The 115,343-nt window shown below is 44.9% G+C and carries 100 protein-coding genes (2 of these 100 running past the window's edge); 65 read left to right on the top strand and 35 right to left on the bottom strand.

The annotated features are described in order from the left end of the window. From H8K33_RS10465 to H8K33_RS10455, 3 genes are all read right to left on the bottom strand, one after another. Positions 1-633, bottom strand: partial view of a response regulator gene (locus H8K33_RS10465; protein ID WP_186890952.1) — the 5' portion only. 237 nt of this gene lie to the left of the window's left edge; only the first 633 of its 870 coding nucleotides appear in the window; it begins with the start codon at positions 631-633; the stop codon falls past the left edge of the window. A gap of 58 nt (positions 634-691) precedes the next feature. Next, positions 692-1,828, bottom strand: a complete 1,137-nt coding sequence (locus tag H8K33_RS10460; protein WP_186890951.1) for an HD-GYP domain-containing protein — start codon at positions 1,826-1,828, stop codon at positions 692-694. A 264-nt stretch (positions 1,829-2,092) separates the two neighbouring features. After that, a complete protein-coding gene (locus tag H8K33_RS10455; protein WP_186890950.1) occupies positions 2,093-3,190 on the bottom strand; it encodes an acyltransferase family protein in 1,098 nt (365 codons plus the stop codon). A 503-nt stretch (positions 3,191-3,693) separates the two neighbouring features. Here H8K33_RS10455 and H8K33_RS10450 point away from each other — a divergent pair. After that, positions 3,694-5,013, top strand: a complete 1,320-nt coding sequence (locus H8K33_RS10450) for an MFS transporter (protein ID WP_186890949.1) — start codon at positions 3,694-3,696, stop codon at positions 5,011-5,013. 348 nt (positions 5,014-5,361) lie between these two features. Here H8K33_RS10450 and nagZ read toward each other — a convergent pair whose 3' ends face one another. From nagZ to H8K33_RS10420, 6 genes are all read right to left on the bottom strand, one after another. Further along, complete coding sequence (nagZ, locus tag H8K33_RS10445; protein ID WP_246443485.1) at positions 5,362-6,873, bottom strand: beta-N-acetylhexosaminidase; 1,512 nt, start codon at positions 6,871-6,873, stop codon at positions 5,362-5,364. An 81-nt stretch (positions 6,874-6,954) separates the two neighbouring features. Beyond that, positions 6,955-7,965 (bottom strand): SIS domain-containing protein, encoded by a 1,011-nt coding sequence (locus H8K33_RS10440; protein ID WP_186891006.1) that lies wholly within the window; start codon positions 7,963-7,965, stop codon positions 6,955-6,957. Next, positions 7,958-9,100, bottom strand: coding sequence for an N-acetylglucosamine-6-phosphate deacetylase (gene nagA / locus H8K33_RS10435; protein WP_186890948.1), 1,143 nt, complete (start codon positions 9,098-9,100; stop codon positions 7,958-7,960). Before nagA ends, H8K33_RS10440 begins: the two co-directional genes overlap by 8 nt. Next, the gene (locus H8K33_RS10430; protein ID WP_186890947.1) at positions 9,097-9,831 is read right to left on the bottom strand and encodes a GntR family transcriptional regulator; all 735 of its coding nucleotides are present in this window, start codon (positions 9,829-9,831) and stop codon (positions 9,097-9,099) included. Before H8K33_RS10430 ends, nagA begins: the two co-directional genes overlap by 4 nt. 37 nt (positions 9,832-9,868) lie before the next feature. Beyond that, a complete protein-coding gene (locus H8K33_RS10425; protein WP_186891005.1) occupies positions 9,869-10,780 on the bottom strand; it encodes a glucosamine kinase nucleotide-binding domain-containing protein in 912 nt (303 codons plus the stop codon). 430 nt (positions 10,781-11,210) lie between these two features. Beyond that, entirely contained in the window at positions 11,211-14,003 is a 2,793-nt protein-coding gene (locus tag H8K33_RS10420) for a TonB-dependent receptor (RefSeq protein WP_246443484.1), read from the bottom strand. Positions 14,004-14,753: 750 nt separating this feature from the next. On the opposite strand from H8K33_RS10420, the gene H8K33_RS10415 reads away from it, so the two are divergent. Next, on the top strand, positions 14,754-15,515 hold the full coding sequence (locus H8K33_RS10415; RefSeq protein WP_186890946.1) for a YoaK family protein: 762 nt from the start codon (positions 14,754-14,756) through the stop codon (positions 15,513-15,515). A gap of 143 nt (positions 15,516-15,658) precedes the next feature. On the opposite strand, the gene H8K33_RS10410 is transcribed toward H8K33_RS10415, so the two are convergent. Continuing rightward, on the bottom strand, positions 15,659-17,128 hold the full coding sequence (locus H8K33_RS10410; protein WP_222613375.1) for a M20/M25/M40 family metallo-hydrolase: 1,470 nt from the start codon (positions 17,126-17,128) through the stop codon (positions 15,659-15,661). A 437-nt stretch (positions 17,129-17,565) separates the two neighbouring features. Between H8K33_RS10410 and H8K33_RS10405 the strand changes: the two genes are divergently transcribed. Continuing rightward, entirely contained in the window at positions 17,566-17,910 is a 345-nt protein-coding gene (locus H8K33_RS10405) for a DUF3579 domain-containing protein (RefSeq protein WP_186890945.1), read from the top strand. A 1-nt stretch (position 17,911) separates the two neighbouring features. Here H8K33_RS10405 and H8K33_RS10400 read toward each other — a convergent pair whose 3' ends face one another. Further along, positions 17,912-18,157: a hypothetical protein gene (locus H8K33_RS10400; RefSeq protein WP_186890944.1), complete on the bottom strand. Its 246-nt coding sequence runs from the start codon at positions 18,155-18,157 to the stop codon at positions 17,912-17,914. A gap of 223 nt (positions 18,158-18,380) precedes the next feature. Here H8K33_RS10400 and H8K33_RS10395 point away from each other — a divergent pair, with 223 nt between their 5' ends. The 7 genes from H8K33_RS10395 (at position 18,381) to H8K33_RS10365 (ending at position 25,201) form a co-directional block, all read left to right on the top strand. Continuing rightward, positions 18,381-19,643 carry a putative Na+/H+ antiporter gene (locus H8K33_RS10395; RefSeq protein ID WP_186890943.1) on the top strand — a complete coding sequence of 421 codons (1,263 nt, stop codon included), beginning with the start codon at positions 18,381-18,383 and terminating at the stop codon, positions 19,641-19,643. An 87-nt stretch (positions 19,644-19,730) separates the two neighbouring features. After that, the gene (locus H8K33_RS10390; protein WP_186890942.1) at positions 19,731-20,195 is read left to right on the top strand and encodes a NanQ anomerase/TabA/YiaL family protein; all 465 of its coding nucleotides are present in this window, start codon (positions 19,731-19,733) and stop codon (positions 20,193-20,195) included. Positions 20,196-20,290: 95 nt separating this feature from the next. After that, a complete protein-coding gene (locus H8K33_RS10385) occupies positions 20,291-20,878 on the top strand; it encodes a LemA family protein (RefSeq protein WP_186890941.1) in 588 nt (195 codons plus the stop codon). Further along, the gene (locus H8K33_RS10380) at positions 20,878-21,789 is read left to right on the top strand and encodes a TPM domain-containing protein (RefSeq protein ID WP_186890940.1); all 912 of its coding nucleotides are present in this window, start codon (positions 20,878-20,880) and stop codon (positions 21,787-21,789) included. Before H8K33_RS10385 ends, H8K33_RS10380 begins: the two co-directional genes overlap by 1 nt. Beyond that, complete coding sequence (locus H8K33_RS10375) at positions 21,789-22,301, top strand: TPM domain-containing protein (RefSeq protein WP_186890939.1); 513 nt, start codon at positions 21,789-21,791, stop codon at positions 22,299-22,301. Before H8K33_RS10380 ends, H8K33_RS10375 begins: the two co-directional genes overlap by 1 nt. A gap of 248 nt (positions 22,302-22,549) precedes the next feature. Next, positions 22,550-24,673: an amidohydrolase family protein gene (locus H8K33_RS10370; protein WP_186890938.1), complete on the top strand. Its 2,124-nt coding sequence runs from the start codon at positions 22,550-22,552 to the stop codon at positions 24,671-24,673. A gap of 204 nt (positions 24,674-24,877) precedes the next feature. Further along, complete coding sequence (locus H8K33_RS10365; RefSeq protein ID WP_186890937.1) at positions 24,878-25,201, top strand: DUF2322 family protein; 324 nt, start codon at positions 24,878-24,880, stop codon at positions 25,199-25,201. A gap of 89 nt (positions 25,202-25,290) precedes the next feature. Here H8K33_RS10365 and H8K33_RS10360 read toward each other — a convergent pair whose 3' ends face one another. The 3 genes from H8K33_RS10360 to H8K33_RS10350 all read right to left on the bottom strand — a co-directional run bounded on the left by H8K33_RS10360 (position 25,291) and on the right by H8K33_RS10350 (position 28,954). Continuing rightward, positions 25,291-26,685 carry an HD-GYP domain-containing protein gene (locus tag H8K33_RS10360; protein WP_246443482.1) on the bottom strand — a complete coding sequence of 465 codons (1,395 nt, stop codon included), beginning with the start codon at positions 26,683-26,685 and terminating at the stop codon, positions 25,291-25,293. A gap of 188 nt (positions 26,686-26,873) precedes the next feature. Further along, a complete protein-coding gene (locus tag H8K33_RS10355; RefSeq protein ID WP_186890936.1) occupies positions 26,874-28,511 on the bottom strand; it encodes a hypothetical protein in 1,638 nt (545 codons plus the stop codon). A gap of 218 nt (positions 28,512-28,729) precedes the next feature. Continuing rightward, positions 28,730-28,954: a hypothetical protein gene (locus tag H8K33_RS10350; RefSeq protein WP_186890935.1), complete on the bottom strand. Its 225-nt coding sequence runs from the start codon at positions 28,952-28,954 to the stop codon at positions 28,730-28,732. 37 nt (positions 28,955-28,991) lie between these two features. Between H8K33_RS10350 and H8K33_RS20175 the strand changes: the two genes are divergently transcribed. From H8K33_RS20175 to H8K33_RS10230, 24 genes are all read left to right on the top strand, one after another. Next, complete coding sequence (locus H8K33_RS20175) at positions 28,992-31,016, top strand: HzsA-related protein (RefSeq protein ID WP_186890934.1); 2,025 nt, start codon at positions 28,992-28,994, stop codon at positions 31,014-31,016. A 358-nt stretch (positions 31,017-31,374) separates the two neighbouring features. Continuing rightward, positions 31,375-32,343 carry a bifunctional riboflavin kinase/FAD synthetase gene (locus H8K33_RS10340; RefSeq protein ID WP_186890933.1) on the top strand — a complete coding sequence of 323 codons (969 nt, stop codon included), beginning with the start codon at positions 31,375-31,377 and terminating at the stop codon, positions 32,341-32,343. Positions 32,344-32,618: 275 nt separating this feature from the next. Then, positions 32,619-35,498: an isoleucine--tRNA ligase gene (ileS, locus tag H8K33_RS10335; protein ID WP_186890932.1), complete on the top strand. Its 2,880-nt coding sequence runs from the start codon at positions 32,619-32,621 to the stop codon at positions 35,496-35,498. A gap of 144 nt (positions 35,499-35,642) precedes the next feature. Continuing rightward, positions 35,643-36,161 (top strand): signal peptidase II, encoded by a 519-nt coding sequence (lspA, locus tag H8K33_RS10330; RefSeq protein WP_186890931.1) that lies wholly within the window; start codon positions 35,643-35,645, stop codon positions 36,159-36,161. Between the two features lie 10 nt (positions 36,162-36,171). Next, positions 36,172-37,380, top strand: coding sequence for a bifunctional phosphopantothenoylcysteine decarboxylase/phosphopantothenate--cysteine ligase CoaBC (gene coaBC, locus H8K33_RS10325; protein ID WP_186890930.1), 1,209 nt, complete (start codon positions 36,172-36,174; stop codon positions 37,378-37,380). A gap of 90 nt (positions 37,381-37,470) precedes the next feature. Continuing rightward, entirely contained in the window at positions 37,471-37,920 is a 450-nt protein-coding gene (dut, locus tag H8K33_RS10320; RefSeq protein ID WP_186890929.1) for a dUTP diphosphatase, read from the top strand. A 622-nt stretch (positions 37,921-38,542) separates the two neighbouring features. Then, positions 38,543-39,943 (top strand): asparagine--tRNA ligase, encoded by a 1,401-nt coding sequence (asnS, locus tag H8K33_RS10315; RefSeq protein WP_186890928.1) that lies wholly within the window; start codon positions 38,543-38,545, stop codon positions 39,941-39,943. Between the two features lie 267 nt (positions 39,944-40,210). Next, positions 40,211-40,873, top strand: a complete 663-nt coding sequence (locus tag H8K33_RS10310; protein ID WP_186890927.1) for a HEAT repeat domain-containing protein — start codon at positions 40,211-40,213, stop codon at positions 40,871-40,873. Between the two features lie 174 nt (positions 40,874-41,047). Then, positions 41,048-42,019, top strand: coding sequence for a ligand-binding sensor domain-containing protein (locus H8K33_RS10305; protein WP_222613382.1), 972 nt, complete (start codon positions 41,048-41,050; stop codon positions 42,017-42,019). 372 nt (positions 42,020-42,391) lie between these two features. Further along, positions 42,392-43,210 carry an acyl-CoA thioesterase gene (locus H8K33_RS10300; RefSeq protein ID WP_186890925.1) on the top strand — a complete coding sequence of 273 codons (819 nt, stop codon included), beginning with the start codon at positions 42,392-42,394 and terminating at the stop codon, positions 43,208-43,210. 183 nt (positions 43,211-43,393) lie between these two features. After that, positions 43,394-43,954: a hypothetical protein gene (locus H8K33_RS10295; protein ID WP_186890924.1), complete on the top strand. Its 561-nt coding sequence runs from the start codon at positions 43,394-43,396 to the stop codon at positions 43,952-43,954. 178 nt (positions 43,955-44,132) lie between these two features. Beyond that, the gene (locus tag H8K33_RS10290) at positions 44,133-45,200 is read left to right on the top strand and encodes a serine hydrolase domain-containing protein (protein WP_186890923.1); all 1,068 of its coding nucleotides are present in this window, start codon (positions 44,133-44,135) and stop codon (positions 45,198-45,200) included. A 222-nt stretch (positions 45,201-45,422) separates the two neighbouring features. Next, positions 45,423-46,700: an RNA polymerase sigma factor gene (locus H8K33_RS10285; RefSeq protein ID WP_186890922.1), complete on the top strand. Its 1,278-nt coding sequence runs from the start codon at positions 45,423-45,425 to the stop codon at positions 46,698-46,700. A gap of 213 nt (positions 46,701-46,913) precedes the next feature. Then, the gene (locus H8K33_RS10280) at positions 46,914-47,360 is read left to right on the top strand and encodes an SRPBCC family protein (RefSeq protein WP_186890921.1); all 447 of its coding nucleotides are present in this window, start codon (positions 46,914-46,916) and stop codon (positions 47,358-47,360) included. 40 nt (positions 47,361-47,400) lie between these two features. Then, positions 47,401-47,811 (top strand): VOC family protein, encoded by a 411-nt coding sequence (locus H8K33_RS10275; RefSeq protein ID WP_186890920.1) that lies wholly within the window; start codon positions 47,401-47,403, stop codon positions 47,809-47,811. A 27-nt stretch (positions 47,812-47,838) separates the two neighbouring features. Beyond that, the gene (locus H8K33_RS10270; protein WP_186890919.1) at positions 47,839-48,186 is read left to right on the top strand and encodes a YciI family protein; all 348 of its coding nucleotides are present in this window, start codon (positions 47,839-47,841) and stop codon (positions 48,184-48,186) included. Positions 48,187-48,266: 80 nt separating this feature from the next. Then, positions 48,267-48,677 (top strand): VOC family protein, encoded by a 411-nt coding sequence (locus H8K33_RS10265; protein WP_186890918.1) that lies wholly within the window; start codon positions 48,267-48,269, stop codon positions 48,675-48,677. A 199-nt stretch (positions 48,678-48,876) separates the two neighbouring features. After that, entirely contained in the window at positions 48,877-49,359 is a 483-nt protein-coding gene (locus tag H8K33_RS10260; RefSeq protein ID WP_186890917.1) for a DUF1579 domain-containing protein, read from the top strand. A 60-nt stretch (positions 49,360-49,419) separates the two neighbouring features. Then, positions 49,420-50,283 (top strand): alpha/beta hydrolase, encoded by an 864-nt coding sequence (locus H8K33_RS10255; protein ID WP_186890916.1) that lies wholly within the window; start codon positions 49,420-49,422, stop codon positions 50,281-50,283. 120 nt (positions 50,284-50,403) lie between these two features. Beyond that, complete coding sequence (locus H8K33_RS10250) at positions 50,404-50,997, top strand: HD domain-containing protein (RefSeq protein ID WP_186890915.1); 594 nt, start codon at positions 50,404-50,406, stop codon at positions 50,995-50,997. A 119-nt stretch (positions 50,998-51,116) separates the two neighbouring features. Further along, entirely contained in the window at positions 51,117-51,611 is a 495-nt protein-coding gene (locus tag H8K33_RS10245; RefSeq protein WP_222613374.1) for a hypothetical protein, read from the top strand. A 96-nt stretch (positions 51,612-51,707) separates the two neighbouring features. After that, positions 51,708-51,944 carry a zinc ribbon domain-containing protein gene (locus H8K33_RS10240; protein ID WP_186890913.1) on the top strand — a complete coding sequence of 79 codons (237 nt, stop codon included), beginning with the start codon at positions 51,708-51,710 and terminating at the stop codon, positions 51,942-51,944. Positions 51,945-52,175: 231 nt separating this feature from the next. Beyond that, a complete protein-coding gene (locus H8K33_RS10235) occupies positions 52,176-52,928 on the top strand; it encodes a substrate-binding periplasmic protein (RefSeq protein ID WP_186890912.1) in 753 nt (250 codons plus the stop codon). 8 nt (positions 52,929-52,936) lie between these two features. After that, positions 52,937-53,536: a dihydrofolate reductase family protein gene (locus tag H8K33_RS10230; protein WP_186890911.1), complete on the top strand. Its 600-nt coding sequence runs from the start codon at positions 52,937-52,939 to the stop codon at positions 53,534-53,536. Positions 53,537-53,583: 47 nt separating this feature from the next. On the opposite strand, the gene gcvA is transcribed toward H8K33_RS10230, so the two are convergent. Next, a complete protein-coding gene (gene gcvA / locus H8K33_RS10225) occupies positions 53,584-54,477 on the bottom strand; it encodes a transcriptional regulator GcvA (RefSeq protein ID WP_186890910.1) in 894 nt (297 codons plus the stop codon). A gap of 135 nt (positions 54,478-54,612) precedes the next feature. Here gcvA and H8K33_RS10220 point away from each other — a divergent pair, with 135 nt between their 5' ends. The 3 genes from H8K33_RS10220 (at position 54,613) to H8K33_RS10210 (ending at position 56,562) form a co-directional block, all read left to right on the top strand. Then, a complete protein-coding gene (locus tag H8K33_RS10220) occupies positions 54,613-55,500 on the top strand; it encodes a DMT family transporter (RefSeq protein ID WP_186890909.1) in 888 nt (295 codons plus the stop codon). A 253-nt stretch (positions 55,501-55,753) separates the two neighbouring features. Next, positions 55,754-56,146 (top strand): VOC family protein, encoded by a 393-nt coding sequence (locus H8K33_RS10215; protein WP_186890908.1) that lies wholly within the window; start codon positions 55,754-55,756, stop codon positions 56,144-56,146. A 14-nt stretch (positions 56,147-56,160) separates the two neighbouring features. Further along, positions 56,161-56,562 carry an SRPBCC family protein gene (locus H8K33_RS10210; protein WP_186890907.1) on the top strand — a complete coding sequence of 134 codons (402 nt, stop codon included), beginning with the start codon at positions 56,161-56,163 and terminating at the stop codon, positions 56,560-56,562. A gap of 74 nt (positions 56,563-56,636) precedes the next feature. Here the strand turns inward: H8K33_RS10210 and H8K33_RS10205 are convergent, their stop codons facing one another. Next, positions 56,637-58,091, bottom strand: a complete 1,455-nt coding sequence (locus H8K33_RS10205; protein WP_186890906.1) for a M56 family metallopeptidase — start codon at positions 58,089-58,091, stop codon at positions 56,637-56,639. Continuing rightward, complete coding sequence (locus tag H8K33_RS10200; protein WP_186890905.1) at positions 58,088-58,459, bottom strand: BlaI/MecI/CopY family transcriptional regulator; 372 nt, start codon at positions 58,457-58,459, stop codon at positions 58,088-58,090. Before H8K33_RS10200 ends, H8K33_RS10205 begins: the two co-directional genes overlap by 4 nt. A gap of 405 nt (positions 58,460-58,864) precedes the next feature. Here H8K33_RS10200 and H8K33_RS10195 point away from each other — a divergent pair, with 405 nt between their 5' ends. The 3 genes from H8K33_RS10195 to H8K33_RS10185 all read left to right on the top strand — a co-directional run bounded on the left by H8K33_RS10195 (position 58,865) and on the right by H8K33_RS10185 (position 61,357). After that, positions 58,865-59,797, top strand: a complete 933-nt coding sequence (locus H8K33_RS10195; protein WP_186890904.1) for a methyltransferase domain-containing protein — start codon at positions 58,865-58,867, stop codon at positions 59,795-59,797. 367 nt (positions 59,798-60,164) lie between these two features. Next, complete coding sequence (locus H8K33_RS10190) at positions 60,165-60,785, top strand: DUF4124 domain-containing protein (protein ID WP_186890903.1); 621 nt, start codon at positions 60,165-60,167, stop codon at positions 60,783-60,785. A 167-nt stretch (positions 60,786-60,952) separates the two neighbouring features. Then, positions 60,953-61,357 (top strand): hypothetical protein, encoded by a 405-nt coding sequence (locus tag H8K33_RS10185; protein ID WP_186890902.1) that lies wholly within the window; start codon positions 60,953-60,955, stop codon positions 61,355-61,357. Positions 61,358-61,619: 262 nt separating this feature from the next. On the opposite strand, the gene H8K33_RS10180 is transcribed toward H8K33_RS10185, so the two are convergent. Together H8K33_RS10180 and H8K33_RS10175 are read right to left on the bottom strand one after the other, a co-directional pair. Beyond that, positions 61,620-63,818, bottom strand: a complete 2,199-nt coding sequence (locus H8K33_RS10180; RefSeq protein ID WP_186890901.1) for a carbohydrate binding family 9 domain-containing protein — start codon at positions 63,816-63,818, stop codon at positions 61,620-61,622. Positions 63,819-64,292: 474 nt separating this feature from the next. After that, positions 64,293-65,207 carry a hypothetical protein gene (locus tag H8K33_RS10175; RefSeq protein ID WP_222613373.1) on the bottom strand — a complete coding sequence of 305 codons (915 nt, stop codon included), beginning with the start codon at positions 65,205-65,207 and terminating at the stop codon, positions 64,293-64,295. Between the two features lie 433 nt (positions 65,208-65,640). On the opposite strand from H8K33_RS10175, the gene H8K33_RS10170 reads away from it, so the two are divergent. The 5 genes from H8K33_RS10170 to H8K33_RS10145 all read left to right on the top strand — a co-directional run bounded on the left by H8K33_RS10170 (position 65,641) and on the right by H8K33_RS10145 (position 70,028). After that, a complete protein-coding gene (locus H8K33_RS10170) occupies positions 65,641-67,410 on the top strand; it encodes a glutamine--tRNA ligase/YqeY domain fusion protein (protein ID WP_186890899.1) in 1,770 nt (589 codons plus the stop codon). Between the two features lie 58 nt (positions 67,411-67,468). After that, positions 67,469-68,632, top strand: coding sequence for a hypothetical protein (locus H8K33_RS10165; RefSeq protein ID WP_222613372.1), 1,164 nt, complete (start codon positions 67,469-67,471; stop codon positions 68,630-68,632). Positions 68,633-69,244: 612 nt separating this feature from the next. After that, positions 69,245-69,646: a zeta toxin family protein gene (locus H8K33_RS10155; protein ID WP_343043812.1), complete on the top strand. Its 402-nt coding sequence runs from the start codon at positions 69,245-69,247 to the stop codon at positions 69,644-69,646. After that, the gene (locus tag H8K33_RS10150) at positions 69,622-69,798 is read left to right on the top strand and encodes a hypothetical protein (protein WP_186890895.1); all 177 of its coding nucleotides are present in this window, start codon (positions 69,622-69,624) and stop codon (positions 69,796-69,798) included. The genes H8K33_RS10155 and H8K33_RS10150 overlap by 25 nt, the downstream gene beginning before the upstream one ends. Before the next feature lie 11 nt (positions 69,799-69,809). Continuing rightward, positions 69,810-70,028, top strand: a complete 219-nt coding sequence (locus tag H8K33_RS10145; RefSeq protein ID WP_186890894.1) for an addiction module protein — start codon at positions 69,810-69,812, stop codon at positions 70,026-70,028. Between the two features lie 432 nt (positions 70,029-70,460). Here H8K33_RS10145 and H8K33_RS10140 read toward each other — a convergent pair whose 3' ends face one another. Continuing rightward, positions 70,461-71,099, bottom strand: a complete 639-nt coding sequence (locus H8K33_RS10140; protein ID WP_186890893.1) for a CatA-like O-acetyltransferase — start codon at positions 71,097-71,099, stop codon at positions 70,461-70,463. 365 nt (positions 71,100-71,464) lie between these two features. Between H8K33_RS10140 and H8K33_RS10135 the strand changes: the two genes are divergently transcribed. Continuing rightward, on the top strand, positions 71,465-72,235 hold the full coding sequence (locus H8K33_RS10135; RefSeq protein ID WP_186890892.1) for a hypothetical protein: 771 nt from the start codon (positions 71,465-71,467) through the stop codon (positions 72,233-72,235). Between the two features lie 670 nt (positions 72,236-72,905). On the opposite strand, the gene H8K33_RS10130 is transcribed toward H8K33_RS10135, so the two are convergent. Both H8K33_RS10130 and H8K33_RS19885 read right to left on the bottom strand, forming a co-directional pair. Further along, a complete protein-coding gene (locus H8K33_RS10130; protein WP_186890891.1) occupies positions 72,906-75,086 on the bottom strand; it encodes a TonB-dependent receptor plug domain-containing protein in 2,181 nt (726 codons plus the stop codon). 154 nt (positions 75,087-75,240) lie between these two features. Next, a complete protein-coding gene (locus H8K33_RS19885) occupies positions 75,241-76,890 on the bottom strand; it encodes an eCIS core domain-containing protein (protein ID WP_186890890.1) in 1,650 nt (549 codons plus the stop codon). Between the two features lie 351 nt (positions 76,891-77,241). Between H8K33_RS19885 and H8K33_RS19735 the strand changes: the two genes are divergently transcribed. Further along, entirely contained in the window at positions 77,242-79,218 is a 1,977-nt protein-coding gene (locus tag H8K33_RS19735) for an eCIS core domain-containing protein (protein WP_246443480.1), read from the top strand. Positions 79,219-79,337: 119 nt separating this feature from the next. Here the strand turns inward: H8K33_RS19735 and H8K33_RS10115 are convergent, their stop codons facing one another. From H8K33_RS10115 to H8K33_RS10095, 5 genes are all read right to left on the bottom strand, one after another. After that, entirely contained in the window at positions 79,338-79,961 is a 624-nt protein-coding gene (locus H8K33_RS10115) for a hypothetical protein (RefSeq protein ID WP_222613371.1), read from the bottom strand. 258 nt (positions 79,962-80,219) lie between these two features. Further along, a complete protein-coding gene (locus H8K33_RS10110; RefSeq protein WP_186890888.1) occupies positions 80,220-80,759 on the bottom strand; it encodes a PH domain-containing protein in 540 nt (179 codons plus the stop codon). Between the two features lie 91 nt (positions 80,760-80,850). Further along, entirely contained in the window at positions 80,851-82,074 is a 1,224-nt protein-coding gene (locus H8K33_RS10105; protein WP_186890887.1) for a hypothetical protein, read from the bottom strand. 35 nt (positions 82,075-82,109) lie between these two features. After that, positions 82,110-83,477, bottom strand: a complete 1,368-nt coding sequence (locus tag H8K33_RS19880) for an eCIS core domain-containing protein (protein ID WP_246443479.1) — start codon at positions 83,475-83,477, stop codon at positions 82,110-82,112. 244 nt (positions 83,478-83,721) lie between these two features. Continuing rightward, complete coding sequence (locus H8K33_RS10095) at positions 83,722-85,257, bottom strand: hypothetical protein (RefSeq protein ID WP_186890886.1); 1,536 nt, start codon at positions 85,255-85,257, stop codon at positions 83,722-83,724. 561 nt (positions 85,258-85,818) lie between these two features. On the opposite strand from H8K33_RS10095, the gene H8K33_RS10090 reads away from it, so the two are divergent. The 9 genes from H8K33_RS10090 to H8K33_RS10050 all read left to right on the top strand — a co-directional run bounded on the left by H8K33_RS10090 (position 85,819) and on the right by H8K33_RS10050 (position 95,458). Then, positions 85,819-86,286 (top strand): MarR family winged helix-turn-helix transcriptional regulator, encoded by a 468-nt coding sequence (locus H8K33_RS10090; protein WP_186890885.1) that lies wholly within the window; start codon positions 85,819-85,821, stop codon positions 86,284-86,286. A gap of 27 nt (positions 86,287-86,313) precedes the next feature. Then, positions 86,314-86,706 carry a DUF1398 family protein gene (locus H8K33_RS10085; protein WP_186890884.1) on the top strand — a complete coding sequence of 131 codons (393 nt, stop codon included), beginning with the start codon at positions 86,314-86,316 and terminating at the stop codon, positions 86,704-86,706. Positions 86,707-87,047: 341 nt separating this feature from the next. Then, the gene (locus tag H8K33_RS10080) at positions 87,048-87,761 is read left to right on the top strand and encodes a DUF3667 domain-containing protein (protein ID WP_186890883.1); all 714 of its coding nucleotides are present in this window, start codon (positions 87,048-87,050) and stop codon (positions 87,759-87,761) included. A gap of 86 nt (positions 87,762-87,847) precedes the next feature. After that, positions 87,848-88,396 (top strand): glycosyl-4,4'-diaponeurosporenoate acyltransferase CrtO family protein, encoded by a 549-nt coding sequence (locus H8K33_RS10075; RefSeq protein ID WP_186890882.1) that lies wholly within the window; start codon positions 87,848-87,850, stop codon positions 88,394-88,396. A gap of 493 nt (positions 88,397-88,889) precedes the next feature. Next, positions 88,890-89,969 carry a ribosome small subunit-dependent GTPase A gene (gene rsgA / locus H8K33_RS10070; protein WP_186890881.1) on the top strand — a complete coding sequence of 360 codons (1,080 nt, stop codon included), beginning with the start codon at positions 88,890-88,892 and terminating at the stop codon, positions 89,967-89,969. 108 nt (positions 89,970-90,077) lie between these two features. Then, positions 90,078-91,136, top strand: a complete 1,059-nt coding sequence (locus tag H8K33_RS10065) for an AraC family transcriptional regulator (RefSeq protein ID WP_186890880.1) — start codon at positions 90,078-90,080, stop codon at positions 91,134-91,136. 86 nt (positions 91,137-91,222) lie between these two features. Further along, on the top strand, positions 91,223-92,371 hold the full coding sequence (locus H8K33_RS10060) for a nuclear transport factor 2 family protein (protein ID WP_186890879.1): 1,149 nt from the start codon (positions 91,223-91,225) through the stop codon (positions 92,369-92,371). Positions 92,372-92,816: 445 nt separating this feature from the next. Beyond that, entirely contained in the window at positions 92,817-94,034 is a 1,218-nt protein-coding gene (locus H8K33_RS10055; protein WP_222613370.1) for a hypothetical protein, read from the top strand. Positions 94,035-94,183: 149 nt separating this feature from the next. Beyond that, positions 94,184-95,458, top strand: coding sequence for a hypothetical protein (locus H8K33_RS10050; RefSeq protein ID WP_186890878.1), 1,275 nt, complete (start codon positions 94,184-94,186; stop codon positions 95,456-95,458). Between the two features lie 377 nt (positions 95,459-95,835). Here H8K33_RS10050 and H8K33_RS10045 read toward each other — a convergent pair whose 3' ends face one another. Together H8K33_RS10045 and H8K33_RS10040 are read right to left on the bottom strand one after the other, a co-directional pair. Beyond that, positions 95,836-96,303: a DUF4019 domain-containing protein gene (locus H8K33_RS10045; RefSeq protein WP_186890877.1), complete on the bottom strand. Its 468-nt coding sequence runs from the start codon at positions 96,301-96,303 to the stop codon at positions 95,836-95,838. Positions 96,304-96,420: 117 nt separating this feature from the next. Beyond that, positions 96,421-96,858 (bottom strand): hypothetical protein, encoded by a 438-nt coding sequence (locus H8K33_RS10040; protein ID WP_186890876.1) that lies wholly within the window; start codon positions 96,856-96,858, stop codon positions 96,421-96,423. A gap of 482 nt (positions 96,859-97,340) precedes the next feature. On the opposite strand from H8K33_RS10040, the gene H8K33_RS10035 reads away from it, so the two are divergent. The 4 genes from H8K33_RS10035 to H8K33_RS10020 all read left to right on the top strand — a co-directional run bounded on the left by H8K33_RS10035 (position 97,341) and on the right by H8K33_RS10020 (position 101,084). Beyond that, positions 97,341-97,592, top strand: coding sequence for a site-specific integrase (locus H8K33_RS10035; RefSeq protein WP_186890875.1), 252 nt, complete (start codon positions 97,341-97,343; stop codon positions 97,590-97,592). Between the two features lie 438 nt (positions 97,593-98,030). Continuing rightward, positions 98,031-99,020, top strand: coding sequence for an SEL1-like repeat protein (locus tag H8K33_RS10030; RefSeq protein WP_222613369.1), 990 nt, complete (start codon positions 98,031-98,033; stop codon positions 99,018-99,020). Between the two features lie 271 nt (positions 99,021-99,291). Next, positions 99,292-99,987, top strand: coding sequence for a YceH family protein (locus H8K33_RS10025; RefSeq protein WP_186890873.1), 696 nt, complete (start codon positions 99,292-99,294; stop codon positions 99,985-99,987). Positions 99,988-100,142: 155 nt separating this feature from the next. Next, positions 100,143-101,084 (top strand): phytanoyl-CoA dioxygenase family protein, encoded by a 942-nt coding sequence (locus H8K33_RS10020; protein ID WP_186890872.1) that lies wholly within the window; start codon positions 100,143-100,145, stop codon positions 101,082-101,084. 113 nt (positions 101,085-101,197) lie between these two features. On the opposite strand, the gene H8K33_RS10015 is transcribed toward H8K33_RS10020, so the two are convergent. Further along, positions 101,198-101,815, bottom strand: a complete 618-nt coding sequence (locus H8K33_RS10015; RefSeq protein WP_186890871.1) for a hypothetical protein — start codon at positions 101,813-101,815, stop codon at positions 101,198-101,200. Between the two features lie 449 nt (positions 101,816-102,264). Between H8K33_RS10015 and H8K33_RS10010 the strand changes: the two genes are divergently transcribed. Continuing rightward, positions 102,265-103,593 carry an NAD(P)/FAD-dependent oxidoreductase gene (locus H8K33_RS10010; RefSeq protein WP_186890870.1) on the top strand — a complete coding sequence of 443 codons (1,329 nt, stop codon included), beginning with the start codon at positions 102,265-102,267 and terminating at the stop codon, positions 103,591-103,593. A gap of 64 nt (positions 103,594-103,657) precedes the next feature. Here H8K33_RS10010 and H8K33_RS10005 read toward each other — a convergent pair whose 3' ends face one another. Further along, on the bottom strand, positions 103,658-104,893 hold the full coding sequence (locus H8K33_RS10005) for a hypothetical protein (RefSeq protein WP_222613368.1): 1,236 nt from the start codon (positions 104,891-104,893) through the stop codon (positions 103,658-103,660). Then, the gene (locus tag H8K33_RS10000; protein WP_186890868.1) at positions 104,859-105,998 is read right to left on the bottom strand and encodes a carboxylate-amine ligase; all 1,140 of its coding nucleotides are present in this window, start codon (positions 105,996-105,998) and stop codon (positions 104,859-104,861) included. The genes H8K33_RS10005 and H8K33_RS10000 overlap by 35 nt, the downstream gene beginning before the upstream one ends. 480 nt (positions 105,999-106,478) lie before the next feature. On the opposite strand from H8K33_RS10000, the gene H8K33_RS09995 reads away from it, so the two are divergent. Beyond that, entirely contained in the window at positions 106,479-107,192 is a 714-nt protein-coding gene (locus tag H8K33_RS09995; RefSeq protein ID WP_186890867.1) for a substrate-binding periplasmic protein, read from the top strand. 247 nt (positions 107,193-107,439) lie between these two features. Here the strand turns inward: H8K33_RS09995 and H8K33_RS09990 are convergent, their stop codons facing one another. After that, entirely contained in the window at positions 107,440-108,807 is a 1,368-nt protein-coding gene (locus H8K33_RS09990) for an FAD/NAD(P)-binding protein (RefSeq protein WP_186890866.1), read from the bottom strand. Between the two features lie 279 nt (positions 108,808-109,086). On the opposite strand from H8K33_RS09990, the gene H8K33_RS09985 reads away from it, so the two are divergent. After that, a complete protein-coding gene (locus tag H8K33_RS09985) occupies positions 109,087-109,566 on the top strand; it encodes a GNAT family N-acetyltransferase (RefSeq protein WP_186890865.1) in 480 nt (159 codons plus the stop codon). Positions 109,567-109,640: 74 nt separating this feature from the next. Here H8K33_RS09985 and H8K33_RS09980 read toward each other — a convergent pair whose 3' ends face one another. Then, positions 109,641-111,764, bottom strand: coding sequence for a S9 family peptidase (locus H8K33_RS09980; RefSeq protein WP_186890864.1), 2,124 nt, complete (start codon positions 111,762-111,764; stop codon positions 109,641-109,643). 157 nt (positions 111,765-111,921) lie between these two features. On the opposite strand from H8K33_RS09980, the gene H8K33_RS09975 reads away from it, so the two are divergent. Next, positions 111,922-113,175, top strand: coding sequence for a DEAD/DEAH box helicase (locus H8K33_RS09975; RefSeq protein ID WP_186890863.1), 1,254 nt, complete (start codon positions 111,922-111,924; stop codon positions 113,173-113,175). Between the two features lie 284 nt (positions 113,176-113,459). On the opposite strand, the gene H8K33_RS09970 is transcribed toward H8K33_RS09975, so the two are convergent. Continuing rightward, the gene (locus H8K33_RS09970) at positions 113,460-114,821 is read right to left on the bottom strand and encodes a Fic family protein (RefSeq protein WP_186890862.1); all 1,362 of its coding nucleotides are present in this window, start codon (positions 114,819-114,821) and stop codon (positions 113,460-113,462) included. Positions 114,822-115,048: 227 nt separating this feature from the next. Here H8K33_RS09970 and H8K33_RS09965 point away from each other — a divergent pair, with 227 nt between their 5' ends. Next, positions 115,049-115,343: the beginning of a YdeI/OmpD-associated family protein gene (locus tag H8K33_RS09965; protein ID WP_186890861.1), read on the top strand. Its footprint extends 311 nt past the window's final position; 295 of the gene's 606 nt are visible here — the first part of the coding sequence; the start codon lies at positions 115,049-115,051; its stop codon lies off the right edge, out of view.

Below are 115,343 nucleotides of genomic sequence, written 5' to 3'. Positions count from 1 at the left end.
AGTCAAAATCAATTCTGGTTTAAACTTTTTAATGGCCTCTAAAATTTGCGTAGGATCCATTAATGAGCGCACATGCATTCCTGCGCTGCTCAATACAGCGTCGAAAAAACTCAAAAAGAACTCATCGTCATCAACTACCAACACTCGATAAGAGCGCACCGTATTTTTCGCGATTTTCTCATCAATTTTGACACTCAGTGCTTGCACATCAATTGGTTTAATGAAATACCCTTCTGCGCCTTCACGCACAGCCAACAAACGATCTTCGAAATTATCAATCGCAGAAATATAAATCACTGGAAAACTGGTAATCACTCTGGTTGCCATCGCACTTTTTGCTAACTTGCCGCCTTCTGAATCGATATCTATTACAGCGGCAGCCGGTGCTCTGACCAAGATCGCAGCGCGAAATTCTTCAAGGTCAAAAAAACCGATCACTTCATGGTCAAAAGCACCCAAGGCGGCGGACAGCTCATGCATATACGCGGCATCCGCAGAGTAGATATAAACCAGATCACAATATTTTGACTGACTACTTTCAGGTATATCATCCATGTCTTGCTCTCCTGGTGTCGCATGAGCGATCACATCATCTGATTTTTCTGCACCAAATTCAAACATGCTTTGTGTCATATTTTTTCAATTCACAAAAGATTAAATGATCAGGCAATACGGCTAGTCACACAGCCAATTATTGGGCTGCAACATCACCCCACAATTGCCGCATACTAAAACGCATCACGATTTGATCTCGATGTAAAACTTCTCGTATTGCATGTAATGGTTTTTGCGTATCGCGTTTAATCGGCGCAGCCAGCGGCACACCACGTGGCCCGAGCAAGCAATGTACATAAGGCGTTGTGGTCGTCGCGCCTTTGCTAGTAACAACTCCTATCGCGCCATCTTCCAAACGAACGAAAGTACCGATAGGATAAGTTCCAAGCTCACGAATAAACAAAGTCACCAACATCATATCGACCGTATTTTTACCACCAATCAAAATATCTCGCAGCGCTGCATTTGGCAAAAGCGCTTTACGATAGCTACGCGCACAAACCCTTGCGCAGTAACGATCTGCGATCGAGATAATCTTAGCATTCTGCGGTATTTCAGCACTACGTTTCTTTGCTGGGTAGCCACTACCATCTTCATTCTCATGATGATGCAATACCCAAGATAACCAAGCTTCATCATGAATTCCGGCCTGCATTAATTGTTGCACGCTATCTTGCGGATGGCGAAAAATTAATTCCTGCTCCTCTGCATTCAGTCCTTCGCTTTTTTCTTGCAAACGCTCTTGCTGTCGCAACATACTCAAGTTCATGGTAAGGCAAGCAGCGGCCAACAAGATCAACTCATCTTCCGACTTTTTAAGTGCTTTCCCAATGACTATCGCTACTACCGCACTATCAACACAGTGACGCGAAGAATAATTGCCTTCTTGATGCAATAGTATGCAGCCCAAAGCAACATCTGTATCAATGCGAGTGGCAAACAAAACATACTTCGCTAATGTGAGAAATTTTTCGCGTGGATTTTCCACACTACTCAAATTGTATGAGAGGGTACGTACATCATTACGCACCTGAGAAATGAGACGGACAACAGATGGTTGCTCAACGACTTTAGGAATTTTTTTGTCTTTATCGGCGCCCTCTAATACAGCGCCATCAACATACAGTCCGCGCTCAATAAGTGCCTCGACCTGATGCGTATTATTCACCACAAACCCACGTCTCAATAACAAGTTACCATCAACGCCAAAGATATCCCATTGCAAGGGCTGACCTAGCACGATATCCGACATAGAAATGCGTTTGTTCGACATGCATTACCTCAACAAGACGCGACGCAATGAAATACAAATCAGACGAAATTGAATGATTTGACGCTTCACTCTTATCCTAGCAGAGTATTTCTACACTGCCGAACTTTCTTGGCATACCCGACTTATTGAAGCAACACTTATGCAGGCGCTATATCAAGGAATTAACAATCTTTAAGCAAATGAACTGACATTGAAGGTATTTGAAATTCGATTTTTACTTGGAAGCTGCGGATAACAACCCCAAGAATTATTTTAACTAGATGTTCAAATTGAGAATCGCCAGCCTACTCTGCGCAGTATCCACATGATCATTGCAAATAAGCCAGTAAATACCGCAGCAAACAAAAAAGATGTGAAGTAAGGACTCGTCCATGAAGTAAAAGTAGGCACCAAATATGCATTGTAAATTGTATCGCCCCAACTTGTAGCGGCCAAAATACAAGTGGCGAACCAAGAACCAGCATACGCAGCAATCGCATTCACGCCAAAACTTAATCCTATCGCGGGTGCTTTTCTTTCATCCACCAAACGATGCATTAGCCATATCAATAAGTAAGCGAAACCTGTGGTCCAACAAACGAATGATGGTGTCCATAAATGTTTATTGAGTGGCAAAACAAGTGCCCAGATAGCACCAAGTAAGCCTAGTAACAAACCGAATTGCCATAATTTATGTGTCTGCCCCCGACGCAGCATTGCGCCAGCCTGAATGCCTAATAACACTGACACCATAGCAGGCAAGCTACTAAGTAATCCTTCGGGTTCTTGGGCGAAGCCGGTCTTCGCATCGTAGCTGTAAGCCAAGTTACCCAACAAACGCGTATCGATCTGATCAACCAAATTCAAATTTGGCTCGTAAGATCCAGTCTGTGCAAGTAAGTACCAGTAGCACAATAAAGTACCAACAATCACAAAGCATTGATAACGCAAAGAGCGAAGGTAAATCAGCACCAAGCCTGCAAGCAGGAAACACAAGCCTATTCGTTGCAATACGCCCATCAAGCGAAATTCCCGCCCCGGAATCAAGGCAAGCGCAAGCATGTGCAAAATCACGCCCAATGCGAAAATTTTACAAGCGCGCCAGATAACTGTCTGCGCCAACTGACTAGCCTGAATGCCCTGCTCAAGTTTAGGTGTCATTGCAAGATACAAAGACACACCAACGATTACGAGAAAAAAAGGGAAAATAAAATCCGCTGGATTCGCGCCATGCCAACTTGCATGCGACAACCAAGGATAGACATGATTCCAATCACCTGCATTGTTCACTAAGAGCATCGCAGCAACGGTGAGGCCACGTAGCGCATCAATGGATGAAAATCGCTGCCCACTTGATTGATTCAATTTCGTATTCTCTTGCATAGAATTTTTCACCTTCCAGATTCACAGATCAACCACAGATCAACCACAGATCAACGCCACTAGGTCATTTCAAACAGCCTGACTGAACGCAAAATGCGTGTATCCATCAATTCAAATCAGATCAAATCAGGTCAAGCTTGATTTCAATATGTCAATACCACTTATTAGATTCCTTCAAAGAGCACGGAGAGCAAATGAAAATTAGAAAATACTTAAATCTTGTTTTTTATTAAGTAAATTTTAGTTCAAAACCAAATTTTGTGGCCAATAAATCAAAAATAAAATTCAGTATAGTTGTATATTGGTACTTAAGTGGCATTAATTTTGTAAAACCAGTTGACCTAGACTTGCAAGGCTAGTAAGTTGCTACTTGGTTGCGACTGAGTTGCCACTTAAGCGCCCGTCCAAAATATAAAATCAGATCGTGTAGGTCGATAAACGACCTTGCCAAGTTCTGCGCTTAGTATCTGAAAACATTTGAATTCACACTGGAGATTTTCTACATGAACGACAGTAAATCACGTCACCCACTCACTTGGGTGCCCTCTTTGTATTTTGCAGAAGGCCTGCCATTGTGGGTGGTTCTAATTGTCGCAGGCGTTATGTTCAAGAGCATGGGCGTTTCCAACCAAGAAATCGGTCATTGGACCGGCATTCTCGTATTGGCATGGGCCTTTAAACCTCTTTGGAGCCCATTACTGGAAACCTCCAATAACAAGCGTTTTTTCGTCGTGCTCTTTCAAATGATAGGTGGCGTCGCACTAGGTCTGATTGCGCTCACTTTACAGTTTTCAAACACGATTGCAGTCGTTGTTGCTTTACTTGGCGTGATCGCTCTGGCATCTGCAACCCATGACATCGCCGCGGATGGACTGTACATCGCCAGCCTCTCGACCAAGCAACAAACCATGTTTGCGGGTTGGCAAGGCGCTTTCTACAATGCCTCTAAATTTGTTATTTCTGGTGGACTTGTGGTCCTCGCGGGCGACTTGCAAACAAAGATGAAACTTCCAGCCGAGCAAGCCTGGTCTATCATTTTCGCCATCATGAGCGTGGGATTGATTGCCATTGCGATTTATCACCTGTGGGCTCTGCCAGCAAATCCACAATCGAATACTGCGCCAACTACGATCAAGGAAGGTTTCGCCACTCTGCGAGAAGTGATCGTTGATTTCTTCAGAAAGCCTGGTGTTTGGATGGGTATATTATTTATCTTATTGTTTCGCGCAGGTGAAGCGCAAGTATCCACAATTGCACCTTTATTTTTGCTAGATTCTCCAGCTGCTGGCGGACTAGGATTAACGACCGCACAGGTTGGTTGGGCATATGGTGCAGCCGGCACCATCGCATTTATCGCAGGAAGTATTGTCGGCGGCTATTTTGCTGGCTGGTTAGGTTTAAGGCGAAGTATGGTTTTCTTAATCATAGGAATGAATCTTCCTAATCTGGCGTTCTTCTTTCTCTCCAGCGCAATGCCGAGTGATTTAACGATCATTACCGCCGCTATTTTCATTGAAAATTTTGGTTTTGGATTTGGCTTTGTGGGTTTAATTCTCTATATGATGCAAGTGCTCTCAGTTGGAAAATATCAAACGGCACACTATGCCTTTGGCACCGGCTTCATGGCACTTGGGCTGGTTTTATTTCGCACCTTCAGCGGTGATATTCAAGCGGCATTGGGTTACAAAAACTTCTTTTTATGGGTCATTATCTCGGCGATTCCTGTCTTAATACTGTCACTGCGTATTGTTCCGGAACCAAAGGATGAATCAATTGATTCAGAAGCAATCACAACAACTGAACCAGTTAAAGCTGCTTCTTAAAACGCTATTTAACCCAGATTTCCCATTAGGATTTGTGATGATGGCGGATGCACTTTTTGAGGCAGTTTTGTTGCGAATGAGGCGTCAATAGCTAGCTATTGACAACGAAGAGCAGCAAAAATGGCCAAAAATGCGCCGTCAGCACACAAATAGCACCGCAGGTGCGTCTAATGGAAAATTTGGGTTTAATCTAGGATGCTGAAGTTCAAACTTGCGCATACTGACATAGTGATGTGAAACAAAAAAACCGGGATATTCAGATCATCTGAATATCCCGGTTTTTTTATGCACTATGAACATAGTTTTACAGTAGAGACCAGCTCAATTTAATTACCAGTTCACATCACTTCAAGTTAGTTGATCAAAATTCGCAACAGGCACTTTGCCAAGCGCGTCTACCTTGCCAGCTAACCAATCCGCAACCGCTTGAATTGCGGGTTCAGCAAAGCCATAAGAAATCAAAGCTGGAGCTGCGATATCCAAAGTTTGAAACGGGTTCCACAAAACCAAATGCAAATCCGGTTTCCAGGTTTGGCGTGCACGTTCGTTGTAGCGAATTCTGACTGTTGATGCCAAGATGATTGTTCGTCCATCCGCTGGAATACTTGTCCAATCAAAGCTCGCTGCATCATCAAAAGTGCTCGTTTGTACGTCATAAATTTGCGACAGCATTGCGGCAAGCTTATACGCTGGAATACCCGCTTCTGAAACGCCATCACTAACCACGTCAGCACTGATGACCAAACGCACTTTGCTACCGGGTTTCGGCGGCACCGCTTGACGATAAGTTGTCAGGCCGCGTTGCCAAGCTTGCGCCATCAATACGCGATCAGCGTCCTCTATTTGCTTTTCATATACACCAGCAGCACTTGGATAACGTTGCGCTAATTGACGAACACGTTCAAGTTTTTTCTGCACATTAGCGTACGGAATTTCTCCGCTTTCAATCGCAGATGCCAGCGCATTTAAGGTTTCTATTTGCGTCTCAGTATTACCAAGCGCCATCACCATATCAGCGCCTGCGGCTAAGGCTTTCACTGCGGCTGCGCCAACGCCATAGCGCCCTGCAATCGCATGCATGTCCATGCCGTCGGTAATAACCACGCCATGATAATTCCACTCGTCACGTAAGATCCCAGTCAAGATCGTTTTCGACATCGTTGCTGGATTTTCCGGATCAATTTGCGGATACACGATATGCGCAGTCATCATCGCTGGTGCATTTTTTGCTGCGGCTTTAAATGGAGCTAACTCTAAAGCATCGAGTTCAGCACGTGACTTATTTACTTCAGGCAAATCGCGATGAGAATCGACATGCGTATCACCGTGACCAGGAAAATGTTTAATGCAGCAAGCTACGCCTTCACTCAAACTACCTTCCATCCAAGCACTCGCTAATAGATGGGCTTGAACTGGATCTGCACCAAATGAACGTTCAGATATCACTGGATTATCAAGGTTATTATTCAAATCCAATACTGGGGCGAAATTCCAATTAAATCCCAATGCTTTAACACTACGAGCAACCGCAGCGCCAACTTGACGACATAGTTCAGGTTCATTACTTGCACCGAGTGACATCGCTGCAGGAGGCTGTGGCACCCAGGTTGAACGAACGACCGCACCACCTTCTTGATCAATACCAATCAAGGCTTCGGGTCCCATCACTGCACGTAAATCAGAAGTGAGTTTTGTCAGTTGCTCTTGATTCACCATGTTTTGACGGAACAAACAAATGGCGCGAATATGATTCTCACGAATGAAATTTGCGCTCGCTTCGCTTAATACAGTTTCTGGCATACGAATCATGATCGATTGACCAGCAATGCGGCGTGCTTCTTCTCTACTAATATAGTTCATTACATTTCCAAAAAAGAGGCTAATGAAAATTGGGCAAAAGAAAAGCGGGCATCATACTTAATAATTGCCCGCTTATTTCAATCAGTTCGTCTTCGTGACTTTACTTAAGTGACGTGGCTTGTCTGGATCTAAGCCACGTGCCACAGACAAATGTGCCGCCATCACGTAGAAGGACTGAATTGCCGCGATAGGATCAAGATCTGGGGTGGCTGTAGTGGCCAATGTCAAATTACGTTCCTTGACATCAGCAGGTGCAGCCAGCAAAACATTCGCTCCGCGTCCACGCATTTCTTCTGCTAATGCAATCAATCCCGCTTGTGCTGGGCCACGCGTGGCGAAAATCAATAATGGATAGCCGTCATCAATCAAAGCCATCGGGCCGTGTTTAATTTCTGCGCCACTAAATGCCTCTGCCTGAATCACCGAAGTCTCTTTAAATTTCAATGCTGATTCCAAGGCGACTGAAAAACTGATACCACGACCAACCACCATAATACGTTGCGCCGGCACCAAAACATCCAAGGCATTAGACCAGTCTAACTGCGTAGCCTCATGCAAAACCTGTGGCAATTCATCAATTGCGGCGAGAAATGCCGGATCGTTTTGCCAGTGCCCAGCCAAGCGAGCACCTGCCACCAATGAAGTAATAAAACTCTTGGTCGCCGCAACACTTAACTCCGGGCCAGCGTGTAGTGGCATCGTCCATTGTGCACCTTGCGCCAGAGGTGACGCTGCATCATTGACTAAGGCGACAGTGGTCGCACCGTGTTCGCGAAAATAACGAATCGGCTCCACCACATCTGGGCTTTGACCGGACTGAGAAATCGCAATCGCTAAGGCATTTTTTACTTGCAATGGTGCTTTGTTTAATGTGACCAAAGACATCGGCAAAGACGCAACAATATGACCCAAACGCGCCATCATCAAGTAAGCGGCATAGTTCGCTGCGTGATCCGAACTACCGCGTGCAATGGTCACCACAGAAGACGGTGGTGTAGCACGCAAAAACTGTCCTAACTCTATAAATCGTTCACGATCATGGCCTAACTGTGCAGCGACAAATTCCCCAGACGAACACGCTTCTTTAAACATCTTTGAGCTCAATTTTTTCTCCCTCAATATAAACAGCAACTAGATTTAAATCCCGATCAAGAACTACTAAATCTGCATAAGCATTCACTTGCAGACGGCCGCGATCAGATAATCCTAAAAAATCTGCTGCGTAGGTAGAAACACGTTTAGATGCATCGTCCAGCTCTAAACCAATCTTGACTAAATTTCTTAATGCCTGATCCATCGTCAGCGTACTTCCAGCCAAAGTACCATCTGCCAGACGAACACCGCCCAGGCATTTATGCACCACTTGACGACCAAGCATGTACTCGCCGTCTGGCATGCCAGAGGCAGAAGTAGAATCGGTAACGCAATACACCTTAGGAATAGCACGCATCGCGGCTTTAATAGCACCCGGATGGACATGCAATAAATCAGGAATAATCTCAGCAAAATTCGCATGCGCTAATGCTGCACCGACCATGCCCGGTGAACGATGATCAAGACGCGACATCGCGTTATATAAATGTGTGAAACTACTAGCGCCGTTCTCTAGCGCCGCAACACCATCTTCGTAGGTGCCTAATGTGTGCCCCAATTGCACTCGCATACCAAGCGCCGTCAATTGACTCACCATCGCCAAATTACCCTCAACTTCTGGCGCTAAGGTAATTAATTTTATCGGTGCAATTGCATCTAACTGTTTAACTTGTTCTAACGATCCAGCATGTGCGAAATCGGGCTGTGCACCCAACTTACCAGGATTAATGTACGGCCCTTCTAGGTGCACACCTAATACACGTGCAGACCCAGCACTTCGCTGTTGGCAAACTCCGGCTAAAGCGTGCAAGGCAGCTTCCAAATCAGACATGGGTGCAGTCATTGTTGTCGCCAACATGCTGGTCGTACCATGTTGCGCATGCATACGCGAAATCACTTCTACCGCATCACCGGCTTCCATCGTGTCTTTGCCACCAGCGCCATGTACGTGCAGGTCGATAAATCCCGGCAAAATATAGACCGCATTATTCGAACCTGGATCACCTGGCTCACCCTGAATATCGTCTATTTTTTCGGAAAAAGAAATATGACCTGACACCCAACCGCGCGCAGTCAGCACATTTCCTTTGATAGTTTGTTGCGGGCGTTGCTGATCCTGCTGGACTGAACTCATCTAAACAACTCCACCACAAAGTCATAGTAATCACTACGGCAATATGAATGCGTTAATTCAACCGCTGCACCATTTGCGAGATAACCTACGCGGGTAATTAACAACATCGCCGTGCCCTGTTTTAAACCAATTAATTTTGCTTGTTCTACCGTTGCGCTAACCGCGCGAATATGTTGTAGCGCTCGGGTCGGTGACGCATTATTCTGATCAAGGTATCCGTACAAGCTATCTGTTACCAATTTAGGATTCGGCAAATACAGATTCGGAATTGTTGTACTCTCTATCGCCATCACAACGTTGTCAGCGGTACGCAAACGCTTTAAGCGCGAGACGACCGAATGGGGTGATAAGCCCAAAGATAAAATCTCCTCTGGTGAAGCCACGCCTGTCTCACGCGACAACCATTGTGAACCCGGCATAAAACCACGTTGGCGCAGCTCTTCACTAAAGTTAGTCAGACGTGACAAAGGCTGTTCCAACTTGGGTGTGATATAGGTGCCGGAGCCATGCTTACGTGTTAGCAAACCACGTTCACATAACATCTCGATTGCTTTACGCGCAGTCACACGTGAGATATCCAAGGTCTCAGCCAATACACGCTCAGAAGGCAATGCCTCATCCGGCTGCCAATAACCATTGTGAATACCGTTCGCCAATTTATTCGCCAGTTGCAAATACAGTGGCGTTGAACTATCACCATCAGGTTTAAAATCGAGCAGTTGTGCCAGCATATTTATTCCTCTGAGTTTCTGGAGTTTTTGAATTGAACTACAGCTTCATCAATTGGTTTTTGACCAAGATGAGCGCACCAACAGCAGAGTCTCCGATAGGTTTCGTCACTCGCTGCAATAATTTTTCTGGCAAATAATTCCAGATCGCTTCTGCCAAACCACCACACAAGGCGACTGGCATCGTGCCACTTGGATCGAGCGCATTTGCCATCTTTTCGACTTCCATACCTGCTTCCAAAAGGATACTTCTTGCTTTTGGATTGCTTGACGCATACTGAATAACCAAAGGAGCTAATTGTGCAAATTTCGTTTGCGTTGCTCCACCTAACCAAGCAAATACCGCATCTTTATTACCACCACAAAAATCCACAATTGCGATCGCAAAGTTGTCCGTTGACGCCCGTCCATCGAGTACATGCTGCACATGATTCATCGCGCGCAAACCCATCCAGGCTCCACTTGCCTCATCACTAGAAGGAAATCCCCATCCGCCCACCTCACGACGACTACCATCTGCCATCATGACCTCGCCAACACTACCAGTTCCTAATGCAATGATTGCACCTGGCTTGCCTTGATGCGCCCCAAGTAAAGTAGTTCCGGCATCCGTCTCGGCAATCAACAAACCAAAACCAGGATTCGCGGCGACAAATTCAGCAGCCCACAATTTATTATTGACGCCAGCCAAACCACAACCAATCGCCATCTGTTGAAAATCTGGAGCAACAATACCACTTGTTGTAAATGCTTGCTCAATTGCTGCTAGAATAGCTTGCCACGCCGCGGTTGCACCATGCATCAATCCAGATGGCCCAGCGGAACCGCGTGCAAGCTCAATACCATTACTGTCAGTCAACACGATACGCGTACCTGTTCCACCGCCATCAACACCAATTAAATATTGAATCTGCGTTTGTTGAATTGACTGTATTTGCTGAGTTTGCTGCATTTGGTTCACGATATTTTCCAACAAAAGTAAGCACTGCCTAGCATTCAACTTTAGACAGCAGTTAAGACATAAGAACACTTTAGGTGTTTCCAAAGTGGCTGTCAATAGGTATTTAAGTGGTATTTAAAATTTTACCTAATTTGCTGCAAATTCAAATCAAATTACAGACATCTTGTCGCTTATCTTTTTGAGATAAGAAAACTTTGATTTTCCACTTCCACTAGACCAAGGCAAGTCGATATTGCCAACGCTAGTCCATCAAAACAAAGTAAAAAAATCAAAGCCCTCTCATAGGCGTTACTACATCAAGATGCATCCCACAAAATTTCAATTGAAAAAAAAGTGACGAAGCTAAAGGCCTCGTCACTCCTTCGCTGACGCTTTCGAACAAATTGGCCACCCCTTTCAACCAGGGTGACCTATTCTCCGCTTACATCTTCGCGCGCAGTGTCAAATAATACTGACGGCCACTTTGATAAATAGAACGTGGTTGATTTTCATTCAAAGCGAAATACTTCAAAGTAGGCTTATTCAAGTTATGTGCGTCAAATGAAAGTGCAAAATTCTCATTGATTTTATAACCGAAAGAAGCAGACAAAGATCCCGTTGCAGCTTGAGAAAACGCTGTTTCGCGATCCAAGCCACTGTAGAACGCTGAACGATAGCTATAGGACAGACGCGCATTGAACGTGTCATCTTCATAGTAACCACTCAAGTTATACGTATTCTTTGAAGCACCAACAACCTCTTGATCTTTCGCATCTTTTGCATCAGCGTACGTGTAGTTAGAGGCAAAACCAAAATTGGCACCGATAGGCTGTTCGTAAGCCAATTCAAAGCCTTTGACTTTCGCACTAGTATTTACTGGCACACTCAACACGTACGGAACCATTGCACCTTGAGGAATTGCAGCGCTGGTTGTGAAGTAGCTACGTGAAACCTGACCAATACCAACATAGCTAGTCAAATCCATGTAGTACACGCTACCGGACAACAAGGCACGCGGCGCAAAATACCATTCCAATGAAGCATCAAAGTTATTTGAGCGAATTGGTTTCAAATCTGGATTTGCACCACTACCGCTGCCAATACCTGTTGCCGTCGATGGTGGGCTCAAACTAATTGCACTAGCCAATGCACCAAAGTCAGGGCGTGTCATTGTTTTAGAAATCGCAACACGAGCGACCAAATCTTTTTGCACATCAAAACGCAAATTCAAACTTGGCAAAATATCGTTAAACGTATTTTCAGTTGTCGCGAAATGGAAAGTACCAAAATCAGATGTCTTCTGACCTGCACCAGGACCGGTCAAAGTTGAAACGACGTTCTCTTTCGTTTGCACATAGCGCAGACCGACGTTACCACTCCAACCCTCGCCTTCCATATTTCCCTGTACATAGAATGCATTGACGTTTTCTTTCAATGCAAACTGCGTGCCGTAGTCAAGGCGCGTACCATTATTATCACGGTTCGAGTACTTGTTAAATTCAGCCAATTGCGCCGGCGTGTAATACCAAACATTCGATGGGAAATTGCCGCCTAAACCTGAACCATAGTTAGAAGGATAAGTGCTCACCGATGATGGGAATTTAGCTGGATCATTTTGTGCAATAGTACCTACTGGGCACCAAGTCGATTGAGACCAATCCCATGGAGCTTGTGTACCAGCAGCGTTCTTACAGCCTGGGCCTTGACCAAGAGCAGCACCACTACTACGCTTATGTTCAGTAGCACGAACACCAAATTTCAGGGAACTAAATACACCTTGATTTAATTGGTATTCGCCATCCAACTTCGCCCATGATTCTTTGTCATCAACTACCGTATTTTGATAACCGAATACCCAACCCAATGTGTCATTTGAACGACTAGCGTAATTTGTATTTCCTAATTTCCAATCTGCTGCATTGTCAACACCATTGATACGATAGGAAGCACCTGAACCAATACCTACGTTCCACTCTGCCACGTCTTGTGTTGGCGTTTTACCTTTGGCTTTCGATGTACCCAATTGACCATTGAATTTCAGATCAGCATTTGCTTTCCAAGTCGCATCGGCGCTAAAGAAATTGACTTCTGAACCAGCATCTGGACGGGAAATTTGATCATAAACGCCATAAGTCTTACCCGCAATTGGCTTAAAAGTTGCACTAGTCAAGGTTTTTACGCCATTGTTGTTTGCCACTGTATAGCCTGCCTCTGGAGCTTGACCATTACCTGCATCAATAACACTTGAACCCCAGAACATGTAGTTACGGTTGTAGTTAGCAGCATCTAACTTCGAACTAAAGCCACTCAATACCACATCGAACTCATTGCTTGGCTTAAATTGCGCACTAACCAAACCACCGGTACGATGACGTGTCTGTTCGAACAAAGCTGAACCCATCAAACTTGGATAGTAAGCGCCTGCCAAATCTGGATTTGATTTTGCAATTGGGCTACCCGCAACGATTTGAGACCAACCTAAAATTTCTTGACCATCACGACGCAAACTACGTTTTTCTGAGAAAGCTTGCACCATCAGACCAAACGTATTTGCATCATTCTTCCAATTGATCAAACCGCTAATTTGCGGATCTGTTTTCTTAGGCAATTCAGCGTAAACAACACCAAGTGAAGCTTCAGCAGTTAATTGCTTTTTGAATTCTAAAGGCTTGCGCGTAATCACATTGATAGAACCAGCAACACCGCCCTCGACCAAGCTCGCTTGTGAAGACTTGTTAACTTCGATACGTCCAACCAATTCAGAAGGCAACAAGGTGTAACTGATAGAACGACCGACACCTGCGCCAGATTGATTCAAAACGAACCAATCACCAGCAGCCATGTTGTGACCATTAATCAAAGTTTGTGTCAAACTTGGATTCGTACCGCGCATACTGACGCGATCATTTTCATCGAAACCACCTTCGTTACCAGAAGCTGAACTTGTCGTGACGCCAGAAACGCGCTGCAAAGAATCTGCAACGTTTTTATCAGGCATCTTACCGATATCTTCTGCAGTAATGACTTCGATATGTGATTCTGCATTACGCTTTTGATTCAAGGACTGCTGCATGGATGCACGAACACCCGTTACAGTCACTTGCTGCGCTTCTTCTTTCTTCGTATCTGCTTGTTGTGCTTGCGCTGACATTGCTGTTGTCATTGCGGCAGTAACGATCAACACAGATACCGCAGAAGCGATAGGCGTCAAATTCAATCTCAAATTACTTTTCATGTATTCCCCCAAGGAGTTCATCAAATTTATTCATCAAACATCTAATGCACGGCAAATTTACAAATCCAACTTACCTTGCGCAATTAATCCTACTCATTTAAGGAAATCACTTGATTAGTTCAAAACCCCAGAAGCCACAACATCACGGTCAATAAATATGCTGACCTTGCTTCTCCAAACTAATCATTCACTACCGATTTCCCCAAACACTCCTGCATCTGACTACGTCAATCTTAATTACTCCCCCCACAGGAATAGTTAGCAGATCTCGAAGAGCTTTCACTTTAATTTTATTAATACCAATTGTCAAACGGTATTCATGTGGTATTACATTTATTTGATTGGTATCATGCAACTAATCATCATTGGTATTAGCATAAAATAGAGGTGCGACAACATAAGCAATTGTTTTTAAACAGATTTATAAATAAAATCTGGCCATTATGAGCGAATGGTATGTTGACTCAATCCAACATACCAATTTAAAAAAATGAGTTATTTCTGAGTACCAAGAGAGTTTGCTAGGCGTCGCGCAAATTATTCGATTATTTTTCAAAAAAAACATCACATCACGCAATCGGAAATTGCTACGGATAGAAAGCTTGACCCAAACAGGGCAAGCGCGCGATGATGGGGATGATCTCAGCTTGACTTGACTTAACACGGATGCAGCATGACATGTCGATTCAAATGTAGGCTAAGCTGAGCACCTAATTTGTACACCAGTTAGTACACCATTTAAATTCCTGTATGCCACAACACTATCTCGCAAAACTCACCTCGCCAAAACGCGATGCAAAGGCAAATCTGCATTTGGGGGTGACTTTATGTTGGATCGCTGGAGCACTCAATGCTGGAGGTTTTTTGGCAGTTGGCGAGTACACCTCGCACATGACAGGCTTACTTTCAAGTGCAGCAGATGAGTTAATTCTCGGGCACAGCATGGCAGCACTGGCGGCATTATTCATGATGCTTGCATTTATTTGCGGCGCCGCTTGTACCGCATTAATTGTGAACTACGCCAGACGTAATTTCCCGCGTTTTATTTATTCCCCCGTCTTATTTTTAGAGGCTATTTTGCTGCTGATTTTCGGCATGTTAGGGCAAGGACTATTGAAGCATGAAATGATCACCGTCTCATTCACAGCAATTTTATTGTGTTACATGATGGGCTTGCAGAATGCGCTGATTACCAAAATCTCGCACGCGGAAATTCGTACCACGCACATCACGGGCCTCATTACGGATATCGGTATTGAACTCGGTAAACTACTTTATTGGAACCGCGATCAAGAACGCAACCACAAACGTGATCTTGATTTAAAAGTCGTTGTGAACAGACAAAAACTAAAACTACATAGCATGCTGGTGTTATCGTTCGCGATTGGTGGTGTGCTAGGTGCCGCAGGTTTTAAATACCTAGGCTTCATTTCCAGTGTGCCACTGGCGCTCGCTTTAATCGCCTTAGCAATCGCACCGATGCTAAGCAAAGCAAGCGCCCAAAAAAAATGAGCGCAATCAAGATAATTTGAAGGCGCTCAATTCACTATCGCATGAGGACTGAGAAATAAGAAATAAGGAATAAGGAATAAGACCAGATTAATTTGGGGCAAACTAATCCGGATCCGATCTCAATCCTTGATGCAAGAGAGAATTTATTTCTTTGCCGCTTTGATCACCGATAATAATTCAGCTCCAGAACCAAAACTCATTGGTGCTTGTGCTGCCATCCACGCAAATACCGCATAAGTCGCCGCAGCTTGATTGATACGCGCTGGTTCAATTTTATCGAAAGTATCATCTGGAGTATGGTGCAAATCAAAGTAGTCATCTGCTTTTAAAGCTAATCCAAAACTCGCCGCGCCAGCCATTCTCAAGTCACCCATATCAGGCCCCGGAAATGCATTATTATCCCCAGCCTCAATTCCCAAAGGAGCGAGTACTGTATGCATTTGCTTGACCAATGGTAAGGCTTCTGCTCGCACAAATGATGCCATCTTGGTGACTGGCCCTTGCCCCAAATCAGCCTCAGCCGCCGCTTGAATTCTCGCAATTTGTGACTGATGGGCGGCCAAGTAAGCTTTACCGCCAAACAAGCCCTGCTCTTCATTCGCAAATAAAACGACGCGGATACTGCGCTTAGGCCGTAAACCACTGCGCTTGATAAATTCAGCCGCTGCCATAGTGATCGCACAACCAGCACCATCATCAATCGCACCTGTTCCCAAATCCCAAGAATCTAAATGGCCACCAATCAAGACATACTCGTTCGGCAATTCACTCCCCGTCATCTCACCGATCACATTGTAGGAAGTATAGGTGCCTGCAGCACTGGCGCTGATTTCCAACTTCAATGTCACTGGTTTACCACGCTTAATCATACGTGCAACCATATCTGCATCAGGATTAGACATCGCAGCGGCAGGAATTTGCGCAACATCAGCATCGTAAGTCATCACGCCAGTATGTGGTAAACGATGACTATCTGTACCGACTGAGCGAATCACAATTGCCACGGCCCCTTTACGTGCAGCTTCAGACGCGCCTTTAGAACGACCCGGAACTACGAGGCCATACTCGTTTGAATTTTGCATTTTATGATTGATGAAGACAATCTTGCCGCGCACTTTGTCGATTGGCGCTGCCTGCATTTCTTTCAAAGTCGCAAACTCAACGAGTTCTGCAGTTAAACCATTTTGTGGCGTCGCGACAGTATTCCCCAGGGCCGTAATCACTAAAGCTTGCGGGAACGGTGCAGTAATCTCTGCCTTTTCAATACCACGCTTCCAGCTGGGAAAAGTGACGGGTTCTTTCCATACTTTATCAAAGCCGAGCTCTTTAAATTTCGCTTCTGCCCACGCAACTGCCAATGCATCCCCCGGACTTCCAGCCATGCGTGGACCAACCTCGGTCGTCAATGACTCCAAAATTTTATAACTTAAATTATCAGTACGCGCTGCGTCGCGTATCCAAGCTGCGGTCTGCAATTCTTTTTCAGAAAAAACCGCAGCCTTGTTGTTTTCTTTGGTAGCGCTCGCGAACGCGATAGTTGAAGTTAGCAAACAACTTGTCAACACCGCCAGACCTGTTTTTTTCAGCCTCTGCACATCTTTACGATTAAACATGTTTTTCCCTTATTGATCATTTTTTCTTGTGATATAAAACAAAATACCGCTTGATGACGGTGCACCAAACAGACCATTCAAGCCCAACAAAGTTCCTCAGCATTTTCCCACTAGATCGGTAGCAAGACAGAAACTTCTTACTGCCGAGTAAGTAAAATTTAGCTAAGTCATTGATAATAAATGATTAAAATTCAAACCCACAAAAGCCTTCGATTTACTTTACTGGCTAGGAATATCGACTATACTTAGCATCGTTGCATCAAAGAAATTTTACTACTCTGATTTTAGTTCAAGTCTTCTATAAGATATAATACATAGGTAGGTTAAAATACGAACTTGGCAAAACAAAGCTATTCTGACGTGATTAAGTGAAAATAGCAGCCAAATTTGATTGACGTAAGATTGACGTAACATTGCCGTTTTTGCCCGCGGATCACATGACTGATACAGCCAAACACGCTTCCAAGCCAATACGTGAGTTCTTTATCCAAGGCCTCACCAGCGATGGCAAACAGTTCCGTCCCAGCGATTGGGCCGAACGACTGTGTGGTGCCATGTCATGCTTTCGCCCGGAAGGCGGCAGAAATGCACATTTGCAATACTCGCCTTATGTAAGACCCATTCTTCTCAATGGCGTGCGCTCTGTTGTGGTGAATGAGGCTCTGCGCGAGATCGAACCACTGGCCTTTCACTTTGTAATGAGTTTTGCAAAAGACAATGACTTGCAGATCGTCGATGCTTGTTTGTTACCCGACCCCGCTCCACCAGCAACGTCTGCTTAATTTATCGTCGATTCCTGGTCATCAATAAACCAAGCGCAATCGAAATAAACAAACTCACTCCCCAAGCCAACACGCTGGCGATCATAAAAAATGGATCTAGCGATCCTGATTCCAGATAAGCTAACACTTCAAAAAATACGGTAGCAGTCAAGGCAGACATCACACTCGCCAACAGAAATCGTCGTTGATAGTGGTGCCAGAAAATCGCCGACGCAATCGCAATCAAGCATAAATAAACGAAAGACATGCCATTCCCGATCTAAGGATTTTATTCGCGGATGTTACGATGTAGTAGGCTACAATAAATAGCTTCCACCAACAACTTCAAGCCAGAATCAACTCGGCCAGAATCAGATCGATATGTCAGGGCTCAAATATGCTGTCTAGGCTAGCCAAGTAGCGAAATAGCGAGATGACAAAATCCACAGTCTGAATCAGAATCTACCAATACGGAACACAATATAAATATCATGCTCGCCCCAACCCACGTACAAATGATCGGTGCAATTCTATTTGCAGTCGCCATCATTCATACATTCTCAACAAAATTCTTCGAGCGTTTGGCGCATGCGAAACCTTCGCATTCTGGCCTCTGGCATTTATTGGGAGAAGTGGAAGTCGTCTTTGGTTTCTGGGCTTTCGTACTCATGCTTGTCATTTTTGGCTTAGAAGGATCTAAAGCCGCTACTGATTACATCGATTCACGTAACTTCACAGAACCCATGTTCGTGTTTGCAATCATGGTCATTGCGGGCACCAGACCCATCATTCAAACCGCGATGTCGACGGTCAGAATCGCTGCCAATTTCTTACCATTGCCTGGCAGCCTAGGTTTGTATGTGATTGTGATGATCACCGTCCCCCTGCTCGGCTCCTTCATTACCGAACCGGCTGCCATGACGCTGGCCGCACTCATCATTGCAGAGTGTTTTTTCTCTCGTCCAGTGTCAAGCCGCTTTAAGTATGCGACTTTAGGTTTGCTTTTTGTGAATGTATCAATCGGGGGCACACTGACACCCTTTGCCGCGCCGCCAGTTTTGATGGTGGCAGGAAAATGGGGCTGGGACATGCATTTTATGATGTCGATGATAGGATGGAAGGCAGCGGTCGCCATTAGTATCAGCACGCTTTGTATGGCGGCGCTATTTCACCGTGAGTTAATCACGCTACCGCGTAGCAAACCAAATAATCAAACACAAAAGACACCGCTTGTTTTAAGTATCGTCCATTTTCTATTTCTGGCTGGTGTAGTTATTTTTGCCCATCATCCCGCCATTTTTATGGGTTTGTTTCTGTTCTTTCTGGGTATCACACAAGCCTATCAACAATATCAAGATCGCCTGATTCTGCGCGAAGGCTTATTAGTGGCCTTCTTTCTCGCTGGTTTAGTGGTGTTGGGTGGTCAACAACAATGGTGGCTTCAACCTGCCTTACTGAGCATGAGCAGTGATCAAGTTTTTTACGGGGCGACCATTTTGACCGCAGTGACCGACAATGCGGCGCTCACCTACTTAGGTTCTTTAGTGGACGGCCTGTCGGATAGTTTTAAATATGCCCTGGTGACAGGCGCGGTGACTGGCGGAGGTCTAACGATCATCGCGAATGCACCTAACCCTGCCGGCTTTGCCATTTTGCGCGGGCATTTTAAAGATGAGGCAATTCATCCAATTGGACTATTTCTGGCAGCGCTAGGGCCAACTATCATTGCGGCCGCAGCATTTCGATTACTTTAAAAAAACAGCCTTTTAGCTTCTGTGTTGTACTTATATTCTCTTAGCCTCACAATAACATCACGACTTTCTTAGACGGATCCATCAACTATGATTCTTGGCCACTTGCATCAGATACAAACAATACACTCCAGCGCCAGCACCGAGATTGAGCTTGCCTTACAACATTTGCGCGACACCGACTATCTGCAAGTCGCGCCCGGTAAATATCCAATCGATGGCACGCGTATGTTCGCCATTGTACAAGATCCAATTACCCAGAACTGGGATCTTGGTTTTCCAGAGTTTCATGAACGCCACATCGATGTACAGTGCTTGCTCAGCGGGGAAGAAGCTTTAGGTTTTTTACCAGCAAACCCGAACTTAAAACCGACGGATAATTTTCTGGCAGAGCGTGATATTGCATTTGTAGCACAGCAAGAAAACGAAACAAAAATTGTACTTACTCCCGGCATGTATGCCGTCTTCTTTCCTGGTGAATTACATCGACCGTGTCGGGCGGTCAATCAAGCAATGCAAATCAAAAAAGTCGTGATAAAAATTTTATCCAGATAACCGAAGATTTTTAGCCAGCACCTACGGTATGCTGCGCAGGTTCTTTATTTTTACTGATCTCCAATTTATTTAATTACTTTTCAGGAGCAAATTCTATGAAACGCTTTTTATTGATCGCCCTTCTCGCTACAAGCTTAACTGGTTGTGGCTACAACACACTACAACAACAAGACGAAGCCGTATCTGCCGCATGGTCAGACGTCTTGAATAACTATCAGCGCCGTGCTGATTTAGTACCTAACTTGGTCAATGTCGTGCAAGGTTACGCCGATCATGAAAAAGAAGTCTTGTTAGGCGTGACGGAAGCACGCTCCAAAATTGGCAGCATACAAATGACACCCGAACTAGCAAAAGATCCTGAGGCTTTAAAGAAATTCCAAGAAGCGCAAGCAGGCATGAGTTCGGCATTGTCACGCTTAATGATGATCTCTGAAAACTATCCAGCTTTAAAAGCCAATGATAATTTCCGCGATTTATCCGCGCAATTAGAAGGTACAGAAAACCGTATCACAGTGGCACGTGATCGCTACATTAAGAGTGTACAAACGTATAACGTCACTGTTCGTTCTTTCCCAAGCAATCTGACAGCGAAAATGTTTGGTATGAACGTTAAACCCAACTTTACCGTTGAAAACGAAAAAGCTATTTCAAACGCACCAAAAGTTGATTTCGGTAAGAAATAATGTTGACAGTGAAGTCTTTCACACAATATTGCCTGGCCTTATTGCTTCCTATTATTTTTATTTTAGGATGCAGTGAGGCAGCGGCAGAACAAATTCCCGTTCCCAAACTGTCTAAACGGGTTACCGATTTAACTCAAACACTGACACCAGCTCAGACCGAGGCATTGGCGCAAAAGTTAGCGAATCTTGAGAAGACAAAAGGCAGTCAGATCGCTGTACTCATGATCCCGACGACCGGAGAAGAAGGAATTGAACAATTTTCCATTCGTGTTACCGACGAATGGAAAATTGGTCGCAAAGGCACTGCTGATGGCGTCTTGTTTCTCATTGCAAAAAACGATAAGCGCTTAAGAATCGAAGTCGGCCGCGGTTTAGAGGGAGCATTGACGGATGTCACCAGCGCTCGAATTATTCGCGAATTTGTTCGTCCTGCGTTCAAGCAAAACAATTTTTACGGTGGTATTGATATCGGTATCGACAAAATCACTGCGGTGATCGCTGGCGAAGAATTACCGCCACCGGCACCCAGCCAAGGTCAGACTGCGCAATTTCAAGACGATGGCAAGATTTTAGGATTGCATCCACTAGTTTGGTTAGGTTTATTAATTGCCGGATTTATCCTCAACAAAGTACTTGGCCCATGGCTAGGTCGCGGTGGTTTAGGTCTGGGTAGTGCTGGGGCTGCCTTGTTTGCGGGAACACCATTAGGAATGGCTGCACTCGCAGGATTACTGATGGTAATCATTTACAGTTTGCTCAGTAGTCGCTTGTTTTGGGATTTGGCGGGTGCGGTTTTACAAAGTGGCGCAATTGGTGGATTTGGCGGCGGTGGAGGTGGCGGAAGCGACAACGACGGCTTTAGCGGTGGTGGCGGTGATTTTGGTGGCGGTGGTGCCTCGGGAGATTGGTAATGACAAACAAACGAGTTTGGCAAAATTTGCGCGCGCAACTAAGCCCAAATCCATATCGTCAACATTTTAACGATACTAATCGCCAGCGTCTCAGTCAAGAAATTGCGAAAGCGGAACAAGGGCATCGCGGAGAAATCCGCTTAGTCGTTGAATCGCAACTGCCATTTTCTGTTGTACGTTCTGGCACAACAGCACGTCAACGCGCGATTCATTGGTTTTCGGAATTGCACGTTTGGGATACCGAAGAAAACAGTGGCATTTTGCTCTATATCTTACTCGCCGAGAGAAAGATAGAAATTGTCGCAGATCGTGGCATCCACAAATTAGTTGATCAGGGTGAATGGAATAGCATCTGCGCGCAACTCCAAAACGAATTGGCGGCGGCACATGTTGTCGAAGGTCTGAGCGAAGCATTAAGTGCATGTGCACGCTTACTTCGCCAACACTTCCCGATTGCTGAACATGCCGACAATCCAGACGAGCTTAGTAACGAACTGATCTTTATGCCTTAATTTATTCCTTAATTTTTTCATCAAAACTTTCATCACAAAAACTGGCAGAACCACTTCGTTCTGCCAGATCACTCTACCAGTTCGGCATTTTAACCACGCTAAACTTCGCTTTATCTCCTTGCCACTGCTTGGCAGCTTCACGACATGCTAAAGTGCCGTGGTTTTATGTTTCTTTCTCCGGTTCCATTGGCTAATTTTTTGCGCACTCGTTGACGCACTCGTTGGCCTATTCATTAAGGAAATCTTCTATGAAATTCATCAAAACCATCATCGCTTCAAGCATGGTACTGCTCTCCACTGCGAACGCGTTTGCAGATACACAAACGACCAAATATCTGATCTTTGTTGAAAATGGTAAACAAGCAGGCGAACAAATTGTTCAGCGTGATGACCAGGGCTTAACCAAGGTTCGTTTTATCTTTAAAGACAATGGACGTGGTCCAGAACTCAATGAAGAATTTCGACTTGGTGCAGATGGTCTGATCAAAGAATATAAAGTGATGGGCAATTCAACATTCGGCGCGGTTGTCAATGAAAGTTATCAGCGCACTGGCGATCAAGCAGAATGGAAATCGACCTCCGAACAAGGTAAAAAAACCGTCAGCGGCTCTGCTTTATATATTCCACTCAACAGCTCATTCGCAATCGGTTCGCTTTCTATCACTGCACTAGAAAAATCGGCAGATAAGCGTTTAGCATTGCTGCCATCTGGCACGCTTTCTCAAAGTAAGATCGGTGAATTAGAAGTCAGCAATGGCGACAAAAAACAAACTGTACAATTATTAGCACAAACCGGAATCGGCTTATCACCAACTTTTGTCTGGGCCACCACTGGTGCCGAACCGCGCTTGTTTGCGGTGGTCATTCCTGGCTATATGAAAATGGTCGAAGAAGGCTGGCAGGCCAACGGTGAAGCGATGGCTAATTTCCAGAAAGCTGCTGAGAGTAAGGTGCTCGTTGAAAGAGCGAAAAAACTCCAGCATCCCTTATCTGGTTTGACTGTCATCCGTAACGCGCGAATTTTTGATAGCGATAAAGCACAGCTCAAAGCGGCATCAGATGTTTATGTACTTCGTGGTCGCATTACCGCGATACTGCCAGCGGGTTCACCAGTTCGTGGCGCGGTTGCGGAAATTGACGCACAAGGCAAAATTTTATTACCAGGCCTGTTTGACATGCACGGCCATGTTGGTCGTTGGGATGGCGGATTAAACATCGCTGCTGGTGTGACCAGTGTGCGCGATATGGGCAATGATAACGCCCAGATGCAGTTGCTACTCAATGAAATCAGTAACGGTAATCTCCTTGGACCACAGATCGTACCAGCAGGCTTTTTAGAAGGAGAAAGTCCCTACTCTGCTAACAATGGTTTCGTCATTAAAAACCTAGCCGAAGCAAAAAATGCGATTGACTGGTATGCACAACACGGCTATCCACAGCTCAAAATTTACAACTCGTTTCCTAAAGAAATTTTAAAAGATACCGTCGCTTATGCGCACTCCCGTGGTTTGAGAGTATCAGGACATATTCCCGTTGGACTACGTGCTTTCGAGGCGCTCGATGCTGGCTATGATGAAATCCAACACATTAACCAAGTGATGTTGAATTTCTTAGCGACACCAAAAACCGATACACGCACCCTAGACCGATTTATTTTGCCGTCTGAAAAAACGGTCGATATCGACTTCAATTCAAAACCAGTTAAAGATTTTATTGCACGCTTAAAAGCTAAACAAATCGCGATTGATCCCACACTCGCGACCTTCTCGTTTTTAAGGCAAAAAGACGGTACGATCAATCAACCATTTGCCGCCATCGCTGATCATATGCCGCCAGATGTACGTCGCGGTTTCTCAGTCGGTACAATGAAGATCGCTGATGATGCAACCCATCAACGCTATGAAAAATCCTACGCAAAAATGATCGACTTTGTTGGGCGTTTGTACAAAGCGGGTGTACCGATAGTCGCTGGCACAGATGAGCTCACTGGCTTCACGCTGCATTCAGAACTAGCACTCTTAGTGAAAGCTGGTTTAAGTCCTGCACAAGCATTGCAAGTCGCCACCCGCAACGGTGCGATTTACACCCGTACCCAACATGAACGTGGCTCCATTAGCGTTGGTAAACTGGCGGATTTAATATTGGTTGATGGTGATCCAACAAAGAACATTGAAGATATTCGCAAAGTATCCGCAGTGATTACCCGTGGCTATTTGATGTACCCGAGCGAGATTCATCAAAGCATGGGAATCAAACCATTCGTCAATCAGCCTCCAACACTAAAACAATTGCAGCCTGTGTCAGCATCGAATCCTATTGGCATGAATGAAGGTGCAATGCAGCGTTTCATCGGTACTGCTCGTCACGATTAAGTTCGAGTGCGCTGGCTTCGTCGGCCAGCGCTTTCACTTTTGGCTTGTCATGTGAGATCAGTGTCGATTAAGATGGCGCTCCATTTTTGAGATCTTTTTTTAGATCCATGCATGATATCCCTTCATGATATCCCTTCATAATATCCCTTTATAATGCTGATCTTTTTAGAGCAAGCATCACCACGTCGTTTCCGAGGAAGCCCTATGCAATTTAGTGAAATTTTATCCACTTTGCCGAGTATTGATCATCTCGCAGCAATCGAATTATATGCAGGCGAACAGCTCGCCGCGCTGATTGAAAATAAACCCGGATCTGCTGGCAGTGTGCGCGTCTATCACGCACTCTTTGCAGAATTTGGTGAAATCAATGCCGCTGCGGCACACAAGGGTTTGGAAATTTATGCCGAACATACAGCTGATGCGATCGCATTTCCGGGGAAGCATCCGAATATCGACAGATTATTAGAAATCACGCATAAACAAGATCAAATGGCGATCAATTATCGTGTTCAGCTGATTCAGAAATAGATTCAGAAATAAGCCGTTGCAGCATTTCCCGTCAATCAAATCAACCGATATGAGATTTGGGATGCGTTAACTTGATTGCTGTTCTCTGATCAATGCGTCGCATCCATTCGCTCTAATTTTGCGATGGCTAGTTTTAAGGCCTCAAAACAGCGCTCATCAATTGCGGTATGCAAGTTCTCCGCCATGATTTCTAAGGTTTTCGGAATCGGTGTGGCACCGCGATAAGGACGCTCTGCGGTGATCGCATCAAAGATATCTGCGGTTGTAATAATTCGGGTCTCTAAAGTAATGTGTTCCGCGCTCAATCCACGCGGATATCCTGTGCCATCTAATTTTTCATGATGCGCGGCCGACACCTTTGCCAATTCAGAAAAAGCAGAAATCCGCGACAAGATTGTTTCGGTATAACTGGCGTGTAATTTCACTTCATCCCACTCGGAAATATCCAGCTTCCCTGCTTTATCCAAGACACTATTACTCACGCCAAGTTTACCTACATCGTGCAATAAAGCCCCGCGCTTCAACCACCTTCTGCGTTCTGGACTAAGCTCTAACGCCTCGGCGATCAAATCGGTATAGAGTGCCACCCTCGCACTATGTCCACTGGTGTAAGGGCTCTTGGAATCAACGACTTGACCAAACGCTGCCGCGATATCGTCTAGATAATCATCGTCTAAAGGTACTTCGTACGAACGCGGTTCTAGAGCCACAACACGACTGGTAATGTCATCCGCGCGTAAAGCGAACCAAAATTCTTCTTTTTCAGCGACTCGCTCAAAAGCATCGACCAATAAAGGATCAAACCAAACACCTGAGCGTTCACGAATTTCATTTAATGCGGCTTCAGCGCCATCGGCAATCTGGAATACATCAATCACTTGCGCCAACAATGCGATACGCGAAAACATCGGAATCGTATCAGCCTGCAATCCATCGGGGCGACCTTGTCCGTTGAAGTGCTCATCCAAGCTATAAATACCTTGCGCCACGTCTTCAGAAAATCGTAAGAGGCGTGCGATCTCCGCACCACGTTGACAGCGAGTAGCAATCAACTCTTGTGCGATATTACGACCATCTCGCAAAATGGTTAACACACTACGGAATCGCTCTGCTAATCCAGCTTTCAAACCTGTATGTTTGAGCACGAAATGTAAGACTTGCGGCAAGCTGTCGCCGACGGTTTTGAAATCACGCTTAAATTGCAGATCATCCGTCAAATACAGCTCGCAAATACGCGCTGCGTTGCTGCTACATCCTAGATCTTTCAACAATAAGGTGTAATACAAGTTCCACAACTGATCTTCGGGCAAATGCATTTCTCGACCAATATGCATGCCAATCCAACAGCAACGTATGCAATGACCTTCTGGTTGCCCTTCTGTGATATCGAGCGCATGACTTAATGCGCTGATCAATTCAGATAGTTTTAATCCGGGCACGGTCTGATTGATTACGCCGTCCTGATTCATGATGGCTTGCGACATGTGACATCCCCTTGCGCGATCTTTGCCTCGATAATCGAACGCAGTTCAAACTATTCGAACGCATTCAACTACAGCAGAGCAAAGAATACATCAAAGCTTGAAGTTTTGCCGAGAAGAAACTCATCTCCTCGGCAAGACGCAATAGCGATCAAATACCCTGCAATTTGTGGATGCCATCAAATTCGGTGTTATTTACCAATCGCAAACAGAATCGCATTATTGATCGCATAGACTTTTCCATCAGCACCGACGGCTGTTGGCGTATATGATTCGCCTAAACCACTAGTCAAACGTATTTTTTCACTCAGCATATTTGTGCTGAGATCCCAGCGATAGAGAAATCCATCCTCACTATTCACGATCACTGATTTTGTAAATGGATCAACCGCCGCAGTATTAATACACCACTCAATGAAGCCACCCGGCACATTTGGATCCGGGGTTGGTGCCAACATGGTAATCACTTCTTTCATGGTTTTCACATTGGCGAACTCATCATCTTGGGCGTTATGCGGATCGATAATCGCAATTTCATTCATACCATTGCCTGAACCGGCACGTTCGTAATTGTTATATTTCACCATCAGTAAATAAGAAGAATTACCCTTGTAGCTAGGAACTAAATTTGCTGGCACGATGGATGGCGTGTCATCCCAGCCAAAAGAGCCGGGCAATTTGGTTTGCGACAAATCTGCATTAAAGTGCAATAACCAACCGCGCGCATTATGCGAACCATAGGTCTTTTCTAATACGCCGATATACACATCACCATCTGGACCAACCAATGGCGAGGCCGTACTGTCATCGGAAATATTCGCGGCACCATTTTCATTCGGATCGATTAACTGTACCTTGGACTTTAATGCCAGACTAGCCGTGTCTAAAGCCAGTAAATAACCTGTCTGGCGCACACCAGTCGCGATATTATCGTTCGTCACGACATACAAAGTCTTTTGATCTTTGGAGACAGCAAATGCACTATTCGTCGCCGGTTTTGCCACTCCTGTGCCAGGCGCTAAATTTGCGACACTGACCCAGCTCGCTTTACCATCCGCAGCGATTCTTGCTACACCACTACTTAAACCAGCTGGGTTGCCAGCAGCTGCAATAAAGCCAAAATAAATATTGTTTTGCGTGTCAATCGTAATCGGCGTATTGATCATAACCGCCTTATCCATTGCGGCTTTGTTCGCGTTGTAAACCGCCTCGCCATAAAACACTAAACTCTTTAATGTGCCACTGCTCGCATCTGCATCTTCGCGATAAAGTACTTTACCGCCAGCACCTGGAGCATACAGCCGATTATTGGCAGCAAGCGTCACGTTATAAGCTGGCGTCCAGCGATGGGCTGGCATGATGTAATCGGAATTTTCCGACCACAGTAATTTCCCATCATTTCCGTTACGCGCCTCAAAACGATAGACCAAATCAGCCGCCGACTTCACTGGCAAAATCACGGTATTTTTTGCGGTGATCACAGGCGAGCCATAATGCACTAGCAAGTATCCCTGCGTTGAATATTTGGGCGCGACATCGACTGGCGCCTGCCATACAATGCGCGAAAAAGACTGCGTTGCAACGGCAGACAGTCCGTCATGCTGTGCATTGGCCCCATGGCTCAACCATGGTGGCCCTACCGGATTGGGATTCACCGTCCCCGTTCCATTGCCATTGCCAGGCAATGGCGTGACGGTATTGCCGCCACCAGATCCACCGCATGCGGCAACGATGGATGCGATCGTGACCGTTGTTGCCAGCGTTAAACTCACTCTTCGCTTAGACTTATCCCAAGCGCTCTTAGCAAATACTGAATTGAATGTAGTCATTTTCTGTCTCGTCTTTATTTTAATAGTCACGTTTTTGAACGTGTTACATGCACATATGGATTTTACAAACATCGCGGAGATACAAAAATATTTACCGCTTTGCATATCAAGAATAATAAGATTGGCGCAGTTTATGAAAAAACTCAAGTAAGATTCGAACAATTATTAAAAGTTTTTTCGAGATACCTTTTGATTGCTGCGATCAATTCCTATTTCACTCATTCTTTGCATTGACCAACCACCATGCGCTTTTGTTCCAAAATTGCCACGATCTTCATATTAGTTCTTTCGCTAAGCGCGTGTGAAAAAGCAGCGGAATCCAATTCAAATAGCAGATCAGCACTGGCACTACTTGGCGAACCGACACCCATTTCGAGATTACAAGCAGAAGCAAGCAAGCCGATTTTATTTGTTACCCAAGTGCCTGTGGAAAACGATAACAATACTCGGCTTTCCGCTTTTGCCAATCATCGAACTAGTGTGAAAGACGTCCCACGCGGTGGCGATTTGATGTTGCATTACCCCGACGGTAGCTTACGTAATCTGACCGCCGAAGCTGGATTCGGCATGACTGGCTTACAAGCCAACAAAGCGATTGCCGTCAGAGAACCATCCGTTCATCCTGATGGTAAAAAAGCGGTATTTAGCATGCTCATTGGCTCACCGCTAAAACAAAGAAAATTGTCGACGCAAAGCAACTTTCGTTGGCAAATTTACGAAGTGCAAGGATTAGAAAAGAATCAAAAAGCAGTCATCCAAAAAATACACAATCAGGATGCGCGATTCAATAATATCTCGCCGATTTACGCAGACAATGATGAGATTATTTTCACGTCGGATCGACCACGCAATGGCGACTTACATCTGTATCCTCAGTTGGACGAATACGAAGCAACACCGAGCATTTCTGGCCTATGGAAACTCAATCCCCTCACTGGAAAATTACAATTATTAAGCCATACACCAAGCGGCGCGTTTAATCCTGTGATCGACCACTTTGGGCGCGTCGTGTTTACTCGTTGGGATCATTTACAGCAAGATCAATTAGCAGATCGAGATCGTGATGCCTTTCGAAACGGCGTCGCACTGCCTTTCAAATCATTTAATTATGCCGACGAAACAGCGCATGCGAAACGACTCGATAGTCGACAAGAAATCTTTCCAGAGTCTCGCGTCGGTAGCGAGAGCGCCTACGGTCCGGTTCATGCGTTTCGCAGTAATTTTTTCAGCATCTGGCAAATCGATCAAGATGGCGCAAATGAAGAAACAATTAATCATGCTGGCTTGCATGAACTCTCTTTTGGTTATCTCACACCAAGCTTTATGCAAGATAAGAATCTCAGCAAGCGTACGCGAGAAGAACTTCATCGTAACCAGCTAGCACTAAGGCGCGAAGGCGGCATTTTTCACTTACGCGAAGATCCACTTGAGCATGGTGTTTTTTTTGGTATTAATGCGCGTGAATCCGCGTCCTTCACCACAGATAGCATTATTAAAATCAATGCAAGGCCAGATATCAATCCTGAACAAATGCAAATCATCGCAGTGACGCGCATCGACAAAACCGATAATTTAAAAGATGGCAGATATAGAAATCCGCTGCCGCTCTCCGATGGCAAATTAATCGCCAGCCATACAAGCAATCAATTACCACCTGAACCCGAAACCAACTTGCGCGACTTACGTCTGAAATGGCTGCAAGCCTATCCTTCATCGCAGCACTTCACAGCAGGTACTCCGCTAACGAAAGGCATACGTAAATCGCTCAGTTGGTGGGATGGAGACCAGCTCAAACGCTTTCAAGGAGAGTTATGGGAACTCGATCCTGTTGAAGTGAAGACCCGCAAACGGCATCCAACAAGAACGCCGCAACTTGAATCGCCTGAACGACGTATCTTTCAAGAAGAACAAATTGATGAAATCGCGCTAAGAAAATGGCTAGAACAACATCAGCTCGCCCTGATCATCACGCGGAATCAAACCAGCCGTGACCGTGCCGATTTGCAGCAACCCTACAATTTGCAAGTGCCGGGAGGCACCAAAACGATCTCGTCGTTAAACCCTGAAGGCAAGTTGTATGCGATCCAGCATTTTCAAATCTTACAAGCTGAACAAATTCGCGGCTACACCGACCGTCCAGGACGAAGGCATATTGCACAGGCCATTAAAGATTTTCATCCAATGAATTTAAAAACAGCGTCTCAATCGAAACAGCCAACCAGCATTGATAATAATGAAAATAGTCGCAGCAGTGTCGTCATCGCCAAAGATGGTTCAAGCGCTGCATTTGTACCCGCCGCACGTGCTCTTACTTGGCAAACGACCGACCCACAAGGCAACCCGGTGGTCAGAGAAAGAAACTGGATAAGCTTCAAAGCGGGCGAAATTCGGGTATGCGCTTCTTGTCATGGCGTGAATCACCGCGATCAAGCAAATTTCCCTGCACCGATGAATAAACCCGAAGCCTTGCGCGAACTTCTGGCACGCTGGAAGCTTGGCAAGTAACTGAGTGAGTGATTTATCAAGTACCTAAGTTAGTTAGTAAGAGATTACGCAGAAAAACTGAGCTAGATACGTCAAAGAGAATAGAAGTTAAGCGAAGTTAATCGCATTTTGTAGAAAATATCGCGAAAATCAAATTGAAATACACAAGACTTCTATTCTTTACTTGAGCGCAAAAGTAGCTTCCATTAGAAAATTAAAAAAATCATCTGGTATTGCATCGCAAAAACGGACAAATTCAAAGTCTTTCAGAGCTAAATGCCTTTATAATCAAAGGTTTTTGTTAAGCCATTTTTCTGCCTCGCAAAATTAGACGAAATGACCCTGCTTAACATGCAATTTACATAAGAATTATTGGCCTATGAAGGTTTTTCGTGGATTACCAAATGCCGCCTCACGTGCGCCCTGCGCTTTGGCAATTGGCAACTTTGATGGCGTACATCTTGGACATCAAGCGCTCTTGTCCGATTTACGCGCAGCCGCGACACGTCTCAACATTGAAGCTGCGGTGATGAGCTTCGAACCGCATCCACGTGCATTTTTCGCACAAATGCTCGGTGACCTATCCAAAGCACCAAGCCGTATCGCCAATTTACGCGACAACTTATCCGCGCTCGATCAGGCTGGCATAGACCGCGTAATTGTCGAACATTTTAACGCCCATTTCGCAGCACTCAGCCCGGAAGAGTTTATCCAAAAGATTTTAGTTAACGGCCTGCATGTGAAGCTGGTGATGGTCGGCGATGATTTCCGCTTTGGCGCAAAACGTGCAGGCGATATTCATACTTTGAAAGAAGCCGGCGAACGTTTTGGCTTTGTCGTGCAAACGATGAACACCGTAGAACGACATGGCGAGCGCATTTCTTCCTCTGCCGTGCGTGCTGCATTAGTGGCAGGCAATTTCGAGGAAGCTCAACATTTATTAGGACGTCCATATCGAATTTCTGGTCACGTCGTGCACGGCCAAAAGCTAGGTCGCACTTTGGGATTTCCCACCTTGAATTTACGCATCGCACATCACAAACCAGCCGTGATGGGGATTTTCGTCGTACAAGTGCATGGATTGAGCGAAGCACCTTTGCCTGCAGTGGCTAGCATGGGCGTACGCCCAACCGTTGACGATAGTGGTCGTGTATTACTCGAAACGCACATCCTCGATCAGCATGTCGATGCCTACGGCAAAGTCATCCATGTCGAATTTTTACAAAAGCTACGCGACGAAGAAAAGTATGTCGATTTACCGACCTTAACCGCCGCCATTGACCGCGATGCCGATCTAGCGCGTAGCTATTTCAAAAGGCGAGTTGGATCGGCAACGGATCGAATTTGAAGAACGCTCGGCAAGTTCATAAAAATATAGGATGAAAAATTAAAAAAATTTCGCCGCAGAGGCGCAGAGGACGCAGAGAAAAGCATCAACACTATTTAGATTTGTCATTCCCGCGTAGGCGGGAATCCAGTGGCGTAAAGCCGTGGTCGCCGAAAGACGCTGGATTCCTGCCTCCGCGAATGACATAAGAATCTCAGCGTACTCTGCGCCTCTGCGGCAAAAGCATTTGACCTTCATCCAAAGAATTCCAAAATTTAATTTAAACGAAGAAAACTATGTCTAACGATAAGCAAGCAAAAAAAGAAGCCGGAAAACCTGCAAGCAAGTATCCAGTCAATATGACTGAAACCCCATTCCCTATGCGTGGAGATCTCGCTAAACGCGAACCACAATGGGTAAAAAGCTGGCAAGAAAAGAAAATTTACGAGCGCGTGCGCAAAGCAGCAAAAGGCCGACCACAATTTATCTTGCATGATGGCCCTCCGTATGCGAATGGCGATATCCACATCGGTCACGCGGTCAATAAAGTATTGAAAGACATGATCATCAAAGCGCGCACCATGGCTGGCTTTGATGCGCCTTACGTGCCAGGTTGGGATTGCCACGGCATGCCTATCGAAATCCAAATCGAAAAACTGCATGGTAAAAATTTACCAGTCGCTGAAGTCCAAGAAAAAGCCCGCGCTTACGCCGAAGTGCAAATCGAACGTCAAAAAGCCGACTTCATCCGCTTGGGTGTTTTGGGTGAATGGGATAATCCTTACAAGACCATGGCTTTCGGAAACGAAGCCGGCGAGATCCGCGCGCTCGGCAAGCTCTTCGAAAAAGGCTACGTGTATCGCGGCTTAAAACCAGTCAACTGGTGTTTCGATTGCGGCTCTGCTTTGGCGGAAGCAGAAGTTGAATACGAAAACAAACGCGATCCATCTATCGATGTCGGCTTTCCGTTCGCTGAAAACGACAAGTTAGCGAAAGCTTTCGGCCTCGACAAATTGCCACTGGAAAAAGGTTACTGCGTGATCTGGACCACAACACCGTGGACCATCCCATCCAATCAAGCTTTGAACATGCATCCAGAAATCACTTACGCTTTGATCAAAACTGAGCGTGATGGTGAGCCATGCCTGATTTTGATGGCAAAAGACTTGATCGAAACCGCTTTCACCAATTGGAATTTGCAGCCAGAAATCATCGCGACTTGCTTGGGTGAAGCCTTATCACTGATCAAATTCAAACACCCACTGTCTTCAACCCACGAAGGCTATGATCGCTTTTCACCTGTGTACTTGGGCGACTACGTCAGCACAGAAACTGGTACCGGCGTAGTTCATTCCGCACCGTCCTACGGTATCGAAGATTTCCAGTCCTGCAAAGCGCATGGCATGAAAGATGACGACATGCTCAACCCAGTGATGGGCGATGGGCGTTACGCATCTTGGTTGCCTTTCTTTGCAGGTATGACGATCTGGGAAGCATCGAAACCTATCTGCGATAAATTGCGCGAAGCCGGTACTTTGTTCTCGCTGAAAATGTTTGACCACAGCTACATGCATTGCTGGCGCCATAAAACACCGATCATCTATCGCGCGACTTCACAATGGTTCGCTAGCATGGACAACACACCTGCCGATGGCGGTGCCAGCTTGCGTGAAACGGCATTGAAAGCGATTGACGAAACAGCCTTCTTCCCAGGATGGGGCAAAGCGCGTTTGCACGGCATGATCGCGAATCGTCCTGACTGGACGTTGTCACGTCAGCGTCAATGGGGCGTGCCTATGGCGTTCTTCCTCAACAAAGAAACTGGTCAAATTCATCCACGTACGCCAGAGTTATTAGAACTCGTCGCCAAACGTGTTGAAGCCGAAGGCATAGAGGCCTGGCAGAAAATCACCGTAGAAGAAATGCTCGGCGACGAAGCGCCAATGTATGAAAAAAATCGCGACACATTGGACGTGTGGTTTGATTCTGGCACCACGCATTTCACAGTCTTGCGCGGCTCACACAAAGCACAATCGGCTTACCCTGCAGATTTATATTTAGAAGGTTCCGATCAACATCGCGGCTGGTTCCACTCGTCTTTGTTGACGGCGTCTATGCTCGATGGTCATGCACCTTACAAAGCCTTGCTCACGCACGGTTTCGTGGTCGATGGCGAAGGCAAAAAAATGTCCAAATCTTTGGGCAACACCTTAGCGCCGCAAAAGATTTTTGATACTTTAGGTGCGGACATCTTGCGCTTATGGGTGGCGTCTTCTGACTACTCTGGTGAAATCTCTATTTCTGACGAAATCTTAAAACGCGTCACAGAATCGTATCGCCGCATGCGTAATACTTTGCGTTTCTTGTTAGCGAATACCTCGGATTTTGATTTCAGTAAAGATGCGGTCGCCGTGAATGATTTGATGGAAATCGATCAATACGCGATTGCCCACACAGCGGCATTGCAAAAAGAAGTGTTAGCACATTACGAAGCATATGAATTCCACCCTGTCGTCGCCAAATTACAATCTTTCTGCTCAGAAGATCTCGGTGGTTTCTACCTCGATATTTTGAAAGACCGCTTGTACACCAGCGGCACAACGTCATTCGCACGTCGTTCTGCACAAACAGCGATCTGGCACATCACGCAAAGCTTGTTGCGCTTGATGGCACCAACGCTGTCGTTCACCGCGGAAGAAGCATGGCAGAGCTTCGCCAGCGCCGAAGCCTTTGCTGGCAGCGACGAAACCATCTTCACACAAACTTATTACGAGTTGCCAGCGATCGCCAATAGCGAAGCACTCGAAGCAAAATACACGAGTTTGCGTGCGGTACGTGCCGATGTGACGAAGCAATTAGAAGAAGTCCGCGTATCGGGTGCGATTGGTTCTTCCTTACAAGCCGAAGTGGTGATCAAAGCCAGCGGTGATAAGTTTGGCGTGTTGAGTAGCTTAGAAGATGATTTGAAATTTGCCTTGATCACTTCAGCTGCCAGTGTAGAACAAGTCGCGACCGAAGCCGACGAAACAGTCGTAGTCAGTGCATCGAAATACCAAAAATGCGAACGCTGCTGGCACTATCGCGCCGATGTGGGCGTGAATGCTGAACATCCAACTTTGTGCGGTCGTTGCAATAGCAATTTGTTTGGCGCGGGTGAAGTACGTAAGTACGCGTAATGTAAGACTGTAGGGCGGGTGAAACCCGCGCCGCTCGGAAAAAATTGAAGTCCGAAACAGCGCGGGTTGCACTCGCCTTACAAAGATACAAGTTCCCTCTCCCGCAAGCGGGAGAAGGGAGTTAACTACAAAACTGACAGCGATATGGCCACGAAAAAAACCAACACCTTCTCAAACAAACCTAAATCCTCCAACGGATTATTCGGCATTTGGCTAGGCATCGCCGCTATCGTCATTTTGCTTGACCAAGTGACCAAAATCACGATAGAAAAAGCCTTTCACTACGCTGAACTCTATCCAGTGACCTCGTTCTTCAATTTAACTTTGGTCTACAACAAAGGTGCGGCATTTAGTTTCCTTGCCAATGAAGGTGGCTGGCAGCGTTATCTCTTCACGGCGATTGGTGTGGTCGCTTCCATCGTGATTACTGTACTACTCAAAAAACACGCAGCTCAAAAACTATTTTGCTGGTCACTCGCGCTCATCATGGGCGGCGCTATCGGCAATGTGATTGATCGTTTGCTGTATGGTCATGTCATCGACTTTTTAGATTTTCATTACAAAGACACCTACCACTTCGCGGCCTTCAACTTAGCCGACAGTGCGATCTGTTTGGGTGCGGCTTTGTTTATTTTGGATGAATTACGACGCGTAAAGAAATAAGGAAACAATCATGGCTTCCCGACTCGCTGGTAAAAAAATCGTCCTCGGTCTCACAGGTGGTGTGGCTTGCTACAAGGTTGCTGATCTATGCCGTTCTTTAGGCAAACTCGGCGCAACGGTGCAAGTCGTGATGACGCAAAGTGCCACGCAGTTCATTACACCAGTGACGATGCAAGCCTTGTCGGGCAATACGGTTTATACCGATCAATGGGATGCGCGCATCGCCAACAACATGCCGCACATCGACCTGACGCGCGATGCTGATGCGATCCTGATTGCGCCGTGCAGCACCAATTTCATCTACAAATTAGCGCACGGCGCGTGCGACGATTTACTGTCCACACTTTGCATCGCCCGCCCCGCTCACCTTCCTTTATTCATTGCACCTGCGATGAACGTAGAAATGTGGAGCAACCCAGCGACGCAACGCAATGTCGCACAAGTTGAACAAGACGGCATCAAAGTCTTCGGCCCAGCCGCTGGCGAACAAGCATGTGGCGAAGTCGGCATGGGTCGCATGTTAGAACCAGCGCAAATTTTGGCAGAACTAGAGGCGGCATTTCAGTCAAAAACATTGGCAGGCAAACGCGTCTTAATCACCGCTGGTCCAACATTTGAACCTATCGACCCCGTGCGCGGCATCACCAATTTATCGTCCGGTAAAATGGGTTACGCGATTGCCCAAGCCGCGTGGGAAGCTGGCGCGCACGTGACACTAGTCTCTGGCCCTACAGCACTCGAAGCACCTTACGGAGTACAACGTCAACAAGTGCAAACAGCGCAGCAAATGCACGATGCGGTGATGGCACAAGTACAGGCACAAGACATTTTCATCGCCGTGGCAGCGGTGGCCGATTGGCGCGTAGCGAATGCCAGCGATCAAAAAATCAAGAAGACCAGCGATAGCGACACGCCACAACTACAATTCGCGCAAAACCCAGACATCCTAGCTAGCGTCGCCGCATTAGCAAAAGCGCCGTACTGCGTAGGCTTTGCCGCAGAATCAGAAAACCTACTCGAATACGGTGCAGCCAAACGCATCAAGAAAAACATCCCTCTCTTAGTCGGCAATATCGGCCACCAAACTTTTGGCAAAGACGAAAACGAGTTGGTGTTGTTTGATGCGAAGGGACATCAGGCTTTGCCTAAGGCGGATAAGCAGACCTTGGCGAAGCAGTTGGTGGATGAGATAGCGAAACGAGTAAAGCCGCAATCGTAGGGTGCGCCGCGCGCACCAAACTGAATCGATACACAAATTCAATACACAAATTAAAAACAACGGTGCGCATGGCGCACCCTACTGAAAAACATGAAAAACATCGACCTCAAAATCCTAGACCCACGCATGAAAGACCAACTCCCTGCCTACGGTACACCGGGCAGCGCTGGGCTTGATTTACGTGCATGCATAGACGAAGCGATCACCATACAACCAGGTGAAACTGTGTTGATTCCAACTGGCTTAGCAATTCACATTGGCGACCCAGCATACGCCGCCATGATCTTGCCACGCAGCGGCATGGGCCACAAAAACGGCATCGTGCTTGGTAATTTGGTTGGTTTGATCGATTCCGATTATCAAGGTCAGCTGATGATCTCGACTTGGAATCGCGGGCAAAATGCATTCACTTTGAACCCGATGGAACGCTTGGCGCAGTTGATTATTGTGCCTGTTTTGCAGGTCGGTTTTAACATCGTTGAAGAGTTTGGCGACAGTGAGCGTGGTGAAGGTGGATTTGGTAGTACGGGTAAGCATTGAGGAACTAAATCCCTTCTCCCGCTTGCGGGAGAAGGGTTGGGATGAGGGTGGTTCAGCAAGCAAACATCTTGGCGTGCTCGAACAAACATGAAGTAATCAAACCAGCTGTGTAGATTTCTGAGCCGCCCTCACCCCAACCCTCTCCCGCCCGCGGGAGAGGGAGCTATGAAGTAAATACTGGTCTGGTAACTGTTTAAGAAGCCATCAACCATTTTACCGTCACTCCTGCGAAGGCAGGAGTCCAGCGACTTTCGTTGATCAACCAAAGACGCTGAATCCCCGCTAAGAACATGCGGGAATGACAGACTTTGCAGTAAGCTTAGTTTTCGTCAGTACGCCAAACTCGAAACAAAAGAAACATTAGAAACAAACAGCAATAAACTAAGCAACACAAGCCCAACTCAACAAGAGCAAAGGCAATTAAGTAACCAACACAAATTGGTTTTAACAGCGCAAACAGATATCATATGCGCCACCCGAGGATTTCTAAAAATCTCATTTGGGGATGAGACGCTAGGCGTACACCGCAGCAATATGTCAATATTGCGAGGATGTACAACAACGCGGATCGCCCCATATGAGGTTTTGAGAAGTTCTCGAATAAATATTGGAGAAATAAAACATGGCAACTTTCAGCGTAAAAGAAGTCCTCAACGGCAAAGCCCCGAGCGACACCAGCGTCACGGTTCAAGGTTGGGTACGTACCCGCCGCGATTCCAAAGCCGGCGTATCCTTCCTGGCATTAACCGACGGCTCATGCTTCGGCACTTTGCAAATCGTTGTACCAAACACCTTAGGCAATTACGAAAGCGAAATTTTGCACCTGACAGCAGGCGCATCTTTCTCAGCGACTGGCATGGTCGTGCCATCGCAAGGCGGTGGGCAAAGTTTTGAAATGCAAGCAGAAAGCGTGCAAGTATTTGGCTTGGTCGAAGACCCCGACACCTACCCAATTCAACCAAAACCACACAGCATGGAATTCTTACGTGAAAACGCACACTTGCGCGCACGTACTAACATCATGGGCGCAGTGGCACGTACTCGTCACTCCATCGCACAAGCGATTCATCGCTTCTTCCATGAACAAGATTTTTACTGGGTCAACACACCGATCTTGACCGCATCCGATTGCGAAGGCGCAGGCGAAATGTTCCGCGTTTCTACGCTGGATATGATGAACTTCCCTAAGACACCAGAAGGCAAGCCAGATTTCAGCAAAGACTTCTTCGGCAAAGAAACCTTCCTCACCGTGTCTGGCCAGTTGAACGTCGAAACCTATTGCATGGCCTTGTCCAAGGTCTACACTTTCGGTCCCACCTTCCGCGCAGAAAACTCCAACACCAGCCGCCACTTAGCTGAATTCTGGATGATAGAACCCGAAGTCGCCTTCGCTGATCTCAAACAAAATGCCGACCTCGCCGAAGCGATGTTGAAATACGTTTTTACTGCGGTCTTGAACGAACGCGGCGACGACATGGCCTTCTTTGAAGAGCGCGTAGAAAAAGGTGTGATCGCCAAATTAGAAAACATGATCGCCAAACCTTTCGTGCGTATGGACTACACCGAAGCGGTCAACATCTTGCAAAACTGCGGTCAAAAATTCGAATACCCAGTCGCATGGGGCACCGACCTGCAATCCGAACACGAACGCTACCTCGCCGAAAAACACGTAGGCGGCCCAGTGGTTCTGCAAAACTATCCGAAAGACATCAAGTCTTTCTACATGCGCATGAACGACGACGGCAAAACCGTCGCTGCGATGGATATCCTAGCCCCAGGCATTGGTGAAATCATCGGCGGCTCACAACGCGAAGAACGCTTAGATGTATTAGACGCGCGCATGGAAGAAGTCGGCTTGGCGAAAGAACCGTACTACTGGTACCGCGACCTGCGCCGCTACGGCACTGTGCCGCACGCAGGTTTTGGTTTGGGTTTTGAGCGCGCTGTGTCTTACATTACTGGTGTGGGTAATGTGCGGGATGTGATTCCGTTTCCGCGTACACCGGGGAATGTGCGATTCTAATTTGTTGGTTTGAATTTGAATGAAGAGGGGCGACTGATGGTCGCCTTTTTTTATTGGTATTTTGATGATTAAACCGGGCGCTTTGAAATTCTGTGATGTGCACTTTTTTGTCGATTTTTTATACCTCAGGTTTATACAGTATAACCGTTTGCAACCAAGCTCCATGCGGGTTTCAAGAGACTTGAAACAAATTGTCTTTTTTAACGAGCCAAGTTAATATGCATTTTTGTCAAATTAAATTAAAGTTGGGCGGCATAGGAGGCAGCAATGCGAACGGAATTGCAGGATTTAATTGAGCGCATGTGTCTATCGGAACCTATAGTTGATTCTAGCCAGTCTATTTCGTGGGCGGCGCATCGAGAAGCGGAAATGGTTACTGATAAATCCATTGCAGCGGAGCTATCCACCTTTTTGACAGGAAGAACTACGAAAGGACAGCGCAAGGCCGCTTACTTCATCCTCGGTAAATTAGGCAAGAATACTCAAAGTCATGAGTGCGCTGATGCACTGATCGGCTTCATTAACAAAGAGAAAGACAAATACGTGCTGTCGACAATGCTTGATGTTCTCGCTGATATCCGAAAGCCAATAGGAATAGATCTAAGCCCTGTTTATCAACTGCTTGGGGACAGTCGTTGGCTTGTCAGACACTCCGCGATCAAATCCCTAAAGAATTCGGAATCTTCTGAGGCGGAGGCGCATGTGCTAGCCCACCTTGAGGTGACCGAAGATCCTTATGACATCGTTTATTGCCATGCAACTCTGAACTGCATTGGAACGGAGTTGGCCATCCCGCTACTTCAACGTGGCCTTAAATCTAGGAAACGCGATGTAAAATCGTCGGCAGATCAGGCTATATTGGCCATTCAACATCGTACGCTGCCGCCCAACTCAACATTCGACACGGACGCTTTGCGCCCGTCAATTTAGCGTTAAGCAGACCCTGCCGAGCCGACGGGAAAACCCGTTTAAATCAGCGAACATGGATAGTTCTGAGCACAAGAAAGGATCAAAAATAAAAAAATGAGATTGATCTACCTAATACTCACATTGACACTAAACGTTTCTTGCGTTGAAAAGGAATCAACAGAAGAAGAAACTAGCATGCCAGAATTGGTAGTAGCTTCAAAGACCGAAACCCTAAAATTCACTTCTGGGATTCGTGCGATTTTTCAAGACAGCAAAGGTAACTATTGGTTTGGAAGTCAAAATGAAGGCGTAAGTTTCTATGATGGAAAATCGTTTAAGTACTTTACAACTAATGATGGTTTGTCCAACAATCAAATCCGTTCAATCCAAGAAGACACGAATGGACGAATCTGGTTTGGAACTGCAAGAGGAGTAAGTGTGTATGACAAAAAAAGTGGGGTAACCAATTATCTGACAAAAACCAGCGAACCAAAATATGACTGGAATGAAACCAATGGAGACTTATGGTTTTATGCGGGTGAAGAAGACGGAATAAGTCGTTCTGACGGAATGGACGTGAACTACTTGATTTTCCCAAAACCAAAAAATAAAAGTCCTGCTAGTACTTATGGCGTAACTGATATTTCAAAAGCAAAAGATGGCAAAGTTTGGATTGCGACTTATTCTGCACTGTTCAGTTATGATGGTAACAAAATAGACATTTTCGAAAACGAAAAACTAAATTTAGAAGAGAATAAGGTTTTACACATTAGAAGTGTATTAGCCGATTCCAAAGGACGCATTTGGATAGGAAATAACGGGATTGGCGTACTACTAAAAGAAGGTGAAACGACAATAAATTTCTCTGAAAAGAAAAACTTAATTCATCCAAAAAGCACAAGAAATGGAAATAAGTCAGAACCAGGCACACTCGAACACGTCTTTGCAATTGAAGAAGATCTAGAAGGGAATGTTTGGTTTGGAGATAGAGATACTGGAGCCTGGAAATACGACGGTAAAACTTTGACAAACTATTCAATTGGTGACAAGACATCTAGTCCAATGACTTGGACAATCTATAGAGACAACAAAAACAACATGCTTTTCGGAATGGCAGACGGAAATATATATCGGTTCAACGGAAAGGTTTTTGAGAAGCTGTTCTAAAAAACACAAAGGCCGTAAGGTGTAATCTTTTCGTAAGGCGTATTGCGCCGCATATGATTGATCATGGTGAACCTTCATTTTCATCGGCTCGTTTAATCAGCAAATAAATTGCTTTGTTGTTTATTGAGCGATCGTCAGACGGTGCAATACACCTTTGGCTATCACACCCTACTTGCTACTCACCAGATCAGCCATATAGAGTAAGCACGACAAAGCTGTGCCCACCCTGCGAATCATCCGACGAATTCGCAACAATTTCACGAACCCGGTAAACCATATGGGGGCACAATTTTGTGGGAATCAACTCCACCTACAAAAATTTGCTAAACTTAATCGAAGATAGGTAGATTGAAATAACTGAGAGAGATTTTGATGAGTTTTGAAACCATGTTAGTACAAGCCGAGCAATCTTCGCACGTAAAGATGGAGTCGGGTTGGGGGCAAGGTCGCGCTATTTTTGGTGGGCTCTTGGGTGCACTGGTCGTCGCGCATATGCAAGCGCGCCTGACCGGTGATGCCAAGCTGCGTGCCCTGACGATTTCGTTTGTTGCGCCTGTCGAAGTGGGTGAAGTTGAATTTAAAAGTGAGGTGCTACGCGCAGGAAAATCGGTCACGCAAATGCAATGCCATTTACTTCAACAAGGTAAGGTCGTATTAAGCGCGCTCGCCAGTTTCGGTGTGGCACGTAGCTCGCAAGTGGTCGTCGCGAGTGAGGCCGCTCCCGATTTTGGTGGCATCAACGATGGCTTGTCCTTTCCTTATCTCGAAGGAATCATCCCCGAATTTACCCGCAAGATCGACTTTCTTTATAAAGATTGTGATTTGCCGTTCAGCGCTTCGTCCAAGTCACATATCCATGGCTGGATGCGTTGGAAGGAATCTGCTGGAATGAGTGCTGAAGTGAGCGCTGCATGTGCGCCATTGTTGAGCTTGATAGCGCTCATCGACGCTTGGCCACCAGCGATTCTACAAATGCTTGACCGCCCCACCCCCGCCAGCAGCTTGACTTGGACTTTAGAATTTCCAAGCATAGACGAGACAAGCCTATCGCAACAAGCTAATCCATGGTGGCAATACCGGGCACACACGGATGCCGCACACAACGGCTACGGCCACATCGCAGCCGAAGTCTGGAATGAACATGGTCAACTCGTGGCGATTAGCCGCCAGACAGTGACGGTGTTTGCTTAAGCTTAGAGTGATGAATACGGCACAGCGTAACCCGGTAAATCGCAATCTTTTTACGGAAAAGCCCATAACTCTTTTGCTATACCCATTCCAATAAACTTACCGACCCAAGCAACTATCATCGCCAATAACAAACGCTTCAATACGCTGCGGGTTCATCCCTAACAATTCTGACAAATTACTACTATGCGTTCTCAAATAGACTTACTTGGACAAAGAATTGCACTTTTAGTCGAGCGCCTTCGTGCTATGGGCTACGTGTTTGACGACCCCAAGCAAGTATTTCCAGGCCCTGAAACTGAAACCGAAAATATCATCGAAAAGATTGAGCGTGAGGTTGGCGAAATTCCAGAAGCATTGAAACTTTTTTGGAGGCAGGTAGGAAGCGTCAATTTAACTGGTCACCACCCATCTTGGACTGAGACTGAATTTTGCCCAGACCAACTCATCGTCTATCCAGCTTCCTATGCGCTCTACTACTTGGAAGACGAGTGCGGAAACCGTCTTGAGTATGACCAACCATTTCAAATTATTGTTGCACCAGACGAACTGCACAAGGTCAATATAAGTGGTGGAGCGCCATACTCAATCAGTGTTCCTGCCGTGGCAAATGATCCTCCTCTTAATGCATCGCCTGTAACTGAGACGTTTTTGGAACACATTGATCGTTCGTTAAAGAGTGGCGGATTTCCTGGTATAGAGGGCGATCAAAACCACAATTGGCCCATCACCAAGCTAAGTTGCTGATTACAAAATTCATTTTCATCTGTCTATTGTATCGTGCGGTACTTAATCAAATGATTCGCTCCACTTTTGTTAGAAAGATTAAAAACCTAAATCATCGTTAGGAATACAAGATTTGAAAACCGGAACCTGCTGAGAATTGTATGCCTAACAAACTGAGCGTTACAAAAAGGAAAATTCAATGAAATTCATCCCACTTATTTTGACCATGTTGGTTACATTGTTTAGCAATCATGCTGCTAACGCCGACACGATTGATACGCTCGTCCTAAAGGAAATGCAACGACAGCAGATTCCCGGTGTCAGTATCGCTGTTGTTCATAAGGGAAAAATTATTAAAGAAGAAGGCTATGGTCTAGCGAATATTGAGCACCAAGTCAAAGTCAGCCCTCATACGATTTTTCAATCAGGTTCTGTCGGCAAGCAATTCACTGCAGCACTCATTCTTCTATTAGCAAGGGATGGAAAGCTCGACTTACATGACTCCATTGACAAATATCTAGATAATTTGCCCAGTGATTGGAAAACGATCACCATTCATCAGCTGCTAAGCCACACCTCGGGTTTAGATGATCCTTACCGTATATTGGACTTTAAGAAGAACTACAGCGACCAAGCACTCATCGAACTCGAAACTACTGTTCCCATGCTGTTCAAACCAGGCGAAAAATGGCTGTATTCAAATATGGGCTATCACATGCTGGGCTTTATTGCGAATAAAGTCGGTGGGCAATTTTATGGCGATCAATTACGCCAACGCATTTTTGAGCCACTTGGCATGAAGACGCGTGTTATCGATGAACGTGCGATCATTCCTCACCGCGCTGCTGGTTATGATGTGGTTGATAAGGAATGGAAAAATCAAGCTTGGGTGTCACCTAGCTTAAATCGAACCGCAGATGGCAGTCTTTACTTAACCGCGCATGATTTAGCTTTGTGGGATCTCGCCTTATATCAAGATTTTCCGTTAACGTCGGCTGAAAAAAAGCTGAGCTGGACTCCCGCTCAACTGAATAATGGCAAGTATTCTCAATATGGCTATGGATGGTTCTTGTCCGAGACAAATGGAAAGAGAAATATCGAACATGGTGGTGCGTGGCAGGGTTTCACAACGCAAATAAGTCGATATGTCGATGACCAGTTGTGTGTCATTGTCTTGACGAACAGATCGCAAGCCAATCCCAAGCGAATCGCCGATCTCATCGCTGCTGAAGTTGTGCCTGCATTAAAGCAACATGTAAAACCCTAGATCAATCGAATTCAGCCATGTAGGGTGCGCAAGGTTTTTGTTCTCACACCAATCGGCGTAATGAACAATGCAAAAAATCTTATGCCCCCTCGATTTTTTCGAATCTATATATCCGTAACGCATGGGCACGATGATGCCTTACCCACCCTACACACTTATTTTTACAATTCGATCTCGCTTACGCAGATAATGTGAGCTTCTTCGATCAAGCCCGCTGGTCGTATGAATACATCTAATCACGACACTACTTCGACCATAGACCAACTATATCGACAGTCATCGCGGCACATCTTTGCAACCTTGGTGCGTCTACTCGGTGACTTTGATTTGGCGGAGGAAGCACTACACGAGGCATTTCGTGCTGCGATGGAAAAATGGCCTGCACAGGGCATTCCGTCTAACCCGCATGCATGGCTAGTTTCTGCAGGACGCTTTAAGGCGATTGATGGCATACGGCGAAATCAGCGTTTTACCGCTTGGGATGAAGCTGCGGAACAGGCAGAGAACATTGCAGACGAGACGCCGACTTGGGATATCCTGCAAGAACAAATCTTGCTCGAAGACGATACGCTGCGCTTGGTGTTCACTTGTTGCCACCCTAGTCTGACATTTGATGCGCAAGTCGCGCTGACGCTGCGCGAAGTTTGTGGCTTAACCACCGAAGAAATTGCCAGTGCGTTCTTGCTGCCAGCGCCTACCTTGGCACAACGCATCGTGCGTGCTAAGAGCAAAATTCGCGATGCTCGGATTCCCTACCAAGTACCGGATGCAGCGGAACTTCCTGCGCGACTGAGCAGCGTCTTGCGCGTGGTTTATTTAGTATTCAACGAAGGCTACTCGGCATCGAGTGGCGATATGCTCACGCGTGGTGATTTGTCGAATGAAGCGATACGCTTGGCGCGTTTGTTACGTGAATTGCTACCTGACCAAGCGGAAATTATGGGTTTATTGGCGCTCATGTTGCTCCATGAATCGCGGCGAGCTGCGCGCGTCAATCTGCAGAATGATCTGGTTCCACTCGATGAACAAGATCGCAGTTTATGGAATGCCGAATTGATCGCCGAAGGATGTGCCTTGGCGGAACAAGCGCTACGCACTATGCAATTCGGCGCATACAGCCTGCAAGCCGCAATCTCAGCCGTGCATGCAGAAGCACCGACAAGTGCGGACACCGATTGGCTGCAAATCGTCGGCTTATACGATGCCCTATTTCGTTTGGAACCCAGTTCTATTGTGGCACTCAATCGTGCGGTGGCAATTGCGATGCGGGATGGGCCAGCGGCGAGTCTGGCCTTGGTGAGCGAACTGCTGCAAGAAGAATCGCTGCAAAAGTATCACTTGGCGCACGCAGCACAGGCCGACATGTATCGCCGTTTGGCACGTTATCAGGAAGCACAATTTGCTTACGAGCAAGCTCTAGATTTGACCAAGCAAGGCGCTGAACAGCGATTTTTACAAAAACGCATTGCCGAGATGCGTGGCCTTTTAGCGAAGAATTAGCGGTAACTTAGAGTGTAATCATGGAGAACTCAAAAACTTTACGACCCTTTGAGAAAATAATTCAACATATTTTTTGATCTGGTGTCGATTTACGTTTCAGCCATTCGACTAGTAGTAGATTGGGAACAAAATGTCATGCAAAGTATCGCTTACAAATAACAAGTATCACGTTAGTCCCCAACCCATTTACATCAATTAAAAGGAGATTTTTAAATGGCAACAGGCACCGTTCAACTTCACCGCGTTCTCAAAGCTAACCCAGACAAGGTCTATCGTGCGTTTTTAGACAAAGCTGCGATGGCTAAATGGATTCCACCTTATGGCTTTACTTGCACCGTCCACCACATGGATGCCAAAGTCGGCGGCACTTTCCGCATGTCGTTCGAAAACTTTACAACTGGCCATTCGCATGCCTTTGGTGGCGAGTACTTGGAATTAATCCCAGGTCAATTGCTGCGTTACACCGACAAATTTGAAGACCCCAATCTACCAGGCGAATTACTCGTGACCGTATCGCTCAAAGCGGTCGCTTGTGGTACAGAATTGAATGTGATCCAAACTGGCATTCCCGAAGTGATTCCCGTAGAGATGTGTTACTTGGGATGGCAAGAATCTTTAGAGCAATTGGCGAAGCTAGTTGAACCAGAAATCGCTGGATAAGCATCAACATTTAACTCATTCATCACTTTAAGGAAACACTATGCCAAAAATGATTTTTGTGAATCTGCCGGTCACCGACCTCGCTCATTCGATTACTTTTTACACCGCGATAGGCGGTAGCAAAAACCCGCAATTTTCAGACGATACCGCGGCCTGTATGGTGTTATCAGAGAGCATCCACGTGATGCTGCTAACACATGCCAAATACAGTTCTTTTACGGCTAGGCCGATTGCTGACGCGCGCGCCACCAGTGCTAGCTTATTAGCACTGACTTTCGATAGTCGAGACGAAGTCAATGCCACATTGGATCGCGCCGTCGCAGCGGGTGGACTGGCTGATCCCAATCCCCCACAAGATCTTGGCTTTATGTTCAGTCGTTCTGTGCAAGATCCTGATGGCAATGTGTGGGAGATTTTTTGGATGGACCCTGCCGCATTGGCTAGTGCTTAAACTTCGTAGCAATTAAGGAATCCTGCCATGAAATATCTATGCTTAGTTTATCTGTCTGAAGAAAATTGGAATGCCTGCCCCGACACCACTTGCTTTACATTTGCCGAGCAGTTGGCAAAAAGTGGGCACATGATCGCCGCTGAACCACTGCATCCAATACAAACCGCCACCACGGTACGCGTGCGCAATGGCCAAATGGCGATGACCGATGGGCCATTTGCTGAAACCAAGGAACAACTAGCAGGCTTCTATTTAATCGACGCTAAAGATTTAAATGAGGCGATTAACTGGGCTGCAAAAATTCCACCAGCCAAGTTTGGCAGTATTGAAGTACGGCCAGTGCGTGAGTTGGATTTAGGCGCGGCCACAGCATAAATGCCAGCTTAGTCAGAACGACTGACAAGGCGGAGAATCACCTCGCTTACGCACTTAACTTAATTTAATAAGGAAGAATCATGGCAAGGACAATCACCATCAGCTTACCCGTCAAGGATATCAACACTTCCAAGGCATTCTATACAGAGCTAGGCTTTAAATTTAATCCGCAATGTGGCGACGACAGCGCAGCCTTAATGGAGTGGAGTGAAACCATCAGCGTGATGTTGCTGACCCATGAAAAATGGAGTAGCTTCACAACACGCCCAATTCCGCCCAGCACATCAAGCGAAGTCGCATTAAATATTTCTTGCGAATCGCGCGATGAGGTTGATGCAATGAATAATATCGCATTGGTGAAAGGCGGCACTGCCGATATCAACCCAGTGCAAGATCATGGCTTTATGTATGGTCGCGATTTCGCCGATCCCGATGGTCATATTTGGGGTGCGGTTTGGATGGATATGTCGGCGATTCCGTCTGCGCAATAATTTTCAGCAATCTCGAACAAACTTGCAAATGCTGCTCGCTTCACATTAAAACATCGCTGATAATTGAGGAACTAGCTGTGGGCAATATGTGTCCAAATCCTTCCCGCTAATCGCGTTTTTGCAATTGATGTAAAGCTAGCTTTATGTAGTATCGCCAATAACATCCACGTTCATTAATTACCATTAAAGGAGTGAAATCATGCAGATCCCAGAACCGCAAACAGAACATCTTTGGCTACAACAACTCGTCGGCGAGTGGACTTTCGAATCCGAATGCCTGATGGGTCCCGATCAACCGCCGATGAAAACGACAGGGAATGAAGTGGTTAAGCCTTTGGGAAAATTGTGGACCATTGGCGAGGGAACCAGCGATTCGCCAGAAGGCGGACCATGGAATTCAATTATGACACTGGGATACGACCCAGAAGCAAAGCGCTTTGTTGGCACTTTTATCGCGTCGGTGATGACGCATTTATGGCCTTACCTAGGCACACTCGATGCGTCTAAAAAAATTCTGACACTCGACTCTGAAGGCCCAAGCTTCGCGAGTGATGGCACGATGACGAAGTATCAGGATATCATCGAATTCATCACGCCCGATCACCGCACACTGACTTCGCGTATGCAAAGTGAAGATGGTACTTGGCATCAGTTTATGTGCGCGCACTATCGTCGCAAATAATGTGCGTTCGCAAAAATTTTGTGATCTTTTTTCATCTTCAATCACTGGGACGCTACGCCAATGAACACAGAACAATTCCGATTGAATTCTTATCCCTCTACCACGGCGCTGCGCTTGCGCCAACTGCGAGTAAGCATGATCGCGGTGATCTCATTTTTGTTCGCTCCGTTTGCCTTCGCAGATGAAGTCATCACACTCAAGACTCGACCGGGTGTATCCCAATCTCTATTACTTTGGGAACCTCACGCTTCAAATCCAGAAACGGTCATCTTACTGATACCCGGTGGATCAGGAAACATCGGTCTGAGTCTGAAAGATGGGCAAGCAACGGCAGAAAGACCGCACTTGTTTCTGGGTCAACGAGAAGTTCTCTTACAAGAAAAGATGGCCGTGGTTGTGATGAACGCGCCCTCTGATCAAGAAGACTTAACGCAGGATATTCGCATTTCATCCAAGCACGTGGCAGATATGCAAGTAGTTGTACAGGAAGTTCAACGTCGTTTTCCAAAAGCACGTCTTGTGATTATGGCACATAGCCGGGGCACAATATCTGCTGCTTATCTGTCGCAGAGCTTAGGCGATCAGGTTAGCGCATTGGTACTTCTCTCTGGATTGTATCAAGCATATCTTCCCGGGCCCAAAATGCCATCAAGCGGCCCAGGTCTATCGAAAATAGATTTGTCATCGTTGAAGATTCCCACGCTGCTCGTCCATCATGCGAAAGATGCTTGTCCGGTGTCACCGATTTCCGACTTCTTGCCCATACTTCTTCCAAAAATTGTGGTTGATGGCATCGCCAATAACGACAAGGTCGCACCCTGCGGGCCAGGTTCAAACCACTGGTTCACAGGTAAGGAAAACGCCGTTGGTCAAGAAATCATCAACTGGATTTCTGGAAAACCATGGAAACCCAGCTTACCGTGATTGATGCCCCCTCGAAGCTGGGGGCTTCTTCCAATTGACGCATAAGAGAGCATGCATTAATACTTTAAAGGTCGACACGATCATTCTGCGTCTACTTCCCCATCCTTTTTCAAAGAATCCATGCAAGAACTTTCACAACAAATCGATTTCATCCTCGAGCTAGACAAACTCAAAGCGGTCTACCGTAAAGCGCTGATCAAAACCGATAATAATCGCTACGAAAATAGTGCTGAACATAGCTGGCACATTTCCTTGACCGCACATGTGTTGGCACCGTATGCGAATGAAACTGTCGATATTTCTCGTGTGACTTTAATGCTATTGATTCACGATATTGTAGAAATCGATGCGGGTGATACTTTCGCATTTGATCATCACGCGGTATTGGGCGCACAAGCCGACAAAGAAATCGCTGCGGCGGAGCGTATTTTTGGCTTATTGCCGGAATCACAGCGTCACAAGATTACTTCACTCTGGCATGAATTTGAGCAAGCAGAAACGCCCGACGCACAATTTGCCAAAGCGATGGATCGCATTCTGCCCTTAATCCAAAACATGCAAAATGAAGGTGGTAGTTGGGCGCAAAATAAAGTATTCAAACATCAGGTGATCAAGCGCAATCAATATCTCGAAACGTCGGCACCGAAGCTTTGGAACTACGTACTAACGCAAATTGATATCGCCACCGAACGGGGTTGGTTGAAAACCGAATAATGGTATGCGCCTTGTATCTACGTGGTTAGCATTCTAAGCGTTAAACAAATTGTCTTCTGTGATGCATCAAGTTAGTATGCATTTTCGCTTATGCAATACTCAACATCATGAAAGTAATCGTGAAACGAATCATCCTCTTCTGCATGACTTACTTTTGTTTATTGTCACCGGCAGCGCATTCAGCTGACTTCAGCAAATACAAAGACACCAATCAATTAGTCTGGGACGGCAAATTTGAAACAGCCGTCAAGAAATACTTTGGCTCTAGAAAGTTCGATGCATTTTATCCAGCCGGATCGCTCTCTGCGCAAATTCTTGACGGACTTGGTGGACCACCAGATCAAATCAAGGAATTCGACAAGTCCATATTCATTGCATCGGCATGCCGTCCGCATAGTTGCGAAGAAAAAGCGGCGGTTATATTTAAAAAACCTTCGACGATTTTGGCCTTTGGAGTCATTCATTTTAATTGTAAAAAAGAGGGATGCGACTCGTCTCCGAAGTTAAGCATTTTTAGTCAGAAAAATATCAGTATTGATGTGAAAAATGCACTCGAAGCTTGGGCGTTTTCGGTAGCTGATCGCATTCCCCTTGAACTTAAAATTGCACACTAAAATGCTGTTCAAGCATGTTCTGGGTGACAGCCACTACAAGACGTTTTGCCATATCGATGCAAAATACATTTCACTTAAAAATTAAGGAAAGTCACTATGTCCTACTCTTCTGGCAACCCATTAAGTGACGTTACAAAAGCCTGCCCTAAATGCGGTTCTTACGGGAAAACCCGAGGTGAGTTTCGTGCTGCTGGTGGCTTTTGGTCGTCGTTTTTCGACTACAGCAACAAGCGCTTTCAATACTTATCTTGCAAGAAGTGCGGCTACACGGAATTTTATAATTCGTCGATTTCTGGCGCTGCGAAGTTTCTCGATTTTTTGGGTGGTGGTTAAGTCGATTGCTTGACATCGACAAGTGGTGCAGCACAGCGACAACCAATGCGTATGTAACGCGCAACTGATAATCTTGCAAAGATTAGAACATTGTTTGACCGAGGCAGCAGCATGAATTATTCTGAACTGCTATCTGAGTTGCTATCTGGACTGCAAAGTAGCTTGGCATCGCATTGATGCTCTTGATAAGATTTTTTCCCTTACACTTAACGCGGCCTGAGCACGATCAACATGAAACATGCAAAGCACTTGAACAGTAAGTTTTACTTAATGTGTTTTTTGTTTTTCATAGCATTTTGCGACGTAAGCACAGCGCAAACCAAACAGACCACGATCAACATCACCACCGAATATCTTTATCCTTTGAATATTGTCGATAAAGAAGGCGGACCAATTTATGGACAGTCTGCCGATAAAGTACATGAATTATTCAAACGCAGTCAGTTGCCCTATCAAATGAGCGTCATGAGCTGGAACCGCGCATTTGAATTGGCCCGACATCACGCCGACACCTGTGTATTTTCCACTGCGAGAATTAAAGAACGAGAGTCTTGGTTTCAATGGGTAGGCCCCATCGCTACTGGGAACTGGGCGATCTTTGGCAGCCCTGACAAATTAGGCAAAATCACCCGACTTGAAGATATCAAACAAGCGAGCATCGGAACTGAAGTTGGCAATGTGTCGGTGCCCTATCTTTCGGACAAAGGATTTCGCTTGGTGACCTCAAATGAATCTGCAACCACGTTTAAGAATGTGGCATTGGGTCGCATCGACTATGCAACGGCTGGCGACATTCATGGAAAGAAAATTATTGCGGAGAATCATTTGGAAGACAAAGTTATTTTTCTCTTCAATTATCAGACATCCGATTACTACTTAGCCTGTCATCCCAAAATGAGCGCAGAAACCATCGCGTTACTCAATGCGAAGCTGCGTGAAATGAAGCTTGACGCTACCTATAAAACGATCGATCTTAAGTATTAAGTGCATCTATGAGAAAAATTATTGCACTAGAATTTATCACGCTCGATGGCGTGATTCAGGCTGGTGGTGGTCCCGAAGAAGACACGAGTGACGGCTTCGTCTATGGTGGCTGGCAAGTGCCGCACTCAGATGCAGTGTTAGGTAATGTGATGCGAGAGCAAATGAGCAAACCATTTGAGCTTTTATTAGGGCGCAAAACCTTTGACATTTGGGCTCCCTATTGGCCGCAACATGGCGACTTCTGGCCTGCGGTAAATACCGTCACCAAGTATGTCACTTCCAATACCTTAAGCGCTCATGCCTGGCAGCCGACAGTCTTTTTGAATGAAAATATTGTCGACAAAATCAAACAGCTCAAGCAACAAACTGGACCTGATTTGCACCTGTACGGAAGTGCCAATTTGATGCAAACCTTGCTCAAACATGATTTAGTCGATGAGCTATGGCTCAAAATTTATCCGATTACCTTAGGTAGTGGAAAACGTCTATTCAACGAAGGCACGATTCCGGCCGCGTTCAAAGTCACTGAAAGTCACATCACTTCCACTGGTGTGATCATCGTTAATTATGCACGTGCGGGCGTGGTAAAAACCGGTAGTTATACATAGCGGGATATCTTAATAGATCACTGCGTCCGAGTACGCATCTCGAAGCGCTAGAAAGCACCACCGGCAAACGCATTCGCCTCATTCTTTAGCCACTGCTCAAATGCCAGAAGTTCTGTACATTTCTGCAGGTCTTTTGGGGTAACCAAATAGTAGCTGTAATCCGATGGGGCAATTAAATCAAACAAGCGTACCAAATTGCCGGCAGCAATTTCGCCTGCCACCAAACTATGTCGCGCAACAGCAATGCCCTGGCCCGCTTTGGCAGCGGTCAACATTAAGTTGCTATCACTGTGGTGCGTCTCATGCTGAAAACTATCGATATCAATTCCAGCAAACTGGCTCCAATTCAACCATTCTCGCCCATTTTCCACACACAAAATCCGACAATTTCGTAGTTGTTTTGGATTAATTGGAAAACGCCCGCCATTGAAATCGGGGCTGCAAACTGGGTAGAGCTGATCATCGAGCAATTTTTCAGCATCGTAGTCTTCCCATTTTCCAAGACCAAAACGGATCGCAATATCGGTCTTGGTTTTATCGAGATTGACCAAGCCAATTGCCGCTTGAATATGGATCACCAAATCAGGATGCGCGGCCTGAAATTGTCCCAAACGCGGTAATAGCCAAAATGTTGCAAATGACTGCAAAGTCGCAACCCGAATCGCTGGCGTGCGTTTTTCTGTTTTAACTTGCGCTACAGCACGAGAGATTTGACGTAACGCTGGCTGAATTTGCTTCAGCAATTGCAGACCTTCCGCCGTTAATTGCATCTGTCTGCCTTTACGTTCAAACAGCGATGCGCCCAAGGATTCTTCTAGTAAACGCATCTGCTGGCTAATCGCGCTATGCGTAATGTGTAGCTCTGCCGCCGCCAACGAATAACTTTTATGGCGCGCAGCAGCTTCGAAGGTCACAAGCGAATTTAGGGAAGTAGGAAACATCCTGTATTGTTAGATTTTCTAACAGCAGATGTCAATAAGTATCGTTCGCTTTTTATCGCTTTACTCTTTACGATAGCCTTCTCTATTCGCTGTATTGAAATTTGTCCACTTCCTACATCAAGCAAAGAAATCGCTATGTCTAATGCAAACTTAACCCGTCTCCTGCTACTAGGCTTAATCTGGGGTACCAGCTTTATGCTGATGCGTATTGCTGCACCTATTTTTGGACCGATACTCACGACCTTTGGCCGCGCGAGTTTAGGCGCACTGGCTTTATATTTATTTGCACGCCATATGGGCATCACGTTTCACTGGCGCCGCAATGCCAAGACGTATTTCATCATCGGCCTAACAAATACTGCTATCCCATTTAGTTTGTTTGCCTGGTCGGCGTTGTATATTCCCTCCGCTTACATGGCGACCATGAATTCATTAGCGCCTATTTTTACGGCGGTATTTGGCTTCTTCATGCTAGCTGAGCGTTTGAGTGCCCTGCGTATTGCGGCTTTTTTATTAGGTCTGGTCGGTGTCGCGATCTTGGTTGGAATTGGGCCGACGACGGTGACGCCACAGGTTATTGGAGGCGTACTGATGGGCATGGGTGCAGCGATTAATTACGGTTTTGCTGCAACGTATACCAGAATGCATGCGAAGGAAATTCCTTCACTGGCGACTGCCGCGGGTAGTCAATTTGCTGCTGCTATCGCCCTGCTACCGTTTGCGATTCCTTCAATGCCTCACGCGATTGAGCATGGTACTGCCTCTGCTTTATGGTCGGTCGTGATACTCGGCGTCGTTTGTACTGGTATCGCCTATGGTTTGTTCTTCCATTTGATCTCTACTGAAGGTGCTAGCAAAGCGGTTACGGTGACATTCCTGGTACCAGCAACGGCATCCATTTGGGCTTGGCTGTTATTGGGTGAACCTATCACGACAGGCATAGTCACCGGCATTGCGGTGGTCTTAGTGGCGACGGCGATGTCTTTAGGAATGCTGAAGAAGCCTGCATTTTTAGGTGGATAGATGGGTAGCAGGCTTACTAGCGGATATTGAATAATGTCGAGATAATGGTGCGCGCTGTGCGCCCTACTATTCGCTGTGACCAAGAGAGTGCATAAGAGTACATCTGTCATTCAAACCAAGGATGCCCGGCAATGCAGCGGCATCCTTTTTTCTTAGTACAAAATTGCCTTTTTAAATATCTCAAGTTAATATTCATTTCGGTTAAATTCAACCAAAACTAAGCTACACAAAACCAAGCTCAAAGGAAAATTGTATGCGTCCAAGCTCTTTGTCTCCTTGTATCATTACCAGCAAAGTTGATGAATCCCGCGATTTTTACCTCAAACACTTTGCCGCAAAACTCAGCTTTGATTGTGGCTGGTACATCAATCTCGAATTCGGCAATGGTAGTTCCCTGCAATTCATGGCACCACAAGCAGAACAAGTGGCTTGCAATCCAACAGGATTAACTTACAATTTCTGTGTGAATGATGTCGATGCCGAACATCAACAACTCGTGTCATCAGGACTAGTCCCCGTCATGCCGCTTGAAGATCATCCTTGGGGTGATCGGGGCTTCGCTGTTCAAGACCCAAGCGGTATCGTCCTATACATCTACTCTGAACGCGAACCAAGCCCTGAGTTTAAGCCTTTCTATAAAACCTGAACCAGAAAATCATCATGCAAATCACTGTAGAAACCACCATCGCAGCGCCAATCTCCACGGTATGGTCGCTTTACAATACGCCAGAACATATTAAAAACTGGAATGCGGCGTCTGACGATTGGCATACGACGGCGTCCGCAGTTGATTTGCGCGAAGGTGGTGCTTTCTCCTCTCGTATGGAAGCCAAAGATGGCAGTATGGGATTTGATTTTGCAGGAGACTTCACCAAAATCATCGAGCATGCATTAATCGAATATACCTTCGGTGATCGCAAAGCGACGATTCAATTTGTAGACACGGCAGAAGGCGTCAAACTCAGTATCACATTTGAAGCTGAAACCACTTACTCCACAGAACAGCAACAACAAGGTTGGCAAGCAATTTTGAATAATTTCAAACGCTATGTGGAAAAATGAAAAAGTGGGTTGTGCCTTTTTTAGAACACAACAAGAACCAACCCACTCAGTCAATAGCAAAGCCCTACTGCAAATTAGTTGGCAAGCACAACATGGTGCTGGGCATCAAACGTCGCCACTGCATCTAATACCTGTAAGCAAGTCACATCCAGCATGTTAGCGCTATACAGTGCGCTTGGATTTTTTAACGTAATATGACGAAAGACAGCAGGACACTGTTGCTGAAATATTTTCAACGCAGCACTCAACGGCACCGCATTAAATTTCATCCCAAATCGTTCTTCTATATCGGTAAATATGGCAGGAACATCGGTACAAGCCAGATTTGAAAAATTCACTGTCACAGGCAATTCTGGCTGGCGTAATTGCGTTTTGGCCGTACTGCCGGGACAAGCCATTTCCGCTTGTTGCAAAAGCTGTTTTATCGGTAAATTCTTTGCACTCAAATTCATGGAATGGCGGCTATCGATCTGCATCCAAGCATAGGCAGCCGTGGTCAACCCCATACTCAACAACAACACAGTGCTAATACATTTTTTTGTCTTACTTGCTGATTTACTTTCATTCACAAATAGTCGTTGTATTCTATGTTTCAACATATTTTTTCTCCCGATAAGAGATGTTGCGGTGGATAAGAAATGCGTATGCATTTCGGCGTAGTGATGCAAGGTTTCTGCGTACAACAAAGGACTTTGAAGAACGCTGATCGCTAAATCATCGCAAGCGTTTTCACGTTCTTGATCGAGCTTTGCGCTGATCCAAAAAATAAACGGATTAAAGAAATACACTGCCTTCATAGCACTCTGCAAATTCGCCAATAAAATATCGTGGCGTCGAATATGTGCTAACTCATGCAATACGATTGCGTCAATTTGTTGCGGACTCATGCCCAGCAATAAACTCGCAGGTAACAGAACCACAGGTTTGAAATAAGCAAAGACACACGGGATAGTGATCTGCGTTGAAAGGCGAAAACTGATCGTCCTTCCTATTCCCAACTGATGTGCTAATTCGCTGAAACGCAAAAACCAATGCGCTGGTAAATGTTCAGTACCACGCTGTGCCAATTGACGATCACGCGACCATTGCCACAAAGTCTTACTACACATCAGCACAAAGCCAACACTCCAGCAGAAAATAATCAACGACAGGTGTTGATTGAGCAGCGAACTGAATTGCCCAGCCCATGTTGTGTCCTGTTGAAATGGGATATACGTTGCGACCCTGCCCTGCTCGCTAAACCGTAGGGTCAACACGGTTTTTTGAAAATATGAGAAAAACGTGACGACACTCAATACCAAACAAACACCCAAACCCACTGCCAATATTTGATAGCGCAACGCGGCTTGACTACTGCGAGTTAATTTCAAACAAATCATCAGAAATACACACAGCACAGCAGCTTGCCAAACGGAATGCAACAAGCTCCATGCCAACGCATGTAAAAGATCAATACCTAGCAGATCAACTATGTCAGCGAGGGATGGCATGCGCTGTATCGCAGGTCGTAGCACGGCAAGATCGCTCATTGATCAGCTTCCATTTTTTTCAGCAAAGCCTTGATTTCGGCCAGCTCTTCTTTAGTCGCTTTCTTATCTTCAAATAAGCGCATCACCATACTTGACTTAGATCCGCCAAACGCACTTTGCAATAGGCGATCCACCAAAGAAATTTGCGTCTGATGCTGTTGTTCTAAAGGGAAATAGATATGACTCTTGCCATCTTTCTTACGACCCAGCAAACCCTTTTGCTCCATGATTTGCATGGTCTTTAGCGTCGTGGTGTAACCAACGGGCCGTAGTTTGCACAACTCATCATTCACTGCTTGAATTTTGCTTTCTCCAAGTCGCCACAAGATGGCGAGAATTTCTAGTTCTGATCCCGTTGGATTGGCCATATTTTTTTCACTCCTTCTGTTCTTTAGTTTTACTTAAGTTCTGCTTAACTTCAGCTTAGTTTCGGCTTAGTGTCGATTGAGTGTTGGTACTCACAGCACCAATTACGAAACACTCCGTAGTTTTTCCAACTATATACGAAGTTCTTCGTAGTTTCAAATAAAAATGTTGTTTTTTATATTAATCGTAAAATAAAACAGAAAGGCCAAACGATGGCGTGTTGACCTACCATGCGCGACAAAGTGCCGAATTGAAAGCGAAAGACCTCGCATCTCCGCCCTTCATTTCACGGAAGAAATCAGATAATCCTGACATTGGCGAACACTTGATTGCGCCAACTGGCATTCACAACTGCGGGTTATGGCGTATCGGCAGTGCGATCTCAATCTCTTGATGGAAGGAAGACCATGTTAGTCGAACGCGAAGCAGAGAGCTGCTATCTGGGACAATTTATTCCCCTGCAATATCATCACAATATGTTGATGGATGCGAATCGTATGGACAATTTTAAGGCGGCGATTCAGCGCCACGTGTTTGAAGGTGCGCGGGTTCTTGAGCTCGGCGGTGGCACTGGCGTCTTATCTTGGTTCGCAGCGCAGTCAGCTTCCAAGGTCTATTGCGTCGAATTCAATCCAGATATGGTGACAGAGGCGCGTCGTTTGCTGTCGATGAATCACCATGGCGATCGAGTAGAAGTCATTCACGCTGATGCGTTTGAATATTTGCCACCAGAACCCGTCGATTTCGTGATCTGCGAAATGATACATGTAGCGATGCTGCGCGAGAAACAAGTCGAAGTCATCGAAAATTTCAAGCATCGTTATGCGGATAAATTCCCCGGTGTCAAAATGCCGGTTTTTATTCCAGAAGCGATCTTGATGGCAGTACAACCGCTGCAACAACGCTATGATTTTTCTGGCTACCAAGCACCGATTATTCAATTCCAGTTAGGCGGTGTTTTCACTGCCGACACACTGGAATTAGGTCAACCAGCGCTCTACAAGGTGATTGATTTTTGTGAGCCGAATGATTTATGGGTGCATTGGGAAGGCGACATGCTGATCGAGCAAAGCGGCAAATTAAGCGCGCTGCGTTTTATCACAAAAAATGTTTTGGCGGTTGTGATGGAAACCAATTCCACCATCGACTGGCTCAATCACTACATGGCTTTGCCCTTGGCGCAAGCAATTGATGTGAACGCAGGCGATGTGATTCGTGTAAGTTTTCAATACCGCACTGGTGGCTCAATTGATTCCTTACAAAACAGCATACAAGTGAGCGTCAATGCGGCAAGCCAACACGCACAATCACATGGTCGATTGAGTATGGCAGAAGCTTAAAAGATCATTTGCCTGAATCCACGTTGATCTCTGTTTCAGGCAGCAACATCGCTCTCACCACCTCTGCAAACGAGTGGCACTGTTCCGCGTTTTTTTTGACAGTGCCACAAGTTGAATCTCGTCCCCCTCTTGAAACATCAATCTCTACGCCAATCTAAGCAAATAAATAGGTGAATAAAGCACCTTCTCTCGCTTGTCGAAGAAGGGATTTTGGCACATATACTTAGTTTTTTATCTAGAAAATCCACGCAAAAATAGTCTGTGCAGCGCTATGCGGTTTCAGTATAATCACTGGCTGTTGTTTCATAAATGACTTAGCAAGTACCCTACACGAACTGAGTTTTCATTTCTCAATTTGATTCTCAACATGACAAAATTATTTCATCTCGTCTTCATTTCTTTACTGGCACTGTGCAGTTTGTCGGCGCAAGCACAAATGCGGAAATGCGTGACGGCTGACGGTAAATCCATCTACACCGATGCACCATGTGCCAGCAAAGTGACTGGTAAGTCAACCGAGGTGAAAGATACAGAAGCGATCAAGCGCGCCTCTAACCTGAATGGCCAATTAAGTTTGGAGAAAAGTTGCTGGGTTTTATCGCATCGCAATTCTCAGTGCTATCGTGCAGCGAATCTCGAACTAGAAACTGTATTTAAAGAAAATTGCACTCTACCGATTAAAGAGTTCGAGCGCACACAGGAACAAACCGAAAATAACAAGAAAAAATCTTATTCTGGTCGCTACTATAGCCGCTATGATCGTTATGAAAAAAACGAAAAGCCAGCTGAAGCAGATGATCTTGAGTACGCCAACCGCTATGTGAATAAAAGTCGGGCAGTTCTGCAATGCGAATCGGTAGAAAAAGATATGTGGGATTTTGTGAAACGTCACTTCGCCAATAAAGTTTCTGCACAAGACACAAAAGCAATCAACCACAAATTGAAAATCTTGCCAACGCGTGAAGAAAAACCTTGGCGTGAATATTGATTCAGAGATATTCGCCTCGTGAATGCACTTTCAGGCAAGACGTAATAGCATTTCCATCATGCGCCAGCTTAGACTGGCGCATTGTTTTAGTGGTAAATCACATCTCATCACAACGAAATATGAGCGCTGAAAAATGAGCGCATTTTGATTTAAGAAAGTAAGTAGCAATGACACGCATAATCATCATCTTAATTTGCGCCCTCGGCATCGCCTATTACACCGTGCAGATTTACAGTCTGAAAGATACGATCTCACTGACCAGATCCGCCCCAGAAACAAAGTCACCTGCTAAGACAGTTGCCAAGCAAACTGTGCAGCCAAAGATGCAATTTCAATTTACGATGGAATCAACTGATGTTGATTTGATCGAAGGCTGCCGTCAGCTTTTTCGTGACGATGATAAATTACAATTACAAGTAGACCCCAAGCAGACGAATAAAGCGATCTTAAAAGCGGAACGGAATTTTGACGCCAAAGATTTAGAAGTCACACTAAAATTCAGAAGATCACTGCTCGACAAAGGCTGCTTGCAAAAAGACAGCGATGTATTTGCGATCAAGGTTGTTGGATAGCTTGTTGATTCACTGACGAAATCAAAAATTTGTATTCGACAATTCACTGCGGACTGAGCCATGCGATACAAGGCCAACGGAACACCATGCGGCCACGCCCACAGCAAATTGAAACAGTCTATTCCTATCAGGACTTTCGCAAAATTGCGCTAGCTAGAGCCTGCCCTCGAATGCCTTAGTCGGGGGCGCGTCGCCGAAGACAGTACACTTGTACGACGAGGCGACTGCAACGACGCTAGCGTCTGTTTTGCGTAAGTCCTACCTATAATTGATACAAATAATTGAGCTTGATAAACGCCCGTCGTCCGGTGCGCAAAGACAGGTCTTGCGTGCGCTGCAAATACGCAGGATTGCCGATCAAGGCTAAGTTTTCTTGACGATTGCCATAACCCGCGATCAGACTCGTTCCCGGAGAAAGCAGATAACTCACTTGCAAATCGGTATTGAGTTGCTTGCCCGATTCCAAGCTACTCAAGCGCGGATTACTCGCCAGTTGATGATAGTCCGCAATCAAACGCAAACCCAAAAAACGATTGTGCTGATAACTAAGCTTAGTTCGCCACATCAGATTGCGATAAGCGGTCGCATTCCCAGCAACACCAGTTACGCTTAAATCATTCCACAATAATTTTTCTTCGATACGCCATTGCGGATGCGGCATGAAAGTCAGGGTAAGATCCATGCTGCGACCTTGTCCCAGCAAAGACGAGACGCCAGCCGCTGGCGTGTAATTGATACTATCCATTGCACCAAATTCCGCCATCGCACTTAACCAACTCAACCAACTGCTTCCCACGCTCACAAGCCAACCTTGTTTGCGATACTCTTGTCCTGCGTATTTTTCATAGCCATGACGGCTAAACACTTCCAACCATGAATCGCGACTTCCTTCTGCCACCACACCAACATCTAACGACCAATCTTGCAGCTGATTGGATTGATCGCGTGACACCGTGCTGTTACCAATAAAGCCAAGCCGTTGTAAGTCTTCGGCATCATCCAAATGCCACAGATACATACCCTCTTGTTCCAGCTGTTTGACATCGGTGCGCGGCAAGAATGCCAGGTTGCTGGAAAACGCGCTGCTAATGTCCGAATACTTCGCCAGATATTCCAAATGTTTGCCCTGATGTTTGGCTTCGATATAGCCCAGGTGCCCGCTCAGTTTATGACCATCAACTTCACTTTGGCTGCGCGCCATCTGCGCTTGAAAAATCCAATTATCGTCCAGTTGAAATCGCGCATCCAATCCAACGACAGTGTCCGTTTGCTGATCGGTGCGACGATCTGTGACCAATCCACCCAAGCCAAAATCATGCGTCAAATCGTTCTGCACACGTGCCATTCCAATCTTCGCCTTGGCCTTGCCATCTTCCCCTGCCGCATGATCATCAATGAATAAACCGCCATACGCCCAGCTGTCTTGGCGACCAGTGATACGCAAGCCGGCTTGCGGTTGCGCTATACGACGCGAGAAAAACAAAGGCGTTGGGGTATGAAAGAAACCTGCATTTTCCAAAAAGAATGGACGCTTTTCAGGAAACAAAACTTCATAACGCTTATCAATCACGATCTGCGGCTCATCGGATTCAACTTCACTAAAATCTGGTTTGATAGTTAAATCAATCGCGCTTGCATCGCCCACCACCCACTTCGCATCCAGCCCAGCTTGCACCTTATTATCTTGTTGCCAGCGCGGCGTGGCGTGGTTTTCGGTATTGAGTAAACGTGAATTACCCAGATAGACAAAGGGGTTCACCTGCACATTACGCCCAGCACTGAGTTTTTCTGGAATTTGCATACTCGCCGCTTGCGGCACAAAGCCCGCTACTTGCTTAGAAATATGTGGCCAGAATGATTCTTCCCCCAAATGCGTAATCGTGCGGCCAACAGTCACGCCCCAAGTCTGCACATCAGCGCTTTTAAAACGCAAACTCTTAAACGGAATCGCCATACTCACCACATAGCCATCGTCTGTTAATTGCCCATCTGATTGCCATTGCGTATCAAAATTTTTATCTAACTCCAAACCTTCGGTGCGTTTCGAATCCATTTGCACACCGTAAGGATTCACAAAAAAAGAAAATGCACGGCGCTTATCGTGAAAGGTATCAAGTTCCAGAATCACAAAATCATCCCCCACAAAATCTTCGCGCTTGGCAATACGGGCACGCACATTCTTCGGATCTTCCTTCGCCACAAACACCGCATAAAAATGCGTATCGTCGTAAGACAAGTAAGCCGTGGTCGCTTTTGATACTGGATTGCCATCGCCCGGTGTACGTTGTTTAAAATCACGCACCACAAAACCAGCATCAGCAGGAACACCGCCTACATAGTCTTGTAATTGTGGTGGCGTTTTTGCGCGCGGCAAAGTGAGATCAGTTTGCGCAAACGCAGCAGAGATCATCAAAGATAAACAAAATGCGATTGCGGTTTTCATCGCGGTTTTTTTAAACATAAAATTTTTTCAAAGGGTAACGAGACTAAATAAATCAGGTAGACGACTAAAGCAGTAATGATCCCCGCAAAAACGCTAAAGTAAGAAATCATTTTCTTAGCAAGTTCAATTTAGCGCGCCCCTCTCTCGCATGCGGAAGAAGAATCGGGGACGAGGAATTTTCAGGCACAGTTAACAATATTTCAGGGCATGAAAACGAAAGCTGTGCGTTACTCTGTCAATGTGGAAACAGTATTCAATGAATGCCAGGAAAATAAACATTGCCCTTGGAAAACACCAGTACCACATGCAACTAGATCAAAGCAAAAGAATAAGCCGATTTGAACATAAAAAAAGTAAAAAGTTCAGTGAGACGCTAACACCGAACTAACATCGAACTAGCATCGAACTTACGCCGACCAAACTCACTCACATAAAGATTGATTCCATCGATGTCTAGTCAGATTTTTTATGATTGCATTAGGGCGTATTGACCTAGTCTGCATCTTGATGCGCTTCGTGATACGTCAAAACTTCAGACAAAGTATTTGCGCCTGGTGCTGAGTTTTGCAAAACCCAACCAGAAGCACTGATCACCAAAGCGGTGATTAAAAAAGGCCAGATGGTTTTCTTAATGGCGGTTCCTAACCAAGCGGTTTCAGGAATTTTTTTCAATCGTCGGTACAAACCCGTTGCCAATAAAAAATCCACACTTAATTCCGCCAATAACATCGGCGCAGAATACACAACATACAGTGTCGATAACAGCAAAGCGAGTACAAATGCCGCAATCGCCAAGGGAATCACCAAATCATCGGCATCACCTACACCAGATAAAGTATCACCGATGCCACTGCTACTACTGCCACTACTGCCGCCGCCACTACCATAACTACTACCATTGCTAGCAGCATTACCAGCTTCACTCAAATCAATCAAAGGTTCAGAAACGCTACCAGTATCATCAAATGAGGCGCTTGCACCCGCACCAGAAAAATCACCGTCCTGCCCGCTCAATTGATTCATCGAAGCAATCGCATCACCTGAACTAGATATGGAACTCGAGCTTGGGCGCGAAGAATGATAAGCAATGTCCAACACCGCCTCTGCCACATCAGCCACGTGCTCACGTTGTGTTACCAGCCATACTCGCAAGAGGCCAATGAAGCCAATATAGGCAATGCCAAACGCGCACAGATAGCGCAGCCACATCGTCTTCATACCCGAATGCAGCAAAATAAACGAACTCAAAAAACCGATCAAACCCGTCATCAGCACCATCAACATCATTTGCAAACGCGGATAGCCGTCTTTTTCTATACGAGATTTGAGGCTTGACACCAGATGAGAGCGGCTTGGTTTGTTCGCCATGTTGCTAGTTTTTTTGGAGGTCTTTTTAAAGTTCGTCATAGAAATATCGGAGCAATTCAGGGCAAATCAGGGCAATAGAGCAAACTTGATTATATTGAGCCGCACAAGAAATGAAATCAGCCAATTAGACTAGGGGCGCCAAGATAGCATAAGTAATATAAACATCACTAGAAAAAACTAATCTAATCATAAACAAAAAGACCTAAAGACCATGTAATTTCGCTTGAAATGCAATTTCATACAGCGTACTCAATAAATTTCTCCCTGATTTTCACCGTGATTGCCAAGCTAAACCTGAGTCGATTCAGCGCCCCAAAATCAAGCGTAACAAAGAGCAATCAATGGTAAATTCTTTGCAAAACACACCACAAACGACAGCACAAGCGCAAAACTGCCTAAATATGCTGCGCTACGGTAAAATGTTTGCTATTACTGTATCCAATCATCCCCATTTTTTCGTAAAGATTTAGCAATGAGCAACGATAACAAGCACAATATCAAGAACGATAGCAAAAACCCAGAAGCCCCTGTTATTTCTAACTTCCTACGCGGCATCATCGATCGCGATCTCGCCGACGGCAAATACACACGCGACGGCCTGCCGAATGTGATCACCCGTTTCCCCCCAGAGCCTAACGGCTACTTGCACATCGGTCATGCCAAATCGATCTGCTTAAACTTCGGTTTAGCGCGCGATTACCAAGGCCGTTGCCACTTGCGTTTTGATGACACCAACCCAGAAAAAGAAGATCAAGAATACGTTGATACCATCATGGACAGCGTTAAATGGCTGGGCTTTGATTGGAACTATGGCGAAAAGAACGGCGACAACTACAGCGGCGGCAGCCACCTCTACTTCGCCAGCAATTACTTCGACACCTTCTACGCAATTGCTGAATACCTGATCGAAGCAGGCCACGCTTACGTCGATAGCCAAAGCGCAGAAGACATGGCAGCCAACCGTGGTGACTTCTCTAAACCAGGTGTGAACTCGCCTTTCCGCGATCGCCCAGCAGCAGAATCACTAGCCCTGTTCCGCCGCATGAAGGCTGGTGAATTTGCCGACGGTGCGCACATCGTCCGTGCCAAGATTGACATGGCATCACCGAACATGAATATGCGCGACCCAGCGATCTATCGCATTCGTCACGCGCATCACCACAACACCGGCGACAAATGGTGCATCTACCCAATGTACGATTACGCCCACCCACTCGAAGACGCGATTGAAAACATCACGCACTCGATCTGTACTTTAGAATTCCAAGATCACCGTCCGTTCTACGACTGGATCATCGCCCGTGCTGCAGAAGGCGGATTCTTCAAACAACCAGTGCCGCAACAATACGAATTCGCACGCCTGAACTTGACTTACGTCGTCACCTCCAAACGCAAGCTGCGCCAACTGGTCGAACAAAACATCGTCAGCGGTTGGGACGACCCACGCATGCCAACCATCGTCGGCATCCGTCGTCGTGGCTATACGCCAGAAGCGATCCAACTCTTCTGCGACCGCATCGGCGTATCCAAATCTGACGGCTGGATCGACTACAGCACCTTAGAAGGCGCACTACGTGACGACCTCGACCCAAAAGCACCACGTGCCACCGCCGTCTTGCGTCCACTCAAACTGATCATCGACAATTTCCCAGAAGGAGAAAAAGTCGCGTGTACAGCCCCTATCCACCCACACCACCCAGAACTCGGCAACCGCGAATTCACCATCAGCAAAGAACTCTGGATAGAACAAGAAGACTTCATGGAAGAACCAAGCAAAGGCTACTTCCGCCTCTTCCCAGGCAATAAAGTGCGTTTGCGTTACGGCTATGTAGTCGAATGCACAGGCTGCGACAAAGACGAGAACGGCAACATCATCGCCGTGCACTGCAACTACTTCGCCGACAGCAAATCCGGCACAGAAGGTAGCGCCAACTACAAAGTCAAAGGCAACATCCACTGGGTCAGCGTGTCAGACTCTTTGGAAGTCGAAGTACGTTTGTACGACCGCTTGTTCACTGATGCAAACCCAGACGCAGGCGGTAAAGACTTCATGGCTTTGTTGAACCCATCGTCATTAGAAACGATTCGTGCTTATGTTGAACCTGGCATGGTTTCGGTTGAACCTGATACTCGATTGCAGTTTGAACGGCATGGGTATTTTGTGGCGGACCGTGTGGATTCTGTGAAGGGTAAACCTGTGTTTAATCGGGTTACTACTTTGAAGGATAGTTGGGGGAAGTGAATTTTTTTTGCGTAGGTTGAGCAAGCACTTTTTTCAACCTAACATTTTTCTGCAATGAATGTTTAATTGGCTTAACAGCCAAAACAACATCATTGAACCCACGACATATAACAGATTATTCAAGGGCAAAAAAATGATAGATGGGATGCTAAATCTAACAGAGCTTGAAGTGACTAGAGCAATTTCTGCCATCAGCGCCGCCAAGGAAAGCTTGCCTTCGAGTGACCCACGTATGGAGGTTTTTCAACTCATAATTGAAGGGCTAGTTTCAATACAAAATAGTACGGTTAATGATTTCAATAAAACTTATTTTCTTGAGGTTCATGCTACATCGTTTGCAGATAGCATCAAGAATATAAACTCAACAACCGAGTTCTCAGAAGATAAAATTTTCTGGCTAATCTTTCACATATACGTAGTATTTAAAGAACGCTCGTTCAGAGAAGGGTTATTTTCTAATTTTATCCTAAGAATAGAAAGTTATTTTGACTCAAACATTTCCTCTCTTACCTCTGAGCAAAAGATTCGAATGGAGTTTTTACGTTTGAACCTTCCTAGACATTTATTGAACCAAAGTGCAAAAACGCTGGTACAAGAGCACTCTATTATGATTAGCGATGGCATTGAAAAACTAGAAAAAATTAACAGCAAAATAAATGAATGGGAAGGTAAAATCACCCAATGGAAATCAAGAGCAGAAAACCTTGAAAACAACTTAAAAGAGTCTGCTGAAAAATTAAATTTTGTAGGACTTGCAAAAGCTTTCTCTAATCTAATTGACGAAAAGAATGAGGAAAAGAAACTGCAAATTAAATGGATGACAATTTTCGGGATTTTTTTGCTTCTCTTACCAATCTTTTCAAAGCTCACCACTTCTTATCTGAACGTCGAACTTAAATTTGAGCTTACTGCCTTATCTTATATAATGCCGTTCATAATTGCCGAATTAATATTGCTATACTTCTTTAGAATTTTTCTTCATAACTTTTACTCAATAAAAGCACAACTACTACAGCTAAAACTCAGGCATAGCCTCTGCGCCTTCATTGAAGGCTATGCGGAATTTATAGAAAAATCTAAGAAATCCGGTGATGCCAAACTATTCGAAAAATTTGAAGCAATGATTTTCAGTGGAATATCGCCTGATCCACAGAATGTACCGAGCCATTTTGATGGAATAGAACAAATTTCAAAAATAATTAAAGAATTTAAAGGACAATAAACTCGATAAGGCGCCAATAGCGAAGCACGCGAATGTGAGAACTCGGTAAGGCGCAATCTTTTCGTAAGGCGTCAATAGCGAAGCGTATTGCGCCGACTGGAATGGTTACGAAACGGCGTGTACGCGTCGCAATTCCACCCTACAAGTGCTTTTACTTCCGAAACTGCTAAAAAAAATTATTAGAAATCTTGAGAAAAATTGAAATGAACTTTAAGAAAAAAACAATTTCTTTTTTGATTATCTGGGGAATTTTTCTTTGCCTGTACGGAATAATTATCTTATTTAATTTATTTATTCTAAGTCCGTTGATAATCCTTTTTAGAGAAGGCTATTTAGTATTCTTCCAAAATATTGAATTTACACTGGACGTAGTTAGTTCTGGTGTTTTGGGGTCATTTTTAGCGGCATTTGTTACTTGGTTTTGGGCTGAGTTTTTTCCGCGTATGAAAATTAAATAACTCGGTAAGGCGCAATCTTTTCGCAAGAAGTTCGGGGTCAGGCCTTACATTTGACATGGTTCCGTAATGAAAGCAGTAAGACGCCTCAAAAAAACGAAGCGCTGCGGGTTTATCAGCGGTTAATCCTGAGGGCGCTGCGTTTGAGGCGGGTCGTATTATGTTGCGTCGGCTTGATGAGTTAGCAGCATCTGGTCGTAGCTTTGCATTTGAATCGACATTATCTAGTCGCACTTTTTCTGTGTTTTTGAAAAAGCTCAAGGCGCAGGGTTATCGCATCAATCTCTGTTATGTCTGGCTCGACAGCATCGCACTCGCGCAAGAACGTGTAGCATTACGTGTAAAAATGGGCGGGCATAATATTCCACCAGATGTGATTGCGCGGCGTTATGCTCGTAGCATACAAAATTTCCGTGATTTGTATTTGCCCATCGCTGATCGCTGGCGTGTCTACGATAACTCAAATGAAAGCAATAGCCGTTTAATCGCACGTGGTGGCGAGGAAATCAACACCGATATCTACGAGGAGGACGCATGGAAAACGATACAAACAATGTGAACGACTTTATCACTCAAAAATTTGACGACAACGAAGCTATGCAAAAAGTAGTTCAAAAAGCTGTCACAGAAGCAGTGGAAAAAGCACGCAAATTAGGCTATCTAAAAACGCCTGCTGTACAAGAAGAAACTATCGAATACAAATCTGAATAAATCACAACACAATGAGCACATTACTCGATGAAATCCAACAGCTTGATATCGCTGAACGTATTCAATTGGTAGAAGACTTATGGGATAGTGTCGCTGCTCGTACTTCTAACTTCCCAATCACTGATGCACAAAAGGCGGAGCTTGATCGTCGTTTAGCAAAGCGTACATCGGCAAAATCTGGTGGCGTCAGCCTTGATCAAATTGCTCAAAAACTCGGCGTAATTCGGTAAAGCGCAATCCTTTCGTAGTATGGAATCATTCAAAAACGGTGCAATACGCTTCGCTATTCCCCCTACAAGAACGGGGTCACCCATTAGCCCCCAGTAATCAAGAAGTCGAACCAAATACTCTCACATTACCGCGATAATTTTTAATACATCACCACAGGTCTGTTTCAAAATGCCATCGTGCCTTTTGCTTCGTCGTGTGGTTGCGTGAATCGAACCAGTCACCCATGTAGTTCTAGAGAAAATGCTATTGCTGTTTTCGCCCAAGTAGCGCCGCTACTCCAGAAGCATCTCCGTATCTACTAATACTTGGAGCGAACTCTTAGTACACCAAAACACCAGCAACTTAACAACTAAGCTCAATCACTTTTCGCTAATACCGATCTCTAATTAAGCGGCGTTCAGCACTTATGCACTAACGAGGAAAATTAAAAATCACGCTAGCTCTCTAAGGCTCTTTATTTGTCTCGCGAACTCTTCAAAGAAGAGACCTACATGCAGGCCATCGACGACAACATGATTCACCCGAATGTTGAAAGGCAAAAGAGTTTGCTCTGCGTTGGTGACATATCGCCCCCATGAAACGCGTGGGATTGCGTCGTCTTTATCTAGGCTTAAGGTGTGATCCAGACCGGTGAAAGATATCCACGGTAAGGAGGATATGAAAACTAAATCATCACGCCCCGCCGCTTTACTCAAATCAAAATAGCTAGTCGATTCTTCGACTGCTTGCTTCAACTTGTCGTCAAATCGTTTTAGGTCATTGTCAAAATCCATTGTGATGATTCTGAAAAGTTCTTCACCTTTTTTGAGGTGCGTGAAGGAAGGATGAACCGCATCATGTAAGTACACCGAGTCGTCACGAATGCGATATCGAAAATTATCAATTTGATTCATCGATTGAATCGTCAGAAAAATCAACAAACTATTGATAGAGATCGATTTTGATTTTGCCAGTTCGGGCAATCCGGTGATATCGACTTGCGTGTTGACATTGTAAAAAGGCAGATCGACTTTTCTAAAGAATGCAAAATGCTCTCGTCTGTTCCAAGTGCTGATGTCAATTTTTTTCATGGTGAAATTACCTTATATTATTTGTCGAATTAGTTGTCGATATTCTTTTTATCTTGAAGGTACAAAATTGAATGAATATGCTTGGTTCGATGTTGCAGGCCTTGCAGGCCGACTAAGGGTGGACATCATACCTAAAAGCATCAGCGTATGGCAGTTCATCATTCACACAAAGTTCAGAATCGAAGCAACATGGGGAGAAATCTTGACATGCAACAATTGCTCGGCAAGCGTCAGTTGAAGACCCGCCTCCGACAATGTCTTATTTGAAATTTCTTGCATTCAATCACAAGTGTTTGTAAAGTGCCAATTTTAGCGTTTAGCTTGCGCGTACTTTGACTTTGACTTTGGCTTACAGAAGGAAATCCATGAGAATGAAGTTCATTTCTATCTACCATTACGGTATAGCAGCCATCGTTCTTTGCCTATTTTCTGGCGCGTCATCGGCCGTGGTGCCGAACGGAATTGCGACAAGCCCGCCGAGGCATACAGAGAAATCCATACAGACAATTGCGATTAGTGGGCTGCGTGATCAAGACTGGCGTTCCTACAAATATTTTTTGCGTGGCATAAAGGTGTTCGAAGAACTTCATTCGCTGGCGCCAAAAACCGATCTTACTTTTATCTTGCGTCCTCAGGTTGACGGCGTTGATTTAGGGAAGTTGACGATGGCGTTGGAGAACGATGATTTTCGACGACCTATTTCGGTGAGTGCCGATGGCATCTTCAAATTGCCGAATGATCCGATTGCGGCTGAGAAAAATGCTGAGGTATCGATTAATCAAAAAAGAAATCTCTTCAAATGGAATTTTTTAGCAATACGAACGCCAGGCTTGGCAGCGAATGAACGCCGTATCGGTGACCTGCGTTTGACTTGCGAAGTATATGTGGCGATGGAGAAGTGGGCTAAGATTCGAATTGAGTTTGGTCTGACGGATGAAGTGTTTTCTTCAAATGTCTGCCAACATGAAAAAATCTTTTGGACCTTTTACGAGCCGCAAATCTTAAAGTCCGCAACCATTGTGAATGGAACTTATCGTCGCGAACTCGACCTCACGCCAGATGGATTCGGTTTCAGTGTTTTCTTGGGCGCACCATTGATGGATAACGACAGCGTGATCGTGCTCAAATTCGAGTAAGGACGACGAGGTCAACTCGGTAAAGCGTAATCGTTTATTTGGCATCAATAGCGTAACGTATTGCGCCGTATGGAATCGTTCAGAAACGGTGTAATACGCTACGCGATTACACCATACAATGTTGTTGCACTTATCGACTGATGGAGAATTTCATGGATCTGACTACACTTAAAATCATCAATTGGAAAAGTCTTAGTTTCAAAAACAAATGCTGGTTCGTATTGTTTATGAGCTTCGCTTCTTTGTGGATTTTTGTGTCTGTTGTTTTGACTTTTAAAAGCAGCGATCTAAATCAACTACAAAGCCTATTTTTGCCGTTCGCTATGTTGGCTTTTCTCTTAAACCCCGACGCTTTTCAGAATCCTCAGCATTTCAACAAATCACATTTCCCACATATCAGCAAAATCTTTTTTGGTATCGCTATCTGCTTTTTGTGTACGCCTTTTTTGCGTTTATTCATTAATTAAAAAAGCGTGGGATCAGCAAAGTGAGACCCAATCTGTCATATCGCGTCAATCGCGTAACGTGTCGCACCGCATGTGATCGTTCAAAAACCGTGTGCAGCGTTTTACTATTGCACGCCAATCTGATTTAAAAGATTGAATACAAGGTTGTTCCGACACTTAGCACAATGAGTTTTTTATCGAGGTTCTATTTTTGAACTTATGCATTAAAAATTATGCTCAAAATTTAATCGAATCAGACGATAAGGTGCTTTTGTTTCGATTTTAGAAGTAGTGAATTTTGACTGATAAAATTCAAAACTATTAGCATAGGCACGCTTCAATGCATTATCGATACTGAGGCGCAATTGCGTCTTCTTATCAAATTTCCACAAGCCATACACATCGAGATTGGTTTGTGCTTGATGCAGTTGTCGTTGACTCGAACTCACCATGAAAGGATTACCGTCGCGGTAACGCAAACTGGCGCCCAGGCTTACAGGTAAATCTTTGGCGGTATAGTCAATACTTGAATTGACAGTCAATGTAATCGGTGAGAGTCGATTATCGGGGTGCGGTAGATTAGATACCGAGGTCCAATTTTTCGACACCGCAAAACTGACATTCAATTCAGGGGCGTTTTCGATCAATCGTTTCAACGGGAATTGCGTATCGATGCTGATAGTCTTGCTGATCGCATGCCCGGCGTTCACATATTGTTTCCACCAATCGCCGTCGATGTTAATGATATCTTGTCGGTGTAAATCTTCTATCTTGCGAAAGACCGAGCGCACATTGTAGTTCCATTTATCCGCACCGTTGTGCTCATACGCGGCCTCCAATGACCACGCCAACTCTGGCTTCAGACGGGGGTTGGCGAGATCGTTAGGGTTTTCTATTGAATTATTGACGAGCTTAAATCCTGGGTTAACTAACTGAAAATTAGTCGGCGCATTATAGCTACGCGCAACACCGATGCGTATGCGATCTGTATTGTCAGGATTCAACTGCGGTAGCTGCCATAAAGTTTGCACAATAGGACTCCAGACATTCGCTGAGAATTGTCCAGGAAGTAGTTGATTGCCTTCCGTTTCTACTCGCACGGCCTCCCAACGTAAGCCAAGAGAAACGGATGAGTTTTTTTGAAAACGCCAGTCGTCTTGGACAAATAATGCAAGGCGCGACACCACCGAACGAGTAATTTGGTCATTTGCGATGTTGGTCGTAATTCCATCGCTGCTCGCTTCACGATCAACGCTGATGCTCCGTTCGTTGACCACCTGACTACTGCCATTCCAACCACCCACAATGTCATGGTTTTCAAACCCTGGTGTTCTTAATTTCAGCGTGCTATCGAAGCCTCCGCTACGACGGACACGGTTGATGTTACGGTCTAAAGCTAGTATCGCGTCTTGAGTAAAATGAAGTTGGTTCAAATAATTTTTTGTGTAGCCGCCGTTCACACCCAGTGTCAAATCAACATTGACATCCTTCCACATACGATCACCGATTCTAAATGTACTGTACGCTGATTTAGTATAGTCATTGACTCGCACCTTTTCATGGGCAACTGGCAAAGGATCGCCCACGAGAAATTTATAATCCTCAACTATCTCGACTGGAAAATTATAAAAGGTGAATCCCGAATCCAAGCCAACATTAAAACCGTCCGGTGCTTTGTATTGAATTTTCGGATTGATACTGATCATTTTGCTTTTAAATTTACTTTCAAAACGCGTTTCATATTCATTGACGATGACATTGTTTGCATCACGCACGTTTACGGACGATATTTTTGGTGGCCCAAAGGCATTCCGATCTACCCCTGCCGCAATCGACAAAGCATAGGAAATTTTGTCACGCGTTCCCGATCCGCGCCAATCAAGTTTAGCCGCTGGTAGATAAGCATCACTGACGCTCAATTTAATTTGTTGCTGTGCTTCGCGCGGAATCTTCTTCAGAATAATATTGATCGTGCCTGCGATAGCGGCACTACTAAACTCTGCACTGCCGAGTCGATAGATTTCAACACGATCAATCATACTCATGGGAATATGGTCAATATTCGTGCTACGTAGTGGTTCACCATCGAGCAGGATTTGTGTGTACTGAGCCCCCATCCCCATGAGTTGAATCACGCCGTTACTGACGATCACACCCGGCACTCGTTTCATCGCATCGCTAATACTCGTATCGCCAAAGCGCATCAATTCAGCATTGGCCACAACAATCTTCGCTGAAGCATCACGCTGTGCGTTTTCTGTGGCTGACTTGGCTTTTACTTCAACTTGCTGGGCTTGCTGAACTTGCTGGCCTGCGCTTTGTGCTTGAATGCCAGGACTAAAACTTAGTAATAACGCGCATGCTAATTTCGTTGAAAGGCAGTTTGCAATTAGGATATTTTTCATCTGGGATTGATTGGTCATCACCTGAATTTACATTACTCTTAGATGAACAAAGTTGTTTGTGGTAGGCGACAATATTGCATATCAAAAATCAGCCCCATTATTTTTGCAAAGCTTTTTGATATTCCTCGTTTTGTATTCAATTAAACGTGCTCAGTTAAATACCAGCCTCCTTCTTATACACTTTTAACCAATTTGAAAAATTATCCCCGGGATCATGGCCACGTACCACTTCTTCCGCGATTTCCATATCCGGTGCCTGTTCAAATTTTTCAAAAATAGCATTAGCGAGTAAATTGGTATGATGTGCAATTTCCTGATCGTCATCTGATAAATCTTGAAGGCTTAAAATATCATTGAGATCGCCCTCCTCCAAAGTATCGCTGACCTTACGATTATTCGCTTTGGAGGTTCCTGATTTATGCTTCCACTTAGAATTGGTAGTGTATTTACCGACGTATTGATCTCGGCTCACCGTATTGTGCTCGCCCGGAATCACAGCAGAATATTTTGCCACTTCAGTATTGGCTTTATTATCGTATTCTCTGGTTGAATCTACCTTGTAAGGCATGGAGTAAATTGTCTTGTGGACGATGTTGTCTGTCTCGCCACCCGTAGTTGGTTTGGCATAGCAAACGAATTTTCCACGCCCGTCGGTATCGATTTGCTCCGCCTTTACTTGATAATCCACTTCGTACTTCTTACCTATCCAGTGTTTAACTTGTTTTTCGACTTCTTGATAATGCTCGCCATTAGCTGCTGTTGTGAGCGGAAAAAGATTATTGTAGTGAGCTACGCCCCCCAGATCATGATTCAACAAATGCCCCCGAACCCAAGTGCTATTTGTTCGACTCTGAAGTTGATCAAACAAGCTATTAAAAGCATTGCTCCCTGAGGTATCCGTTCCAATCTCTGGCTTCTTAGGATCAAGATGAGCACTCATCAACGTGCCGACCTTGCCTGTCACTGACTTATTTTTTCCGTAGTTAAAGGCAAAATCAGTCAAGGGGCCGTATTCAATGGTTGTTGCCAATTGAACGGGATTCATCGAAACGTTGCTAAACAACTGCCTTGTTATATGGTTTGAATCCGCAGTATAAGAGCGAGACTTGGTTTGTAAAGCACGCGCGCCCATGACATCGGCCTCACTCTCCAAACCGGCATCATCATTCACTGTTACGCCACTCTTCATTTGCCGCGTCGGCTTTACCCTACCCTGCGCCTGCTGCACCACATGCCAGGCTTCGTGCGGCAGATATTGCTCCTGCCCTGGCGCAACATGAATTTCACTTCCTTGTGCGTAAGCATGAGCATTCAGTTGTGCAGGTTGTGAGGAGTTATAGTGCACCTTCACATGATCCATGCTCATACCAGATAATGATTCGATCCCGGATTTGAGTTGATTGGGCAAACCTGTATTGTTGGGTTCCGTTCTTTCTACTAACTGTGCTGGTCCGAATTTGGCTTGTAGAGGCTCCTCATCTTCTACGCGTTGCACATTTGAGAATTTGCCTTGTAATAGTTCTTCTTCTGCTCTTTGAATTGGATCAAACTTACTCTGCAACAGCTCTTCTTCGACACGTTGCACGACCTCTGCTTTGCCTACCATTTTTGCCTGCAAGAGTGCGAGTTGACTCACTGCCGAACTTTGATTGGCTCTACTTTGCACCTGACGTTGTATCGATTGGGTATCACGAGTATCAAATACTTGCGTTGCGCCAGATTGCCTGAGTTGGGTAGCTAATGTGGAACGTGCACTGTGCTGTGTATATGATTGGTCCGCTAGCAGAGATGTACGCGTTTGCATTTTATATCCTTTCTATTGCTTACTGTCCTAACTTATTCTGATTTAGTATAACCACTTCACTCTTACAACAAAACAGTTATTTTTTTACATGTAAATTAGTGCCAAACGCAAATTAAACTGGTCTTGTATAAGCAATGCATAATCTGCGCCAGGTAATAAAAAACGTCACATTACCTATTTAAATAAACAAACACAGAGGAAGGTTCTAACATAAGGCCTATCTCACATAACCAACATCTCCAACATCTTCGCTATAAGACTATACTTTTTTAATCTTCTTTTCTTTTGTCTAAGCTTTATAGTTAAAATAGATGCTTATTCTGATGGCATTTCCTTTATGCGAGGCGATTCATGAGTTCAACTGCACCGATGCAACAAGCGAAAGCAGACACGTTCACAAATTCCGCGCAACACACCAGCCAGTTGACAACGCAAAGCCAACAAATCAGCGCAAGCGACGTAGGTGAATTTGCTGATCTGCGCCCACGGACAACGACGCAGCGCCAACGACAAGATGCAGCTAACCATAGCCTGCAAAGTCGTCAACTCAAAACCTTTCAGCACATTGCACAACACAGCGGACGTGCCGCACAACTCAAAAGCATGGGTGCCATGATGGACGCGCCAGCGGTACAGCGCATGAGTGAAGAGGAAGAAGCGACACAGGCAAAAAGCGTAAGTGAAAATACTGCGCAACTTGAAACAGCGGCAGAAGTGCCAAAGCCAAATAACACCGGCCTCCCCGACAATCTCAAATCTGGGATTGAATCGCTATCTGGTATGAGCATGGATCATGTCAAAGTGCACTATAACTCCTCGCAACCTGCGCAGTTAAACGCACATGCTTATGCACAGGGTAGTGAGATTCATGTGGCACCCGGGCAAGAACAGCATTTGCCACATGAAGCTTGGCATGTGGTACAGCAAGCCCAAGGTCGGGTACAACCGACGATGCAGATGAAAGCTGGAGTGGCGGTGAATGATGATGTGGGGTTGGAGGCTGAAGCTGATGTGATGGGGGAGCGCGCAATGCAGATGGTCAGCGCGCAAACTCGTGTGCCTGAAGTTGATGCGCAAGCTCAATATCCGACACCATCATCGCAGTCGATGGGGATGGACGGCATACAAAGAAAAGTGTTAATTGAAAATAAACCATATTCATACCAGGATGGAACAGAAAGACTACACGGATCTGGATCCAATATGCAACACACCTTTGCACCTACGAATAAAGTGAAGGCGAGAGAATGGTCCAATGATTCTTGGAAGAGACATTACGAAAGTGTGAGTGAATTTCAAGATCACTCATCTGGTGCGCCAGTCAATGTAGGTGTTTTTGAAGCACTGGGCTTGTGGTACGAGCTTCCCTTTAAAACCGGAACACCATTTGTACTAGCTGAAAATCATAGTACAAAAGTGACCCCCATCATGAAGGAAAGTAATCGTCGCGGAACCATTCTGCACGAAAGTAATGGCGTTATTCCAATCAAATCGAAAGAAAAGGCACTGAAACCAGATGCGCCTGCCGGTTTTCATAAAACTGCAATGGAATCGGTTATTGCGAAGACTTTGTTTGGTGTTGTATACCACACCGCATCAAGAATGAAACCCAAAGTAGCGCCGAACTATATTGTCGAAAGCCCAGCGATATGGATAGAACATTATGCCGCGGCAGACGAAGATGGCAAGGGAAAAGATGATATGCAGCGCCCTTACTATACCAATGAAGCAGGAATCAAAGTTATACAAGGTGAAAATCTTGCTGGAGAATATAGTTCGATTAATACGATGAAAAGAGTTAAGGATCAATTTGATGCTGAAGCAGAAGACTACATTGCCCATTCAGACAAAGAACGGGCAATAACTTATGTGAGAACCACCAAAGAAGCACTGGAGGTATGGTGGACCAATATGCTCGAAGTTAGTGAACTCTATAAATCACCGGAGCTTAACGCTGATCGAATCGCGGAATTAGAAACCGCGATTGGTACTCAAAGAACGAGAATCATCGAGCGCTTAAAAACATTATTCAATGATGAATATAAAACAGAAATAACAACCAAACCAGAACAAGGAGATGGTGGTCTTGAAGAAAGAAGGCAAGCAGCACTGGCTGCTGGCCTGCGTGGTGAATTAGCGGGCGCAATGGCAATGAGAGACCTTGCAATGTTGACTGTCATTCTCAATACAGAGGACTGGGGTGATCACGAAATGATCGCAATGGGAGCAACACATGTTCAGACGCTCAAGTCAGTAATTCAAAGCAGAGTGGGTTTGCAAGTGATAACCCGAGACGAGTTTATTGATGGCAGCAAAAACGCTCTATAGTAATTAATTGAAAATTAAGAGTAGGAGTCATATGAAGGAAATGCTCAAGCTTAGCTCAGGCAGGCAGCACTCGACAAGTGCGTTGAGCTTCCAACATACAAATCAAGTAACTAGCCTGACTAGACGAAAAGATTTTTAGATTCTTTTTCTAATTTACCAAAAGAAATATTGTCGCCTTCCAACGCCGCTTCAAACGTCACGTCAGCATCTTTGTCTGCCTTGTTGAGGGCTTGCCTCATCGGGTTTTCGAAGTAAGATCGGTAAGGTCCGTTGTTGACACCACCATCTTGGGCAAACACGTTTTTCGGATCACTCCCTTTGCCACCATTTTGTTGTGCTAGGATATGTCCAGATTGTGCAACAATGAAGCTATTGTTAAATGTGCCGCCCGGATCTATCACTTGATCGGCAACTGTAGCTTTAACACTGTACTTTTCCACACCATTCCAACCATAATCACCTGCATCATCTCCATTACTGAAATCAGATGCTTGCCCTTTCGCCTCCACATACACGTTTCCTTCATATTGCGTTGCATCGACATCGACAGCAAGCTGAACCGGCAAATTGGCAAAAAACTTCTGTTGCTGCATACTGTCCCTCATTCGAAGTTGAAGTGCATGTAAACTTTTCTGTCGTGGACTGTTTGTCATCGTCGACTGTGTGCTCATCAACTGCATAGATTCATTACGAGTATCTTGCTGAAAAGTTCGTGTGCTAGGATCCACTTGCTTTGTTTGCACAGTATCGCTTTCTCGCGATTGAAATTGCGATGTCAATTTAAAAGTCTGCATGATGAAAAAGCCCCCTACTTCGAAATCAAATTAAATGGATAACCGTATTGAATCAAATAACACACGAAAAGGCTATCTACTATATGAAACCGTTTAGAAACGATAAATACACTTACTATTGCACCATACAATACCTAGAGAACTGAGTCTGCGCCAACTTCCCAACACCGCATCAACACTATATCAATATTAAAACCACGCTGATTTTTACGGATGAATAATCGCGGTCACACGACGTCTTGCGCGTTCACGCATCGAACATTCACGTAGCGTGTCGGCGAGCGGCTCTAAGTTTTTAATTCCATAGAGCTGAAGCTGCGAATAACTGGTGTCGGATGACCTCAATTGCAATATGCAATAGCCCATCAGGCGCATACCAAACGGTGAATTTAAGTCGAAGTGTTCTATCGTAAAAAGCTCAACATTATCTTTTACTTTTGAAAAAATGCCGCGTTCTAACTTCACCCTTTGCGTCGTAATTTCATAATGCAATCCACGCGCTATAAACCAGTAGTATAGATAAGCGATACCAAGTGTTAGTACCACCGCAATCCATTGCCACGCACTAAAAATGGTAGCTGGGCGACCAGCAAACAGAACCTTTTCTGCATCATGCTCGACATTTGTCTCGTGTGCTTGCAGATCAGTGTTACAGAAGCGACATTTGATCGCAACTGCTTTAATGGTTTCGCCGCAAACAGGGCAATCTTTAGTCTCGCGATTATCAAGAGTATCGTTGGTGCTCATAATGTCTTTGTTATCTCCGCAGTGCTCATTAAAGTGCGTAGTCTGCCATAAAGTTTTGTTTTCTGAGAATATTCAGCCTCATAACTCCCTTTTAAACTCGCAAGTCATAGTCATTTGCACCAGCAGCATCTTCGCTCATGGAGTCAACTCGCCCTTGGCCTTCACTCAACCAAAGTTGCCTTATCTCTTCTCGTACTGTGTCATTATTGATGCCATAGCGCTTGTGAAAGAGCGAAGTCCATTGAACCCATAGCGTGCGAAAGTCCATGTAGATGAGGCGATCATGGTCATCTGGATCTGTAGTATAAAATTTGGATTCATTCGTAAGGTTGGCGCCAAGTGCTGCGACGCAATTAAAACGGCCACCTTCAGCGATCACTTTCGTGATGGCATCAACTCCCTCTTCTTTTTCCGCAAGTGTTGAGTCGCCAGCCTCTGCAGCATTCATTTGCTCATCAACTGTGGTACTAGAATCGCTGTGGTGGGTCATACTGTATTGATCAAGAGGTGCAACATCGGAGGTACCGTCGCGAGTGCCGCCTGTGCCATCGCCATACTTGGCAACTCGCGCCATCGGGGCATTGCTTCCCAATGCATTTACATGCGTGACATAACCTCGATGAGCTTCTGTAAACTCAATATCGGTAGCGACATTACCACCGCCCGCTATGGGACTGGTCACTGAGATTTTAACAGGGTCAACCAGCGGAAGCGCTGCCCAATTGCGTAAGTGATCCATCATGGCTGGTGTACGCCACGCAATACCCGCATTTTCGCCATTTGGGGAATAGGTGTGTACCGCCATACTGCGGTTTTGATCACTTGCGACAGCTGGGGCAGGAATCGGAACTCCTGCCCCAGTGAGCTGTTGATAAATAAGATTGCCTTGTGCAGCCGAGGCGCCGCGCCATGCATTCAGTGTTCCTCTAGAAATAAATGAATCCGCACCATTGCCTAAACTAGTTCCAAAGGCACGGTATTCGGTCTGTATATTTTGTACTGCAGCGTTGCGATTTGCTGAAGGAGCAAGCGCGATGGTGTAATGATTGAGAGTGGTAGGTGACTGGTCGTCAAACGTGGCAGCCGCGCCAACCGGAGCCAGTGCAACACCAGCACTAGTTTGCGGGTGTACTTGCCTTAGCTGAGTCACACGTTTGCTATTGTTGACGATGTCTTGTCGACGTTGTTGGGCCACTTGCTGAGAGCGTAGATCTTGAATTCCATGCTGGTTGTGATCTGCTGTGCGCTGCGCGTGTGTTTTTGCTTGCACAGTCCCTGCATTATCTTTATCTACGTTAGCGTAAATTGAAACCATAATGCCCCCTTGGACGTGATTTGTGCGATAAAAAATTAATAACCTTTGATTAAACCCTTGAATGGCTCATCTGTCGTACCAAGCGATTTACTGCCTACGGTTGCTGAGACATCAACAGGAATTTCCAGTAGTCGCGTTTTATGTTCGGGTTTATTTTTTTCTGTATCGACGGCACTGGTTGCGATGATCTCATTGACCTTGTCATTGCTGATTTCGGTAGTGTTGACTGTATACGGGACGACATCGCCTACTTTGGCACTTAACAATTCTTGGTTAAACTTTTCTTCTACACTCTTCTCCCAGGTTCCACTTTCAAAACTTTGCTTCCATGGCCTGACATTTATCGCTTTGCCCGAACCACCGATACGATTCGGTATCATATGAGCGCTCATGGCCGATTCGCCTGTGTTTAGGCCAAGCTTTCCTAAGGATGCATCAACACGGGAACCAATCTCGTAAGCCTCCCCCCCTTTTGCAACGCCATCCAATTTGGACCGTACAAGGTTCCAGTCATTAAGATCAGGCGCTGTAATCACTGTTTTGATCTTGACTGAACCGTCATATGACTTGAGCTGCATCGCTTTATCCCCCATCACATCAGCCTCACTCTCCAAGCCGGCATCGTCATTCACAGGCACGCCTTGTTTCATCTGAGTTGTGGGCCGTACTCTTCCTTGCGCCTGCTGCACAACATGCCAAGCTTCGTGTGGCAAATGCTGCTCTTGCCCTGGTGCCACATGAATCTCGCTACCCTGTGCATAGGCGTGTGCATTCAGTTGTGCTGGCTGTGATGAGTTGTAATGGACTTTGACATGGTCCATGCTCATGCCTGAAAGTGATTCGATACCAGCCTTGAGTTGATTGGGTAATCCTGTATTATTGGGTTGAACTCTTTCCTCCAACTGTGCCGTTCCAAATTTAGCTTGCGCGGGCTCTTCGTCTTCCAAACGTTGTGCCACCGCGAACTTCCCTTGAATTGGTTCTTCCTCTTCGACGCGTTGTACTGCTGCGAATTTACCCTGCACTGGTTCCTCGTCTTCAACACGTTGTACCGCATCGAATTTGCCTTGCACTGGCTCTTCGTCTTCGACACGCTGTACCGCATCGAATTTGCCTTGCACTGGCTCTTCCTCTTCGACGCGTTGAACCGCATCGAATTTAGCTTGCACTGGCTCTTCGTCTTCAACACGTTGAGCAACGTCGGCTTTAGCAGCCATTTTTGCCTGCAGTAACTTCAACTGGCTCACTGCAGAACTATGACTTGCGGTATCTTGCGCTTTGCGTTGCACGGACTGAATATCACGGGCATCAAGTACCTGTTTTGCACTCGACTTGAATTGCGTCGAGTGCGTGGCGTGATGAGACGGCACCTGCTCTGCTTGCAGAGATGAACGTGTTCGCATGATGAATCCTTTCACTTAGATCCAGAGAAAGCTGGCATTTTCAGTCCACTACCAATTTCTGAAAAAGTTAATCTCGCAACGCTGCATCTTAGATTTGTCGTGTTGGTGTTTTTAAGCTAGTTGAGTATAACCACTTACAACTTACAATAAAACAGTTATTTATTTACATGTAAATTCCTTGCAAAGCATGCGCAAAGTTATTCCAGCTGGGCGTGCCAACGAACTCCGTCAAAATCAAAAAAAACTACACCCATGGTCCTATTGTCACTGTCACGGTTTGGCTGCCAACGTTGTAATTAGTTTTCGCAGGAACATTCAAGCTGCCAGGCCAACTACCCGGCGGAATATTTTGACTGCTCGAACCAACATTCGGGTTTTCGTCCAAACTAAATCCATAAACCATGGCGAACTGTCCGCTAGAGTTCAATCCAAAAATACTAGTGCCTTCGACTTTGCCGGTGTGGAAAAATTTTGCATACGCGTCGTACACTGAAGGCGCTTGGTTATAAGCGTTATTGTGGTTCGAGTACCAATTAGAAGTGTTTGTCCACGCATCTGATGAATAATTTGTTGGTATCGTCGAACTAGAATCCATGACACCATCTAGCACTACACCACGTGAAAACGCTTCAAAAATCGCGGCTTCTATTTGACCAAATGCGGCATACTCAGTTGGTGATTGCTCAGAAAATAAAACTTGAGCCGAGTCAGCATATTGGCTGCCACCGTTGGTCACATTAATTTGTGTCACTACACCGTCTTCAATAGTCGCGACCGCTACTGCCGACGTACCGTCATTTCCCTGAGGACTAATTGCAACTAGCGGCGGTGCAATATATCCGCTGCCACCATTTGTTACCTGGATCGCCACAACCACACCGTCTTGCACAATAGCATTCGCCGTTGCTTGAGTCCCACCATTGGATCCCCGAACAGATTGAACAAAAGGCTGAACACCAGCAAAATCTGACTTTGGTACCACGATCGACATTTGATCTGGACCCGAAAATGTAAACTGCGTGCCATCACTCGATCCTGTGTAAGTTCCAACAGTAGCACCATTTAAATAAAAACTAAGTTGGTTACCAGAAGTGAAAAGTGCATCGACTGTATTCTGCCAATAATCGCTTAAGCCTGCCGTAGTGGGATAAATTGCTAACCAATCTTTTGGTGAAACAATCGCAGAAAACTGTGTTTCAATCAGTTGCGGATAGCCAGCGCTAGTTGGGCTTGTAAACAGCAGTTGCGAGAAATTTGTCCCACATGGATCTGTACTCATAAACGAAGTAAAAGCGGTCGCGATTTGCGCCCGCGATATTGATGTGACGACACCGTATGTTGAAGTATCTCCAGATACGGTAAATGACAGGTTCATGCCAAAAGAATCCACTGCCGAAACATCGTACTGCGCGTTCGGGCCAAATTCAAAAATATCGTAGGGCCCAGCTGGGGCGACACCAGGTACACCTGGAAAAGGATAAGCTGTGTAGCCGTTAAGTGGATAATCAGGGGGCGTGTCGGTGGCTGACGTCACGGTGAAAACAAGGCGATTATTACCCGAGTTTGTCACATCCGGCACATCAATCGACAATCCATTATTGACATTAATAAAAGGTGCTGTACTGGCCACCGCAGCGGCAGAAAAGTTACCCTTCGTCTGCAAGGTCTGAAACTTAGTCCCGTCCATGGCATCAGCCATAAATCCAGCAACCCAAACGGTGTATTGCGTGGCATCAAGGCCAGAATTGTTTTCGATTTTGATTTGATTAAGTGTGCTCATGAAGGTTTCCTTTTTTGATTGCGCAATATTTGTTGTTTACAGTTTGTTCGTATTTTTCGGTCTAGCGATGGGCTATTTCAATCAGAAAACATTGTCTGAAAATGTCCAATAATTTAACGTCAGCAAACATCATGCCAAGTGAAATACAAAGCGCTATGAAATACATTCATGACTCTGAACGGATGTGAAAAAAAAATCACTTCAAGTTGATTGTTGTGTTTTGCGTGTTAACTTTACGTGTCAATCAAAATTGCCCAATGATTACATTTCAGTTGCTGTCATTCACGTTGACGATAATAAAAAGAACATCTTTCATATTGACAAGGCTTGCGTAAAACCGCCAAGGTTTCTTAATGCTCGAGTTCAGCCACAGCGTCGTTGTTGCAGTCCCAACGCACTTTAGCACTGCCTTTGTCGGTGCCCCTAACAGTAACAATCTGGTGTAGATCTCATTGCGAATACAAAAGTCATATAAAAATTAATTGACAAAAGTTTCCAAGGAAACCAAAATACGTTTCCATAGAAACAAATTTAATTTCAATAACAATTGAGGCACATGCAATGAAGCAAACGCAGAATTTAGTACCTAGCGAATTGGATGCGCATCTTGGATTCTGGATGCGCTACGTATCCAATCAAGTATCTTCGCGCTTTGAAAATCAACTCACATCCTATGAAGTAACGGTCACAGAATGGGTTGCATTACGCGCACTTTATCAGCAAGCGACAACCACCCACGCAAACTTAATCGATGAACTTGGAATGACCAAAGGTGCTGCATCAAAGGTCATCACAAAACTTGAAGCTAAGGGATTAGCGTCAAGAAGCTATGCGGCAGACAGTGCGCGCGATCAGGTACTTTATTTAACGCCAGCGGGGAAGCGTTTAGTACCAAGACTCGCCGCAGTGGCAGACGAGAACGACGATTTCTTCTTTGGCCATTTGAGTAAAACCAGTAGAGAAGAATTAATGTCGATGATGCGAGATCTAGTCGCCTATCACGAGATGAAAGAACTACCAACTAAATAAACCAAGCAACAAACATTAGAGAAAATCATGAACGCAAAAGAAGCTGTTATACATCAAACCTTTCAAGCATCCCAAGCAGGAACGATTCATTTCGGTCAGGTCATTGGCGCTTTAATCGAAGTTGGTGTCGAATCTTATTTCGTTGATTACCGCACCCGCCAGATAACGTATTACTTCCCTTCCGATGAAACGCTGTCTTTGACCTACGAATCAAGCAACGATACTATCGGCGAGTCATTTTCCCAAGCAGATGTAAAAACCGCCATTTTGGGAGCACAACGAGGGGAAGTCATGTACCCTGAGTTTAAACGGCTATCGCAAGCAGCGGGCTGCATAGGTTATTTTGTGTGGATAAAAGGCCGTCACGTTTCCTATCTTGGTCGTCACGGCGAAACCCATATAGAACATTTCCCGAACTAAGCATGAACACAAAAGAAGATGCACACCCATCGGAGTTCGGTTGTTCGTGAGCATCCTCCATACCAACAAGGTAGAGTGGATTGACAAAATTCTTTTTTAACATCGTCAACATCTGCGCATTTATTCTAGTAAAAAAGTCAGTGCATTATGCGAGCAAGCAACCTCAGTCTAGGATTGCTTAGTCACTAATTTAGCTACAATGTATTGGCAAAAACTATTTTTGACGATCTACAAAAAATACCTCACACTGCGACATCACGGCATGCTCTGCAAGTCGTTCTGACTAAAAACCCTTCGACCTTACTGGCGAAGATCACTTAATTCTTCACGAATGACGCACTATGAACTGTAAAAATTGTACAAATAAAATTCACGGGAACTTTTGTACTTATTGTGGGAATGCGGCAAAACTGAAAAGAATTGACGGGCATTTTGTATTACATGAAATTAAGCATGTTTTACATTTTGAAAAAGGATTTTTTTTCACCATCAGAGAACTGCTACTTCGCCCAGGGGAATGTATCAGAGAATACATTTCTGAAAATCGTAGCCGCCTCGTCAAACCTATCATTTTCCTCATCGTCACGTCCTTGATTTATACCTTGGCTGAACATTTTTTTCATATTGAAAAAGGTTATTTCAAAATCAGCGATGATAAGGCTTTAACCGTCAATGCGATTTCAAACTGGGTACATAGTCACTATGGCTATTCCAACGTGATGATGGGCTTATTCATCGCTTGCTGGCTAAGAATTTTTTTTAGAAAACTCGACGTTAACTTCTTTGAGATTTCGATACTGCTATCTTTTGTGATGGGTATTGGCATGCTTTTTCTCACTTTAGCAGCCATGCTAAGTGGTACCACCGGTTTCAATCTCATGCCAGCTTTCAGTTTTATTTCATTTGTCTATCTGTCGTGGTCTATCGGTCAGTTTTTTGATGCCAAAAAGTGGAGTAGCTTTATTAAAGCAGGCGCAGCTTATCTCTTAGGATTTGCGACATTTAGTGCCTGTACATTATTAGTGGGATTTGGGTACGATGCGATCATGCGGTAAGGCTCATTGAATAATCGGCCTTTCCGCTTGCCTACATGACTGTAGCGCTGTGTGTCCTATCTTAAAAACCTCAATCGCCGCCACCAATGAAAAAAATTATTAGCTTAATGTCGATCGCGATAGCGACAATCCTTAGTGTTTTTGCCTTGGCCTATTACATGCGAATGGACAGCTTTGCGTTCGCCTGGGCCTTAAATTTTCTACTCATGATGTGGATATCTGCTTTCGTTGAAGTAGTAAATAGTCCGATGAAGTCTACTTACTATGATGAAAAAGAATGGGAGCGAAAAGGAAAAACATACACCTATTTTGGTGTCAATCTTTTCAGAAAATTACTAGTTTTAGTTGGCTGGGAAAAGCTAACTAGAAAATCTAGCCCTATCGAAAAAAACACGCAGGCTTTGCTGCATTTACATCATCAAACAAAAAAATCAGAATTAGGCCACTTAATTATTTTGATTATTGTTCTTGGATTCACACTTTTTGTAGCGATCAAATTAAGTATGATGCAATCTCTATGGCTGATGATTTTAAATGTCTTACTCAATCTATATCCAGTGATCCTGCAACGATACAATCGACCAAGAATACAAAGAGCGATTCAATTGAGCAAACCAAGAATTACTCGCACCTGAATTCGTCCAAATGATTGATGTTAAATCATTGCAGCATCGGCATATTTATTTTCGCTCTCGTATAGAGAGCGGCCATGTTTTTTCTATCGTTCATGCACACCCATCAATGTCAACATAAAAATGTGTGTATCGATATGGAACGATCGTTTGATTAATTGATTGATTCATTGGGTAATACCGCCAAAGCATTTTTCAATCTTGACGCACGAATCGACTACTGGCACACTGAGGCTTCCATCAAAATCACAGGAGATAAAACATGAAAACCATCGATATTGCTCTCCTGTCGGCTACCTGATCGTCCTGCTTCATTTCTTGCGACTTTATAAGTTTCACTCACTTCTTAACTAGTGTGTTAATGCGCGACTGATCACGCGCCGACTTCCACTTTCTTTCATTCGTCCTCGCACGCCTTGGTTTTGACTAGGCCTGCGAGCTACTTTTGTACGTTGATCATCGACGTACATCATGAATTTGGATAAACACACTGATCATGATCAATTTTGATTTCGCCTCACTACGCCTCATCGGCTTAAACCCAGCTATCGCCCACCAGTTACATGCATTGGCAAGCTATTTTACGAATGACACAAGCGTACAAGTAGCACGTATTACTGAGATCCATCGCGATAGTTTGATACTACACAATGGCAACATCAACTTGCAGGCACGCGCTTCACCGCGCTTATTACATGAATTGGCAGCCGAAGAATTCAGTTTGGCTGTAGGTGACTGGGGCCTGCTCAGCGGCACACCCACTAGCGCTTATCATTTCATCGCCCGTATGCCAGCGATCAATCATCTGGCACGCCGCAATAACGAAGGACGTCTGCAAGTACTTGCTAGTAACATCGACACCGCCTTGTTGGTGATGGGCTTGGATAATGACTTTAATTTGCGTCGACTAGAGCGTTACTTAGCATTGGTTCACGCGGCTGATGTTACGCCTGTCGTACTCCTAAGCAAAGCCGACACACATCCTGATGCTGCCGACCGTCAAGCAGAGGTAGAACAACGCCTTTCTGCAAACATTCCCATATTTGCCGTGAATGGACAAAGCAGCGCCACTATAGAGTTGTTGTCGCCATGGATGGGCGCAGGGCAAAGTCTGATCTTGCTAGGGTCATCTGGTGCTGGCAAATCAACGCTGACCAATACACTATCGAACAGTCAGCAAGAAACAGGCGCAGTACGCGCGGGCGATAATCGTGGTCATCACACCACCACGGGTCGTTCACTGCACCAATGTCCCGGTGGCGCTTGTATCATCGACACCCCAGGCTTACGTAGTCTACAACTCAATCTCGACGAGACAGCACTCAATGCAAGCTTTACGGATATCGACACGCTCGCGACAGCATGCCAGTTCCGCGATTGTAGTCACCAAAGCGAACCAGGATGTGCAGTTCGCGCTGCCGTCGATGCTGACAGGCTCAAGAACTACCAAAAGCTGTTACGTGAAACACGTCGCAATCAACAAACGCCGCTAGATAAAATCGCCGCAAGGTCGAAGTGGAAAGCGCTAGTACGCTCAGTCAAAGAAAAGGAGAAATTGAAACGCGGTTCGACATAACAAGCTAATAAATGCCCGGTTCTTGCGGATTTCCATCATCCACAAGACACATTTCTAAATTGCTTTGCCCCATGGGATAATGCTGCATCTCACAATCATAGAAATCCCATGGCAATTTTCGATCAATTACTGCTTTTATTCAGCGGCTTAGGTGGCATTCATGGATTGCTGCTTGCGGCTTATTTATTTTTCCGTAAGCCTGGAGCATGGAGTAACAGGTTCCTTGCTGGTGTCATTTTCATGCTGAGTATCCGAGTATTGAAATCGGTTTTATTTCATTTCAATCCCGCCATTGGAAAACAGATTTTGCAGTTGGGCTTATCTGCCTGTTTTCTAATTGGCCCTCTGCTATATTGCTATAGCCTACAATTCTTAGGCATTTACCGCCACGCCTCGCTGCATCGCCTGCACTTAATCATTCCTGCGACTATGATCATCGTGCTTGGGGGACTGTTCCCCTATCATCTGCATCCGCAGCTTTGGGGTGGTTTATTTTACAAAATCATCAATTATGTTTGGCTCATTTATACCTTGCTTTCAGTCTATATATTGTGGCCGAAAATGATCGCCCTCAACTTGACAAACTGGCGTCAACAAATTGATCTCATCATCGTATCAAGCATTGTGTTCGGTAGTGGACTAATTTGGTGCACCTATTACTTCGCAACTTACACCTCTTATATCTCTGGTGCGTTAACCTTCACTTTCCTAATAAGCATCGGCGTACTTACCGTATTCCTGCACATCCAACAACAAAAAAACAAAGTTATCAGTCCCTACGCCAATAAAAAAATTTCCGTCAACGATGCAACGCCATTAATCACCGAGCTGGAACAGTTCATGATTGCTCAGCAAGTCTTTTTGGATGCCAATCTGGTGATGCCAAAGTTGGCGAAAATGTTAAGTTGGTCAACGCCGAAACTGTCGCAACTATTGAACGATAACCTTCATCAATCTTTTAATGATTTTGTAAATAGTTACCGAATTGAACACGCAAAAACCTTATTGCAAAGTGATACTGCCATGAAAATGGAAGAACTGGCCGAGCGTTCTGGCTTCAATTCTCTCTCCACTTTTTATACCGCATTCAAAAAACATACTCAGCTTACACCCGCGAAATATAAAGCTCTTCAAAGCTTACCAAATTCTGAAACTATAAATTCGTAATCCGAAATTGTAATACGCACTAGTTCTGTATCCGCCAGCATCATATGCTTGCTCCTGTTTTTCACTCACACAACACAGGAGCAACAATGCGTTATTTGTTCATTTTAATCATCGTCTTTTTCTTCCAACAATCAAGCTTAGCATCGGACCTCGCCTCCACCAATCAGGCCAGTGTCACCGCCATTCAGCAAGTGCTTCGCGATTACATCGAAGGCACTTCCTATAATAGACGACAGCAAATCGCCAAAGCATTTAATCCCGCGGCCGATTTATTACTAGAAAAAGAAGGACAGGCTTTTACCAAGGTCTCGGTTGCTGAATACCTCAGTTGGTATAAGCCTGAAAATCAAGGAAAGTTTAATGGCCGCATTGGCGAAATCTTGCAAATCGACGTCAACGGCGATTTAGCAACGGCCAAAGCCGAAATCCTTATTCCTAATCAACAACGTCGATATATCGATACTTTTCTGTTGAAAAACATCGATCAGCAATGGCAAATCATTAGCAAAGCCGCGGTCAAACAAGCCTCAACACAAAACGGTGCTCGTATACTATTTATTCTCTCTAGCGCACACTTTCATGGCAACAGTAAATTGCCGGCAGGTGCCAGTTTTTCAGAAATCGTCAACGCTTATCATCGCTTCAAACAAGCGGGTTATACCGTGGATTTCATTAGTCCTGAGGGCGGCGCGGTGCCGCTTGCCTATATCGACACCTCTGATACACTGCATAAAGCACACTTATATGACAGTGAGTTTATGTTTGCTTTGAAACACACCAAAAAGGCGAATCAACTAAAAGCGAACGACTATCGCGCGGTTCATTACATTGGCGGCAGTAATGCGATGTACGGCGTTGCAGATAATCCGGACATTAGTCGTTTAGTGATGGAGATATACGAGCAGCATAACGGCATCATTTCATCTGTTTGTCACGGAACAGCGGGCATCGTTCATCTGAAGACGAAAGATGGAAAATATCTCGTCGATGGAAAGAGAATTACTGGCTACCCTGAAGACTTCGAAAAACCGAACGCAGAATACTTCAAGCAATTTCCTTTTCTCATTAAACAAACGGTCATCAAGCACAATGGTGATTTTCAGTTTAGCAAGCCTAATGGTGCTTATATCGAGGTTGATGGACGTGTTGTGACAGGACAGAACTATCTATCCTCCGCATTAGTCGCAGACGAAATCATCAAACAGCTTCAGAAAGAGCGTATGAGTACCAAGTAATCGAAGGAACACAAAATACACCACTAAATTTCTCCTTCCCCGCTTGAAGACGCGGGGAAATCATGCCCCTAAACCTATAGGCCACGGTACCCCGATCTGCCAAGCATCTTGTGTTCACTATATCTAATTAAAAAATGAATCGATGAACTAAGGCACAAACAAGTTAATTCACCCTGCACTAGACAAGCTATTCTTGTTTCACAAATAACGCTAAATTCATGCTTGGAACACTTCGTAATCTACAACGCAGATACAAGGTTTCAGTAAAAATGTAAGCAACTTTGTACAATTTATTACAATATTTCAGTCGATTACTTTTATATAATACAAACAAATGAAACTGTTTATATCACCTTATCAGCACGCTTAATTCTTTAGCCAGATCAAACAATGAACTGGCAGTAATCTGAATTCCATCGTGCTACGTTCGTGAATTGGATAAAAAATGATCGCACGCAAAGCCCAGCTAATTATTGCTAACGCTAAAAATTCCGGCTATTTATCCCCTACTAATAAACTCTACCAATCGTTTGATAGTTTCACCTATGTTTCTTCATTCTCTAAGCAATTCGTTGCGTCTTTCAAGCTGATCGTCTTGTTTATTGCCATGATGTTTGCGGCTTCGCCTAGGGCATCTGCACAAGATTCAGAAGGAAAAATTATCACACGTTCCGAGCTTGGTGCATGGCACCTTCGATACGACGAATCGACTCCTGGTTTGAACTGTGGTATCCGCTTCATTCCAGGCAAACGCAATGTAGATACAATCGCCATATTTGGCCCCACATCAAAAGCTGCCTACGCAACGCTATTATTTTCTGGCGCGCAAATTCCTGTAACACGCTCACCAAAAGAAATTGACTTAATCCTGCGCATGAAGGGATTACCAGAGTCAAATTTGAAAGGCGTCATTTTGCCAAAGCAAGCTGACACAAGCACCAATAATTTAATGATCGCTGCTGGCGATATTCGTAAATTATTACAATCCATGCGCGATAGTGAGGATGGTCTCGGCCTATTAGTTAGCCGCGAAGTCATTCCACAATATATTGTCGATTTAAATTACGATGGACTTGATAAAGCCCGCACTGCCATGCTTGATTGCATTGCTGGCCGTCCTATTAGCGGTCAAAGCATGGATGCGGCTTTGGCAGAAATCCGCCCATTAGGAAAATCGACGATCAGTGGCCGCGCGTATTTCAAAGGTGCATTACTGGCCGCAAAACAATACCCTCCCAAAGGCAGCGGTGCTGTAGGTTTGATCTGGATGAGCGATGAGTTCAAAGCGTGGTTCGAGGAAGTGAAGGCGAGTAAGAAAGTTCCAGATCAAATTCCAGAGCGCATAGCAAAACACTTTATGAGCACAAAAATTCTGGATAATGAAGGCGGTTTTTCCTTCATGCGTCTGCCTGCTGGTGAATATACTTTAATCGCTAATTTCAGCTACAGCAAAGAGATCAACGTTCCAGAAGTAGTCGGTCAAACTCACACATTTAATGCCGCTGGCGTTCATCTCGGCACACGAGATAATGTCATCAATTGGTCGTACATCATCAAACAACCAACGACCTTCCAAAAGCAAGTAACGATCAAGAATGATGGAGAAACCTTGGATGTATCTCTCGACAAATCACAAATCTTTTGCTTCCTGGTTTGCTTTTAATAAGTGCCATGAAATCAGAAAATTTGCTTGTATCTGCGAGCCGAGTATTGGCTTTGTTGATTAAGCTGGTTGTAGCTTTAAATAATTTACATTCACTGATTGATAGTACGCATCTTTGTTCATCTCAATCAGTCGTCAGGAGATCTTTCATGTTTTCGATTAAATCATTCGGTGTAGCAACATTACTAATGACTATGATAGGTAACGCGAATGCGGGTTGGGTACTGTTTCACCAGCAAGGAAAAGCTGGGCAAAGAGAAGCGTGGTATGCAGAGATTACACGTGTTTCTGATCGCACCGAAATAGATAATATGCTAGGCAAAGGCAGCGAAATTATGGCCAAAACTAGTGTCAAAGAACTGCCAGTGATTGTTGTCTACGAATCGGTCACCGCACCAGAATGGGATGAACTAAAACTACAATTCGAATGTCTGAATAAATATCGAGTATTAACGTACAGCGAAGCCGCGAAAGCAGCGAAAATCGCCAAACAAGAAGGCAAGCCTTACAGCTCATCTGTGATCGCCGATGGCTGGAACGATCCACAAAAATGGAAAAGCCCAGTGAATATGCGCATTGCTGCACGCAGCTACACTGTCCCTAGGGTTGACCTTTCGAATCGACCAATTCCGCAGACAGCATGGGCGCTAGATGGCAACGCCGCGATGATCAAGGCGCAAAAGTTTGCATGCCAAGAGGAAGATGTTCGCAATACCTTGCACGAAGCCACAGCAAACGGTCAATTCAACAACGGCATCTTCAATTCTGGCTTACAAAAAATCGGTGTACAAGAAGCTGTTCATCCGCTAGAAGCAAAAACCGTGATTGACCTACTCAATCTAAGTTGGGAAGTCCTTTGGAAAGGTAGTAAGCGCGCCGATCCGTCTGGGCTTTGGGTAAAAAAACTCAGCCCAGAAGATAAAGCTCGCAACGAAATTCAGTATGCTGCCATCGAGAAACAGATGAAAAAGCAAATGGATGCCGCACAAAGTTTCGCGCAACCAAAAATTGAGGAATACCAAGCGGAACAAGAGTTTCTCGAAGTTGTACGAAAAGTCCGCGGCAACAGACAAGTTGGCCAAGAAGAAAGCACTTTGCTTTCTGTCTGGCAGGGCAAACCTGAAGAGCAAGTTGGCGCTAGCATGGGAGCACCGCAAGTTAGTGAAGCAGGTGGACTAAAATTCTTGAACTACCAATCTTCGTTTGATAACCGTTCAGCGTTAGTCAGTGCTGCATCTGGAAGGGTTCTCTCAACACAAGGCGCAAGTGGCAGTTGTCGGATTAGTTTCATCACCGCACCAGACCGGAAAAATATTTGGCGAGTTGCTGACATTCGTATCGACTCGCAAGGAGAGGTTGGCGGTGGCGTTTGCCGTGGATTGTGGCGTACACCTGAAAATCTAGCACTGCCATCGAAAAAGTAAGATGCAAGCGAGATTGCAGGTTCTAGAGAAATTTCCCGAAAGCTATCGTGAATATTCAAACTCACCGCAGAGCGTTAGGGCGGTCGAACATTGGAAAACATCCAATTGAAAATCATTCGATCGAAAATGAAAGATAAAATTTTGAATCGAATTAGAAGGAAAAACGAGTCAAAGTATTGCCCTCTCAATGATTGAATATTTGAACAAAAAACGCCACTGAATTGCATCATAATGTGCGATCAAGTTGCACCAATTGTGCCTTTGCTCACACTGAAATGAGCGGTTGGCCGCCCACAAATTTATAAAACACTGAGCCGCATCGCGGACAGTCCGATCGACTGTCTTGTCGGGCGCTAAAAGCCTATTAGCGTCGAAGCTCATTTGGTGCGATAAGGCTGCAAGAAATATCCAGCGAGCTTCCACTGCCCATCCTCAAGCGACATGATCACCTTTTCTTCAACAACCATCGAAGCGAATTCCGACTTAAAAACGACGGCATAGAATTTTCCTGTCTCACCGGTTAACATTTTGCTAGAAAACCCGATGCGTTCTTCCACTCTGTCTTTGTATGTACCGAATGCCGCACGAATACCCTTCAATACACTTTGCGAAGCCTCTTCAGACATATCCTTTGTTGCGATCCGAGACGTTTGACTCGATAGATTCGCGTAGTCACCGGCATCCATGAGCTTCAAAACATGTAGGACAGCGTGATTTACCTCACCTCTTTGGTAGTAGGTTCCTCGGTCAACCACAGCAGTTTCGTTTGTTTGGGCAATGGCAGAAAGCGAAAACGCTGTTGCAAAAAATAGAAAATATATAGTGATTTTTTTTGAGAGTTTCATGGTATCTAATAGTTATGATGGTTCGTTGCTCAACGCAGACTTGAAGGGCGCGCGCGCCAATCAGTAAATTTAGGGGAAGCGCATAATCGCGCGTCATTTTCGAAAGTCATGTTAGCCTCAATACCCACTAGCCCGCTCAAGACAATATTCATCGAACCGTGTAGAAAGTTGACCATTCAATTGATCGTCTGAAACAAAAATCAAGTCAGACATAAATTGAACAAGATCAAAATCAAGAATCCGGCGCTTGACCAGTACTGCTTGTACTTGCTCTCTAATTTCGTTCGCGATTTTTCTACGACGCTCAACATGCGAGGCTTGAATGAAATATGGGAGATCCAACATTATATCTACGTAGAGAATGCTGGTTGCTTTCACTAACCGAACTCGTTGCTTGAGCATCAATGCCGGGTCTTGGCAGATCAGAAAAAGCACCAGCTTCGTAAGTCCTGTTCCGTAATTCCGTTCCTCGAAAAACGCGTGAAAATCTGCGACCTTTACTGCATGATCTATTTTTGATTGCCAAGCAATGTCATGGTTTAGGTGTACTTGCATTTTTGATGGCTAACTTGTTTTCCGCGACAGTTCGTCGAATAAAACCGACACAGTTCGCATAAAAATTTTAAAAATATTCTTAAAACCCTTTTGCAGTAAGGCTCTTCATAGATATGCTGCATATTTAATCAGTATTAAATTTTCTATGAAAACCGACACTGCAATCCCTTTGCATTCTACCAAGCTTCTGGATCGCGTCAAGGAAGCAATTCGGCATAAGCACTGTAGCGCCAGCACTGAACAAGCGTATGTGTATTGGTGCCGCTCCTAAATCCGCTCTCATCAACTTAGGCATCCAAAAGACATGGGGAAGGAAAAGATAAACACATTGATTACTCATTTTTTGACGTGCATTTGCTATTGGCGAAGCTGTTATACAGTACAGGGATGAGGCTCAATGGCGCTCAATTTGCGAGTCAAAGATTTAGATTTTCCGAATCAGACTCTTACCGAGAGAGAGTAAAAGAAAGAAGGATCGCAGTTTGATGTTGCCAGTTGGCTTGCTAGACTTGCTCAACGCGGAGTTGGCGTTTGCCAATAGCATATGGGCTAAAGATCGTGCTGGTAATGTAGCCGCAGTCGCTTTGTCGTGGAACATCGCTCGCCTCTCTGCGACAGTGGGGCAAACTTGGCCTTGGTATTGGGTCTTTCCACAGGCGTGCTATGTGATAAATACAGCATCGGGCCGGAACGTTCGGGTGCGATTGACCTTAACTTCTCATCGCGTCGTTTAACAGTTTGTCCCAGTCACAAAAAATAAACTGAAGTTGAACAGACTGGGGTTGATTCATCCTATTCCGTAACTCACACCAATAATTTCATCGTTGGTCGCATACTAATGTTACGTATCGCTTCGCATAGATAAACTTCGACTCGCTTTTTAATCGCAAGATGGATGACTTAGTTTTTGGTTCAACATACATGTCTTTGAACAACAAAACCATAGACATGCTCCACAAGTCGCCGTCACTATTCGGACAAAATTACTCCGTCGTCTTGCCTTGCTAAGAAACACAACTACTTAATTCCATTTTTCTGAAAGTCGCAATATGTATCGATTTATCTCAAGCATGTTTTTACTAGGCGCTATCCTCACCTCTAATGCTCATGCTCAAACCATCTCAGACGCCAATGATGCTTTTGAAAAAAAGGATTATGCGACTGCAACTTCCATGTACATGAAATTAGCCGAAACAGGAGAGATGATTGCACATCATCGTCTTGCTCTTATCTATTTTAACGGTTTAGGTACACCAAAAAATTACCAGCAGAGCTTGCACTGGTTTTCTAAAGCGGCAGAACGTGGCATGCCTTCTGCCTACTACAACATAGGTCTGCATTATGCGAATGGTTTAGGTGTTCCAGCTGATCAATCCATGGCACTTAGTTTCTACCAGAAAGATGCGGAACGTGGCCTGGCGATGGCGCAATCAAACCTCGGTCAGATGTATGAAAATGGAGTAGGCACCGAAATCGATATCCCGAAAGCATTATCGTGGACCCGTAAAGCAGCCGAACAAGGTTTGGCGGCAGCACAGCATAATCTGAGTACGTTCTATATCAATGGCAAAGGTGTACCAAGAGATCTAATACAAGCTGCAAGCTGGGTTGAAAAAGCGGCTATTCAAGGTGAGGCCAAAGCGCAAAATAATCTAGGCTCATTTTATCGCGCTGGTATTGGCTTTGAAAAAAGTGATGTGCAAGCCTTCAAGTGGTTTGGCAAGGCAGCCGATCAAGGCCTAGCCGATGGCCAGTACAACTTCGCCCGCGCATACGAAGAAGGCCGCGGCACTGCGAAGAACACATTGCAAGCGATCGCTTGGTATCAGCGGGCGATAGAACAAGGACATCCCAACTCGATGCACAACCTCGGTCTCATTTATCTTGAGGGACAAGGCGTTCAGAAAGATCTTCAGCAAGCGCTCGATCTATTCACTAAAGCCGCCAGCAAAGGCTTTGCCAATTCACAAATTAATTTGGCCATTATGTATGCGACTGGCAATGGCGTTAAAGCCAATTTGGCGAACGCCTATTTCTGGTTCTCTTTAGCTGCGGCGCAAAACAATCCTGCTGCAATTGAAAATCTGGCGATCGTTGAGAAACAAATTACACCAAAACAGCGTATGGAAGCGCAAGCCATGCTCAAAAAATGGAAGCCATAAATTGGTAAATCAGGTCAACTATCAACTCAACGAGACCTCTGCACAACCGTAGCGAGCGGTCGAAGTTTGGATCGAGAAGCGCACCTGTGCTTGAGCACAGCGAGCATCGCAGATTCAAAATTCGGCCGCGCAGTAGGTTGTGCAGAGGTCTCACAACACAGGTTGATAAATGGCCTGCCCTCACTTAAACTGAGCTATCGTTTAGTTTTCCTTTTTTCAATTTCATGAGACTATTTTAGAAAAGCCCATTCTAATTCCAAGAAAGCACCTCATGAATATCGAATCCCCCATCACAGACAACAAATTTGACAACGAATTTCTCGATGAGATCGAAGTTCGCGTACTAGGTTCCCTAGCAGAAAAAGAAGCAACAACCGCAGATAATTATCCTCTCTCTTTGAACGCACTGCTCAATGCCTGCAATCAACTGACGAGCCGCGATCCAGTAATGACTTTAACGGAATCACAAATCAGTGAAGCACTTGATCGACTAGCCCTTAAAAAGCTGATCAGTATCACGCATCAAGCCGGTGCCAGAGTGGCGAAGTATGAACATCGTATGCGTTTGAAATGGATGTTGGAACAAGACAAACTCGCCGTATTAACCATCTTGATGCTCAGAGGTTGGCAAACTGCAGGTGAAATTCGTAGCCGTGCTGGACGCCTGCATGAATTTACTAACGTTACTGACGTCGAGAAATCACTAGATTTTTTAATGAACAAATATCCGCCATTAGTAACGAGACTAAACTTAGCTCCAGGCACCAAAGAACCTCGTTACGCGCATTTAATTTGCTGTGACGAAGTCGCAATCGAACAATTACAAACGACTACACCAAACATCTCAACACCTTCAGCTACTCATAAAGATCGAATGACAAATTTAGAGGAAGAAGTTGCGCAATTGCGTAACACTGTGACTGAACTAAGTACGCAGTTTGCCGAGTTCAAGAAGCAGTTTGAGTAAAGAAATCAATTTAAAAAAAGAAGGTGATTTTTTCATCAAATCGGACATGTCTAAGTTAAAGCTCACATGTAAAATTACTTTATTCAGAATAAATCAATCATTCGGAGAATTGAAAATCGAGAGTTTGAAAAATCAAGCTTGATTTACAAATACCCATGCAAGACTGGCCAATATTAAAGAATTTCTGGGAGCGCTATTGTGATCCTACTTTCCAAGCCAATGCTGTCACCAACTTTCCTTGGCGACGCATGGTGCAAGCTTTGTACGCGAATCATATTGCGCATCCAGTGGCCTTGAAATTCGTCTTAGAAGAACGCCCCAGTCTTGACGCATTTCGTGATTGGATTGAGCGATCTAAGGCTGAATACCAAATCCTCGATCAAGAGGATGAGGACAATCAAGATGAATCTGCGTACGAATTGACGGCAGAACAAATCGCCTTTTGGGAAGAAAATGCTTACCTCGTTTTACCACAAGTCATCGATGAACAAGCATGCGCTGAAAGCCGTCAAGCGATCTTGGATTTCCTGCATGCTAATTTGAACGAGCCAGCCACGTGGTACAGCGCGCAATCGCGACAGCAAGGTTTGATGCTTCCTTTATACAATCATCCTCGCTTAAATACCAACCGGGGGTGCAAACGGATTCGTGCTGCTTACGAACAACTCTACGGCTCCAAGACAATTTACAAAACCATTGATCACCTTAGCTTTAATCCACCGGAAACAAAGACGTTTACGTTTCGTGGAAATGGCTTGCATTGGGATGTCAGCTTAGCCTTGCCGATTCCAGATCGGTTTCAAGGACTCTTATATTTAAGCGATTGTAACGAGAGTGAGGGCGCTTTTCATTGTGTACCGGGATTTCATCATCGCATCACGAACTGGCTAGCCGATATCGATCCAGATCAAAACCCTCGCCTAATTGCAGAACAAACACTCACCGCAAAGGCGGTACCGGGTAAAGCTGGTGACTTCGTGATTTGGCATCAAGCGCTGCCACATTGCGCTACGCCGAATCGTGGAGCAACGCCACGTATGGTGCAGTACTTAAGCTATATCCCGAATGACGATATTGAAAATCCGATTTGGATCTGATGTATCACAAGTATCAAAAAAAGAACAATCTGTTGAGTCCCCACTAGATCGTTAATTGAAACTTCGATTCGATTCAAGATCTGAAGCAAATCGAAGTTCGATGACGATTGCAGTTAAGCCATCACCACATTTTCTAAGTGAAAACTAAACGGCTGCGAGTCAGCACCCGGGCCACCTCCCGTCATAACGATGTCAGCACTTTGAATGCCAAGCAAACTAATTTCGGTATTCACTTCTGAGATAATCGCAGCATTGATAATCTGTCCTTGCTCTACCTGTGACACAACACCAATCCAGATTGTCGGTTTAAATTGAAATACGGCTTCTTGCTGCGGCGCTAATCCAGTTTTTGTCGCAAATAGTCTTCCTGATTTATAGATATTCGCACTGATGGCTCCTTGCTGCAAGTTATTCAACACTGCAATTTCCCTTGGATTATTTGCTGTGCCCGCTGCGCGTAACTGATCACCAGATTGCGTCAAAACCATTTCAAATTTTTCTCCGTCTGAAGCTGTCAATTGCGGCGTGTAGTTACCCCAGCTATCACCAGCGCTAACCGAATTTTTTAATGAATAGACAAACGGATGATTACATCCCTGCCCGCAGTTCTGAATGACGGTCCAAGCCACATGTAACTCATCGTTACTCGTGGTCACATTTTTTGCAAATATCAATACTTGTGAACGATTTTGGTCATTTGAATGATTGATGAAATTGAGTTGAATATCCATGTGTTACTCCTATTTTTGAGTTTAATCAGTCGATTGCACTAAGCACAAAAATGGTATGCAATTTATGTACCATCTTGTGTCAATGACTGATTGATTCAAACCTACGGCGAACAAAGCCTTGTAAAGGTGAGCCACAGATCCGAATAGAAACGCTTTACACGTCAATTTTTATGTAAATTGGTGATGCCATTGCGATTGCCGGATATTTTTCGCATGACCGAGAAGCTAGCTAAAGAACCCTATTCATCGCCAAGCAGGAGTAGAATCTTGATCGCGGAATTAGGTATGTAAGAAATGTACTCAATAACAAATCTGCTTCCGGCTGAAAATCTATTTCAAGCAATATCTACGATTAGAAAGACAGTGTGCATAGCCGGCATAGGCTTCTGCCGCCGATCTCAAGTAAGTAGGTGTGTCTTGAAATAGGTTTTTAAATTAAAGGGCGCAACATGAACGCGATTCAAAATGAAGTACTTCATCAGATTGTGATTGTTGGTGGCGGTGCGGGTGGATTGGAGTTGGCAGTACGCTTAGGAAAACGTCTTGGCAAAAGGAAAAAAGCGCGCATTATTTTAATTGATGCCAGCCGTACGCACTTATGGAAACCCTTACTCCATCAAGTCGCCGCTGGCACCTTAGATAGTCATGCGGATGAACGGGAATACTTCGCTTTAGCACGTAGTAAACACTTCGAATTTCGACTTGGACGTATGCAGGGTCTGTCGCGCGACAAGAAAGAAGTTTATCTGGCACCAACCTTCGACGAAGAAGGCTTGGAGCTATTACCACAACAAGCAATTCATTACGATCAACTCGTCATTGCACTAGGCAGTCAAACCAATGACTTTGCCACCAAGGGTGCAAAAGAAAACTGCATCATGCTTGATTCTTTGCAAGCTGCTGAGCGTTTCCATCACAAATTAATCAATTGTTGTCTGCGTGCGCAATCGCAAAAGCAAAATGCTGGCGAGGGTCGCTTCACTGTCACCATCATTGGTGGTGGCGCGACCGGCGTGGAATTAGCGGCAGAATTGCACATGACCACCAAGATCTTATCTAGCTATGGATTGGTCAATTTTCATCCAGAAAAAGACTTAAAGATCGTGATTGTCGACGCTTCTCCGCGCTTACTACAGATGCTGCCTGAACGTTTGTCCGATGCGGTCGCAAAGGAATTGCGTAGCATCGCCATCGAAATTCATACCAACGAAAAAGTCATTGAAGTAAGTAAAGAAGGCGTCGCGATGGCGAGTGGGAAATTTATTCCCAGTGGTATCGTGGTATGGGCTGCAGGTATCAAAGCACCAGACTTTTTACAAAACATCGATGGACTAGAAACCAATCGATTAAATCAATTGGTCGTTCATCGTAATTTGCAAACCACAATAGATGCCTCCATTTTTGCCATTGGTGATTGTTGCGCTTGCCCACAAGGCGAAGGTTTACCCAATGTGCCTCCACGCGCACAATCTGCGCATCAGCAAGCTTCTTGTCTGGCAGATTCTTTATGTCGCGCACTCGAAGGAAAGTCATTAAAGGACTTTACCTATAAAGATCATGGCTCGCTGGTATCGCTCGGTAATTACAGCACGGTTGGTAGCCTGATGGGAGCTATTGCCAGCGGTTCGGTTTTTATTGAAGGAAGCTTAGCAAAATGGATGTATTGGTCACTGCATAAACATCATCAGGTGGCTGTCAATGGCTGGTTCCACACCTGGCTATCAACATGGGCTGAAACTATCGATAGAGTAAGAAATCCTCGGATCAAATTACATTAATCCGCTGAAACAATATTTAAAAGCATGCGTGATTTTGTTTCAGCAGAGCCACAACTATGATTGATCACTCATTGGGAGGGCGGTGCAAAATACTCGCACCCTCGCCTTCCCGCCCTTGAAAAAAACTGGCGGATGCCTGCTCTGCACAGTACATACGAAGAATTTGCATCGCAATCCGTGTTTGCTGATTTTCTTGTAGTTGCACAATCAGCCTTGCTTCTGCGAATACCGGCGTGCCGGTTGAGGTCATCATCACAGGATAAGGCCGATAGCGCGGCTGCACTATCCACTGATCGCCCTGCCCTGCCGAACTTAATTCATCAAGTTCTTTCGAGCTTGGACCTATTTTTAAATCTTTGCCGCCACAAGAAAAAATATTTTTAGCGACCAAATCGTGCGCTGGCAAGTTCAAATCATGCCATTGATTAGCCTTGACATTTTTTGGTTCAAAAGGAATCTTGAGCTCAGCGGACAATCCTTTATGAACCAGAAAATACCAGGCTGGATGGCTGTGCCAATTCAATTGTGTTGTTAGTAGTCGATGTGAAAATTGATCGCTCTCTTGCAGCTCACTGAGGATCAATCGATTAAGAATTTTGTCATGCTGCTGACGTACGCCATGCTGCTTAGAAAACAAGCGACCCTTTGCATCAATCTCAATTTGATGTGGTTCAATAATAGGCATATTCCACAGCAATGAGGTCGCATGCAAGTCAAATAACGTACCGCGTTGCCAAGCTTGATATTCCAGTAGCGCAGGACTCTCGCCTCCTGCCAGCCATGAACGACTAGACTGCAACCAAGACTGCTCCGATTTCGCTCCTTGCCATGGAGGGCAATCAGCCAATTGCGGCCAGAGTTGACTATGCACCTGATGCAGTCGATAACCCATTGTCAGCAAAGAGGTAAATGCTTGAAATTCAACCAAGCGAATATCCCAAGCATCGCCGTCACAAATAATGGCGTAATCGATGGTAAGTACATCTGCGGCAACGCCCTGCGTCCACCCACTATTTTGTACAGCTTGCGCCTGCAATTGCGGCTGCAAGATTTGACACAATGCCTGTGCTCTTTCTATCAACTTATCCTGCAAACGCTGTGAGGCAACGATAGGCCATTCAGAAAATACCACTGCTTGGTCTGGCAAATGTGGCGTTCCTGCCATTTGTGCCCACAATTCGTGCATACGCTGTTTAGATTGTGGCGCACATCGTTGCAACTCAAAACTTAATGGATGAAATGGATGATCAGCACTAGCTGCTGAGTTATTGCATGTATTGTGCTGGCGCAAATTGTGCATCCTCAGTTTCATGAATTAAATGCTGAACCAGCGTTTGATAATTTTCCGAACGTTTGAAAATACCACGCTGAATATCTGCCGATGCACCTTGAATAAACAGAGCTTGAATCTTCTCACGCATACGTTCTAGCAAGCCCAACTCCTTCGCTGCTGGTGTCAAACGCAACAACCATTGATCAAAATAATCATGCAGACTGACTGGCGTCTCACTATTCCAATCAATCAATGCGGCTGCCAAACCACGTCGGCGAACGCGCCATTTGTTTTCTTCTAAACACGCACGTGACAAAGGTTTTGGCAATCTGCCTCGCTGATAATCTTGCACCAGTGTCGCTACTTCGCATTGCAATAATGCAGTAATTAGCCAGATATGCTCAAGTGAAGGCGTAGCATCACAAATTCTGACTTCTAAGGTGTGATAACGGTGATGCAAACGTAAGTCTTCCCACATGCCGTGCTGGGCTTCTAAGGTGCCGACCTTACGCAATAACTCTATGTGTTTAAAATATTCTTCTTCTGAGCGCCAGATATCCGGTGTCCCCATGCGCGGTAAGCGATCTAGCATCGAATGTCGCCAACTTTGCATGCCTGTGTCACGCCCCTCATAAAATGGCGAACTCAGAGAAATCGCCAACACAGGTGCCAAACTATTACGCAAAGAATTAAACACCGCCATTGGTGGAATTCCTTTTGGCAAACCTAAATGTACGTGGAAACCATAAGACACCAAGCTACGCATGATGTCAGCATACTCATCGACCAAACGAATATAGTGCTGATGTTTATGCAGATCTTTATTGATCTCTTGCTCTTTCCAATTCGAGAATGGATGAACGCCAGCAGACAAAATGCGTTGCCCCTGCGCCTGCGCTCTTAAACGAATAATTTCACGCATCGCGGAAACACTGGCAACGATTTGATCTGGCGTATGACAAATCGGTGTTTGTAATTCAACCACCGCCTTATGCAATTCACAAGACGAGCTACCATTCTGATCGGGATAGTCAAGCTGGCCGCGATCAAAATCATGCGCGACTAATTCCAAACTATCTTGATCGACAATTTGTAGCTCTTCCTCTGCACCTAATGTAATCAAGTTCTTCATGCCCCGCCCTTATTCTTCATGGATATCACCGCCAGATTTACATCGCAAAAATTGACCTAAGAGCTGATTCACAGTGACTTAAATATGAGTAAACTGAAAATAGTCTTTGCAACAGTTTAGTGGGGGAAGCGCTAATTCAATTGCAATAGTAAAGGGCAATAAGCCATCTAATTTAAAGAATTGATCTAGTACGACGCTCATCAACATGACTCACGTATGCCTACCTAAGCCGCAAAAAGCTCAGAATATGGTAGTGCTAATAGGTACTTGGTTAATCTGGTAGAGAAGCAAACTTATTTCCTAGTGTGCGTTTGCAATTTTTAAAGCTTCTAGATTTAAGTCCTAGTATATTAAGGAGTACAATGCGGCTTCATTAAGAAAATCTAAAGATAGACTTATATTCGAAAACCTCTGGGGCGTTTTATGCATTTTTGGCGCAGGGCTGTCACCATTCTGCTTTTGTCGATACAGCTTCCAGCAATGGCAGTAATCGTCATTCGCACAGCAGCCCAAGAATCATCAGAACCCAAGTACATCTCCATACATCATGACGGACGACCAGCAATCGGCGGAATCTGTGTCGATATTTTTCGCGCCATTGAAAAACGTACACCTGAAATTCAATTTAGCGGTGATCAAGTCTGGATGCCGAGGTTACGCATCGATGCCAATTTCATTAACAATCGCATCGATGCCATCTGTGGCGTACAAAATATTGATCGCAATACAGCGCAATACAAACTATTGAGCACTCCACTCTTTTCTGTGGACTATTTGTTGGCGGTCAGGGCCGACGATCCAATTGAAGTCAATAGCTGGGAAGATATTCGGGCACTAGGAAACGATGGCACCATCTTGGTGATTCGCGGTTTTGGGATTGTCGATATCTTGCAAGATATTGGCGGCCTCAAGATCGATAATGGTGCTACCTCGTCTTTATCCAATTTACGCAAACTCTTAGCTGGTCGTGGTCGATTCTATTGCCACCGTTCTCCTGGCATTAAAAATTCGATTAACCGCGAAGGATTTGAAAAACAAGTCCGACTACTTGAAAATCCTAAGTTATCGGAGAAATTTTATATGGGTTTGAGAAAAGACTTACCTGAGAAACAGATCAAGATGATCAATGACGCACTCATTTTTCTGCAAAAAAGCGGTGAATTGAAGCGCATTTTTGATCGATATCGTGAATAACATCATTCATAAAATAACCCACTGTCGTACTTTTTTCGAACGTAGTGTCACTCCTCATTTTGATGTCATATTAAAATATTGAACTACAACTTCTGTTTCGTACAGATTAACCAATCTATAATTTTTCTACATATAAGACATCGAAATGAGTGTATTTTATATGACTATATTTTGTATTTTCCGTACTGTGGTGGCCGCACGAAACATTGATAATGCCGCATACTTCTCCTGAACCGCTCAATATCAATCAAAGATCAATTAATATTTCCTTTGCTAATCTGGCGGCATGCACACGTAGCTCAGGAACTGCAATAGATTCCCAGTAACTCGCTTTCAACATAGGTCCTATATAAAAAAGATTCTCCACTTCTCTACCTTGATCATCAATCGTTTGGTATTTTGATGTAGTCAGAATACCGACATGTAATTCGTCGGCGCAAATCAATTTATCCCTCACTAATTGCTGTATCAATGGATGTTTAATTTGATTTACATCCGAATTAGGTCCAGTGGCATTAAAAAGACCTATAGCCTCTATTACATCCACAATTTCTTGCCTACGTCTTTTAATTTGTACACGCCAACCAGACGACAGAGGTTCAATACTTTCAACTCTTGCAGCAAGCACTTCAACTTGACCACATTCAATAAGTGAAATGAATCGTTTATATGCGATGGGAGCTAATCGGTGTCGATGCGTGTCCCAGTACGGCAATATTTTTGTTAAAAATCGTCGCCGTTCATAAATTGATAAACGTCTCCAAATTTCTGGAATAAACGGGCGCAACTCATTTATCACATCGCGCCAATTACCTTCACTTACTTCGCGACGTGCAATTTCTGTACGAATAGCGCGAAGAAAAGCTCTAACAGTACTGGGGACTTCTGAAAGAATATCTAACAAATTTTTTGCTGGAATTTTCGGATTTACGCGATGTGACTGCGGTATCAAACCTCGACGAGAAACAAGCACCATTTTTCTTCTCACCCCTGAGCTGCTTAGTTGAAAAACCAAATCAACTGCAGTTAACCCGCTGCCTACAACTACTATAGGATTTTGTCCTTCATCTTGACAAAGGGCCAAAATATCCTTTCTTTCTAAAAATACTTTGCTACCCATCTCCAATTCATTTTGTCGAAGTGGATTGGATGATTCGAAATGCCCAAGCGCTAAAATCACTTTATTGACTGTCAAAGTCTTTTCCGATGACATGTGAAGAGAGAACAGTGCTTTTCCTAATTTAGCAACAGCATCCACGTTCGCACAAATTACTTCAAAATTGAAGGTAAATTCATTCTTTGCCTTTAATAACAAATCTTCTAGATAATCACCATAAATTCTTCTGGAAACAAATGTTCCCTCATGATAGGCGGGGTCGATTTCTTGGCAATAGCGAACAAAATGTTGCGAATCATCTGGAAATGCACTCATATTTCCAGCGGGCACATTAAGTAAAAGATTATCATCCCATGTACCATATGCAAGCCCTCTACCTGGATAAGAATTTTGATCAATCAAACAAATATGTAATTGTTTTCCTGAGCTTTCTTTCGTCAGTTGCACAGCGGTAAGCAAACCACTAAATCCGGCTCCAATGATAGCTACGATAGTCATAAATTTCGTGTAAATAGGTAGTCAAAAATTGCTTCACAATTTGAACAATTCACATTCAAATTATAATCTCTTGTATTCGATATCTGCGCCAACATCAACAGCAAACGCGAGATAAGTCTTATCGATAAAAACATAAACTAGTAAAGTGCGCCGAACATTGCCCAAAAAAGATGAAGGTATTGTTCGTCACAAAGTAAATTTCTCTGTCAATTGTCGTACACAATACTTCATTTCGTGTAGTCACCCAGCATTTTCCGACTCAAAAGAAAGCTAAATAACATGCTTAGATTAACCAACTCAAATGACATTAATTTCATATACGGTTTGTACATGCACCCAGAAGTCAACCCCTTCCTCTTGTACGAGCCTATGGACAAACCAGCATTCGCGCCTATTTTCAAGCAATTATTGGATGATGGCGTGTTGTACGTTTTTGAGGAAGCAGGAATATCGGTAGGCATGTTCAAGTTAATTCCCTTAAAACATCGAACTTCACATATTGCTTATTTGGGTGGTGTCGCGATTGATCCTGATTTTGCTGGCAAGGGTTATGCTAAAAAAATGTTTGAAGAGATTATCGCCTTGGGAAAAACCAAGCAATTAAGGCGCATTGAACTCAGTGCCAGTGTTGAGAATACACGCGCAATTAGTTTGTATGAAAAATGCGGTTTTCAAGCGGAAGGTGTGCTGCGAAAATACACCTATCTGAAAACTGAAAACCGCTATCTTGATGAATTACTGATGTCTTACTTATATTGATTATGAAACAATGACACGTCGTCGCTGAAATCAAATCACTTCGTGATTCCAGCGATGACCCAAACTTAAAGAGCTCAAAATTTCGGACGTACTAAAGTTGGCGTACCACCGATATAACGCTGCAACCAATTTTGTACTTCCCAATACCAATAGACGGAATTTTGCGGCGACAAGATCCAATGATTTTCATTCGGGAAAATCACCAATCGAGATGGCACTTTCATGCCTTGTAAAACACCATATAAAGCTGTGCTATTCACATACGGCACGCGGTAATCGAGTTCGCCATGCGTCAATAACATCGGCGTCTTAAAATTCTTCGCGTACGACATAGGATTATTCTTTTGCATCACGTCGGTATCGCTCCATGGATTCCCGCCCAAGGTTTTTTCAAATGAATAGTTGGTCGAATCAGAACCATATTGCGTGACGAGATCGTTCACACCTGCATGATCAATAATCGTAACAAAGCGATCGGTATGACCAGCTAACCATGCCGCCAAATAGCCGCCATAACTAGCACCCGCCGCCGCAATACGTTTGCTATCGATATTGCCGAACTTTTGCATCAGATAGTCATTCGAACGCAAGATATCCTGCGTAGGTTTGACACCCCATTCTGAATTAATGCTGCGCGCAAATTGCTCACCAAAACCTGTCGAACCATGACGATTGACCCAGCTAACGATATAGCCAGGCGCCGCCATTGCATGCGCATTCCAACGGAAATTAAACGCATTGCCCACCATGGTGTGTGGTCCGCCATGCATGAGTTGCAGCAAAGGATAGGTTTTGGATTTATCATAGTCAGGCGGCAAAATCACCCAGCCCTGTACCAAATCATCATTTGCACCTTTGAATTGATACGACTCGACTTTGCCTAGCTTCAACGTCGCCATCAACTCATCATTAAAGCGCGTTAATTGGCGCACCGTCTTGGTTGCTACATCCATACTATAAATTTCATTAGGACGATCAAAACTACTGCGCAAAAATACTAACTGATTGCCGAGTAATTTCAACTTGGAGATGCCTGCATCACGAATCACGCGTTCAAATTGATTGCCATCGCTTTTGCTAGTAAATATGCTCGTTTCACCTTGATCTTCAGCGACCATCCACAGCTTGCTCAAGTCCTTGGTACTTTGAAATTCTGCAATGGAATAATCGCGCGCTTCTGTAACAGGACTATGTTTTGCCGTTGTCACATCATAGCGCCACAGCTTTGCCGAGCTACCATCGTACAAAGGAGTATTGGTGCGTGTGTAGTAAATGCTTTTGCCATCGGCAGAAAAGCTTGGCGAAAAATCAGGTCCACGATTCTCGCTAGTGATATTTTTTGCGTTTCCTAAGTCGTCTAGTTTCAATAAAATCAGATCGGGATTATCTGCTTCATGATGCGGCGCAGGGATGGAATTGCTGCTGTAGACCAGCGTATTCCCATCAGGTGAAATCGTGAAATCAAAGGTACTGGAAGAACTAAATAAGTCTTTCGATTGCGGCGTCAAATCTTTGATGGATTTACTACCTAAATCCAATTGCAAGAAGTGCGCAGACAATTCATCAGTAAGCCAGTGATCAAAGAAACGATAAACTCTATCCTCGGTGACTTTTGCCGTCATCTTACTGTCACGACGACGTTTCATTTCTCGCTTCATCGCCAGCATATCATCAGCGCTCCACTTCCCTTTGAGAGCTGGAAACGCCTTAGTGCCGACAAACAAACTGTTTCCGTTCGGATGCCACTTGGGGTTGATCACACCAAAAGGTAGTTCCAGCACTTTTTCAGCCTCACCACCATCCAAACGCAAAATATACAGCGCTGGCGCTTCGTCATCGCTGCGACGCGAAGTGAAGGCGATACGACTACCATCCGGGCTCCACACTGGCGCACTATCGCTAGCGTCTGCGGTGGTCAAGCGACGTTGATTGCGTCCCTGGCTATCCATCAGCCAGATATTATTCTGCGCACGATTTTTCTCTAACGACCAAGTTTGTACCGTAAAGGCAATCCACTTTTGATCAGGGGATACCACGGGATTATCAACCCGCTTTACTGCCCACAGATCCTGTGGCGTCATCACGCGACCAGAAGTATCCGCATGGGCGGCACCGAAAGCACCAACAGTGCTAGTGAGAAAAACCACCAGCGCTGCTTTTTGAAAAACTTGTTTAGCATAGGCATATTTTATTTTCATTATTTCATCCTTACTTTTTCAATAGTTAAAAGACGTACCAGATTGGCTTACAACACCGAACGTCAGCGAGAATACACCAAGCAAAAGCAGTTCGCTCATCAATATCGTTTAAAATCTCGCCTATCGGTAAATGCTTACCCCACCCTACACTGCGACTATGCCCTTCTCTCAACTCGGTCTTTCCAATACCTTACTCAATGCGATTCAAACGCGCGGTTATGCGCAGCCAACCGCGATTCAACAAGATGTCATCCCCGTCATGTTGGCTGGTCGCGATGTGTTAGCGACCGCGCAAACAGGTTCAGGAAAAACTGCCGCTTATTGCCTACCTTTGCTAGAACGCTACCTCAAGCAAGGCCATAGTCAAACCCGTGTGGTGCAAACATTGATCTTGGTACCGACCCGAGAATTAGCCGTACAAGTTGGCGACACCTTACGCAGCCTGAGCCTAGGCGCAGCGCATCCACCCAAATTAGCCGTCTTATTTGGCGGCATTTCAATCAATCCGCAAATGCTGCATTTACGCGGTGGTGCCGACATCGTGGTGGCAACGCCAGGACGTTTGCTCGACTTACATAGCAAAAATGCGATCAAGCTGGATCAAGTCACTTGCCTCGTATTAGATGAAGCCGATCGCATGTTGGCCTTGGGTTTTGCCGACGAATTAAAACAAGTCTTGGCGCTATTAGCCACACAAAGACAAAACTGTTTTTTCTCAGCGACCTTCGCGCCGAATGTCGCTGAATTAGCCCAAGCCTTATTAATCGATCCCGCTCGCATCAATATCCCCGATACCGATGAGAGCAAGCCTGACATCACGCAAAGAGCGATCATGGTCGAGGCCACGCAAAGAACCCAACTGCTCAAACACTTACTCCAAACTGAAAAATGGTCACGCGTTTTGGTCTTTGTCGCCACCAAATATGCGGCAGATTTATTATCAACCAAATTGCGCCGAGCCCACATCAGCGCCGAAGCTTTTCACGGTGAACAAACCCAAGGCAAACGCAGCCAAGTCATCAGCGACTTCAAAGCATCCCGCGTCAAAATCCTAGTCGCCACCGACGTCGCCGCACGCGGTATCGACATCTACCAATTACCCGTCGTGGTCAATTTTGATTTACCCCGCTCCAGCGATGATTACACCCACCGCATCGGCCGAACAGGTCGCGCTGGTGAAGCAGGTTTAGCAATCAGCTTTATCTGCGCCGATCCCGCCAACGAAGCCCACTTCCGCTTAATCGAGAAACGTCACAACATCAAAATCGCACGCGAGCAAATTGCGGGATTTATTCCTAGTGAAGAGAAACTGGTGCTTGCGCAAACTGCTAGACCAGCAGATCCGAATGGTGGTGTTAAGGGTAAGCGCCCGAATAAGAAAGACAAATTGCGGGCGCAGATGTTGAAGTGAGTTTGTATCATTTTCTGTATGCACTCGTGCCCGTAACTCCACGCAAACGACTAATTTTCTAGTCAATGTTATCTGGAAATTGGTAATTCAAAAAAATGCAGCCTAGTCTAAGCTAGATTGGCGCTGTGCATAGCGAAACCCGAAATCAAAATGGCAATCTTTACGAATTTTATGCCTGCTGAGCTATGCTATGCAATGCGCCCACAAAATTCACTTTAGTATGTTGCAGCCTATAGTTCTTGTGTTTTCATGGAACGCCTACAGAATTATTTCGAAGTAACAGGTTAATTAGATTTCTTATTGGCCAATTTCTCAAGTCCACCAACTACACTATCAAGGATTACTTTCGTCACTCTTAGCACATCAGTATCGTCGGGAAATGTTGAATAGCCTGCTCTAAAAATTTCAAGCTCTAGTGTTCCAGTAGTCTGAAAGCTAATAGAAAAGTTATTTAAGTTGAAGTAAATAACAATAGATAAAAGAAAGCTCTCAGATGAATTTTTTATAAACCCTTGTGCATGATAAAACAACTGTATTGTTGTCAGTGGTTTGGTAGACGATTCCGTTATTAATTGCTCGACTAACTGATGAATTGGTTTGTCTTTAATAATGCCTGTTTTCCCTTCATTTTGATAAATAATATGAAGTTTTTTCAAAGCAAACAAAGGATCTATTTGAACAAATCGACTTCCTACTCCCTCAAAAATAGAGGATACCATTCCACTTACAAGGAAATTTTGTTTCTCTTGCGTTTTCTGATCTTCACTTCCACCTGATTCTGTTTCAATTGCTTGGCGCAGAAGGTATATTTTTTTATCAAAATCACCCAGCTCATCAATCGGTTCACCACGAGCAGCTTTCATAAATATGTTACCCGACTCGATAAGGGCTTCAGCTACAAAAATGACGAATTCGTCAATTTCGCCAGCATCGGCTTTCTGTAACGCAAGAAAATATTCAGATTTCTTCTCTAGTTTAAGGACAACTGGCAGATATCCTAACTGCATGAGAATCAAATTCATAAGAATACGGGCCATTCGTCCATTTCCATCATCAAATGGATGAATCGCAACAAATTGATAATGAAAACTTGCAGCTAGAGTGACTGGATGAAGTCTTTTAAGTTCACGCTCCTCTCTAAACCAACGAACCAAATCGGCCATTTTTGAAGGTGTTTCTTCTGGACTAGCGAAGAAGTATGTCTCCCCAGTGCTTGTAAGCACATGGTTAGCTGTTGTTTTATATTTCCCGATTTCTATTTGACGCGTAGTTCGAAGGCCGTTATGTGAAATGCTATAAGATTCATATGGTTCTACTAAAAGTATTTTGTGAATCTCCCGAATGTCCGCTTCAGTTAAATCCTCCTTGTTTCGGATAAAATCGACTAGCACGTCTATTACTTGATTGTGTCCGCGAATATCCAAATAGTCTTTAAATGGTTTCCCTTTTGCAGTAAGGCCGTGCATGATAAATGCTCTGGTCTCACCATATGTTAGTGAATTACCTTCAATTGCGTTTGAGTGGTAATTCCATTCAAGTCTAAATTTTTGAAATACGCGTGCTTCCTGCTCAGAACTTATTGGTCGCACGGTGTCAATTTCAAGTTGAACTCTGTCAACTTCATTCAGCGTTTCCTTAATATTCATGGCTTTCCTAATTTGGGATATTATTCCCTCTGATAAGTGCATAAAAACCACCAAAACACATTAAAAAAATTAAACTTTTAAAGTGTAAAATTTAGCATTTTTTAAGATGACTGTTTGTACAATGTACACTAATATTTATCATATCCTACATCCTGACACAAGAAATTAACTTGGCAACATGCTAGTTCATAATCGCCTCTTTAAATTATATAAAGAGACAATTTCCAATGAAAAATACCGATCCCCACATCGATACCTACATAGAAAAATCCGCCGATTTCGCGCAACCCATATTGCGACATATTCGCGAGATGGTGCATCAGCATTGCCCAGATGTCAGCGAAACGATTAAGTGGAGCATGCCGCACTTCGAGTACAAGGGCAGTATCTTTTGTCACTTCGCCGCATTTAAAAAACACTGTGCGCTGGGATTTTGGTACGGAGAATTATTACAGATTGATAGCAAGCTTGAAAAAGCCATGGGGCAATTTGGGCGTATCACAAGCTTGGCCGATTTACCGG

It is taken from the genome of Affinundibacterium amnicola, from assembly GCF_014284275.1.
Classification (GTDB): Bacteria; Pseudomonadota; Gammaproteobacteria; order Burkholderiales; family Burkholderiaceae_D; genus Undibacterium; species Undibacterium amnicola.
Note: the sequence above shows the minus strand (reverse complement) of the source record. Positions and strands in the feature narration are given on the sequence as shown.

What these genes read in the sequence shown, in the direction of transcription:
- H8K33_RS10025 (WP_186890873.1), top strand. Translation starts at nt 99,292, where the DNA reads ATGAATATCGAATCCCCCATCACAGACAACAAATTTGACAACGAATTT.
- H8K33_RS10310 (WP_186890927.1), top strand. Translation starts at nt 40,211, where the DNA reads ATGCGAACGGAATTGCAGGATTTAATTGAGCGCATGTGTCTATCGGAA.
- H8K33_RS10165 (WP_222613372.1), top strand. Translation starts at nt 67,469, where the DNA reads ATGTTTAATTGGCTTAACAGCCAAAACAACATCATTGAACCCACGACA.
- H8K33_RS10380 (WP_186890940.1), top strand. Translation starts at nt 20,878, where the DNA reads ATGTTGACAGTGAAGTCTTTCACACAATATTGCCTGGCCTTATTGCTT.
- H8K33_RS10285 (WP_186890922.1), top strand. Translation starts at nt 45,423, where the DNA reads ATGAATACATCTAATCACGACACTACTTCGACCATAGACCAACTATAT.
- H8K33_RS09980 (WP_186890864.1), bottom strand. Translation starts at nt 111,764, where the DNA reads ATGAAAATAAAATATGCCTATGCTAAACAAGTTTTTCAAAAAGCAGCG.
- H8K33_RS19885 (WP_186890890.1), bottom strand. Translation starts at nt 76,890, where the DNA reads ATGCAAACGCGTACATCTCTGCTAGCGGACCAATCATATACACAGCAC.
- H8K33_RS10430 (WP_186890947.1), bottom strand. Translation starts at nt 9,831, where the DNA reads ATGCTGGCACAACTGCTCGATTTTAAACCTGATGGTGATAGTTCAACG.
- H8K33_RS10065 (WP_186890880.1), top strand. Translation starts at nt 90,078, where the DNA reads ATGGCAATTTTCGATCAATTACTGCTTTTATTCAGCGGCTTAGGTGGC.
- H8K33_RS10080 (WP_186890883.1), top strand. Translation starts at nt 87,048, where the DNA reads ATGAACTGTAAAAATTGTACAAATAAAATTCACGGGAACTTTTGTACT.
- nagA (WP_186890948.1), bottom strand. Translation starts at nt 9,100, where the DNA reads ATGAGTTCAGTCCAGCAGGATCAGCAACGCCCGCAACAAACTATCAAA.
- rsgA (WP_186890881.1), top strand. Translation starts at nt 88,890, where the DNA reads ATGATCAATTTTGATTTCGCCTCACTACGCCTCATCGGCTTAAACCCA.
- H8K33_RS09995 (WP_186890867.1), top strand. Translation starts at nt 106,479, where the DNA reads ATGGCAGTAATCGTCATTCGCACAGCAGCCCAAGAATCATCAGAACCC.
- H8K33_RS10170 (WP_186890899.1), top strand. Translation starts at nt 65,641, where the DNA reads ATGAGCAACGATAACAAGCACAATATCAAGAACGATAGCAAAAACCCA.
- H8K33_RS10460 (WP_186890951.1), bottom strand. Translation starts at nt 1,828, where the DNA reads ATGTCGAACAAACGCATTTCTATGTCGGATATCGTGCTAGGTCAGCCC.
- H8K33_RS10210 (WP_186890907.1), top strand. Translation starts at nt 56,161, where the DNA reads ATGCAAATCACTGTAGAAACCACCATCGCAGCGCCAATCTCCACGGTA.
- H8K33_RS10010 (WP_186890870.1), top strand. Translation starts at nt 102,265, where the DNA reads ATGAACGCGATTCAAAATGAAGTACTTCATCAGATTGTGATTGTTGGT.
- H8K33_RS10045 (WP_186890877.1), bottom strand. Translation starts at nt 96,303, where the DNA reads ATGAAACTCTCAAAAAAAATCACTATATATTTTCTATTTTTTGCAACA.
- asnS (WP_186890928.1), top strand. Translation starts at nt 38,543, where the DNA reads ATGGCAACTTTCAGCGTAAAAGAAGTCCTCAACGGCAAAGCCCCGAGC.
- H8K33_RS10145 (WP_186890894.1), top strand. Translation starts at nt 69,810, where the DNA reads ATGAGCACATTACTCGATGAAATCCAACAGCTTGATATCGCTGAACGT.
- H8K33_RS10240 (WP_186890913.1), top strand. Translation starts at nt 51,708, where the DNA reads ATGTCCTACTCTTCTGGCAACCCATTAAGTGACGTTACAAAAGCCTGC.
- H8K33_RS10000 (WP_186890868.1), bottom strand. Translation starts at nt 105,998, where the DNA reads ATGAAGAACTTGATTACATTAGGTGCAGAGGAAGAGCTACAAATTGTC.
- H8K33_RS10275 (WP_186890920.1), top strand. Translation starts at nt 47,401, where the DNA reads ATGCCAAAAATGATTTTTGTGAATCTGCCGGTCACCGACCTCGCTCAT.
- H8K33_RS10040 (WP_186890876.1), bottom strand. Translation starts at nt 96,858, where the DNA reads ATGCAAGTACACCTAAACCATGACATTGCTTGGCAATCAAAAATAGAT.
- H8K33_RS10095 (WP_186890886.1), bottom strand. Translation starts at nt 85,257, where the DNA reads ATGAGCACACTTAATCAAATCAAAATCGAAAACAATTCTGGCCTTGAT.
- H8K33_RS10020 (WP_186890872.1), top strand. Translation starts at nt 100,143, where the DNA reads ATGCAAGACTGGCCAATATTAAAGAATTTCTGGGAGCGCTATTGTGAT.
- H8K33_RS10150 (WP_186890895.1), top strand. Translation starts at nt 69,622, where the DNA reads ATGGAAAACGATACAAACAATGTGAACGACTTTATCACTCAAAAATTT.
- H8K33_RS09975 (WP_186890863.1), top strand. Translation starts at nt 111,922, where the DNA reads ATGCCCTTCTCTCAACTCGGTCTTTCCAATACCTTACTCAATGCGATT.
- H8K33_RS10295 (WP_186890924.1), top strand. Translation starts at nt 43,394, where the DNA reads ATGCGTTCTCAAATAGACTTACTTGGACAAAGAATTGCACTTTTAGTC.
- H8K33_RS10090 (WP_186890885.1), top strand. Translation starts at nt 85,819, where the DNA reads ATGAAGCAAACGCAGAATTTAGTACCTAGCGAATTGGATGCGCATCTT.
- H8K33_RS10230 (WP_186890911.1), top strand. Translation starts at nt 52,937, where the DNA reads ATGAGAAAAATTATTGCACTAGAATTTATCACGCTCGATGGCGTGATT.
- H8K33_RS10305 (WP_222613382.1), top strand. Translation starts at nt 41,048, where the DNA reads ATGCCAGAATTGGTAGTAGCTTCAAAGACCGAAACCCTAAAATTCACT.
- H8K33_RS10060 (WP_186890879.1), top strand. Translation starts at nt 91,223, where the DNA reads ATGCGTTATTTGTTCATTTTAATCATCGTCTTTTTCTTCCAACAATCA.
- H8K33_RS10290 (WP_186890923.1), top strand. Translation starts at nt 44,133, where the DNA reads ATGAAATTCATCCCACTTATTTTGACCATGTTGGTTACATTGTTTAGC.
- H8K33_RS10455 (WP_186890950.1), bottom strand. Translation starts at nt 3,190, where the DNA reads ATGCAAGAGAATACGAAATTGAATCAATCAAGTGGGCAGCGATTTTCA.
- H8K33_RS10385 (WP_186890941.1), top strand. Translation starts at nt 20,291, where the DNA reads ATGAAACGCTTTTTATTGATCGCCCTTCTCGCTACAAGCTTAACTGGT.
- H8K33_RS10110 (WP_186890888.1), bottom strand. Translation starts at nt 80,759, where the DNA reads ATGAGCACCAACGATACTCTTGATAATCGCGAGACTAAAGATTGCCCT.
- H8K33_RS10260 (WP_186890917.1), top strand. Translation starts at nt 48,877, where the DNA reads ATGCAGATCCCAGAACCGCAAACAGAACATCTTTGGCTACAACAACTC.
- H8K33_RS10005 (WP_222613368.1), bottom strand. Translation starts at nt 104,893, where the DNA reads ATGCACAATTTGCGCCAGCACAATACATGCAATAACTCAGCAGCTAGT.
- H8K33_RS10370 (WP_186890938.1), top strand. Translation starts at nt 22,550, where the DNA reads ATGAAATTCATCAAAACCATCATCGCTTCAAGCATGGTACTGCTCTCC.
- H8K33_RS10400 (WP_186890944.1), bottom strand. Translation starts at nt 18,157, where the DNA reads ATGTCTTTCGTTTATTTATGCTTGATTGCGATTGCGTCGGCGATTTTC.
- H8K33_RS10200 (WP_186890905.1), bottom strand. Translation starts at nt 58,459, where the DNA reads ATGGCCAATCCAACGGGATCAGAACTAGAAATTCTCGCCATCTTGTGG.
- nagZ (WP_246443485.1), bottom strand. Translation starts at nt 6,873, where the DNA reads ATGAACTATATTAGTAGAGAAGAAGCACGCCGCATTGCTGGTCAATCG.
- H8K33_RS10395 (WP_186890943.1), top strand. Translation starts at nt 18,381, where the DNA reads ATGCTCGCCCCAACCCACGTACAAATGATCGGTGCAATTCTATTTGCA.
- H8K33_RS10015 (WP_186890871.1), bottom strand. Translation starts at nt 101,815, where the DNA reads ATGGATATTCAACTCAATTTCATCAATCATTCAAATGACCAAAATCGT.
- H8K33_RS10250 (WP_186890915.1), top strand. Translation starts at nt 50,404, where the DNA reads ATGCAAGAACTTTCACAACAAATCGATTTCATCCTCGAGCTAGACAAA.
- lspA (WP_186890931.1), top strand. Translation starts at nt 35,643, where the DNA reads ATGGCCACGAAAAAAACCAACACCTTCTCAAACAAACCTAAATCCTCC.
- H8K33_RS10215 (WP_186890908.1), top strand. Translation starts at nt 55,754, where the DNA reads ATGCGTCCAAGCTCTTTGTCTCCTTGTATCATTACCAGCAAAGTTGAT.
- gcvA (WP_186890910.1), bottom strand. Translation starts at nt 54,477, where the DNA reads ATGTTTCCTACTTCCCTAAATTCGCTTGTGACCTTCGAAGCTGCTGCG.
- H8K33_RS10415 (WP_186890946.1), top strand. Translation starts at nt 14,754, where the DNA reads ATGCCACAACACTATCTCGCAAAACTCACCTCGCCAAAACGCGATGCA.
- H8K33_RS10255 (WP_186890916.1), top strand. Translation starts at nt 49,420, where the DNA reads ATGAACACAGAACAATTCCGATTGAATTCTTATCCCTCTACCACGGCG.
- H8K33_RS10195 (WP_186890904.1), top strand. Translation starts at nt 58,865, where the DNA reads ATGTTAGTCGAACGCGAAGCAGAGAGCTGCTATCTGGGACAATTTATT.
- H8K33_RS10265 (WP_186890918.1), top strand. Translation starts at nt 48,267, where the DNA reads ATGGCAAGGACAATCACCATCAGCTTACCCGTCAAGGATATCAACACT.
- H8K33_RS10410 (WP_222613375.1), bottom strand. Translation starts at nt 17,128, where the DNA reads ATGTTTAATCGTAAAGATGTGCAGAGGCTGAAAAAAACAGGTCTGGCG.
- ileS (WP_186890932.1), top strand. Translation starts at nt 32,619, where the DNA reads ATGTCTAACGATAAGCAAGCAAAAAAAGAAGCCGGAAAACCTGCAAGC.
- H8K33_RS10280 (WP_186890921.1), top strand. Translation starts at nt 46,914, where the DNA reads ATGGCAACAGGCACCGTTCAACTTCACCGCGTTCTCAAAGCTAACCCA.
- H8K33_RS10180 (WP_186890901.1), bottom strand. Translation starts at nt 63,818, where the DNA reads ATGTTTAAAAAAACCGCGATGAAAACCGCAATCGCATTTTGTTTATCT.
- H8K33_RS10175 (WP_222613373.1), bottom strand. Translation starts at nt 65,207, where the DNA reads ATGACGAACTTTAAAAAGACCTCCAAAAAAACTAGCAACATGGCGAAC.
- H8K33_RS10425 (WP_186891005.1), bottom strand. Translation starts at nt 10,780, where the DNA reads ATGCAGCAAACTCAGCAAATACAGTCAATTCAACAAACGCAGATTCAA.
- H8K33_RS09990 (WP_186890866.1), bottom strand. Translation starts at nt 108,807, where the DNA reads ATGACTATCGTAGCTATCATTGGAGCCGGATTTAGTGGTTTGCTTACC.
- H8K33_RS10140 (WP_186890893.1), bottom strand. Translation starts at nt 71,099, where the DNA reads ATGAAAAAAATTGACATCAGCACTTGGAACAGACGAGAGCATTTTGCA.
- H8K33_RS09970 (WP_186890862.1), bottom strand. Translation starts at nt 114,821, where the DNA reads ATGAATATTAAGGAAACGCTGAATGAAGTTGACAGAGTTCAACTTGAA.
- H8K33_RS10440 (WP_186891006.1), bottom strand. Translation starts at nt 7,965, where the DNA reads ATGTTTAAAGAAGCGTGTTCGTCTGGGGAATTTGTCGCTGCACAGTTA.
- H8K33_RS10405 (WP_186890945.1), top strand. Translation starts at nt 17,566, where the DNA reads ATGACTGATACAGCCAAACACGCTTCCAAGCCAATACGTGAGTTCTTT.
- H8K33_RS10340 (WP_186890933.1), top strand. Translation starts at nt 31,375, where the DNA reads ATGAAGGTTTTTCGTGGATTACCAAATGCCGCCTCACGTGCGCCCTGC.
- H8K33_RS19735 (WP_246443480.1), top strand. Translation starts at nt 77,242, where the DNA reads ATGAGTTCAACTGCACCGATGCAACAAGCGAAAGCAGACACGTTCACA.
- H8K33_RS10075 (WP_186890882.1), top strand. Translation starts at nt 87,848, where the DNA reads ATGAAAAAAATTATTAGCTTAATGTCGATCGCGATAGCGACAATCCTT.
- H8K33_RS10365 (WP_186890937.1), top strand. Translation starts at nt 24,878, where the DNA reads ATGCAATTTAGTGAAATTTTATCCACTTTGCCGAGTATTGATCATCTC.
- H8K33_RS10360 (WP_246443482.1), bottom strand. Translation starts at nt 26,685, where the DNA reads ATGTCGCAAGCCATCATGAATCAGGACGGCGTAATCAATCAGACCGTG.
- H8K33_RS10030 (WP_222613369.1), top strand. Translation starts at nt 98,031, where the DNA reads ATGTACATGAAATTAGCCGAAACAGGAGAGATGATTGCACATCATCGT.
- H8K33_RS10050 (WP_186890878.1), top strand. Translation starts at nt 94,184, where the DNA reads ATGTTTTCGATTAAATCATTCGGTGTAGCAACATTACTAATGACTATG.
- H8K33_RS10450 (WP_186890949.1), top strand. Translation starts at nt 3,694, where the DNA reads ATGAACGACAGTAAATCACGTCACCCACTCACTTGGGTGCCCTCTTTG.
- H8K33_RS10135 (WP_186890892.1), top strand. Translation starts at nt 71,465, where the DNA reads ATGAGAATGAAGTTCATTTCTATCTACCATTACGGTATAGCAGCCATC.
- H8K33_RS10220 (WP_186890909.1), top strand. Translation starts at nt 54,613, where the DNA reads ATGTCTAATGCAAACTTAACCCGTCTCCTGCTACTAGGCTTAATCTGG.
- dut (WP_186890929.1), top strand. Translation starts at nt 37,471, where the DNA reads ATGAAAAACATCGACCTCAAAATCCTAGACCCACGCATGAAAGACCAA.
- H8K33_RS10420 (WP_246443484.1), bottom strand. Translation starts at nt 14,003, where the DNA reads ATGAAAAGTAATTTGAGATTGAATTTGACGCCTATCGCTTCTGCGGTA.
- H8K33_RS10300 (WP_186890925.1), top strand. Translation starts at nt 42,392, where the DNA reads ATGAGTTTTGAAACCATGTTAGTACAAGCCGAGCAATCTTCGCACGTA.
- H8K33_RS19880 (WP_246443479.1), bottom strand. Translation starts at nt 83,477, where the DNA reads ATGCGAACACGTTCATCTCTGCAAGCAGAGCAGGTGCCGTCTCATCAC.
- H8K33_RS10270 (WP_186890919.1), top strand. Translation starts at nt 47,839, where the DNA reads ATGAAATATCTATGCTTAGTTTATCTGTCTGAAGAAAATTGGAATGCC.
- H8K33_RS10085 (WP_186890884.1), top strand. Translation starts at nt 86,314, where the DNA reads ATGAACGCAAAAGAAGCTGTTATACATCAAACCTTTCAAGCATCCCAA.
- H8K33_RS10235 (WP_186890912.1), top strand. Translation starts at nt 52,176, where the DNA reads ATGAAACATGCAAAGCACTTGAACAGTAAGTTTTACTTAATGTGTTTT.
- H8K33_RS09985 (WP_186890865.1), top strand. Translation starts at nt 109,087, where the DNA reads ATGCTTAGATTAACCAACTCAAATGACATTAATTTCATATACGGTTTG.
- H8K33_RS10190 (WP_186890903.1), top strand. Translation starts at nt 60,165, where the DNA reads ATGACAAAATTATTTCATCTCGTCTTCATTTCTTTACTGGCACTGTGC.
- H8K33_RS10185 (WP_186890902.1), top strand. Translation starts at nt 60,953, where the DNA reads ATGACACGCATAATCATCATCTTAATTTGCGCCCTCGGCATCGCCTAT.
- coaBC (WP_186890930.1), top strand. Translation starts at nt 36,172, where the DNA reads ATGGCTTCCCGACTCGCTGGTAAAAAAATCGTCCTCGGTCTCACAGGT.
- H8K33_RS10390 (WP_186890942.1), top strand. Translation starts at nt 19,731, where the DNA reads ATGATTCTTGGCCACTTGCATCAGATACAAACAATACACTCCAGCGCC.
- H8K33_RS10205 (WP_186890906.1), bottom strand. Translation starts at nt 58,091, where the DNA reads ATGAGCGATCTTGCCGTGCTACGACCTGCGATACAGCGCATGCCATCC.
- H8K33_RS10375 (WP_186890939.1), top strand. Translation starts at nt 21,789, where the DNA reads ATGACAAACAAACGAGTTTGGCAAAATTTGCGCGCGCAACTAAGCCCA.
- H8K33_RS10355 (WP_186890936.1), bottom strand. Translation starts at nt 28,511, where the DNA reads ATGACTACATTCAATTCAGTATTTGCTAAGAGCGCTTGGGATAAGTCT.
- H8K33_RS10130 (WP_186890891.1), bottom strand. Translation starts at nt 75,086, where the DNA reads ATGAAAAATATCCTAATTGCAAACTGCCTTTCAACGAAATTAGCATGC.
- H8K33_RS10055 (WP_222613370.1), top strand. Translation starts at nt 92,817, where the DNA reads ATGATCGCACGCAAAGCCCAGCTAATTATTGCTAACGCTAAAAATTCC.
- H8K33_RS10105 (WP_186890887.1), bottom strand. Translation starts at nt 82,074, where the DNA reads ATGGTTTCAATTTACGCTAACGTAGATAAAGATAATGCAGGGACTGTG.